The sequence below is a fragment of the Nonomuraea insulae genome (assembly GCF_042656245.1).
Genome location: NZ_JBHSPA010000015.1, coordinates 1 through 114,289, shown reverse-complemented (window position 1 = coordinate 114,289; position 114,289 = coordinate 1). Strand labels below are relative to the sequence as shown.

The following is a 114,289-nucleotide window of genomic DNA, read 5'->3' as shown; positions in this document are numbered from 1 at the left end:
GGGGTGCGGGTGCCCGAGGACGTGGCGCTGATGGGCTACGACGACATCGACTTCGCCGCCGCCTCGACCGTGTCGCTCAGCTCGATGCGGCAGCCCACATACCAGCTCGGCCGGATCGCCACCGAGTTGTTGCTGGACGAGTGCGACAATCCAGACACGCACGCGCACCAGCACATCATGTTCCAGCCGGAGCTCGTCGCCAGGGAGTCCACGCAATGAGCCGCCGTTTCGCCGCCGTCGACCTGGGCGCCTCCAGCGGCCGGGTGATGCTGGCCGACCTGTCCGGCGGGCTGAGCCTGACCGAGGCGCACCGCTTCCCCAACGGCCCGGTACGCGTGGCGGACCGCCTCTACTGGGACGTCCTCGGCCTCTACCGGGAGATCCTGACCGGGCTGCGCGCGGCGGGCCCCGTCTCCTCCATCGGCGTGGACTCCTGGGCCGTGGACTACGCGCTGCTCGACGGGTCGGGCGCGATGCTGGGCAACCCGGTGCACTACCGCGACGACCGCACGCGCGGCGTGGCCGAGCAGGTGGCCGGCGCGGTCGGGGCGGAGACGCTCTACGACGTGTCGGGGCTGCAGGTGCTGCCGTTCAACACGATCTACCAGCTGCTGGCCGACCGGCTCGACGGGGCGGCCACGATGTTGCTGATCCCCGACCTGATCGGCTACTGGCTGACCGGTGAGCTGGGCGCGGAGGTGACCAACGCCTCGACGACGGGCCTGCTCGACGTACGCACCAGGTCGTGGGCGTTACCGCTGATCAAGCAGCTCGGCCTGCCCTCCGGGATCTTCCCGCCGCTGCGGCAGCCCGGCGACGCGGTCGGCGGCCTGCGGCGCGACGTGGCCGCGGAGATCGGCTGGTCGGCGCCCGTCAGGGCGGTGGGCTCGCACGACACGGCCTCCGCCGTGGCCGCGGTGCCCGCCTCCGGCCCCTCCTTCGCCTACGTCTCGTGCGGCACCTGGTCGCTGGCCGGGATCGAGCTGCCCGAGCCGGTGCTGACCCCCGAGAGCCGCGCCGCGAACTTCACCAACGAGGCCGGCGTCGACGGCACCGTCCGCTACCTGCGCAACGTCATGGGCCTGTGGTTGTTGCAAGAATGTCTGCGTGCCTGGTCGGCTACGGGGCCGGGCTCCGACCTGCGTGAACTGCTGGCGGCCGCGGCCGGCGAGCGGCCGTTCGCCGCCGTGGTGAACCCGGACGAGCCCGCGTTCCTGCCGCCGGGCGACATGCCGGCCAGGATCGCCGCCGAGTGCCGCCGCACCGGCCAGCGTCCGCCCTCCTCCCCCGCCGCGTACGTGCGGTGCGTGCTGGAGAGCCTGGCGCTCGGGCACCGGCTGGCCGTGCGGCAGGCGATGGAGCTGTCCGGCCGCGACGTCGAGGTGGTCCACCTGGTCGGCGGCGGTTCGCGGAATGAGCTGCTGTGCCAGTTCACCGCCGACGCCTGCGGGCTGCCGGTGGTGGCGGGGCCGGCGGAGGCGACCACGTTCGGCAACGTGCTGGTGCAGGCGCGGGCGGCCGGGCTGGTCTCCGGGCTTGAGGAGATGCGCTCGCTGGTCGCCACCTCGCAGCCGCTGCGCCGCTACGAGCCCTCGGGAGACCCGCGCGCCTGGGACGAGGCCGCCGCGCGCGTGTTCTGACCTGCCGGTTTTCCCCCACCCTGTCCAGGGCAGGACTCGGGCCGTGGGGCATCGGGGGGTGTCATGGATTTCGCGTGGCCGCTGCTGCGGCAGCTGACTGGCGGCGACCGTACGGGGCGGGGATCGGCGGCGAAGTCGGCCGGGACGAAGGCGTTGCGGGCCCGCACGGCCACGGCGGACCGGGTGGTGAAGTCGGTCTGCCCGTACTGCGCGGTGGGCTGCGGCCAGAACGTCTACGTACGGCAGGAGAAGGTCGTCCAGATCGAGGGCGACCCCGACTCCCCCATCAGCCGCGGCCGGCTGTGCCCGAAGGGCGCGGCCAGCCTCCAGCTCACCACCGACTCCGGCCGCAAGCACACCGCGCTCTACCGGCCGCCGGGCGCGGCGGACTGGCAGAAGATCGACCTGGCCACGGCCATGGACATGATCGCCGACCGGATCATCGCGACCCGCCGCGAGACGTGGGAGTGGGAGCGTGACGGCCGGCGCACCGCCAGGACCATGGGCATCGCCAGCCTGGGCGGGGCGACGCTGGACAACGAGGAGAACTACCTCATCAAGAAGCTGCTGACGGCGCTGGGCGTGGTGCAGATCGAGAACCAGGCCCGTGTCTGCCACAGCTCGACCGTGGTGGGGCTGGGCACGTCGTTCGGGCGCGGCGGGGCCACCACGTTCATGCAGGACCTCCAGCACTCCGACTGCGTGGTCATCGAGGGCTCGAACTTCGCCGAGGCCCATCCGGTGGGCTTCCAGTGGGTGATGGAGGCCAAGGCGCGCGGCGCGGTGATCATTCACGTGGATCCGCGCTTCACGCGCACGAGTGCGCTGGCCGACCTGCACGTCCCGATCCGCGCCGGCTCCGACGTGGCCTTCGTCGGCGCGATCATCAACCACGTGCTGGCGAACGAGCTCTACTTCCATGAATACGTCCTCAACTACACCAACGCCGCCACCATCCTGCGCGAGGACTTCCGCGACGCCGAGGACCTGGACGGCGTCTTCTCCGGCTTCGACCCGGACAACCGCAGGTACGACCCGGAGTCCTGGCAGTACGAGGGCATGACGGTGGTGCCGGCCTCCGGCGAGCGGGACGAGGTCTACGAGCGCCAGGAGGGCAGGACGCCGCCGGGCCGCGGCGAGGTGCGGGGCAGCACCGGCATGCCGATGGACGGGTGCCCCGAGCGCGACGAGACGATGCGGCACCCGCGCTGCGTCCTGCAGGTGCTGCGCCGCCACTACGCCCGCTACACGCCGGAGATGGTCGAGCGGGTGTGCGGGGTGCCGCGGCACCTGTTCGAGGAGGTCTGCCGCCACCTGACGGAGAACTCCGGCCCCGACAGGACCAGCGAGTTCGTCTACGCGGTGGGCTGGACGCAGCACAGCGACGGTTCCCAGTTCATCCGGGCGGCGAGCATCCTGCAGTTGCTGCTGGGCAACATCGGCCGCCCCGGCGGCGGCATCCAGGCGCTGCGCGGGCACGCCAGCATTCAGGGCTCCAGCGACATTCCGACGCTGTTCAACCTGCTGCCCGGCTACATCCCGATGCCGCACGCGCACGAGAACGAGCGGCTGCGCGCCTTCCTGATGGACGACGCGCCGCACAAGGGCTGCTGGGCGAACATGCCCGCCTACCTGATCAGCCTGCTCAAGGCGTGGTGGGGGGACTCGGCGCAACAGGACAACGACTACCGGTTCGGCTGGCTGCCCCGGCTGACCGGCTCGCACAGCACGTACGACACCGTGCTGGCGCAGCTCGACGGCAGCTGCAAGGGCTACCTGCTGCTCGGCGAGAACCCGGCGGTGGGCTCGGCCAACGCCAAGATGCAGCGCCTGGGCATGTCGAAGCTGGACTGGCTGGTGGTGCGCGACCTCAACATGATCGAGAGCGCCACCTGGTGGAAGGACGGCCCGGAGATCGAGACGGGCGAACTGAGCACGGCCGACATCGGCACCGAGGTCTTCTTCCTGCCCGCCGCCTGCCACACCGAGAAGAACGGCAGCTTCACCAACACCAACCGGCTGCTCCAGTGGCACCACCAGGCCGTCGAGCCGGAGGGCGACGCCCGCAGCGACCTGTGGTTCATGTACCACCTCGGCCGCCTCATCCGCGAGAAGCTGGCCGGGTCGCAGGATCCGATGGACGCGCCCGTGCTCGGCCTCACCTGGGACTACCCGGTGACCGGCGAGACGGCCGAGCCGTCGGCGGAGGCGGTGCTGGCCGAGATCAACGGCCATGACGCGGAGGGCCGGCCGCTGCCCGGCTACCACGCGCTCAAGGCCGACGGCTCCACCACCTGCGGCTGCTGGATCTACAGCGGCGTGTACGCCGGCGGCGTCAACCAGGCCGCCCGCCGCAGACCGGGCTCCGAGCAGGACTGGATCGCCGCCGAATGGGCCTGGGCGTGGCCGGCGAACCGGCGCATCCTGTACAACCGGGCCTCGGCCAGGCCCGACGGCAGCCCGTGGAGCGAACGCAAGCGCCTGGTCTGGTGGGATCCCGGCTCGGCCCGGTGGACCGGCCACGACGTGCCCGACTTCGAGGCGGACAAGAGCCCCTCCTACCGGCCCTCGCCGGACGCGCAGGGCGTGGCGGCGTTGTCGGGGATCGACCCGTTCATCATGCAGGCCGACGGCAAGGGCTGGTTGTTCGCGCCCGCGGGGGTGGTGGACGGGCCGCTGCCCACGCACTACGAACCGCAGGACTCGCCGGTGGCCAACCCGCTCTACGGGCACCAGCGCAACCCGGTGCGCAAGGTCTATCCGCACGAGAACAACCGCTACCAGCCGAGCGGGGACGAGCCGGGGGCCTCGGTCTATCCGTACGTGGTGACGACGTACCGGCTGACCGAGCACTTCACCGCGGGCGGGATGAGCCGGTTCACCCCTTACCTGGCCGAGTTGCAGCCGGAGATGTTCTGCGAGGTGTCGCCCTCACTGGCGGCCGAGCGCGGCCTCATCCACGGCGACTGGGCCACGATCATCACCGCGCGCAACGCCATCGAGGCCCGGGTGCTGGTGACCGACCGGATCCCGCCGCTGCACCTGGACGGGCGGGTGCTGCACCAGATCGGGCTGCCGTTCCACTACGGCCCGAACGGGCTGGCCAAGGGCGACGCGGCCAACGAGCTGTCGGCGATCTCGCTCGACCCCAACTCGCACATCCAGGAGGTCAAGGCCCTGTCGGCCGACATCAGGCCGGGGCGGCGACCGCGCGGACCGGCGCTGCCCGAGCTGGTCAGGTCCTATCAGCGGCGCGCCGGGGTGGGCGCCGACACCGGAATGGAGGCGTGATGGCCTTCGACCTGGACGAGCGGCTCGACGAGGGCCGCCGGGTGGGCTTCTTCACCGACACCAGCATCTGCATCGGGTGCAAGGCGTGCGAGGTGGCCTGCAAGGAGTGGAACAACGTGCCCGAGGACGGGCTCGACTTCACCGGCATGTCCTACGACAACACCGTCGGGCTGAGCGCCAACACCTGGCGGCACGTGGCGTTCGTCGAGCAGCGGCGGCCCCACGGGCACCAGGAGCCCGGGGTCGGCGAGATGGACTTCCGCTGGCTGATGGCCTCGGATGTGTGCAAGCACTGCACGCACGCGGCCTGCCTGGACGTGTGCCCGACGGGGTCGTTGTTCCGCACCGAGTTCGGCACGGTGGTGGTGCAGCAGGACATCTGCAACGGCTGCGGCTACTGCGTGCCTGCCTGCCCGTTCGGCGTGATCGGCAAGCGCGAGAGCAGCGGCACCGCGGCCAAGTGCACGATGTGCTACGACCGCCTGGGCGCCGGTGAGGAGCCGGCCTGCGCCAAGACGTGCCCGACGGACTCCATCCAGTTCGGCGACCTGGATGAGTTGCGCGAGCGGGCCGAGCGGCGGTTGGAGCAGGCGAAGGAGGCCGGGATGGCCTCCGCCCGCCTCTACGGTCACGACCCCGGCGACGGGGTGGGCGGCACGGGGGCGTTCTTCCTGCTGCTGGACGAGCCCGAGGTCTATGGCCTGCCGCCCGATCCGGTGGTGACCACCAGGGATCTGCCGTCGATGTGGCGGCATGTGGGGGTGGCGGCCGTGGCCCTGCTGGCGGGGGTCGCGGCGACGGCATGGCGACGCACGCCGGTGAGATGGAGAAAGTCCTCGTGAGTCAGACCGATGTGCGGATGGACGGGGCGCCGGAGCTGCGCGGCGAGCGCGAGGCGACGCCGGGCTCGGCGGGGCGCAGGCGCGAGCGGCTGATGGTGCCGAAGGCGGACTTCGACTCCTACTACGGGCGGCCGGTGCTGAACGAGCCGACGTGGAGCGCCCGCGACATCGCCGGTTACCTGTTCCTGGGCGGCCTGGCGGGCGCGTCGTCCACGCTGGCCGCCGCCGCCGAGCTCACCGGCAGGCCCCGTCTGGCCAGGGCGAGCAAAGTCGGCGCGCTGGGCGCACTGGGCGGGTCGTTCTACTGCCTGATCCACGACCTGGGGCGCCCCGAGCGTTTCCTCAACATGTTGCGGGTGTTCAAGGTGACCTCGCCCATGAGCGTCGGCACGTGGATCCTGAGCGCTTACGCGCCGCAGGCCGGGTGCGCGGCGGGCGCCGACGTCGCCGGGCTGTTTCCCGGCCTGGGGAGGGCCGCCACCGTGGGAGCGGGGATCACGGGGCCCGCGGTGGCCACGTACACGGCGGCGTTGATCTGCGACACCGCCGTGCCGGCCTGGCACGAGGGGTTTCGTGAGATGCCGTTCCTGTTCGCCGGGTCGGCCGCGTCGGCGGCGGGCGGGCTGGGCATGCTGGCCGCGCCGGTGTCGGAGGCGGGCCCGGCCCGCCGGGCGGCGCTGCTCGGGGCGGCCGTGGAGTGTGTGGCCGCCACCCGGATGGAGCGGCGGCTCGGGCCGCTGGCCGAGCCGCTCAAGCGCAGCGGGTTGTTGCGGCTGGGCGAGGCGCTGGCCCTGGCCGGGGCGGTGACCGGGGTGACCCTGGGCCGGCGCAGCAGGATCGCGGCCATGGCGGCGGGCGCGGCACTGCTGGCGGGGTCGGCGTGCACCAGGTTCGGGATCTTCAAGGCCGGGATGGAGTCGGCGAACGATCCCAGGTACACCGTGCAGCCGCAGCGCAGGCGGCTGGCGAAGACGAGAGCGGAGCGTGACCTCACATGAATCGAAAAGTCGTTGAATATCTGCCGTTCCTGGGCATCGTGCTGTTCATCTGCACGGCATCCTGGCTGGCTGGGCGGACCTCACCTGGACGGAGTGGCGTACGCCGGTGAGCCTCCGGGCCGTACGATCAACAGATGACCGAAAAGACCGAAACGACGCCCTCTTGGCTCGCACCGGAAGAACTCGAGTCGGTGCGGGGCCGGATGCCGATCCTCTACATCGACGCCGTGCCGGTGCGTGTCGATGACACCGGCGTGGTCACCCATGTCGGCCTGCTGCTGCGCATCCAGTCGGACGGCACGGTCAGCCGGGCGCTGGTCTCGGGACGGGTCCTGCACCACGAGCGGATCCGCGACGCGCTCATGCGCCACCTGGAGAAGGACCTCGGCGCTGTGGCGCTGCCCCGCATCCCCATCTCGCCGCAGCCCTTCACCGTCGCCGAATACTTCCCCACGCCCGGTGTCACGCCCTACCACGACCCGCGCCAGCATGCCGTCTCCCTGGCCTACATCGTGCCGGTCGCCGGTGACTGCCGGCCCCGGCAGGACGCGCTCGACCTGGTGTGGTTCACGCCGGAGGAGGCGGCCTCGCCGATGGTGCAGGACGAGATGGCCGGCGGGCAGGGCGTTCTGCTCAAGCAGGCTCTCGCCCACGTCGGCCGCCTGACGTAGCGGGCCCGCGCCCGGAGAGCGGAGGGAGGGGTTCGGGACAGGGGGGCTACGGGCGATCGGCGCCGGCGCGGACCCATTCGTAGAGCGGGTCGCCCGGGCACGAGGTGTCGTAGCCGTCCCTGTGCCCCTTGATCTCGCGGCCCGCGTCCCCGTGCTCGCGGAGGTATTCGATGGCGTCGACCAGGGCGTTGAGCATGTCGTCGTTGGGCTCGGTCAGCCCCGAGCTGCCGATCAGGGCGAGGATCGCGTAGTGGCCGGAGTTGAGGCCCGCGCCGTTGGCGGCCGGGAGGGCGTGGGGGCCGCGGCCCATGAACGTGCTCCGATGGGGGCAGCACACCATGCTGTAGCCCAGGTCGATGTACCTCTCGCCGCGGCCCCCTGACATGTGCATGCGCTGGATGTCCTGGACCAGGTCGACGCAGCGGTCATGGTTGCCTGACTCGGCGAGGTCGGCGGGCACCTCTCCGCCCGTGTAGTGGATCTTGACTCCTCGCGTCGAGGACAGGCGGGTGTAGTCGGCGGTCGGCTTCTTCGCCCGCCACTCCGCCCGGGTGATCAGATTCATGTGTTCCTCTCCTCGTAGGGATCTCCTGACTACCAGAGTGTCAACTTTCTGTAGTGATGTCATCACGATTTGTTACTAGAGTGACATGCCGTTCGGGTTACGGTTCCCTGCGAGCTGCCGGCAGCGGTCAGACCGCGCTGTCCGCGCCGGTGTGCACCCGGCGGAAGGTCTGCTTCCTGCCGCTCGCGCCGAAGTCCGCCCGTGCCGTGATCTTGCCGGACGACGGCGCCGAGAAGCCGACCGAGATGGACATCCCCGGCTCCACACGCGGCACCGTCCGCGCCCGGACCCTGCGCCGCCCGTCGAGGCCGAGCCGGACGTCCTTCCAGGGCACGGCGGAGCCGTTGTACAGGGTCACCACGACCTGGTCCGCGGTCAGCTCGGTCCGCAGGCCGTACGGGGTGCGCGGGTCCTCCCCGATCAGCTCGTCGAGCTGTTCCAGCAGTTCCGTGGCCAGCTCGGGGCGGGCGGCGGCCAGGTCGTGGCGCTCGTAGGGATCCTCGCCCAGGTCGTACAGCTCGACGCGGCCCGTCGGCCCGGCCCCGGAGATGTGCGGGTCGAACCGGACGACCTTCCACCGGCCGCGCCGCATGGCCTGGGCCTTGCGCGGCCGGTTCCACACCAGGCGCTCGTGCTTCCTGGCCTCGCCGCCGGTGAGCAGGCCGCGGAAGGACAGGCCGTCCACCTGGGCGGGCAGCGGCACCTCCGCCAGGTCGCCCAGGGTCGGCAGCACGTCCCAGAAGGCCACCGGCTGCCGTTCGACGCGCGGACTCAGGGCGGGTGACCAGGCGATCAGGGGGACGCGGATGCCGCCCTCGTACACGTCGCGTTTGTCGCCGCGGTAGGGGCCGTTGGAGTTGAACAGCTCGGGCGTCACGCCCTTCTCGCTGTGCGGGCCGTTGTCGCTGGTGAACAGCACGAGCGTGCGCTCGGCCACCCCCGCGTCGCGCAGCGCCCTGATCAGCGAGGCGACGTCGGTGTCGAGGCGGGTCACCTGCGCGGCGTGGCGGCGGTTGGCCGCGCTCCAGGGCTTGTTCTCGTACGGGCCCGCGTCGCCGGGGATCACGCTCGGCGCGTGCGGGAGGTTGGTGGCGAAGTAGAGCAGGAACGGCTTGTCGCTGTCCTGGTTGATGAACTTCACGGCGCGTTCGCGGAACATGTGCGGCGCGTACGACGTGCCGTCGAAGTGCACCTTCTCCCCGTTGTGCCACAGGTATTTCGGGAAGTACTGGTGGGCGTGGGCGTGCCCGATGTAGCCGAAGAACTCCTCGAAGCCGCGTACGTTCGGGTGCGAGGCCTGGTTCGCCTTCTCGGGGCCGAAGCCCCACTTGCCGATGCACGCCGTCCGGTAGCCGGACAGCCGCAGCAGCTCGGCGAAGGTGAGGTCGGCGTCGTTGAGCGAGTGCTGCTCCCCGCCTTCCGGGTTCTCCCGCACGGTGCCGTGACCGGCGTGCATCCCGGTGAGCAGGGCGCAGCGCGATGGCGCGCAGAGCGGCGCCCCCGAGTACGCGGTCTTGAACTGCACGCCCTCGGCCGCCAGCCGGTCCAGGTTCGGGGTGCGTATCGTGCGTTGCCCGTTGCTGCCGATCTCACCCCACCCGAGGTCGTCGGCCAGGATGAGCAGGATGTTCGGCCGCGCGGGCAGCTTGCCGCGGGCAGTGGCCTCGGCGGCCGCGGACGTTGCCGCGGGCATGGCGAGGCCGGCGAGAGTACCGGCGAATAAGGCTCGGCGGGAGGGCCCGTTGATCACGAAGGGCAACATATCGGAGCACCGGGCGAACAGCGGGCAAATCGCATGCGAACTCTGTCACAGCCCGGCAACCACCGCGTCACGAGAGATAGTCCCACGTGCGGCAGATGTCGTGCAGCTCAGCCGGGATCTCCTCCGCCGGGGGCAGGGGCCGGCCGGCCACGACGGTGCCGCTGCGGATCTTGTCCCGCCAGTCGCCGATGCCCTTGACGAAGCCGCCGTGGTCCTGCCTGCCGTAGTCCAGCATGGCGGGCTCGAACTCGACGCCCAGGAACAGGCAGAGCTTGCGCAGCTCGGCCTCGGGGTCGGCGACCAGCTCCTCGTAGCGCAGGGTCAGGCCCTCCAGGTGGGTGCGCGCCTCCTCCAGGTAGGTCATGTAGCTGAGCGTGCGCGGCACAGCCTCCTCCATGGGCCGCTTGCCCGGGTCGGCCTCGTGCCAGGACTGCACGATCGACATGGGGTGGCGCAGCAGGAAGACGAAGCGCGCGTCGGGCCAGCAGGTCGCGACGCGCCGCCAGGCGAAGACGTTGCTGGGCGTCTTCTCGGCCAGGATCGGCTTGCCGCTGCGGGTCAGCTCGCGGTGCAGCAGCCGGTCCCAGACGAGGTGCTCGATGTCGCTGTGGGTGTGCCCGAGCAACTCCATGGCCTGGCGTACGGGGTCGGTGCCCAGGCCGACGGTCATCCGCCTGAAGTGGGTCTCGATGGGCGAGTGGATCTTGGAGTGGCTGTTGAGCATGACGCGCAGCAACGTGGAGCCCGACCGTACGGACGACAGCAGGAAGACAGGCTCGCGCAGCAGCCGGTCGTGCACCGGATCGACGGGCGGCCGCACCGTGTCACCGGGCAGCCGCTGCAGCTCCAGCGGAACCTTCGGCGGTGGCGGCGGTTTCGGCGGCTCCTTGCCCAGTCGCCGCGTCAGCGTGTATCCCGTCAGGCCCTCAAGAGTCGCGTTGGCCCTGTACCTCCAGCTCATGGCCCTACAAGGTAGGGGTGGCCAGTGAACCCGAGGTGAATCCAGGCTGTGAAGATGTCACCTAGATTCGCTTGACGACACGATCGTGCACGACCGCGTAGGTGTTGCGCAGCGCCTGCATCGACTCGTCGTAGGAGGCCTGCGCGACCCCCGTGAACAGGCAGTCCACCACCATGAGCTGGGCGATGCGGCTGCCCAGCGCGCCGGAGCGGAACTTGGTCTCCCGCGCGGCCGTGGTGAGCGTCACGTCGGCGGAGCGGGCCAGCGGCGAGTCGTGGAAGTTCGTGATCGCGACCGTCGCGGCCCCCGACTTACGGGCGATGGACAGGAACTCGACGGTGTCCACGGTGGCCCCGGTGTGCGAGACGGCCACCGCCACGCAGCCGGAGCTGAGCGTGGCGGCCGAGGTCCAGGCCGAGTGCGCGTCGTGCCAATTGATCGCGGTACGCCCGATGCGCGACAACTTCTGCTGCAGGTCGAGCCCCACGAGCGCGCTGGCCCCCACGCCGAAGCTGTCGATCCTGCGGGCGGCCAGCAGCAGCGCCACCGCCTCGGCCAGCGCCTCCATGTCCAGCGAGCGGGCCGTGTCGGCGATGGAGAGCGTCTCGTTCATCGCGACCTTGGAGACGATACCCTCCAGGCTGTCGTCCCTGTCGATGTCGCCGGACACCTCGGGCAGGTTTGACCTGGCCAGCTCCTCCCTGGCGACCGCCCTGGTCAGGTCGATTCTGAAGTCCTTGTAGTGGGCGTACCCCATGCGCTGGTAGAAGCGCACCACGGAGGTCGTCGAGGTCTCGCAGCGGGCGGCCAGCTCCGCGATCGACAGGTTCGCCGCCGCGGCCGGATCGCCGGTGAACATCTCGGCGATGCGCCGCTCCGACGGACGCAGAGCGGGCATGGCCGCGCGGATGCGGATCAGCAGCGTCTCGGCGTCCTCGCCCATCGTCCCCCCATGAAGGAAAATAAATACCCCAATGGTAGGGTCTGCGTAATTTTATGACCCACTGCCCTGAGGAGACCACATGCCGCGTGGCGCCTTCTGCGCGGTCGGCATCGCCGCCGCGATGTCCATCGCTCTGACCGGTTGCTCATCCTCCTCCGGGCCGGCCACGAGCACCAGTGCCGGCGGCGCTGCCGGCGGCACCCTCGTGGTCGGTGTGACCTCCGATCCGGACACGCTCTTCCCCTGGAAGGCCACCCAGTTCCAGGCCGTCAACGTGCTGCAGAACCTGTACGGCACGCTCACGGAGTTCGACAAGGACCTCACCGTGGTCCCCGGCCTGGCCGAGTCCTGGGAGAGCGCCAAGGACGGCAAGACGCTGACGCTCAAGCTCCGGCAGGGCGTGACGTTCGCCGACGGGAGCGCGTTCGACTCCAAGGACGTCAAGTACTCGCTGGACCAGATCATGGACGAGAAGACCGCGGCCGTGGCCAGGGCGTCGTTGTCGTCGGTGAAGTCCGTCGAGGCGCCGGACGCGAGCACGGTGACGCTGGAGCTGACCGGCCCCGACGCCGCGCTGCCCGCGAACCTCGCCACCGTCAACATGGCGATGCTCTCCTCCGGCGACACCGAGGAGAAGCTCAACGCCACCCCCAACGGCACGGGACCGTTCACGATGGGCAAGCGGGTGCCCAGCCAGTCGATCACGCTGACCAGGAACGAGAAGTACTGGGGCGCGGAGAAGGCGAAGGCGGCCTCGATCGAGTTCCGGGTGATCCCCGACGAGTCGTCCATCGTGTCGGCCATGCAGTCGGGCAACGTGCAACTCGCGGTGTTCAACGACCCGCTCGTGGCGCAGACCGCCGGGGCCGGCGGCACGATCACCGTGGCCAAGACGCCGCAGCTCAACTACCACGCGCTTCAGCTCAACGCGCAGCACGGCGACCTCAAGGACGTCAACGTGCGCCTGGCGGTCCAGTGCGCGATCGACCGCAAGCAGGTGCTCGACACCGCCGCGCTCGGCGAGGGCGAGGTGACGGGCCCGATGACCGCCCCGGCGTTCAAGTCGGACCCGAACAAGCGCCCCTGCCCGACCCGCGACCTCGCCAAGGCGGCCGACTACCTGAACAAGGCGGGCAAGTCCGGCGGCTTGACGATCAAGACGATCGTGTCCCAGGGCGAGTACGCCACCTCGGTCAACGAGGCCCAGAACCTCAAGGCCCAGCTCGCCGAGGCCAAGATCAACCTGGACCTGGAGGTGCTGGAGTCGGGCGCGTTCGTGGACCGCTGGGTGGCCGCCGACTTCGACGCGGCGGTCGCGCTCAACGGCGGGCGGCCCGACCCCGACGGCTCCTACGGCCGCTACTTCACCAGCAAGGGCAACCTGAACAAGGTCGCCGGCTACAGCTCCCCCGCGCTGGACGAGCTGTTCGCGCAGGGCAAGGCCACCACCGACCAGGCCGAGCGCAAGGCCGTCTACGACAAGGTCGGGGCGGAGCTGGAGGACAACGCCGCCTGGATCTGGCTGTTCGCCGGCTACACCTACACCGCCACGACGGCGAACGTGCAGGGCTTCGTACCGATGGCCAGCGGGTCGCTGCAGTACCTGCGGACCACGTCCGTCGGATGAGGATCCTGCGCAATGGGATCGTGCGGCGCGTCGCGGGGACGCTGGGCACCCTGTTCGGGGTGGCCGTGTTCGTCTTCGTCATGCTCCGGGCGATCCCCGGCAACCAGATCACGGCGGGCCTCGGCACCGAGGCCGCCGCGCTCACTCCCGCCCAGCAGCAGGCTCTGGAGCGGTACTACGGCCTGGACCAGCCGCTGGTCACGCAGTTCTTCTCGTGGCTGGGCAACCTGTTCACCGGGAACTTCGGCTATTCGGCCCGCTCCCAGCAGAGCGTGCTGGAGCTGACCCTGCACTCGTTGCCGGTGACGTTCGAGCTGGCGGTGTTCTCGATCGTGCTGGCGCTGCTGATCGGGGTGCCGCTCGGCATGCTGGCCGCCTCCCGCACGAACTCCGCCAGGGACGCCGCCGGTCAGGTCGTGAGCCTGGCCGGGCTGTCGATCCCGGCGTTCCTGCTGGCCACGACGCTGTTGTCGATCTTCGCGGCGTCGTTCGGGTTCAACCCCAACGGGCAGGGCTTCGCCACGCTCCTCGACGACCCGCTGCTCAACCTGCAGCAGATGTTCCTGCCCGCGCTGGTGCTGGGCTTCGGCATCGCCGCGCCGATCCTGCGCACCACGCGCACGGCGGTGCTGGAGGTACGCTCGAACGACTTCGTGCGCACTGCCCGCGCCAAGGGCGTGCCGGAGCGGCGCCTGCAGGTCAGGCACGTGCTGGGCAACGCGCTCGTGCCGATCGTGACCATGACGGGGCTGCAGTTCGGCTACCTGCTCGGCGGGGCGGTCGTGGTGGAGCAGATCTTCTCCGTGCCGGGCATCGGGCGGCAGGTGCTGCTGGGGATCCAGCAGAAGGAGTACGCGGTCGTGCAGAGCACGGTGCTGGTGATCGCGCTGGCGTTCGTGCTGGTCAACCTGCTGACCGACCTGCTCTACCGGGTGATCGACCCGCGGGTGAGGGCGTCGTGAGGCGCAGTCCCGCCGGGGTGGCGGGCATCGTGATCCTGGTGCTGCTGGCGGTCGTGGCGCTGCTGTCGTACCTGGGGCTGCTGCCCTACGACCCGATCGCGCAGCACCCGCCGTCGCGGTTCCTGGCGCCGTCAGGGGCTCATCTGTTCGGCACCGACCAGTTCGGGCGGGACGTGTTCTCCCGGGTGGCGGCAGGGGTGGGCAACTCGGCGCTGATCGCGGTGGTCGCGGTGGCGTTCGCGACCGTGGTGGGCACGCTGGGCGGGCTGGTGTCCGGCTTCTACCGCGGCTTCGCCGACGGCGCGATCGGCGGGGTGACGAACGTGCTGTTCGCCTTCCCGCCGCTGCTGCTGGCCCTGTCGCTGGCGTCGGTGCTGGACCGGAACTGGTTCACGATCGCCGTGGCCATCGCCATCGTGTACGTCCCCATCTTCATCCGCGTCACCCGCGGGCCCGTGCTCTCGCTCAGAGAGATCGAGTACGTGAAGGCGGCCGTCTCCACCGGCCAGAGCCGCTGGCAGATCATGCTGCGTCACGTGCTGCCGAACATCACCTCGATCGTCGTCATCCAGATCGCGCTGTCCCTGTCGTGGGCCGTGCTGACCGAGGCGTCGCTGAGCTTCCTGGGCCTGGGCACCCCGCCGCCCGCCCCGTCGCTCGGCTCGATGATCTTCGAGGCGCGCAGCCTGGTGTTCGTGGCCCCGTGGACGCTGATCGCGCCCGGCGCGGTCGTCGTCCTGCTCGTGGTGGGGTTGAACCTGCTCGGCGACGGCCTGCGCGACACTCTCGACCCCCGGAACCGAGGAAAGCGGTGAACCTCTCAGAGCTGACGACGGAAATGGCCGATCCGCGCTTCGCCGGCATCGACGCGATGAGCGTGGGCGAGCTGGCCGCGACCATGAACGCGGCCGACTCCTCGGTGCCCGGCGCGGTGGCCTCGGCCCTGCCCAGCATCACCGAGGCGATCGAGGCCGCCGCCGCGCGCATGGAGGCCGGAGGACGGCTCGTCTACGTCGGGGCGGGCACGCCGGGGCGGCTCGGCGTGCTGGACGCCTCCGAGTGCCCGCCGACGTTCTCCACGCCGCCCGAGCAGGTGGGCATCGCCTCCAGCGGGCGCACGCCGTACGTGCTGGCCGCCGTGCGGCGGGCGCGCTCGCTGGGCGCGCTGACCGTCGGGTTGTCGTGCAACGCCGGCACACCGCTGAGCGAGGTGGCGGACAAACCCATCGAGGTGCTCGTCGCGCCCGAGGTGATCAGCGGCGCGAACGGATTCAACGTCAAACAGGCGGTCGTGGCCTCGCGCTTCGACCTGTCACCGCAGGACGCGGCGGACCGGCTGGCCCGGGCCGGCGGGCAGCTGCGGGCGGCACTCGGGGAGAGCGCATGAGAGTACTCGGGATGATCTCCGGCACCTCGCACGACGGGATCGACGTCGCCGTGGTGGACTTCGAGCTCGCCGGGAGCGTGCTCCAAGGGCGGCTCGGGCACACGGCCAGCATTCCGTACCCGCCTGAGCTGCGGGCCCGGCTGATCGCGGCGCTGCCGCCCGCGCGCACCACGCTGGCCGAGGTGTGCGAGCTGGACACGCTCATCGGGCAGAGTTTCGCCGACGCCGCCGCCTCGGCGATCGCGGCGGGCGGGCCCGTCGATCTGATCGTCTCGCACGGGCAGACCGTCTACCACTGGGTACGGGACGCGCACGCGCTCGGCACCCTGCAGATCGGGCAGCCCGCGTGGATCGCCGAGCGCACGGGGGCGCCGGTGTTGTCGGACGTGCGGATCAGGGACATCACGGCGGGCGGGCACGGGGCGCCGCTGGTGTCGGTGCTGGACGGGCTGCTGCTCGGGGGGCACGAGGGCGGGGCAGGGGCGCTCAACCTGGGCGGGATCTCGAACATGACCGTGGTGGGTGAAGGGTCGTTGTACGCCTACGACATCGGGCCCGCGAACGCGCTGATCGACGCCGTGGTGACGAGCCGGGGGCTCGGCGCGCGCGGGTTCGACGAGGACGGGCGGATCGCGGCGTCGGGCCGGGTGGACGAGCGGCTGCTCCAGGTGCTGCTGGACGAGCCTTACTACCGGCTGGCGGCGCCGAAGAGCACCGGCAAGGAGCTGTTCCACCTGGGGTACGTGGAAGCGGCGCTGGTCAGGGCGGGCCTGCGCCTCGCCGGCGAGACCCCGGCGGCCGGCTCTGGGACGACCGGCTCTGGGACGACCGGCCCTGCGACGACCGGCCCTGCGACGACCGCCTCTGGGACGACTGGCTCGATCGGTGACGCCGACCTGGTCGCCACGTTGACGGAGCTGACCGTGCGCACGGTCGCGCACGACGTGCGGGCCGCCGGGGTGGGCGCTCTGGTCGTCTCCGGCGGCGGGTGCCGCAACCCCGTGGTCATGGACGGGCTGCGGGCGGCCCTGCCCGGCGTGGAGGTGGCGCCGTCCGACGACTACGGCGCCCCTTCCGACGACAAGGAGGCGATCGCGTTCGCGCTGATCGGCTGGCTGAGCGCGCACGGCCTCCCGGGCACGGTGCCCGGCGGGACGGGCGCCCGCGCGGCCCGCGTCCTCGGCACGCTCACCCCCGGCGCCGGGCCGCTGGTCCTGCCCGCGCCGCTTTCGGAGCCGCCCCGATCGCTGGTGCTGGTCCGATGACGGTGCGGGGAACGAGGAGAGACGCATGACCACGCCGGCGAACGACGGCGGCGAGGGTCGCCTGGACGCGCCCGGCGACGACGGCCGCGAGAACGCGCCTCCTGGGCTGATCATGGCCGCGCGCACCCCGTGGTTCGACCTCACCGAGACCACCGGGCACCGCACCGTGCGCTGGACGGACGGCGAGCGCGAGGGGGTGGCGCCCATGTCCCTGGACACCTACCATGACCTCGCCTCGGTCACGAAGGTCGTCGCCACGACCACGATGCTCATCCGGCTGGTGTCCGACCGGCTGGTGGATCTGGACGCGCCGCTGAGCGCGTACCTGCCGCGCTCGTACGAGGCGATCACCGTACGAGAGCTGCTGCTGCACCGGAGCGGCATGTGGGAGTGGTGGCCGCTGTACATCCAGCCGCAGCTCCCCCCGCCCCGCTACCGCCCCGGCCGCGCCCGCCACTACTCCGACCTCGGCTTCATCCTGCTCGGCCGGATCGTCTCGGCCGTCACCGGGCTGCGCCTGGACCGGGCGCTGGCCGAACTGGTCACCCGCCCGCTCGGCCTCACCTCGACCACCTACGCGCGCCCGGCCGGCAACGAGGTGGCCATGAGCGCCCTGGACGACCGGGTCGAGATGACCATGCTGGACAGCGGCCGGCCGTACCCGGTGCCCTACCGCAGCACCGACTTCGCCGGCTGGCGGGCCGGGCCGGTGCTCGGCGAGGTCGCCGACGGCAACGCACACCACGCCTTCGACGGCGTCTCGGGACACGCGGGCCTGTTCTCCACGGTGCCGGACCTGCTGAGGTACGGCCAGGCGATGGCCAGGTACGAGGAGTACGACCACCTGTGGCGGCCCGAGGTCGTCCAGGAGTTCTTCGCCCCCGGCCCCGACGCCGAGCAGGCGCTCGGCTTCCGCAGGTACGCGCTGGACCTGCCCGGCGGGACCGTCACCATGCTCGGTCACCCCGGCTACGTGGGCTGCGCGGTCGGCTTCGTGCCCGGCCGCGACGTCGTGCTGGCCCTGGCGAGCAACCGCCTGCTCGTCGAGGGCGCCCCGACGCCCACGGACGACCTCTGGGCCGGCCTGGTGCAGGCCACCGAGCAACGATCGAGGACGGTATGACGACCCCGCTCCTGGAGATCCGCGACCTCTCGGTCGCCTTCCGCACCCGCAAGCAGGACACCACCGTCGTCAGGAACGTCTCGATGGAGATCCTGCCCGGCCAGACCGTGGCCGTGGTGGGCGAGTCGGGGTCGGGCAAGTCGACCACGGCCGCCGCGGTCAACCGGCTGCTGCCGGACAACGGCCGCATCACCGGCGGGCAGGTGCTGTTCGACGGCCGTGACCTGGCCACGGCGAGCCGGCGCGAGATGACGGCGGTCCGCGGCGCGGGCATCGGCCTGGTCCCGCAGGACCCGATGTCGAACCTCAACCCGCTCATGCGCATCGGCGACCAGATCGCCGAGGCCCTGGAGGTGCACGGCGTCGCCGCGGGGAAGGCGGCGCGGTCGCGGGTGGTCGAGCTGCTGGACATGGTGGGCATTCCCGACCCGTCGCGGCGGGTCGGCCAGTACCCGCACGAGTTCTCCGGCGGCATGCGGCAGCGCGCGCTGATCGCCATGGGGCTGGCCTGCCGGCCGAAGCTGCTCATCGCCGACGAGCCGACCTCCGCCCTGGACGTGACCGTGCAGCGGCGCATCCTCGACCAGCTCGCGCAGCTCACCGCCGAGATGGGCACGGCCGTCTTCCTCATCACGCACGACCTGGCGCTGGCGGCGGAGCGGGCCGACGTGGTGGCCGTCATGTACCAGGGCGAGATCGTCGAAACCGGCCCGGCGGAGGCGATCCTGGCCGATCCCGGGCACGAGTACACGCGCAGGCTGCTCAAGGCCGTCCCGAGCCTGTCGTCGGTACGCCTCAGCGAGCCCCCCGGCGAGTCCGCGGACCTGGTCGTGGTGGAGGGCCTGCGGAAGGTGTTCCCGATCCGGGGCACCGGCGAAGAGCTCACCGCGGTGGACGGGGTGTCGTTCGCCGTGCCGCGCGGCCGTACCGTATCGATCGTGGGCGAGTCGGGCTCGGGCAAGTCGACGACCGCGAACCTGCTGCTCGGCCTGGACGATCTCACCTCGGGCAGCATCCGCTTCGACGGCACGGACATGACCGCGCTCGGCAGGCGGGAGCTGTTCGCCTTCCGCCGGCGGGTGCAGCCGGTCTTCCAGAACCCGTACGCCTCCCTCGACCCCCGCTACACCGTCGAGAAGTCGATCACCGAGCCGCTGCGCGTGCACCGCGTCGGCACCGCGGCCGAGCGCGCGAAGACGGCGGCCGAGCTGCTGGAGAAGGTGTCGCTGCCCGCGTCGATGGCCGAGCGGCTGCCGCACGAGCTGTCCGGCGGCCAGCGTCAGCGGGTGGCCATCGCCCGCGCCCTGGCCCTGTCGCCCGAGCTGGTCGTGCTCGACGAGGCCGTCTCCGCGCTGGACGTGCTGGTGCAGGCGCAGATCCTGGAGCTGCTGGCCGAGCTGCAGCGCGAGCTGGGGCTCAGTTACCTGTTCATCAGCCACGACCTGGCCGTGGTACGGATGATCTCCCACGCGGTGCACGTCATGCGCGGCGGGCGGATCGTGGAGAGCGGCACCGCGGAGGAGATCTTCGACCACCCCTCCGACGACTACACCCGTGAGCTGCTCGCCGCCATCCCCGGCGGGCACGGGCGACAGTAGAAACGTGAAGATCCTCCTGGTTCAGCCCCCGCACTGGTCTCCCGACGGTCACGCGAACTTCGACGCCATCGAAGAGCTCGTCCGGTCAGCCGAGGGGGACGTGCTGCTGCTGCCCGAACTGGCCGGTTCGTCCCTGCCCCGCGCCGACTACCTGGCCAGGGTGCGCGCCCTGGCCGAGGGCTCGGGGATGGCGGTCGTCGGGGGCTCCCACTACGACGGCGCGGTCAACAGGGGCGCGGTGTTCGACGCGGGGGGCGGGCTGCTGCTGGAGTACGACAAGGTGCACCCGTACGGGCTGGAGCTGCGTTCCGGCGTGCTGCCCGGCCGGCCCAGCGGCGGCTTCGAGCTGGCGGGCCGCCGCCTGCACGTCCTGCTCTGCGCCGACCTGTGGTACTCGGCGAGCCTGGCGGGGCACGAGTCCCTCGACGCGGTCCTGGTGCCCGCCTTCTCCGTCACCCGCTGGGACGGTCCCGCCCCTGCCAGGGAGTTGTGGCAGCACATGAGCGTGGCGCGGGCGTATGAGTTCATGACGTACGTGGCCGTCAGCGACTGGCACCACGAGACCACCTACCTCGGGCATCCCTGCGCCGGGGTCACGGGATTCGCCAATCCCTGCCCGGAGACGCACTCCGGCTTCTTCACCGGGCCGCCGGACGCGGCCGTGTCGGCGTACGAGCTGGACTTCGACCGGCTGGACGCCTTCCGCCACGACCGGGCGGAACGCGGCTTCAGGTAAGGCTGTCCCTACCATGCATACGGCCGTGAGCAGGGTCGATCGGCGCGGCCCCGGCTCGTAGCGTTCTCCCCATGAGAACCCTCCGGCGCCGTCTTGCCACCGACACCCGCTACACCCTGCTCGGCCTGCCGATGGCCGTGGCCCACTTCGCCATCGCCGTGGCCGGGGTGGCGGCCGGGCTCGGCAGCGCGATCGCGTTCGTCGGGCTGCTCATCCTGGCCGGCGCCGCCGCCATGGCGAGGAACCTGGCCGACTTCGAACGGGTCTCGCTGCGCGAGGTGCTCCGCCGCCCCGTCACCCGCCCGCCCTACCGCCCCGCCCCCGCGGGCGCCGGCTGGTTCCGCCGCGTGATGAACCCTCTGGTCAACGGGCAGGCCTGGCTCGACCTGCTGTACGGCATCGTCGCCTTCCCGATCTCGCTGGCCACCGCCGTCGTCACCGCCGTGTGGTGGACGGGCACGATCGCCGGCCTGACCTTTCCCCTCTACGGCTGGATCCTGGCCCGCATCCCGGAGGTCGATGGCGGCGTCCCTGCCCTGCTCGGCCTCGGTGACAGTGAACTGACCTACGTCGGCTTCAACACCCTGATCGGCGTCCTGTTCGCCCTGACCCTGGTGCCCATTGTCCGTGGCGCCGCCCTGATCAAGGCCAACCTCGCCCAGGCCATGCTCACCCGCGCCTCCTACGACCCCGAGCCGATCGCCGAGCCCCGTTGGGCTTGAGGCTGGGCCTGACGTTGGGCTGACAGCCGGATAGACGACAGATACCGTCACAGATGCCGATTTATCCGGTCCATCTAGGGCGGTGCCTGTGCGGTCGTGGTCAAAGCTGCCGATCGGCCGGGTGGTCCGGCTGGACGCGGACGCCGAGACCGTGGCACTGAGCATCGACCCGCTGCCCCCGGACGCGCCCGCCATCCTCACCTATCTCCCCGGCTTCCCCGGCTTCCCCGGCTTCCCCGGTCTCCCTGGTCTCCCCGGTCTCCCCGGTCTCCCCGGCGACGTACGATCCGTCACCGGCCTGGTCGCCTCCGTCCTGCGCGAGCTGGACGAGGCGGCCATCGCGCTGTTCCCGGCCTGGCTGCCCGGCGCCGACGGCATCACCGGCCCCGGCGGCGCACAGTTGCCCGCCGTCCGGTCGCTCGCCCTGCGCAGGGCCGCCGCCAGCGAGCACTACGGCCCGTTCCTGGCCGAACTGGCGCAGCGGGCGCTGACCGGCGGGCCCAGCCGATTCGGCCCTGAGGTACGGGCGGCAGGCCTGACCAGGGCACTGGCCGACAGCTTCGGCAGGGCGCACACGGCGATCCTGGTCCACGTCCCCGAAGGGCTCCAGGCCGCCGCGCAGGAGGTGCTCGTCGCGGGCTGCGAGTGGCTGGCCCACCGGGCGGGGGCCGGCGTGTGGCTCACGGGCGCGCCACTGAACGCCGTCGATCGAGTGGAGACGATACGACCGGACCTCGCGAACGCCCATCTCACGACGCCCGGCACTGGCACGTCCCGAGACACCACGCGCGGAGTCGATACGCGCGGAGACAATAGACCCGGAACTGGCACGCTTGGGGACAGCGGGCCCGAAACTGGCGCGCTTGCAAGCGGCAGGCCCGGAGCCAACTCGCTCGGAGACGGTGTGCCAGGCCGCATGTTCTATCCGGCGATCGCCGGTCGGCCACATCCCGGCAGCCCCGCAGAGCAGGCTCTCGAAGTGGCGCTGGCCGCGTGCGGGTGGGCGTCCGGCCGGGCCTGGAACCAGACGTACCGGCCGCGTCCGCTGGCCGCCCCGATCCGGCTGGACCTGCTCTGGGAGATGGAACGATGCGTGGTGGAGATCGACGGCGCCGACCACAGGGGCGCCGCCAAGTTCGCCGCCGACCGGGAGCGGGACGTGCGTCTCCAGCTTGATGGTTACGCCGTGCTGCGCTTTCTCGATGTCCAGGTGTTGACCGATACCGATACCGTGATCCGCCAGATCGCGCAGTTCCTGCGGGGTCGCCGCGGGACGGAAGGATAAGACATGTCGCACAATGGGCTCTCGCTTCCTGATTTCGCCGCTCTGGTGGTGCTGGCCGTCGAGGCCGGCGAGGTCTCCAACACCGAGCTGAAACAGCGGCACAAGCTGACGATCGACGGCCAGAGGCGGATCCGGCTCAACGACATGAAGCTCGTCGAGAGCAGGAAGTCCGGCCGCGTGTTCGTCCATGCGCTGACGGACTCGGGGTGGGCACGGCTGGCGGAGGACCTGCGTACGGGAACGCTCCCGCCGCAGACCGGCTCGTCCGGCGCGATGGCGCGGGCGCTGCTGACCTGGCTGCCCCGGTACATGGCGCGCACGGATCAGCGGCTCGCCGACGTCTTCCACCCCGGCGAAGAAACCACCGCCGAAACCACCGGCAGGACCGGGAACACGACCGGCAGCGAGACCGGCGGGCCCGACGAGCTGGAGACGCGCATCCGGGACGCCTACGCCGAACTGGCCACGCGTCCGGACGCGTGGGTCAGCCTGGCTGACCTCAGGATCCTGCTGGCGGACGTGCCGAGGGCTCGGGTGGACCGGACGCTCGTGCTCATGGAACGGCTTCCCGACGTCAACCTCGTCCCCGAGTCGAACCAGAAGACGCTCACACCCCAGGACCGCGAGTCGGCCGTGCTCATCGGCGACCAGCACAAGCACCTGCTGTGGATCGGCAGGCCATGACGGGCGGCGTACAGGACCTGGCCGCCCTCAGCTTCAACTACACCGAGAGCGCCGACGACGTATGGCAGCACTCCGATTACCACGTGGAGGGGCTGCACGGCGCCTCCACGAGGATTCTCCTCGATGGTCTGGCCGAGGCGGCGGGCCGCGGGGACGCCAGCCCCATCGGCGTGGTCATCCAGGGCCAGCGGGGCACGGGCAAGACCCACCTGCTCGGCTGGTTACGGGAGCAGGCGCAGCGCCAGGGCGGCTACTTCGTCCTGGTGGGCCTGCTGGACGCCAAGGGATTCTGGGAGAGCACCATGGTGTCGATCCTGGACAGCCTCTGGCGCCCGCGGGGCGACGGGCAGGTCCAGCTCGCGGTGTTCCTCGAACGCCTGGCGTCGGAGGTGGGCCTGTCGCGCATGGCCAGGCGGGCGATCACCGGTAAGAGGGCCGTCACCCGGGAGGAGCTGGACGCGTTCGTGACGGCGCTGCGCCGCCTGGACGCACAGGTCGGCAGGGAGTGCCAAGACACCGCGCGGGCGATGGTGCTGCTGGCCGGCACCGACCTCGGCCTGCAGGACCTGGGCGAGGCGTTCCTGTCGTCGGCCCCGGAAGGAGAGCCGGGTGAGCGCGCCCTGTGGGGCATCCGCCAGGTCGGCAGGACGCCGCAGGAGATCGTCAGGAACGTCTCACGCCTGATGGCGCTCACCGGCCCGACGATCATCGCCGTGGACCAGATCGACCCCCTGGTCGCCCAGTCCTCGACGGCGACCACCGGAGCCGCCAGGGACCCGGGCGAGACGGCCATGATCGAGCGCATCGCCGGCGGTCTCATGGCGCTGCGCGAGGTCACCCGCAGGACGCTGACCGTCGTGACCTGCATCCCCGCGACCTGGACGCTCGTCGAGGACGTGGCGGTGGACACGGTGCGCGACCGGTTCAGGCAGTCGGTCCAGCTCATGACCCTCCCGGACGCGGACACCGCGCGTACGCTCGTCGCCAAGCGCTTCGAGGTCCAGTACGGCGAGGCCGGGATCAAGCCTCCCTACCCCACGTGGCCGGTGCGGCCCGAGGCGTTCGAACAGGCGCCCGGTTTCACACCGCGCCAGCTCCTCATCCGGATCGACCGGCATGTCCGCGCCTGCCTGCTGGACGACGAGGTCAGGGAGCTGACCGGGTTCGCCGCCACGCCCCCGGCCGATGAGCCGGCCCTTACGCTCGCCCACGAGCACGCCCTGCCGCCGGCCGCCGACCTGGGGGCGCTCGACGCCCGGTTCGCGGAGCTCCGGGACGGCGGGCAGGCGCCGCGGGTCGACCAGGTGACCGAGGACAGGACGATGCCAGCGCTGCTGGCGGCCGGGCTGTCCGCCTGGATCGCCGAGCAGGCGGAGCCCGGCATCGCGTTCAGCGTGGATCCGCCGCCCAGCTCCAAGCCGCCCCTGCACGCGCGGTTACGCCGTACCCTCGACGAGGCCAGGGAGGACGAGGTCCACTGGGCCTTCCGCGCGGTCACCGCCGGGCACGGCAACGCCGCACTGAACCGGATCCGCAAGGCGTCCGTGGCGGCCGGACTGGATGCCGAGGTGCCGAAGCGGCGCCTGTTCCTGCTGCGGAACGCGCCCTGGTCCACGGGGACGGCGACGCAGGCGGCCATCGCGGCCTTCGAGCAGGCCGGTGGCCGGACGTTGCGCTGGAGTGATGACGATCTGAGGGTGCTCGCCGCGCTCAAGGCACTGCTCGCCGAGAACCCACCGCACCTGACCGCCTGGCTGGCGGAACGCCGCCCGACGGTCGCGGTGTCGTTCCTGCGCGAGGCCCTGGCCGACGCATGGAGCGTTCCCGCGAGCGCGCTGGGCCCGGCCAGAACGGCGGGCGCGACCACCCCAGGCGCAGTCACCCCAGGCGCGGTAACCCCAGGCGAGATCTCCCCAGGCGCGACCCCCTCAGGCGCAGTCTCCCCGGGCGCAGTCTCCTCAGGCGCGGTCTCCCCGGGCGCAGTCTCCCCGGGCGCGGTCTCCCCGGGCGAGACGACAGCCCGGCAGACTCCGCCCGTGAGCACCACCACTCCGCCGCCTCTGCCCGTGAGCGCGGTCGGGTCGGGTGAGACGACGGCTCCGCAGCCTGCGGTCGTGAGTGCGCATCACCGTGGCGGCCCCGGTCCCGCGACGCGCGTGCCGTACCTCGCGATAGGCAGGAGGATGGCCGACGGCGCGCCCGTGAGCGTGGCGCTGGAGGCGCTCAGGAAGCATGTGACGATCTTCGCGGGAACCGGCTCGGGCAAGACCGTGCTCATCCGGCGGCTGGTCGAGGAGTGCGCGCTGCTCGGCGTCTCCGCCATCGTGCTCGACCCGAACAACGACCTGGCCAGGCTGGGCGAGCGCTGGCCGGAGGCGCCGCCGGACTGGGAGGACGGGGACGAGCGCCGGGCCGGGGAGTATCTGGCGGGCACCGACGTCGTGGTCTGGACGCCGGGCAGGGCGGGCGGGCGCCCGCTGAGCTTCCAGCCGCTGCCGGACTTCACCGGCCTGGCCGGCGATCCCGACGAGTTCACCGAGGCCGTGGAGGCCGCGGTCGCGTTCATCGTGCCGCGCATCAGGCTCGACGCCAACACGAACAAGGCGCACCTCGGGCAGGCCGTGCTCAGGAAGGCGCTGGCGTACCACGGCGTGCGGGGGGCGACGAGCCTCAAAGGCTTCGCCGCGTTGTTGTCCGACCTGCCGGACGGCGTGAGCGAGCTGGCCGACGCCCACCGTATCGCCGCCGAGCTCGCCCAGTCGCTGACCGCCGCCATGGACAACGATCCGCTGTTCGGCGGGGCCGGCACGCCGGTGGACCCCGGCCTGCTGGTGACCCCGCCGGAGGGGAAGCGGGCCAGGGTGTCGGTGATCAGCCTGGTCGGGCTGCCCTCTCTCGAACAGCGGCAGAGCTTCGTGAGCCAGTTGCAGATGGAGCTGTTCGTCTGGTTCAAGCGGCACCCGGCCCAGGACCGGCCGCTGGGGGCGCTGCTGGTGATGGACGAGGCGCAGACGTTCGCGCCCGCCGCCGGCACCGCGGCCTCCACCCGCAGCACCGTGCTGCTCGCCTCCCAGGCCCGCAAGTACGGCCTCGGCCTCGTCTTCGCCACCCAGGCGCCCAAGGGCCTGCACAACCACATCCCCGGCAACTCCGCCACGCAGTTCTTCGGCCTGCTGAACGCGCCGATCCAGATCTCCGCCGCCAGGGAGATGGCGCGCTCGAAGGGCGGCGACGTTCCGGACGTCTCGCGGCTGAGCTCGGGTGAGTTCTACGTGGCGCTGGAGGGCGGCGCGTTCGTCAAGACGCGGGTGCCCATGTGCCTGACGCGGCACCCCAAGTCCCCGCTGACCACGGAAGAGGTCATCGAGAAGAGCAGAGGCTGACCAACACCAAAGGAGCGCTCCCCGGGCTGCGGTCGGGGGAGCGCTCCTTCGGGTCAGGCGCCGCTCAGCGCAAGGCCAGGCGCCGCATCAGCGCAGGGCCAGACGCCACTCAGCGCAGGTCCAGGCGCCGCATCAGCGCAGGTCCAGGCGCCGCGTCAGCGCAGGTCCGGGCGCCGCGTCAGCGCGGGCCGTAAGCGCCGGTCAGCGCAGGGCGTAGGCGCGGATCACCTCCTGCGACAACGTGTTGCCGTTGACGTCGGAGGCCTTCAGCCGCAGCGAGACGAACCCGGACGGCGACCGGTCGAGCGTCGTCTCGTAGGACCGGTCGCCCTTGGCGCGCAGGCGGGCCGGCTTCCAGGTGGCGCCGTCGTCGTAGGACACCTCAAGCGCGACGTCCTTGACCGCGCTCTGCGCCGCGCCCTCCTGGTGGCGGAGGGTGAGGCCGAGCTTGTGCGACCTGGCCTGGTTCTTCAGGTCCACCGGCGCGTCGAACGAGGCCAGCAGCAGCGGGATCACGGTCGTCCCCTCGGCCCGCTCCGAGCCGAACGTCCACACGCCACGCGTGCGGGTGGACATCTTGGCCCAGGCGGCCTCGTTCGTGAGGTCGTACTCGATCCGGTATGTGCCCTTCTCCGCGGGCAGCGTCCCCGACGCCTTCGGCAGGTAGTTCGTCTGCCACAGCAGCGTGTCGCCCTGGTAGAGCCGGAAGTCGGTCTTCATGCCGTGCTCGAAGTCGCTGCTGTAGGCATCCCCGTAGTTGCCCTGGGCGTCCACGAAGCCCTGCATCGACATGCGCAGCAGGTCGCCCTCCCGGCGCAGCGGATTGCGCGGGTTGATGCCGGGCAGCAGCGGCTGCTTGAGCACGGTGCGGCTGACCTTCTCGCCCGCCTCGTACGGCCGGAACTCCGGCGACGACATCGAGGCCAGCGGCGTGGCGGTGTGCGGCCACATGTTGTTGTAGGACCGCTCCGGCGCACCCGCCGACGTGCTCCACCGCAGGTCGGGATCGGGGGTGACATAGTCGGTACGGGTACGCGGCGTCTTGGCCATGGGGTGGTTCGTCGAGATCGACAAGGTGTCCCAGGGCTCGAAGACGAAGCGGGACTCGTTGCCCGTCACGTCGTCGGCGAGCTGGCTGTGGAAGCCGGTCTCGATCTTGGCCAGGGACTTGGCGCGGACCACGTACTTGAGGGAGTCGCGGACGCGGCCCTGCTCGCGCAGGAACAGGTCGTAGACGTACGGGCTGGCCACGATGCCCTTGGCCACGATCGGCACGGGCAGGCGGCGCAGCCGCTCGACCAGCTTCAGCCCCTCCTCCTGGGTCAGCCGCACGGTCGGGACCGCCAGCTTGACCTTGTTGCCGCCGGTGCTGACGTCGGCGCCAGGCGTGTCGCTGTAGATCGCCACCATCGCCGCCCCGGCCGCCGCGGCGGCGTTGGACTGGGTGGAGACGGGCACGCCGTCGGTGCGGCGGATGACGGCGAGCTTGCCACGCAGGTCGCGGGCCTTGATCTCCGCGGTGGTGCCGCGGCCGGCGTCCACGGCCAGGAGCAGGCGGGTGCCGTCGAGGCGCGGGTACTCGGTGGAGTAGTCGCTGAACTGGACAGGGTCGACGTACTGGGGGTCCAGCTTCAGGCCCAGGGTGGTGAGGGTGATCTCGGGGGCCTTCAGCCGCCAGCGGGTGGAGACGACGAACGTGCCCTTGGTGACCTTCTTGGTGGGCTGGACGAACAGGCGCTCCTCGACCTGCCCGCCGGGCGTGATCGTGGTGCCGCCGCGCAGCGCGGTGCCCTGTTCACCGGCCCGGTACCACATGAGGGCGGCGGCCGAGCCCGTGTTCCGCTTGGTCGTGTGGTCGGGGGTCTCGACGTTGACCTCGACGGCCTTGCGGGCGTCCAGGACGACCTCGGTGTTCTCGGTGATCTTCATTTCCGGGTCGCCGAGCAGGCTCTCGTTGAGCGGCTTGCCGGTGGTGGTGCTGTCCTGCGTGGCCGGCATGGTGAAGATGTGGCCGAGCACGGAGTAGGTGCCGGGCGTGACGAGCAGGCAGGTGCCGGAGCCGTACTTGGCGTCGGTGCACGGCTGGGCGGGGTCGCCGGGCAGCACGCGGCCGACCAGGGTGCCCTCGTCCAGGTTCAGGACGGTGAAGCCGCCGCGGCCGTTACGGCCGTCGCGGGCGATGCCGCGTACGCGCAGCTCGACCCGCTTGGTCTCGACGCGCGCCGTCAGCAGCGTGCGCACGCCCGCCGCCGTCAGTTCCTGGCGCACCAGTCCGGCCTTGTCCGCCTTGAGCGTGACCTTGGCCTCGGCGGTGCCGCCCGCGGGCACGGTGAGCTTGGCCGGTTCGACGGTGAACGCGTCCCCGCCGGTCAGGTCCAGCTCGGCGGGCGTCTGGCCGAGGTTGTGGTAGCCGACGGCGAGGGTCTTCTCCTCGCCGGGGGCGAGGGTGCCGAAGTTGAGCGAGCCCGCCGAGGCCACGACCGAGCCCTTGAGCGCGGCGGCCACGTCGATGCGGCCGCTGCCCTGCGCGTCCACGGCGATGTCCTGGCCGGGCTTGGCGGTCGCCATGAGCAGCGACTTCAGCTCGTTGCCCGTGATCCCGGGGCGGGCCTGGCGCAGCAGCGCCGCCGCGCCCGCCACGTGCGGGGTGGCCATGGAGGTGCCGGACATCGTGGTGCGGCCCCCGCCCGACTTGGCGGCGGTGATGTTCACACCGGGCGCGGTGACGTCGGGCTTGACCTCCTGGGTGGCGATGACCGGGCCCCTGCTGGAGAAGACGGCGAGCTTGTCCTGCTTGTCCACCGCGCCGACGGTCAGCGCCTCGGGGGCGTCGCCGGGAGAGTGCACGCAGGAGTCGCAGCCGTCGTTGCCCGCGGCGGCCACGAACAACGTCCCGTACTGCTGGGTGAGCTTGGACAGCGCCTCGGTGAGCGGGCCGCCCGGCGCGTCCGGGTCGCCCAGGCTCATGTTGACGATCTGAGCGTGCTTCTCGCCGGCCGCCCACTCCATGCCGTCGATGATCCAGGACGTCTGTCCGTAGCCGTCGGCGGCCAGTACCCGGCCGTTGATCAGCGTCGCGCCGGGCGCCACGCCCTTGGCGCCGCCGTCGGCGCCGGTGCCCGCGATCGTGCTGGCGACGTGGGTGCCGTGGCCGTGGGGGTCGCCGGCGGCGTTCTCGCCGGTGAAGTCGCGCTGGTCGGCGACCTTGCCCGCGAGGTCGGCGTGGGTGGCGTCGACGCCGGTGTCGAGCACGGCCACGGTGGTGCCGGTGCCGTCGTATCCGGCGGCCCATGCCTCGGGCGCGCCGATCTGCGGCACGCTGTCCTCCAGCACCGGCTCCACCTTGCGGTCGAGCCAGATCTTCGACACGCCGGCCAGCGGTCCCGCCGCGCGGGTCTGCGGGGACGGGGAGGCCAGCTTGGCCAGCTCCGCCCCGAACGCCGCCGCGTCCCCGTCGGCCACCGACACGGCCGCGCCGCCGATGCTCTCCAGCGTGCGGACCTGCTTGACGGCCGGAAGCGCCGCCTTGGCGGCGTTGGCCGCGTAGGTGACGATGAGCGGGATCGAGGAGCCGTACTCCTGCTCCGACAGCGCCGTCACGTTGAACAACTCGGTGTCGAGCCGCTCGGGGACCAGGGTGGCGACGTCGTCGGGGATGACCGTCACCCCGCGCTCGCCCTCCAGCACCTGGAACGTCGGCACGGAGCCGTCGGCCCGGGGCGCGGGGGTGACCGTGACCGCCTTGTGCTCGCCGTCCACGGCTCGCACCTGCACCTGGTCACCGGTGATCAGGGTGATCTCATCGCTCTGCGCCGACGCCGTGAACGTGGCGGGCGGAGCGGTGGTCGCGTGTGCGCCGGGGGCGGCGAGCAGCGAGGCCGCCACGATCGTGGAGACGGCTGTCGCCGTCCCCCGCCTCACCCGGCTTAAGCCACGCAGCATGAACGACCTCCAGAAATCGGTAAGCACAACTACCGAATTCCTAGTCATCCTGAGCTGCGGTGTCTACGAGATCGACGTGGCCAGATCCTGACTTGTCGCATATCCGCCAACGCTCGCCCTGCCGGATGGGCAACGTGGGCTCGCGTAACGGCGGCCCGCCGCTGATGGGTCAGCGGGCGTTTCCTGGAGGGCCGCCAGCCGGAGTGCGGCGGGTGGCAGACCACGGCAGCGCGTAGGAGATAAACCGTTTTAGTCTCCGGGCGGCGCCGTGCTCCGGCGGACGACGAGGCGGGGGGTGGCCGTTTTGACGTCCCGCCGGGCGCCCGGGTCGGCGATCACCTCCAGCATCACCTCAGCCACCTGCCCGCCCAGCGCCACCGTGTCCCGCGACAACGACGTGATGCTCGGATGCGTGACCCGCGTCAGCACCGAGTCGTCGAAGGCCACGATGGACAACTCTCCCGGCACCCGCACCCCCATCTCCATCGCCACGCCCAGCCCGGCCAGCGCCATCACGTCACTGTCGTAGACGATCGCGCTGGGCCGCCCCCGCGACAACAACGTCCTGGTCGCGGCCGCCCCTTCGGCGTCGCTGAAGTCGGTGGGCAGCGACACCGCCTCCACCAGCCCGAGCCGCCTGACCGAGTCGCGCAGCGCGCGCATGCGCCGCTGCGTGTGCCGCAGCCCCGGCAGCCCCGCCACGTGCGCGATCCGCCGGTGCCCGAGCGCGGCGAGGTAGTCGACCACCGACAACATGGCCTCCCGGTCGTCGGCCCACACGCTGGACAGCGACGCGTGCCCGCCGGACCCGCCGAGCACGACGGCCGGCACGCCCAGCTCCTTCAGCGCCGCGAAGCGCGGGTCGCGCACCTTGGGATCGATCAGGATGAACCCATCCACCCGGTGCGCCGACGTCCATTCCCGGTAGACCGCGATCTCGGCCTCTGCGTCCTCGACGACCAGCAGGTGCATCGCCACCTGCTGCTCCGACAACCTGGCCTGCAGCCCGGACAGGAGGTGGGCGAAGAACGGCTCGACGCCCAGCGTGCTGGCGGGCCGGGCGATCACCAGCCCGACCGCATCCGCCCTGGCGCCCCCGAGCGCCCTGGCCGCGCTGTGCGGGCGCCAGTTCATCTCCCTGGCCGCCTCGAGGATGCGGGCCCTGGTCGCCTCGCTGACGCCGGGCCGCCCGTTGAGCGCGAACGACACCGCGCCCTTGGACACCCCGACCCGCTGCGCGATGTCGGCGATCGTGGGTCGGCCCAACGCGTGCTCCTTGTCCAAGCGCCCCTATTGACAGCGGAGTCTAGCCCGGTAGATAGTCCCGCAACTAGAGCGGTTTAGTACCGAAGGAGAGCGTCATGCGAAGGTACTGGGCAGGACTGGCCCTGGTCGCCACGATCGCGGGCTGCGGGCTCGGCGGGACGGAACCCGAGGCGGCCGCCCCGGCGGCGAGCACGAGCGGCGAGGTGAAGGGCAAGGTCAGCCTGCAGACGTGGGCGCTGAAACCGAAGTTCACCGACTACGTGCAGGGCGTCATCGACGGCTTCGAGAAGAAGTATCCGGGCACCGAGGTCGAATGGCTCGACCAGCCCGCCGAAGGTTACTCGGACAAGGTCCTCGCCCAGGCCGCCGGCGGCACGCTGCCCGACGTCGTCAACCTGCCCCCGGACTTCGCCGTCCCGCTCATCAGGCAGGGCATCCTCCTGGACGTGGCCCAGGCCGACCGGAGACTGGCCGCCGAGTACGTCCCCGGCGCCCTCGACGCCTACAAGTACCCCGGCGTCCAGGGCACCTACGGCTACCCCTGGTACCTCAACACCGACGTCAACTACTGGAACACCGAACTGCTCACCAAGAACGGCCTCGACCCGGACAAGCTCCCCACCACCCTCGACGAGCTCATCGCCCAGGGCAGGATCATGAAGGAGAAGTCCGGCGGCAAGGTCTACCTGATGAGCCGCCGCCCCGAGCTCGGCGACCTGACCAACGCCGGTGTGCCGATCATGTCGCCCGACGGGACCCGTTTCACCTTCAACACCCCGCAGGCGGTGGCGCTGCTGGACACCTACAGGAACGCCTTCAAGGACGGCCTGCTCCCCCGCGACGTGCTCACCGACACCTACGCCGGCAACGCCAAGCTCTTCAACGAGGGCCCGGTCGCCTGGACGACCGGCGGCGGCAACTACATCACGAGCCTGGCCACCGACAACCCGACGCTCGCCCCCAAGGTCGTGCCGTCCTCCGCGATGGGCACCCCGCCCCTCTACGTGCAGGGCCTGTCGATCTCCCAGAGGACCGCGAACGCGCCCGCCGCGCTCGCCCTGGCCCGCTGGGTGACCAGCGCCGAGAACCAGGCCGCCTTCGCCCATCTGGTGAACGTCTTCCCCAGCACCACGTCCTCGGCGAACGACCCGTTCTTCAGCAAGAGCGACGGCGGCAACTCGGGCGAGGCCAAGGTGATCGCGTTCGAGTCGCTGGCCAAGGCGAAGGTGCTGGAGCCCGTGCAGGTCACCGAGGCGATGAAGAAGCTGGTCAGGCAGCAGTTCGCGCTGGCCATCAGCGGTGAGGTCACCTCGAAGGAGGCGCTGGACGCCGCCGTGGCCAAGTGCGACGAGCTGCTGAAGAGCTGATGGCGCACCACCGCTGGTTCACGCCGTGGGTGCTGGTGGCGCCCGCCGCGCTCTGGTTGTTCGCGTTCTCGGTGTGGCCGTCGATCAACACGGTGGTGCTGGCGTTCACCAACGCCAAGCCGCTCGGCGGCGGCCACTTCACCGGACTGGCCAACTTCGAGCGTGCGCTGAACGACGACCAGCTCGTGGACGCGCTGGTCAACAGCATCGTGTTCATGCTGGTCTGCCTGCCGTTGCTGACGGTGCTGCCGCTGCTGATCGCGATCCTGGTGGAGAAGCGGCTGCCCGGCATCACGTTCTTCCGCACCGCCTTCTACACGCCGGTGGTGGCCTCGGCCGTGGTGGTGGCGCTGATCTGGGGGTGGCTGCTGGACGACCGGGGCCTGGTGAACGGGTTCGCGCAGTGGCTGGGCGTCGTGGCGGCGCCGGTGCCGTTCCTGACCGACCGGTGGTTGCTGCTGTTCAGCGCGATCAGCCTGACCGTCTGGAAGGGCCTCGGCTACTACATGATCATCTACCTGTCGGCGCTCGGGAACGTCCGCCGTGAGCTGCACGAGGCCGCCGCCGTGGACGGCGCGGGCCCGGTGCGCCGCTTCCTGAGCGTCACCGTGCCCGGCGTGCGCAACACGATGTTGCTGGTCTCGGTGCTGGTGTCGGTCTCGGCGCTGCGCGTGTTCTCTGAGCTGTACGTGCTCTCGAACGGCACCGGCGGCCCCGGCGGCCGGGACATGTCGCTGGTGATGCTCATCCAGCTCTACAGCCGCGGTTTCACCGGCCACCTCGGCTACGCCTCCGCGCTGAGCCTGGTGCTGCTGGTCGTCACGATCGGCCCGATGCTGGCGCTGCTGCGGCTCAACAGGAAGGCGGCCTGACATCAACAGAGTCACCACGCGCGAGAAGGCCCTGCGGTACGCCCTGCTCCTGCTCGTGCTGGCCCTCACCCTCTCGCCGTTCCTGTGGCAGCTCTCGACCTCGCTCAAGAGCCTCCAGGAGGACATCTACACCGGCACGCCGGGTTTCCTGCCCGAGCAGCCGACCCTGTCGAACTACGCCGAGGTCGCCGAGACCATCCCCGTCTGGTCGTACGCGGTCAACTCGCTGATCGTGGCGGCCATCGTGGTCGCGGGCAACGCCGCCGGCGCGACGATGGCCGGGTTCGCCCTGGCCAAGCTGCGTTTCAGGGGCGCGAAGCTGCTGCTCGGGCTCTTCCTCGCAACGCTCGTGCTGCCCGGCGAGGTGACGATCGTCTCCCAGTACGTCACCGTCCGCTCCCTGGGCCTGGCCGACACGCTGCTGGGGGTGGCGTTGCCGGGCGCCATCGGGATGCTTAACGTTCTGTTGATGCGTACCGCGTTCCAGGCGATTCCTCCAGAAATGGACGAAGCCGCGATCATCGACGGAGCGACGACGTGGCAGCGCCTTCGCCACATCGGCCTGCCGAACGTGCGCGGCATGCTCAGCGTGATCACGATCTTCGCCTTCATCGGCGCCTGGGACGACTTCCTCTGGCCCTTGATCGTGCTGACCGATCCCGGCCACTACACGCTCACCGTCGGCCTGCAGTACCTGAACGGCACGTTCAGCGCCAACCCCAGGCTGATCGCGGCGGGGACGATGATCTCGTTCCTGCCTATCGTGATCGTGTTCGCCGCGCTCCAGCGCTTCTTCTTCAAGGGTGTAGAGGAAGGTGCCATCAAAGGCTGATAAATCACCATCTGTTGAGGAGCCCACCTGATGCATGACGACCGCGACCTGGTCGAAGCCCGCCTCACGCGTGTCCTGGGCGAGCGGATCCGTCCGGCGATCTACCCGGAGTCCGTGCCGCTGGAGGTGTCCGTCTGGCACGCGCCCGGAGAGCCAGTGCCGGTGGCGGAGGGCCTGGCCGCGACGCCGGAGCCGATCGCGGTGGGCGACCTCTGGGGTCCGCCGTGGGGCACGAGCTGGTTCACCGTGACCGGCACCGTCCCCGTGGAGTGGGCGGGGCGGACCGTCGAGGCGATCCTGGACCTGGGCTTCGACGAGAACAAGACGGGTTTCCAGTGCGAGGGCCTGGTCTACCGTCCCGACGGCACCCCGGTGAAGGGCCTCAACCCGCGCACCCAGTGGGTGCGCGTCGGCTCCCCCGCCGAGGGCGGTGAGCAGGTACGCCTGCACGTCGAGGCCGCCTCCAACCCGGTCATTCTGGACTACCACCCCTTCCTGCCGACGAACCTGGGCGACAAGGAGACGGCCGGCGCCGACCCGCTGTACCAGCTGGCCCGCATGGACCTGGCCGTCTTCGACCAGCCGGTGTGGGAGCTGGTCATGGACCTGGAGGTGCTCGGCGAGCTGATGCGGGAGCTGCCCGTGGACAGCGCCCGCCGCTGGGAGATCCTGCGCGCCGTGGACCGGGCGCTGGACGCGGTGGACCTGCAGGACGTGGGCGGCACGGCGGCCGTCGCCAGGGCCGAGCTGACCGGGGTGTTGTCCTCCAGGGCGGTGCCCTCGGCGCACCGGATCACCGCGGTCGGGCACGCGCACATCGACTCGGCCTGGTTGTGGCCGCTGCGCGAGACCGTGCGCAAGGTGGCCCGCACCGCCGCGAACATGACCGCGCTGCTGGAGGACGAGCCGGACTTCGTGTTCGCGATGTCGCAGGCGCAGCAGTGGGCGTGGATCAAGGAGCACCGGCCCGAGGTGTGGGCGAGGGTGACCAAGGCGGTGGCCGCGGGCCGGTTCGTCCCGACGGGCGGCATGTGGGTGGAGTCCGACACGAACATGCCCGGTTCCGAGGCCATGGCCAGGCAGTTCGTACACGGCAAACGTTTCTTCATCGACGAGTTCGGGGTGGACAACGAGGAGGTGTGGCTGCCGGACACGTTCGGGTTCGCGGCCGGGCTGCCGCAGATCATCAAGGCGGCCGGGTCGAAGCGGCTGCTCACGCAGAAGATCTCATGGAGCCAGACCAACACCTTCCCGCACCACACGTTCCTGTGGGAGGGCATCGACGGGACGCGCATCTTCACGCACTTCCCGCCGGTCGACACCTACAACTGCTCGATGCGGGGCGGCGAGCTGGCGCACGCGGCCCGCAACTTCAAGGACAAGGGCGTGGCGCGGCACTCCCTGGCCCCGACCGGCTACGGCGACGGGGGCGGCGGCACGACCCGGGAGATGGTGGCCAAGGCGGCCCGGGTACGCGACCTCGAGGGCTCGCCGACGGTCACGTGGGAGACGCCTGACGACTTCTTCGCCAAGGCCGAGGCCGAATACCCGAACCCGCCCGTCTGGGTCGGTGAGCTCTACCTGGAGCTGCACCGGGCCACGCTGACCAGCCAGGCCAAGACCAAGCAGGGCAACCGGCGCAGCGAGTCGTTGTTGCGGGAGGCCGAGTTGTGGGCGGCGACGGCGGCCGTCCGGGCGGGGGCGGCCTATCCGTACGAGGCGCTGGACCGGCTCTGGAAGACGGTGCTGCTGCACCAGTTCCACGACATCCTGCCGGGGTCGTCGATCGCGTGGGTGCACCGGGAGGCGCGCAGGACGTACGAGACGGTGGCGCGGGAACTGGACGCGGTCATCGACACCGCCCAGCACGCGCTGGCGGGCGGGCCGTCCGGCGGCGTCCTGGTCTTCAACGGCGCCCCGCACGCCCGCCACGGCGTGCCCGCCGGCGGCGCCGCACCGGCGGCCGGCCGGGCCCCGGCGCAGGCGAGCCCGAGGGAGGGCGGCGGCTACGTGCTGGCCGACGACCTGCTCAGGGTGGAGATCGACGCGCGCGGCCTGGTCGTGTCGGCCTACGACCTGCGGTCGGGCAGGGAGACGGTCGCGCCGGGCCGGGCGGCCAACCTGCTGCAGCTCCACCCCGACTTCCCGAACAAGTGGGACGCCTGGGACGTGGACGAGTTCTACCGCAACACGGTCACCGACCTCACCGACGCCGGAGAGGTACGCCTCGACGGCGACGTGGTCGTGGTCAGGCGCTCCTTCGGCGAGTCGTCGGTCACCCAGCGGCTCACGCTCACCGAGGGGCGGCTGGAGATCGACACGGAGGTGGACTGGCACGAGAGCGAGAAGTTCCTCAAGCTGGCCTTCCCGCTGGACGTGCGCGCCGACCGGTACGCCTCCGAGAGCCAGTTCGGCCACGCCTTCCGCGCCACCCACACCAACACGAGCTGGGAGGCGGCCAAGTTCGAGGCGTGCAACCACCGTTTCGTGCACGTGGAGGAGCCCGGCTGGGGCGTGGCGCTGGTCACCGACTCGACCTACGGCCACGACGTCACCCGCGACGTGGACGAGCACGGCACGACCACGACGCTGCGTGTCTCGCTGCTGCGCGCCCCGCGTTTCCCCGACCCGGAGACCGACCAGGGCGAGCACCGCTTCCGCCACGTGCTCGTGCCGGGCGCCGAGATCGGCGACGCGGTGCGCGAGGGCTACTTCGTCAACCTGCCCGAGCGCCGCGTGCCCGGCGGCGCCCCCGTCGAGCCGCTGGTCACGGTGGACGACGACGCCGTCGTGGTGACGGCGGTCAAGCTGGCCGATGACGAGAGCGGCGACGTGATCGTCCGCTTCCACGAGTCCAGGGGCGGCCGGGCCACGGCCACCCTGCGCGCGGGCTTCCCCGTCGCGGAAGCGGTCACCACGGACCTGCTGGAGCGGCCCACGGGCGAGCCGCGGCGCCAGGGGGAGGAGATCCCCGTGACGCTACGGCCGTTCGAGCTGGTCACGCTGCGGTTGAAGCGCGCGTAACCGCACGCTCCCTTCCGTGTTGTCCGGCGCGCCACAACCGCCGCGGCGCGCCGGACACCACCGGGCTCTAGCCATGCAGCAGCGCCCCCAGGCGGGGCGCGTACGTGGCGTGGAAGACCAGCGAGGCCGCGCCGATCGCCGCGGCGTCGTCCGGGTGGGGCGAGGTCTCCACCCTGACCGCGTGCAGCCGCCTGGCCAGCGGCCTGTCCGACACGGCCCGCGCGATCACCTCCCGGTAGATCTCCCCGACCTCCCTCAGCGCGGGCCCGCCGAGCACGAACAGGTCGATGTCCAGCATGTTCACCACGCTCACCGCCGCGTCGGCCAGCCGCTCCGCCACCCGCTCGATCACCCGCCGCGCCTCGGGCTCCCCCGCCGCGGCCGCCGCGCAGATGGCGGCGTGGTCCAGGCGGCCCCCCATGGCCGCCTCGATGGCGCTCGGGCAGCACACGGCCTCCACGCAGCCCCGGTTGCCGCAGTAGCACTCGGGCCCGTCGGGCTCGACCATGATGTGCCCGAACTCGGCCGCGTTCAGCGAGCTGCCCCGATAGACCTGGTTGTCCAGGAAGAGCCCGCCGCCGATCCCGGTGCCGAGGTAGATGTAGGCGAAGCCGGCCGCGGACCGGGCGATCCCGGCCCAGCGCTCGCCGATCGCCGCCGCCGTGGCGTCGTTGTCCACGGTCACAGGAAAGCGCGCGTACTCCCCCAGCAGCCCCTTGATCGGCACCCGGTCCCATCCGGGCAGCCGGGGCGGCGACACCATCACGCCCTCCGCGTCCAGCGGCCCCGGGCAGGCCAGGCCCATCCCGAGCACCTTGTCGTCCGGCACCCCCGCCTCCCGCAGGATCCGGCGGGCGGCCCTGGCCATCTGCCTGATCACCGCGTCGGGCCTGGCCCCCGGCCGCACGGGCAGATGCAGCCTGGCGACCGGCCGTCCCGCCAGGTCGGCCAGCACGCAGGAGACCTCCTGGGGGTCGAAGTGCACGCCCACCGCGTACCCGGCCGCTGGGTCGACCCGCAGGATGCGGCGCGGTTTGCCGCCGCTCGACGGCGCGGAGCCGTCCTCGACGACCAGGCCCTCCTCCAGCAGTCTGCGGACGATCACGGACACGGTCTGGGCCGTGAGCCCGGTCACGGCGGCGATCTGCACGCGGCTGATCCCGTCCGACGCCTGGATCGCCTCCAGGACCACGGCTCGGTTGTAGCTTCCGACCTTCGGCAGGTTCGTGCCCTGCTGCATGTGAGTAATGTCACCACAGAGTGTTGACTTAGTAAATCAAAAAGATTTACGTTCTCGGCAACCCAAGGAAACACAGGGAAGGCCCGTCACATGAAACGTAGCCTGGCCGGTTCCCTCCTGCTGTTGACAGCGCTGACAGCCACCGGCTGCGGCGGCGGTGCCTCGCAGGAATCCTCCGGAGCCAAAGAACTCGAGGTCCTCTACCGGGTCGACCAGACCTGGCCGCACATGGAGAAGATGCTCACCAGCACCAAGAAGCAGTACGAAGCCTCCCACCCCGGTGTCACGATCAAGCTGACCCCGGTCCAGGGCACCAACGAGTCGTACTACACCAAGCTGGCGCTGCTCAACCGCTCCCCCGACTCCGCGCCCGACGTCTACTTCCACGACACGTTCCAGGTCAACGCGGACGTCGCGGCGGGCAAGCTGGCCCCGCTCGACGACTACCTGGCCAAGTGGCCCGACTGGAGCACCCAGTTCCCCGACTCGGTCAAGCAGGCCGCCAAGGGCGGCGACGGCAAGATCTACGGCGTGCCGATCAGCACGGACACGCGCGGCCTCTGGTACCAGAAGGACGTCTTCGCCAAGGCCGGCCTCCCCGTCCCGTGGGAGCCGAAGACCTGGAACGACGTCCTCACCGCCGCCCGGACGATCAAGCAGAAGCTCCCAGGCGTGATCCCGTTCAGCATGTACTCCGCGAAGATCCACGGCGAGGCGTCGACCATGCAGGGCTTCGAGATGCTCCTGTACGGCACCCCCGGCGGCACCCTGTACGACGAGACGCAGCAGAAGTGGGTGGCCGGCGGCAAGAACTTCACCGACGCCCTGGCCTTCGTCAACACCGTCTACCGCGAGGAGCTGGGCCCCAAGCAGGCCGACGCGCACTACGCCAAGCTCGCCGACAAGGTCAACCTCGAGTGGTTCCCGGCCGGCAAGGTCGGCATCTCGCTCGACGGCGCGTGGACGTCGGGCGCCTGGAAGCCGACCAGCACCAAGCCGTGGCCGGAGTGGAAGGACAAAGCCGGCTGGACGGCCATGCCGACGCAGAACGGCGAGGAGCCCGGGGCGGTCAGCATGTCGGGCGGCTGGGTGATGGCGATGAGCTCCTACACCAAGCTCAAGCAGGAGGCGTTCGACTTCATCACGGTGGCCACGAACAAGGAGAACTCCCTGCTGTACGCGACGGGCTCGGGCGACCTGGCCCCCCGCAAGGACGTCGCGGCCGACCCGAAGTACACCGGCGACAACCCGAGCGTCAAGTTCTTCACCGATCTGGCCGCGGTGACCCACTACCGGCCGGCGTTCGAGGCGTACCCGAAGGTGTCGGCGCAGGTCCAGGAGGCCTTGGAGGCGGTCACGACGGGCTCCCAGACGCCTGAGGAGGCCACGGCGGCCTACGTCAAGGCGCTGCCGACGGCCGTCGGAGGCCCCGACAAGGTCCTGGCCCGGTGACGGTCGCCACCGCGCCGTCCCCGTCCGTGACGGGCTCGCCCTCCGGCGGCCCGTCACGGCGGCGGCGGAACCTGCGCCGGCTGCTGCCCCTGGCTCCGGCGCTGGTCCTGCTGGCGCTCTTCCTCGCGGGGCCCATCCTGTGGAGCGTCTACATCGCCTTCACCAACGAGACGCTGACCGGCTCGGCCTCGGTGAACTCGCAGTTCATCGGCTTCGCCAACTTCGTCAGGCTGTTCGGCGACCCGAACTTCATCAACTCCTTCCTGCTCACGTTCGTCTTCGTGATCGGCTCGGCCGTCATCGGCCAGAACACCCTGGGCCTGATCATCGCCCTGCTCCAGCGGGGGCGCGGCAGGGTGACGCGCAGCGTGGTCAACGGCGTGGTCATCGCCGCCTGGGTGATGCCCGAGGTCGTGGCGGCGGCCTGCTGGTTCTCGTTCCTGGCCGAGGACGGGACGCTCAACACGGTGTTCGGCATCTCGCAGGAGTGGCTCTACACGGCCCCGATGGTCGCGGTCATCCTGGCCAACATCTGGCGCGGCACGGCGTTCTCGATGCTGGTGTACTCGGCCGCCCTGTCGGAGGTCCCCAGCGACCTGGTGGAGGCGGCCGCGGTGGACGGGGCGGGCCCGGCCCGGCGGCTGCTGCACATCACGCTGCCGCTGATCCGCCGCTCGATCATGGCCAACCTCATGCTGATCACCCTGCAGACGCTGGCCAGCTTCGGCCTCATCTACGCCCTGACGGGCGGCGGCCCCGGCACGGCCAGCCAGACCACCCCGCTGTTCATGTACGAGCAGGCCTTCCGCTACTTCGAGATCGGCTACGGCTCGGCCATCGCCCTGGTCATGCTGGTGGTCGGCGCCGCGTTCTCGCTGGTCTACCTGCGTCTGAACAAGGTGGAGGACGCATGACCAAGCTTGCCGGGGCCATGGGGCCGACGAAGGAGGTCTCATGACCAGAGTCGCCGCCAGGGGCGCGGCCTCACTCGCCCTCGTCGTCATCGCGCTGGCCTTCGTGGGCCCGTTCCTCTGGGTCGTCATCGCCTCGATCCAGCCGGAGGCCACGCTGGCCGCCACGCCCACGCTCACCTTCTCCCTGGACAACTTCAAGGCGGTGCTGACCTGGGAGACGATCATCCTGCCGCTGCTCAACTCGATCGTCATCTCGGGGTCCACGGCGATCCTGACGGTCCTGGTGGCGGGCCTGGCGGCGTATCCGCTGTCGCGCTACCAGCTCCGCTACCGCCGCCACTTCATGCTGACCCTGCTGTTCACCACCGGCCTGCCGGTGACGGCGATCCTCGTCCCGGTCTACTCGATGTTCTTCCGGTTCAACCTGTACGGCTCGGTGGCGGCGATGGTGTTGTTCCTGACCGCCAGCTCGCTGCCGTTCTCTATCTGGATGATGAAGAACTTCATGGACGGCGTGCCGATAAGCCTGGAGGAGGCCGCCTGGGTGGACGGCGCGGGCTGGGTGCAGTCCCTGCGGGCCGTGGTGGCGCCGTTGATGGCGCCGGGGATCGCGGTGGTGGCGATCTTCGTGTTCGTCGGGCAGTGGGGCAACTTCTTCGCGCCGTTCGTGCTGCTGGACACGACGGAGAAGCAGCCGGCCGCCGTGACCGTCTACACCTTCTTCTCGCAGTACGGGCAGGTGGCCTACGGGCAGCTGGCCGCCTTCTCCATCCTCTACACGGCCCCGGCGGTGGTGCTCTACGTGGCGGTCAACAAGTATCTGGCCGGGTCGTTCAACTTCGCCGGCTCCGTCAAAGGCTGATCCGTCAGAGGCTCATCGGTCAGAGGCTCATCGGTCAGAGGCTGAGCCGGGCGTGCAGCGCCTCGGCGAAGGCGGCCGGGCTGCGCAGGTAGCCGACGTAGTCGCCGGGCAGCTCCACGGCCGGCCTGCCGAGCAACTCGGCGACGGCGAGCGTGGCGCGGTGCATGAGCTTGCCCGTGCTCTCCGTGCCGTAGGCCAGCACGAGGGGGGCCGCGCGCAGCGCCTCGGCGTCGGGCACGTACACGCTGAACGGGCCCATCTCGTAGCGCAGGCTCATCTCCATGTTGGCCGTCATCCTGATCAGCATGTCGCGTACCCACTGCGGCAGGCCCGGGTCGGGCTCGGGCGGCGCGGTCACGCCGGTCTCCTCGCCGACCATGCGGATCGCCGCTTCCGGGCCCTCGCGCTCGCACAGCTCCATCGACTCCCGCACCAGCCGCCGCCAGTATTCGGCGTCTGGCAGCAGGTCGAAGGCGGGAGGCTCGTGCGCCACCAGCCGCCGCACCCGCTCGGGGTGGCGGGCCAGCAGGTCGAGGGCGATCAGCGAGCCCGAGTGGGTGGCGAACACGTGGCCGGGCTCCGCGCCGGCCGCCTCCAGCAGGCGCAGCGCGTCGTCGGCGTGCTCCGCGATCCGCTGCTCCGCGGGCGGCCCTTCCAGGGGGCTGCGGCTGGCGCCGCGCCGGTCGTAGGTGATCACCGTGTAGCGGCCGGCCAGGGCTTCGGCCATGGGCGCGGCCATCGCCGCGTCCGTGCCGCCGCCGAGGATCACCAGCAGCACCGGGCCCGCGCCGCGCACCTCGTAGTGCAGCCGCGCGCCGGGAACGTCGAGCATTCCAGTGTCCATGGTCCGCTCACTGTAGAGCGCCGTGCCCGGCCCGCCAATGCCTTGCCCGCGCGGCGATCGGCGGGCCGGAGAGAATCCCCTGGGGCGGTCACCACATGCCGGGCGGGCAGGCGGGCAGGCCCCAGGGGATCCCCGCTCATGCGCAGGTGTAGCCCGAGGGCGTCTGCGTGCCACCGTTCGGGCGGCTGCCCTGGAAGCCGAAGCTGGTGCTGCCGCCCCCCGCCAGGGTGCCGTTGTAGCCGGCGTTCCTGGCCGTGACGCTCTGCCCGCTGACGGTCACGGCGGCGTTCCACGAGCCGGTCAGCGTGTGGCCGGCCGGCAGGGTGAAGGTGACGGTCCAGCCGGTGATGGCGGAGGTGCCGCTGTTGGTGACGGTCACGGGCTGGACGACGTACCCGCTGTTCCACTGGGTCTGCACGGTCGCCGCGGCGGTGCAGCCGCCACCGCCGCCGGGGCCCGCGACGGTCGTGAACGTGACCGGTGGCGAGTTGGCCGACAGGTTCCCCGCCCCGTCGCGCGCCCGCACGTACACCTGGTACTGCGTGCTCGGGGACAGCCCGGTCAGGTTGATCGAGTTGGTCGTGCTCTGCCCGAGCTGCGGGTCCGTCGTCCCCTGCTCACGGTAGACGTTGTACCCTGCCAGGCCGCTGCCGCCGCTGTCGGTCGAGGCGGTCCACGTCAGCGAGGCGGAGTCGGAGGTGAGGTTGCCGGCCGCCGGGGTGCCCGGCGTGGTCGGCGGGGTGGGGTCGGTGGTGGTGCCGCCCGCCAGCGCGTCGTGCACGGCGGTGTAGGAGGGCTTGCGCTGGTAGCTCTCGTCGTAGATCAACGCGGCGCCCTGGCCGGCGAAGGTGTCCGGCACCCAGGAGTACTTGTCGGTGAAGCCCCAGATCGTCACCCCGGCGCACGCGGCGACGGCGTTGCAGGCGTTGACGACGTTGCGGTAGTAGGTGGCCTGGGTGGCGTCCTTGCTGGAGTCTCTGGGCATCTGCATGCGCACGTCCAGCTCGGTGACCCGTACCTGGACGCCGAGGTCGGCGAAGCGCTGCATGTTCTGCTGGATGTCGTTCGGGAAGCCGTACTGGATGGCGAGGTGACCCTGGAAGCCCACGCAGTCCACCGGCACGCCCTGCTGGCGCAGCGAGGAGACCAGGTTGTACATCGCGGTGCTCTTGGCGTTGACGCCCTCGACGTTGTAGTCGTTGATGCACAGCCGGGCGTCGGAGTCGGCGGCGCGGGCGGCGCGGAAGGCGTCGGCGATGAAGCTCTGGCCGAGCGTGTTGTACCAGAACGACGTACGCATGCCGCCGTTGTCGTCGAACACCTCGTTCACCACGTCCCACGAGACCACGGTCGCGTTGCCGGCGTAGCGGCCGACGACCTGGCTGATGTGGTGGCTGCGGCGTGGGTGCCGCAACGGCGCCGATGCCTCCGCCGAGACGGCGGGCAGCAGGAAGGTGACGAGCATCCCCACCGACGCGAGGACTCTGAGGAGCGAGGACGAATGCACGGGGCATCTACCTCCGAAAGTTTCGACCTGAGCACAGCCGCATCGCCGACGTTATTGACATGCGAGACAGTGGTCAACCAAGACCTCAATACGCCGCGAAAGCAGCAGCTGGACGCCAGAAACTATCGACAAAGTAATGAAACTTTCATCGCGAATGAGCCGTCTAGCGCGACGTACCTACCGGTCGGTACTGTGAATTATCCGGAATAATCGTCCACTGCGGGAGTTCTGCGTATGTCTCTTTCGCACGCCCAGGTCCAGGCCCAGCTCACCGGCCCCGGCCAGTTGTTCGAGGTCGAGGAGATCGGCGACACCGGCGTACGCACATGGAAGCACGCCCCGGCCCACTTCCGCGCGCTCCTGGAGATGAGCAGATTCCACGGCGAGAAGGTCTTCCTGGTGTACGAGGACGAGCACCTGACCTTCGAGGAGCACTTCCGCCGCGCCGCCACCCTCGCCAACCGCCTGGTCGAGGAATATGGCGTGGCCAAGGGCGACCGGGTGGCCGTGGCCATGCGCAACTACCCGGACTGGGCGGTCGCCTTCTCGGCCACGCTGGCGGCGGGAGCCATCGCCGTACCGCTGAACGCCTGGTGGACCGAGCCGGAGCTGGCCTACGGCGTGCGTGACTCCGGTGCCAAGGTGCTGATCGCGGACGGTGAGCGCGCGGTCAGGCTGGCTCCGACGGGCGTGCCGCTGATCGTCACCAGGGGCGAGGTCCCGGCGGGGGCGCGGGCGTTCGAGGAGGTGCTGGGCGAGGTCGTCGCCGACGTGAAACTCCCCGACGTCGAGCTGTCCCCCGACGACCCGGCCACGATCTTCTACACCTCGGGCACCACCGGCAGCCCCAAGGGCGCCCTGGGCAGCCACCGCAACCTGGGCCAGTCCCCCATGACGGTCGCCTACGGTCTCATGCGCGCCACCGCCCTGGCCGGAAAGGACCTCGCGGCGGCGGCCGGGACCCGCAGGGTCACGCTCCTGACCGTCCCGCTCTTCCACGTCACCGGCTGCTTCTCGGCCCTGACCACCACGATGTTCAGCGGCGGCGGCCTGGTGCTGATGTACAAGTGGGACCCCGAGCAGGCCCTGCGCCTGATCGAGCGCGAGCGGGTCAGCGCGATGATCGGCGTGCCGACCAACGCCTGGCAGCTCATGTCCCACGCGGACTTCGGCAAGTACGACCTGTCCTCCCTGACCACGCTCGGCTACGGCGGCGCCCCCGCCCCGCCCAAGCTGCTGGAGCGCATCACCGAGAACCTGCCCAACCGCGCCCCCTCCAACGGCTACGGCATGACCGAGACCACGGCCCTGGCCATCGGCAACGGCGGCGCCGACTACCACGCCAGGCCCGACAGCATCGGCCTGCCCGCGGCCGTGGTGGACGTGCGCGTGGTGGACCCCGCGGGCACGGAACTGCCCCACGGCGAGGTCGGCGAGCTGTGCGTACGCGGCCCGAACGTCATCCTCGGCTACTGGAACAAGCCGGAGGCGACCGCGCAGACGTTCGTCGGTGGCTGGCTGCACACCGGGGACCTGGCCAAGATCGACGACGAGGGCTTCGTCTACATCGTGGACCGGGCCAAGGACATGGTCATCAGGGGCGGCGAGAACGTCTACTGCGCCGAGGTCGAGGCGGCCCTGTTCGAGCACCCGGCGGTGGACGACGCCGCGGTGATCGGCGTGCCGCACGACGAGCTGGGCGAGGAGGTCGGCGCGGTGATCCGGGTGGCCCCCGGCACGTCGGTCACCACCGAGGACCTGCGGGCCTTCCTGGCGGACCGGCTCGCCAAGTTCAAGATCCCGGCGCACGTCTGGTTCCGCGACGGCGAACTGCCCCGCAACCCCGGCGGCAAGATCCTCAAGACGCACCTGCGCCGGGAGATCCTGGGCAACTGACCTGCGGCCTCACCTTCGCGGCTCACCAGGGCCGGCGCTGTGACGGCTCGTCACCCAGGAGGAGATCGGCCACGCGCGGAATCCCGCCGTGGCCGGTGCTCCTCCCGGCCCTGACAGGCGCCGGCAAGGTGACGGCGCCTCGCCCCTATGTGACGGCCATCACAACCATGTGCGTTTCCCCTGGTGGACGGCCAGATCGCCGTTCCCTCTTACCTGGCGCGTAATCGCGGACCCTACCCCCGGCCTGACATCTTTCAGGTGTTCGCACCGAGGCCAACTCAAGGGGAGCCGACATGACCGCCCTGACCGTCACCACCGACCGGACGAAGTTCCTGCGCATCTCGCTGGCCGCCGACGCCGTCGTCACCGGCGGCAACGGGCTGGTCTACCTGGCCTTCGCCGGCCCCGTGGGCACCCTGCTGGGTCCCGGCACGGGCCTGCTGCGCGGCATCGGCGTCTTCCTGCTCGTGTACGGCGTCGCCGTCGGTTTCCTGGCGAGCCGCCGCCCGATCAGCCGGGCCGCCACCAAGGCCGTGATCGCCCTGAACATCATCTGGACCCTGGGCAGCGTCGCCGCCGTCGTCACCGGCGCGGCGGGCTTCACCACGATCGGCGCGATCTGGGCCATCGCCCAGGCCCTCGTGGTGGCCGTCTTCGCCGAACTCCAGATCACCGGCCTGCGCAAGACCCTCTGACACCCCTCGAACCCTGAGATCCCATAGGAGAGACCGAACCATGAGCAACCTCATCGACCGCTACGTCGCCTGCTGGAACCAGACCGACCCCGAGATCCGCGCCAAGGCCGTGGCCGAGCTGTGGACCGAGGACGCCACCTACACCGACCCGCTCGCGGAGGTGGCCGGCCACGCCGGGATCGCCGCGGTGATCGAGGGCGCGCAGGGCATGTTCCCCGGCCTGGTCTTCACCCCCGGCGAGGTGTACGACGCCCACCACGACATCGCCCGCTTCACCTGGCACCTGGGCCCGGAGGGCGGGGAGCCGGTCGCGATCGGGTTCGACGTGGCCGAACTGGCCCCGGACGGCAGGATCCGCAGGGTCCTCGGCTTCCTGGACAAGGTCCCGGCGGCCTGAGCCACCACGACGCGGCGGCGCCGGCGTGCGCGTGGCAGCCGAAAGCGGCCCCCGGAACACACTTCCGGGGGCCGCTTTCCCCTTGCGGAAATGATTTGCCCCCACCACGGCATTCAACGGACAATCTTCCTTTGTGCTCCCTCGCCTTCTTCGCCACCTCTCGCTGGACCTGAGCCCGCTGCGCGACTCGCGCGACTACCGGCTGCTGTTCGGGTCGGGGGTCATCACGATGTTCGGCACGTTGATCTCCATGGTCGCGGTGCCGTACCAGATGAAGGAGCTGACCGGCTCCTACGTGGCGGTCGGTCTGGTGAGCCTGGCGGAGTTCGTGCCGATGGTGGTGTGCGGCCTGTGGGGCGGGGCCATCGCCGACGCGCTCGACCGCCGCAAGATCATCGTACTGAGCGAGCTGGGCCTGCTGGTCACCTCCGCGGCCCTCATGATCAACGCGATGCTCCCCGACCCCCAGATCTGGGTCCTGTACGTGATGGGCGCCATCTCCACGGGCATCGGCTCCCTGCAACGCCCGAGCCTGGAAGCCGTGATCCAGCAGGTCGTCAGGCACGAGCAGCAGAGCGCGGCGGCGGTGCTGTCGAGCCTGCGCTGGAACTTCGGCGCCATCGTGGCCCCCGCCCTGGGCGGCCTGATGCTGACAGCGTGGGGCACGGCCTCCGCCTACGCCCTCGACACCCTGACCTTCGTCCTGTCCCTGGTCCTCCTCTGGCGCGTCAGGTCGATCCCGCCCGCCGAGGACGCCGCCCCCGCGTCGCTGAAGTCGCTGGTCGAGGGCGTGCGCTACGCGATCGGCCGCAAGGACCTGATGGGCACGTACCTGGTGGACATCGCCGCGATGCTCTTCGCGATGGCGACGGCGCTGTACCCGTTCCTGGCCGACGAGCTGCGGGCGCCGGAGGCGCTCGGACTGTTCTACTCGGCCGCCGCCGTGGGCGCCCTGATCGCCTCGGTCACCGGCCGCTGGACGGCGCGCGTCCACCGCCACGGCCTCGGCGTGATCGTCGCGGCCGTCTTCTGGGGCGTGGCGGTGGCGCTGACCGGCCTGGCCCCGAACGTCTTTCTGGTCTTCGTCTGCATCGCCCTCGCCGGCGCCGCCGACATGATCAGCGGCATCTTCCGCTTGACGATGTGGAACCAGACGATCCCGCCCGAGCTGCGGGGCCGCCTGGCCGGCATCGAACTGCTCTCCTACGCCAGCGGCCCCATGCTCGGCAACACCCGCGCCAGCCTGATGGCCAACTTCGGCGGCACCCGCTTCTCCCTCTCCGGAGGCGGCGTGTTGTGCGTGGCCGCCGTCATGGCGCTGGCCGCCCTCCTGCCCCGCTTCCGTCAGTACGACGCCAGAACGGACGAGCACGCCTTGGCGGAAAAGGCCCGCAGGCAGACAGAGGCGGAGGCCACGGCGTGATTCACCCCCGGTCCTCCGCCTCGGCGAACACCGTGAGCGACTACGCGTCGGAGTAGACCCTGCTCACGTAATCGCCCACCCACTCCCCGATCCCCTCGAACCCGCTCTCGGCGACAAGCCGCTCCCGCAGCGCCGATGTTCGCACCCGACGAACACCTCAGCCCGCCTCACGCCACCCGCCGTACCGCTCGACCAGCTCATCCACCTGCGGATACGCCCCCTCGTCCAGCCCTTCGACGACGACGAGCCACTGGGCGTCCTCGGCGTCGTCCTCCCCGGCCAGCGTCTCCCGCACGACCCGCGGCGCCCCCAGCGCGGGAAACCACTCCCCCAGCGTCTCGGCGACCTCCTCGGCGTCATCCCTCTCGCCGAACACGAGCAGTTGCCTCATGGACCGTCCTTCTCAACTCCGCGTCCGTGTCTTGACGTTTACCAGGCGTGAGCACAATAGATTGGTAGCGTTACACCATGACTGCCGAAGCGGTGATCGAAGAGATGACGCCTCCCTCGCTTCCCGACTGGGTCTTCCCGCCACCTCAGGGCTTCGTCGCCGAGGATCTCGATCACCTTCCGGATTTGCCTGCGCACACAGAGTTGATTGATGGAAGCTTGGTCTTCGTGAGCCCCCAGCGACGCTTCCATCAACAGGTCATTCACCGGTTGCACATGGCACTCGAGGAATTGGTGCCGGCAGATCATGAAGTGCTCTCGAACATGACCGTCAAACTAGGTCCGCGGCAGCGCCCAGAACCTGACCTCATCGTCGTGGGTCCCCATGCGCCCACAGGTCCCGATGTCACCTGTTTCGAAGCCGAAGACGTCGTCCTCGCCGTCGAAGTGGTCTCACGTGAGTCCGAACTGCGGGACAGAGAGCGCAAGCCCGTCCTCTATGCCCAGGCAGGGATCCCTCATTTCTGGCGTATCGAAGAGCTCAGCGGCGGCCAAGCCGTGATCTTCGTCTTCGAACTCGATCCGGCCACGAAGGCTTACGCGAGCGCCGGCGTCCATCAGGACCAGATGAAGCTCTCGGTCCCGTTCGACATTCACCTCGACCTCACCACGCTTTACACCACACGCAGGCGCTGAAGGGCCGGCACGGCGCCCGCCGCACCGGCCCCCGGCAACCGCTCACCCGCGGAGCTGAGCACCCACCCGGTCAGCGGCCATCGCCACAGCCGCGTCCCGCGCCGCCGTGGTCTCCTCGACCGTCAGGGTCCGATCCGCAGCCCGGAAGCGCATCGAGTAAGCGAGTGACTTGTTCCCCTCGCCCACCTGCTCCCCGGCGTACACATCGAACAACCGGATCGACTCCAGCAGCTCCCCGGCCCCATCGCGCAACGCGACCTCCACATCGGCCACCGGCGTGAAGTCGGGCACGATGAGCGCGACGTCCTGCGTGGCCACCGGATAGGCCGACACCATCGGCGTCTCGACCGGACCGGGCATGACCGCCTCCAGCCGCGACAACTCCAGCTCCATCGCCACCGTCCGCGCCGGCAGCCCGTAGGCCTCGATCACCCGCGGATGCAGCTCCCCGGCATGCCCGACCAGCGTGTCACCCACGTAGAGAGCGGCGCACCGGCCGGGGTGCCAGGGCTCGTGCTGGTCGGCGCTGATGGACAGCTCCACCCGCGCCTCGCCCGCCACCAGCCGGGCGGCCTGCACGGCGTCGGCCCACGAGGCGGCGCGCGCGCCACCCCACCAGCCGGACCGCTCGAACTCCCCGGCCAGCACCACCGCGACCCGCATCGGCTGGTCGGGCAGCGCCGCCTCGATGGAGGCCAGTTCCTCGGCCGTCGGCCGCCGCTCGACGCCGAGCACCGGCGCCGCCTTGGGGGCACCCTCGCGTGGCCGGTAGACCGGCCCCGTCTCGAACAGCGCCACGTCCGCGAAGCCGCGCCCGACGTTGCGCACGAGGGTCTTGAGCAGCCCCGGCAGCAGCGTCGTACGCATCAGCGGCTCGTCTTCCGACAGCGGGTTGGCCAGCCGAGCGGCACGGCGGCGCGCGTCCTCGGGCGGCAGCAGCAGCCGGTCGAAGTCGTCGGCGCTGATGAACGGGTAGCTGAGCACCTCGACGTGACCGCCCTCGGCCAGCGCCCGGCCGACCCGCCTGCGCAGCCGCTGCCCCTCGGTGAGCCCGGCGCCGGCCGGGGCGGAGGGCAGCACCGACGGCAGGCTCTCGTAGCCCTCCAGCCGGATGACCTCCTCGGCCAGGTCGTTGGGGTCGGTGAGGTCGGGCCGCCACGACGGCGGCGTCACCGTGATCATGTCGCCGGTCATCGCCAGCTTGGCCGCCAGCGCGCCGCCCGTCACGACCCCGGTCGGGGCCACGCCGCCCTTGCGCACGGCCGGGTCGGCGCCGTCGGTCACGACGCAGCCGACCTGCTCCAGCCGCGCGACCACGGTGTCCTTCGAGTAGGGCACGCCGGCCACCCGGCCCGGGTAACCCGACGGGATCGCGATGCGCGCGGGCGACACCTCGGCCTCGGCGTGCGTGACCCCGGGCTGAACGCTCGCGCCGCCCAGCTCGGCCAGCATCCGCACGGCCCGCCACGAGGCGACGAGCGGCAGCTCCCGGTCCACGCCGCGCTCGAACCGCTTGGACGCCTCCGACACCAGCCCGTGCCTGCGCGACTCGCGTGACATGCCGGTCGCGGAGAAGTGGGCGGCCTCGATGACGATGTCGGTGGAGGCGTCGGAGATCTCGGTCTCCAGGCCGCCCATCGTGCCGGCCATCGAGATCGGCCCCGACTGGTCGGTGATGAGGATGTCGTCGGGGTCGAGGTCGCGGACGACGTGGTCGAGGGTTTCGAGCCGCTCGCCGGGCTCGGCCCTGCGCACGACGATCTCGCCGGTCAGCTTGGCCCGGTCGAACGCGTGCAGCGGCTGCCCCAGCTCCAGCATCAGGTAGTTGGTGACGTCCACGGCCAGGGACACGGGCCGCATGCCGGCGCGCGCGAGGCGTACCCGCATCCAGAGCGGCGTCTCGGCGGACGGGTCGAAGCCGTGCGCCTCGCGCAGCACGAACCGGTCGCACGCCGTCGGGTCGGCGATGGAGGCCGGCCACGACGGACCGCTCACGGCGGGCAGCTCGACGTCGGCGGGGTCGCGGAAGGCCACCCCGAACGCCGTGGCCGCCTCGCGCGCCACACCCCTGATCGACAGCGCGTAGCCGATGTCCGGCGTGATCTCCAGCTCGATCACGTCGTCACGCAGCCCGAGCAGCTCGACCACGTCGGTGCCGATGGGCGTGCCCGGGGGCAGCACCATGATGCCGTTGTGGTCGTCGCCCAGCCCGAGCTCACGCTCGGAGCAGATCATGCCTTCCGACATGCGCCCGTACGTCTTGCGCGCCCCCACCTCGAACCCGCCGGGCAGCACGCCGCCGGGCAGGACGACGGGCACCCGGTCGCCGACGGCGAAGTTCGTGGCGCCGCAGACGATCTCGCGCGACGTCGCCTCCCCCACCTCGACCCTGCAGTGCCTGATCGGCTTCTTGAAGCCGGTCAGCTCCTCGATCTCGAGGACCTCGCCGACGACGACGTTCTTGACGTCGTGGCCGTGCGAGGCGATCGACTCGAGCTTGAGCCCGGCCGCGGTCAGCTTGTCGGCCACCTCGTGGGCGGTGACCGCCGGGAGATCGACATACTCCCGCAGCCAGGAGAGCGGGACCCTCATCAGATCTCCATTCCGAACGGGAGCGTGAAGCGCACGTCACCCTCGACCATGTCACGCATGTCCTCGGCGTTGTGGCGGAACATCAGCGTGCGCTCGATGCCCATGCCGAACGCGAACCCGGAGTAGCGCGAGGGGTCCACGCCGCACGCGATGAGCACGCGCGGGTTGACCATGCCGCAGCCGCCCCACTCGATCCAGCCCTCCGACTTGCAGGTGCGGCAGGGCGGGTTGCCGGGGACCGCGGAGGCGCCGCGGCAGACGAAGCACTTGAGGTCCATCTCGGCGGACGGCTCGGTGAACGGGAAGTAGTTGGGCCGGAACCGCGTCGTGATCCCCTTGCCGAACATCACCTCCGCGAACCGGTCGAGCGTGCCCTTGAGGTGGGCCATCGTCAGGCCCTCATCCACGGCCAGGCCCTCGGTCTGGTGGAAGACCGGGGTGTGGGTGGCGTCGAGCTCGTCGGTGCGGAACGTCTTGCCCGGCGAGATCACGTAGACCGGCAGCTCGCGCTGGAGCAGCGCGCGGATCTGCACCGGCGAGGTCTGCGTGCGCAGGACCATGCCGGACTCGGTGGAGTCGACGAAGAACGTGTCGTGCTCGGAGCGGGCCGGGTGGTCCTTGGCGATGTTGAGGGCGTCGAAGTTGAACCACTCGCCTTCGAGCTCGGGTCCCTCGGCCACTTCGTAGCCCATCGCGACGAACGCGTCGGCGATGCGCTCCTGCAGCGTGGTCAGCGGGTGGCGGGCGCCGCGCGGCCGCCGGTCCCAGGGCAGGGTGACGTCGACGGTCTCCTCGACGAGCACCCGGGCGTCGCGTTCGGCCTCCAGCTCGGACTGGCGGGCGGCCAGCGCCTCGTTGATCGTCTTGCGGGCGCCGCCGACGCGTTTGCCTGCCTCGGCGCGGGCGGCCGGCGGCAGGGCGCCGATCTCGCGGTTGGCCAGGGCGATGGGCGAGCGGTCACCCGCGTGCGCCAGCCTGGCCTGCTTGAGTGCGTCGAGATCGCCGGCCGTCTTGATCGCCGCGATGGCGTCGGCCTCCATGCGGGACACCTCGTCGGCATGCAACGGTGTCACCTCGACGGGGTCGTAGTCAGACAAGAGTGAGCTCCGTATCCAGGGCTTGAGCGGAATGAGTCTAGTGGGACCCGCCCACCGGGCCCGAATTCCGCGTCAGACGGCGGCGAAGTCGGGCGTGCCGGCGGGCATGGTAAATCGGAACTCAGCCCCGCCTTCGGGCGCCCGCTGCACGATGATCGTGCCACCGTGCGCCTCGACCAGGCCCTTCACGATGAACAGGCCGAGGCCGGTGCCGCCGCGGCGGCGGCTGTTCCCGCCCCGCCAGAACTGCCTGAAGACGCGCGGAGCCAGCTCGGGCTCGATGCCCTCGCCCTCGTCGCGCACCGACACGGCAACTCCCCATCCGACGGACTCGATCTCAATGGTCACGGTGCCGCGCCCGTGGCGCACCGCGTTTTCCACCAGATTACCCAGGATCTGGTCGATCTTGTCCTGGTCGAGCCACATCTCCGGCAGGTCGTCGCCCACGATCAGGCGGTAACGATCCTCTGCCTCGCCGGCCGCCACCCGGCCCGCGATGAGCCGGCGCGCCCTGACGGACAGGTCGACGACCTGGCGGCGCACCTCCAGCCGCCCGGACTCGATGCGCGAGACGTCGAGCAGCTCGGTGATGAGCCTGGTCACGCGGTCGGCGTCGTTGTTGACGGTCTCCAGCATGACGCGCTTCTGCTCGTCGGTGAAGCGCGTCCATTTGGCCAGCAGCGTCGCGGTGAACCCCTTGACGCTGGTCAGCGGCGAGCGCAGCTCGTGGGCCACGGTGGAGACCAGGTCGGCGCGGCTGCGCTCCAGCCGGGCGCGGGCGCCGCCGTCACGCAGGGTGATCGCGACGCGCTCGACCTCGCCGCCGCGCTCCGGCTCGCGTACGAGCCTGGCCGCGACGTAGAGCTCCTGCCCGCCCGGCAGGTGCAGCGGCCGCTCGGGAACCCTGCTCCGGTTGCGCAGCCCGCCCTCGGGATCGAGCGCCTTCCACCAGTCGCGCCCGTCATGATCGCGGAAGGGGTAGACGTCGGTCATGTGCCGGCCGACCGAGCGCTCCATCGGGATGCCGGTAAGCCGCGCGGCGGCCCGGTTGACGGCCACCACACACCCATATCGGTCGGTCACGATAAGACCGTCAGGGAGATCGTCGATGGCTATCGTGCACGCGGCGGCCACCACTCGCCCGTCGGTGTCTGCGCCGTGCACGACCTTGCCTCCTCCGCCTACAACGCCGACAATAGCGGGTTTCCAACCGCCTAGGACACTCGCTGCGCCCTAGCCGAGGAGTAAAGGCATACCGCCGCCGCGGAGGCCAGGTTCAGACTTTCAGCCTGTCCGTAGATGGGCACTCTGACCACATCGTCCGCCTCGGCGAGTATCTCCTCAGGCAGTCCCCAGGCCTCGTTGCCGAAGATCCACGCGGTCGGTCCCGAGAGATCCACGTCGTCGAGCGTGTGCTTGCCCGCGCCGTCAGCCGCCAGCACGCGCAGGCCCCGCTCCCTTAGTTGACGCACGGCGGCGCCCACCGGTGCACCGATGGTGACGGGCAGATGAAACAGGCTGCCCGCGCTCGCGCGTACACACTTGCCGTTGTACGGGTCCACGGACGCGTCGGTGAGCACCACCGCGTCGGCCCCTGCGGCGTCGGCCGCCCGCATGACGGTCCCGGCGTTGCCCGGGTCGCGCACCTGCGCCAGCAGCGCTACCAGCCGCGGCTGCCCGGTCAGGGCCTCCTCCAGCGGTACGTGCACCAGCCGGCAGACGGCCACCAGCCCCTGCGGCGTCACTGTCTGCGACAGCTCCGACATGACCTCGCCGCTGGCGCGGTGCAGGGGCACGCCCTTGAGCGTGGCCTCGGTGATGAGCTCGGGGTGGCGCAGCTCGGCCTCGGCGGTGCTGAACAGCTCCAGCGTCACGCCGTCGAGCTTGAGCGCCTCGCGTACGGCCTGTGGCCCTTCCGCCAGGAACTTCCTGTCCTGCTCACGGAAGGCCCGCTTGGTGAGCCGTCTGGCGGCCTTCACCCGCGGCGACCGTACGTTGGTCAGCTCGGACCCGCCCATCCCCTACCCCCGATCAGGCGAACAGCAAAGGGCCCACCGTCATCGGTGGGCCCTGCGAGGCAAATGCTTCAGCTCGCGGCCGGAGCGTTCACGTTCGCCGGAAGCGCCTTCTTGGCGGCCTCGACGAGCGTGGCGAAGGTCTGACTGTCGTTCACCGCGAGGTCGGCGAGGATCTTGCGGTCGACCTCGATGTTGGCCAGACGCAGACCCTGGATCAGGCGGTTGTAGGTCATGCCGTTCTGCCTGGCGGCGGCATTGATGCGCTGAATCCACAGACGACGGAAGTTGCCCTTGCGGTCCTTACGGTCCCGGTAGGCGTACGTCATCGAGTGGAGCATCTGCTCCTTGGCCTTGCGGTACAGACGCGACCGCTGGCCACGGTAACCGCTCGCCCTGTCGAGGACGACCTTGCGCTTCTTCTTGGCGTTGAGCGCCCGCTTCACGCGTGCCATGATTCTTCTCCCCGGGGGTTCGCGCTACTTCGCGAGCAGTTTCTTGATCTTCTTGGAGTCGGCGTCGGAAAGGACGACCTCGTTCTTGAGACGGCGCGTCAGCGTGGACGACTTCCACTCGTTGTAGTGCGCGCGGTTCGCACGGCGACGCTTGATCTTGCCGGTGCCGGTGATCCGGAACCGCTTTTTCGCACCGCTGTGCGTCTTCATCTTCGGCATGTCGCCGTCTCTCCTCGTTTCGGTCGTGCCGGTGGCCGGGCCGGTGCTGGCCGACCCGGTCGCGGCGTCTGCGTCTGGCGGTGGCTGCTGGGGTGTTTGTAAGGCTAACCCCAACTGCGGGTCACTCTTCCGGTAGGGAAGGCTCCTCGCCGCCACGCTGTGCCTTGGCTGCGGCCTTTTCGGCCTTTGCCTCGGCTTTCTTCTTGTGCGGACCGATCACCATGATCATGTTACGGCCGTCCTGCTTGGCGTGGGACTCCACGAAGCCGAGCTCCTGGACGTCGTCCGCCAGCCGCTGCAGCAGCCGGAAGCCGAGCTCCGGCCGGGACTGCTCACGTCCGCGGAACATGATCGTGACTTTGACCTTGTCCCCCGCCTTGAGGAACCGCACCACGTGACCCTTCTTGGTCTCGTAGTCGTGCGGGTCGATCTTCGGCCGGAGCTTGATCTCCTTGATGATCGTGTGCGCCTGATTCTTGCGCGCTTCGCGCGCCTTCATCGCGGACTCGTACTTGAACTTGCCGTAGTCCATGAGCTTGCACACGGGCGGTCGAGCCGTGGCCGCGACCTCGACCAGGTCGAGGTCGGCCTCCTGGGCGAGCTTCAGCGCGTCATGTATGGAGACGATGCCGACCTGCTCGCCGTTCGGGCCCACGAGGCGAACCTCGGGAACTCGGATACGCTCGTTGATGCGGGGCTCAGTGCTGATGGGGCCTCCTAGGTTTGCGATCCCTACGTGCTCGTCGTGCCAAGGGCCTCTCGCAGACGCGAAAAACCCCGCACGTCGCGCATGCGGGGCCACTGAGCTGCGTGGCTTCGTGGCCTCGAGCTCCCCGGAGTAGTCCGGCGTGATCCTGGACCCGGCCGCCTTTCGGCGACTCAGGTGGGAGGGAGACCTCCGCTTGCGCGTCCAGCAAGGCATGCCGGACCGATCAGAGAGCTACATTACCACAACCACGGATCCTGCTCGAATCTTCCCCACCGGCCACGCAGCTTGTACTAGAATTCTGTCCAGACTAGTCAGAAATGGGGTTCCATGACTGCAATTCAGGCAGAAGACAGCAAATGGCAGCTACAGGATGCCAAACAGCACTTCAGCGAGGTCGTCAGAAAGGCTCACGACGAGGGGCCACAGGTGATCACCCGCCATGGGAAGGACGTGGCGGTTCTCATCGACATGGAGGAATACCGCCAGTTCACGGGCAAGCAACCGGACTTCAAGGAGTTCCTGCTCAGCGCGCCTGACTGGTCCGACGACCTAGATCTCGAGCGCGACAAGAGCCTCCCTCGAGAAGTGGACCTCGGCTGGTGAGCGTCGGCTACATCCTCGACACCAACGTCATCTCCGAGGTGCGCAAGCCACGCGGCAACGCTCAGGTGAAGGAGTGGGTGAGCGCCGCCCCCGGGCCGACGCTCTACCTCAGCGTCATGTCCGTCGGCGAGATCCGCAGCGGGGTCGAGCAGCGCAGAAAGACCGATTCCCAGCAGGCCCTGGTGCTCGAAAGGTGGCTTGCCCGCCTCCTTCAGTCCTTCCAGGACCGGGTGATCCCGATCACTGAGGAAATCGCCCAAGAATGGGGACGCATGCGATGCCTGCGTCCACTCCCCACCTCGGACGCCTTGATCGCCGCCACGGCCAAGGTTCATGGTTGGAGCGTGGTCACCCGCAATGTAAAGGACTTCGCGGACACCGGCGTGACCGTGATCAACCCGTTCGATTGGCCGACCGGCTGAGGATCTCGGCCTCTCCGGCCGCGCGCATGGCCTCGACCGGCACCCCCTCAACGCCGGTCATCAGCCGCACCTGCCGCACCGCCTGGTGCAGCAGCATCTCGAACCCCCCGATCACGGTGCCGCCCGCGGCCAGGACCGCCGCCGCCGCGTGAGTCGGCCAGGGCGCGTAGACCACGTCGAAGAGCGCGGGCACCCGCGCCAGCCGGTCCGCGAAAACGTCGGCGGCCCCGCTCGGCAGCGTGGAGACCACCAGGTCCACCCGCGTGAGCGCGTCGAGTTTGTCGAACGTCTCCACCGCCAGCGCCACGCCCAGCCGCTCGGCCACCTCCGCCGTCTCCCCCGCCCGCGCCGGATCGCGCACGAGCAGCGTGGCGGAGAACAGGCCCAGGTTGCGCAGCGCCGCCAGCGTGGAGGCCGCCGTGGCCCCGCCGCCCAGCACGATCGCCGAGCGCGGCGCGGGCACCCCGGCCTCGGCCAGCGCCTGCTCGATGCCGTAGACGTCGGTGTTGTCGCCGTGGCGACGCCCGTCGCGGAACACCACGGTGTTGGCCCCGCCGACCTCGACGGCCAGCTCGGAGACCGTGTCGAGCAGCGGCAGCACGGCCCGTTTGAGCGGCATCGTGAGCGACAGCCCCGCCCAGGCGTCCTCACCGGCGCCGGCCTGCCCGCGTACGGGCGCCAGTCCGGCCAGGAGACCAGGCAGCCGCGCCTCGTCGCACTCGAACGCCTCGTAGCTCCACCTGTCGAGCCCCATCGCCTGATAGGCGGCCCTGTGCAGGTAGGGCGAGAGCGAATGGCCGATGGGCGACCCCATCACCGCAGCCCGCATCCCCCACTCCTTTCGAACGGGACGACCCTATCGCCCGTGGCCCGCCCGGACGTCCGGGACGGGCCGGGGCGGGCCGGGCGGGCCGTGGCGGGTCAGCCTCCGTTCGCCCGGAGCTTGGCCTCCAGCTGCTGGAACTCGGCGTCCGTGGTGGCGAACTCGGTGATGTTGCTCTTGGGGTTGGTGGCGACGAAGTAGAGCCAGCTGCCCTTGGCCGGGTTCAGCGCCGCCTCAATGGCGTGGTCACCGGGGTTGGTGATCGCGCCGGGCGGGAGCCCGTTGACGTAGTACGTGTTGTACGGGTGCTTGGTCTTCGTCTCGGCGAAGGTCGCCTTGGTGCGGAACTTGTTCAGCGCGTACATCGTCGTGCTGTCCATCTGCAGCTTCATCGGCGGCTTGCGGTCGAGCCGGTTGTAGATGACACGGGCGATCTTCGCCATGTCCTCCCGCCGGCCGGCCTCGGCCTGCACGATGCTGGCGATGACGACGATCTCGTGCGGCGTGTGGCCCAGGGACTTGGCGCCGCCTTCGAGGTCCATCTGGTCGGCCGTCTGGTTGAACCTCTTGACCATCGTCCCCAGCATCTCCTTGGGCGTGGTCTTGGGCTGGAACTCGTACGTGGCCGGGAAGGCGTACCCCTCGAGCTTGCCCTTCGCGTACGACGGCAGGTCGAGGTCCTCGGTGTCCTTGGCCGCGGCCGTGAACTCCTTGACCGGCTTGCCGGTCTCCTCGGCGAGCTTGGAGAGCGCGACGGACAGCCGCAGGCCCTCCTCAAGGGTCACCCTGGCGAGCAGCATGTTCTCCGGGACGAGCAGCGCGACCGCGCTGGCGGCCGACATCTTCTTGCGCATCTTGTACTCGCCGGGCTGCAGCGAGGCGCTCTTGTTCGCGTTCCCGACCGCGTTGGTGAACGCTCTGGCGCTGGCGACGACCCCCTGCCGCTCCAGCTCCTGGGCCACCTCCGACGCGCTCTGGCCCTGCTTGATCTCGATGACGACCTCGCCGGTGCCCTGACCGCTGTAGTCGTCGGGCACGAGCGCGTCGCTGAGCCAGAGGTAACCGTAATAACCGCCGCCGCCGATGATGCCCGCCAGGACGACGAACGCGAGCAGCGGCGCCACGAATCCACCCCGGTTGCGGCGGCGGCGCCGCCTGCGTCCACTGCGTTTGCCGGACGCCCGGGTGCGGCGCCGCGATGACCCTTCGTCATCCTCGGCGCCGAGCAGGGTGTTCAGATCGAGCTCGTTCATAGGTGCGCTGGCCAATCTCCCGGTACCGCCCGCCGGACGTCAAGCGGAACTGCCCAACCGGCTGGAGTAACCGAGCGAAACTGGGGGATCCGCCGGTCATGGTCGTACGACCGGCGGAGATCACTCTGGGTAGCCATGCTAGGGGACGGAAAGAGGACGCGTGCCCCGTTTTGGGGCTTTTGCGTGGGGACAGAGGGGGTCCCGTCGAACATCAGCTCGTCCCGAGGTTCTTGTTCAACTCTTCCCGGTATCTCACGAACTCGCTCTCTTTGTTAGTGAATTTGGTGATTCTATGCGCCGGATCCGTCGTTACAAACCAGTGCCAATCGCCTTCTGCTGGGTTGAGCGCCGCCATCAGCGCCTTCTCTCCAGGATTGGCGATGGGGCCTGGCGGCAGTCCTTTGTGGCGATAGGTGTTGTAAGGAGAGTTCACCTTCGTGTCACTCTCCGTGATCTTTAGTGTCCTACGGTTCTGCGCGTACAACACGGTGCTGTCGATCTCCAGCGGAGTGCCTTTCGCCAGACGGTTGTAGATCACTCTGGAGATCTTCGGGTAGTCCTCGTCGGTCCCGCCCTCGGCCTGGATCATGCTGGCCACCGTGACCACCTGCAGCGGGGACAGTTTCACCCGCGCCGCCTGCTCCTCCAGGCCCACCTGCCGGGCCGCGGCGCCGAACCGCTCGGCCATGGCCGCCAGCACGTCCACGGCCGTGTCGCCCGGCTCGATCTCGTACGTGGCGGGGAACAGGAAACCCTCCAGCTCCCGGGCGTACTCGGGCAGCCCGACGAGCGCCTTGTCCACCGTCCGCAGGGCGTCGAGCGGCAGCCCGGCCAGCTTGGACACCCGGGCGAGCACCTCGGGCACCCGCAGCCCCTCGGGCACGGTCACCCGCCGCACGACCCTGGAAGCCGGCCTGAGCAGCAGGTCGAGCGCCGCTCCCGCCGCCATGCCCTTGCGCAGCCGGTAGTGCCCAGGCCGCAGCCGGTCGCTCACCGCGCGGTCCTCCGTCACGTTCACGAACGACTGCGCGCTCGCCACCACCCCGGCCTCGGCCAGCGCCGAGCCGATCGCCTGCGCGCTGGAGCCGGGCACGATCCGCACGGTCACCGCGCCGCTGCCCGGCCCTTCGAAGTCGTCAGGGCTCAGGTACGGCTTGAGCACCGCGATCGCCCCGACCCCGACCGCCAGCACGCCGGCCAGCAGGCCCGCGGACAGCAGCCCCACCTTGCGCATGGCCCGCCGCTTCGGCGCGGGCAGCGGGATGACCTCCGCTTCTGGGGCCGCCTCCTTGGCCGCCGGCTCCGCCCGATCCGGGGGCTCCGGCTCCTCCTCCGCGTTCTCTCCCGAGCGGAACGGGATCACCTCGCCGCCGTCGCCCTCGTCCTCAGGCGTGCCGCTGTTCACAGGATCACCCCATCGGAGACGCACGCGCGCGGTTCCCGGCACCACGCCGGACGGCCACCCGCCGCGTACCGCGGCAGACCGAGACCGATCCTGCGCCACCCCCTCGCGGGACGAGCCCCCGTCGCTCGCCCGCTCATGAGGCAGGTCCGTCGGCCGCCGGTGGCGGTTCGACGGGCCTGCCTGGTGGTCTCTCGGTAGCGCGCTCGGAGTCGAGGGCGTCCTGCAGCAGCACCACGGCCGCCGCCTGGTCGACGACGCCGCGCTGCTTCTTGGCCTTCACGCCGCTGGCGCGCAGCCCCTGCTGCGCCGCGACCGTGGTGAGCCGTTCGTCGAACAACCGCACGGGCGTGGGCGCCAGCCGGGCGGCGAGCTTGACGGCGAACTCGCGCGCCAGCCCCGCCGCCTGTCCCTCGCGCCCCGACAGCGAGGTGGGCAACCCCACCACGACTTCGATCGCCTCGTGCTCCGCGACGATCTCGGCGATGCGGTTGAGGTCGCCCTTGCCCCGCCTGACAGTCTCGACCGGCGTGGCCAGCAGCCCTGAAGGGTCACTGCGAGCCACGCCGACACGTACGGACCCGACGTCCACGCCGATCCGCGAACCGAACCTCATGTCAGCCGAGCTGCCCAGAAATTGCCTCTTCGACCAGGCGCAGCGCGTCGCCGATCGCCTCCGGCCGTGTGCCGCCGCCCTGCGCGACATCGTCCTTGCCGCCACCGCCACCCCCAAGAGCCTTGGCGGCGACGCCGACCAGCTGCCCGGCCTTGAGCCCCCGCTCGCGCCCCGCCTCGTTGACCGCGGCAACCACCACCGGCCGGTCGGAGGGGGCTCCGGCGATCACCACGACCGCCGGCCGGTCGGCCGGGAACCTGCCACGCACATCAAGCGCGAGCTTACGCAGGTCATCGGCACCGGTTCCATCAGGCGCGCGGTGTGTCACGACGGAGACTCCTGCCAGGTCACGCGCCTGGGAGGCCAGATCGCCCGCCACCTGGAGCACCTGGGCCGAGCGGAGCTTGTCCAGCTCCTTCTCCGCCGTGCGCAACCGGGTGACGATGCCGTCGATGCGCTCGGGCAACTCCTCGCGGCGCGCCTTGAGCTGCTCGGTGAGCTGCGCGACCAGCACGCTCTCGCGCGCCAGGAAGCGGAAGGCGTCGATGCCGACGAGCGCCTCGACGCGGCGCACGCCCGCGCCGACCGACTGCTCGCCCAGCACCTTGACCAGGCCGAGCTGGCCGGAGCTGTGGACGTGGGTGCCGCCGCACAACTCGCGCGAGTAGTCGCCGATCTCGACCACGCGGACCTCGTCGCCGTATTTCTCGCCGAACATCGCCAGCGCGCCCATGGCCCTGGCCTCGGTCTGCGTGGTGTAGAAGGCGTTGACCTTGAGGTCGTTGATGAGCACCGCGTTGACCTCGTCCTCGACGTCGCGCAGCACGCTCGGCGGCACCGCGCCCGCCGCGGTGAAGTCGAAGCGGAAGCGGCCGGGCGAGTTCTCCGAGCCCGCCTGCGCCGCCGTCTCGCCGAGCGCGTTCTTGAAGCCGCGGTGGACGAGGTGGGTGGCGCTGTGGCTGCGCGAGATCGCGCGGCGGCGCTCGATGTCGACCTCCGCCTGCGCCTCGTCGCCGACCTTGAGCTCGCCGCTGCGGATCTTGCCGCGGTGCACGACGAGCCCCGCGAGCGGGGTCTGCACGTCGGTGATCTCGACCACGGCGCCGCTGGTGCGGATCACGCCCTGGTCGGCGAGCTGACCGCCGCCCTCGGCGTAGAACGGGGTGCGCTGGAGCACGACCTCGACCGACGTGCCCGTGCCCGCCGAGGGGACGGACAGGCCGTCGACCAGGATGCCGGCGACGCTCGTGTCGGCCTCGGTCTGGTCGTAGCCGAGGAACTCGACCTTGCCGCCCGCCTCCAGAAGCTGCCCGAAGACGGAGATGTCGGCGTTGCCGGTCTTCTTCGCCGCCGCGTCGGCCTTGGCCGCCGACCGCTGCTCCTTCATGAGGCGGCGGAAACCCTCCTCATCGACCTTGAGACCGTGCTCGGCCGCCATCTCCAGCGTCAGGTCGATCGGGAAGCCGTAGGTGTCGTGGAGCTTGAACGCCTGGTCGCCGGGGATCGTGCTGCCCGACTTGCGCTTGGTCTCCTCCACCGCCACGTCGAAGATCGCGGTGCCTGTGCGCAGCGTGCCGAGGAAGGACGCCTCCTCGGCGTCGATGATCCCGTGGATCTGCGGGGCGTCCGCGTTGAGCTCGGTGTACTGCTCGCCCATGACGTTGATCGCGACGTCGGTGAGCTCGTGCATGTAGCGCTCGTCGCCGGAGCCGAGCAGGCGCAGGTTGCGGATCGAGCGGCGCAGGATGCGGCGCAGCACGTAGCCGCGGCCCTCGTTGCCGGGCATGACGCCGTCGGCGACCAGCATGGTGCCGGTGCGCACGTGGTCGGCGATCACCCGCAGGCTGACGTCGGCCCGGTGGTCGCGCCCGTAGCGGGTCTTGGTGAGCTCCGCCGCCTTGTCGAGGATCTTGTACGTGGTGTCGATCTCGTAGAGGTTGTCGACGCCCTGCAGGATCGTCGCCATGCGCTCGAGGCCCATGCCGGTGTCGATGTTCTTCGCGGGCAACTCGCCGGCCACGTCGAAGTCGACCTTGGTGCGGACCTGACTGAGCTGGTACTGCATGAAGACCAGGTTCCACACCTCGAGGTAGCGGTCCTCGTCGGCGACGGGCCCGCCCTCCTTGCCGTATTCGGCGCCGCGGTCGTAGTAGATCTCCGAGCAGGGGCCGCCGGGACCGGCCACGCCCATGTGCCAGTAGTTGTCCTCCAGGCCGCGCCGCTGGATCCGCGAGTCGGGCACGCCGACCTTGTTGCGCCAGATGTCGTAGGCCTCGTCGTCGTCGAGGTAGACCGTGGCCCAGAGCCGGTCCTCGGGGAAGCCGAAGCCGCCGTCGGACTCGGGCCTGGTCAGCAGCTCCCACGCGAACGGGATCACCTCGGCCTTGAAGTAGTCGCCGAAGGAGAAGTTGCCGAGCATCTGGAAGAACGTGGCGTGCCGCGTGGTCTTGCCGACCTCTTCGATGTCGGGGGTGCGCACACATTTCTGCGCGGTGGCCAGCCGTGACGCCGGAGGCTTGCGCTGCCCCAGGAAGTACGGCTTGAACGGCACCATACCGGCAGGAACCAGGAGTAGCGTGGGGTCCTCAGCGATCAGGCTGGCCGAGGGCACTATCTTGTGCCCACGCTCCTCGAAGAAGCGCAGGAAGCGGCGGGCGATCTCTGCCGACTCCATGGTGGCCATCCTTTACTTGAGTCAGTTGTTGTCTTCAACGTTGTCGAGCCCGAAGCGCGCTCGCAACTCGGTTTCGCGCTCCGCGGCCTCGCCGAAGGCGTCGGAGGTAAAGTCTCTCACCCGTCGCAGCATGCCCGCGGCGCCGTCGGCGGTCCTGCGGGCGACATGGTCGGGGCGCAGCGCCTGCAGCCTGCGCATCACCCAGAAGGCGAGGAACGCGCCGAGCGACAGGTAGAACAGCCTTCTGATCATCGCGGACGCCCCTGCTTGGCGCTGGGGCGGCGCCGGCCGGGCCGGCGGGCCTCGATGGCGCGGCGCACGCCGTAGCCGAGCGAGGACACCTTGATCAGCGGCCCGGTGAAGATGGTCTGCGTGACGGCGCTGAGCTTGGCCGCGTGGCCGCTGACCTGCTTGACGTCCTTGGCGATGGCCTCGACGGCGAGGAGTTGCCTGTTGGTCTCGTTGACCGTGACGCTCACGTCGTCGAGGAGCGGCGCGAGGCGGTTGTTCAGGTCGGAGACCGCCTTGGTGGTCTCGTTGAGCAGCCGGGCGAGCTTGACGAGAACCATGGCCATGACACAGACCAGGACTATCCAGCCCGTGGCTGCGATCAGCCCGGCGACCTCTCCAGCGGTAAGCATCCGCTCATCTCCCTCGTACGCTGGCCCGGAACGGCAAGACCCTATCGCGTTCGAGTGACAACGTTAGTGCGGAAAGCTCCCTTGATCAGGCAGCCACGTCGGCCCCTGGCACTTCCGTGACCGCGCGCATGAGCCCGCGCGCCGCTCTGATCTCGGGCGCCACCAGCCGTTCCGGCATCGCCATGGCCGCCGCGCGCAGCGCCTTGAGCGCGATGCCCGCGGCGTATTCGGCGGCCTTGTTGCCGTGGCAGCCGTACAACTTTCTGGCCCAGCCGGGCAGGGTCGCGTACGCCAGCGCGCCCGCGGCGGGCAGCGAGCCGAGTGCCAGGGGTGGCGTGAGGAAGGCGAGCCGGAGCGACAGTTGCGGGCTGACGCTGCGGCGCAGCGCGTCGCGGGCCTCATCGGTGATGGCCAGGTACGGGCGCATGCCGGTGAGATAGTCCTCCAGCTCCCCCGTGTCGCGGGGGACGTCGCGGAGGCCGACGAGGAGGGCGCTGTGGCGCTGTTCGGCCACGTACGCGTCGCGCTCGGCCCGGGTCAGCGGCACGCCCGAGCGCCGGGCCACCTCCAGGTGCGAGGAGACCTCCGCGCAGTGGACCCAGCGCAGGTTCTCCTCCTCGTTCAGGCGGAACAGGGTGCCCGTGTCGGTGTCCAGGCCGATGAGGCGGGCGTGCACGCGGCGTACCCGCTCGCCCGCCTGCTCGGCCTGCTCGCGGGTGCCGAAGGTGCGCACGGCGACGTAGTCGAGCTGGCGCCGCAGCCTGGCGCGGGCCACCTCGGGGTCGTCGAGCAGGCAGTTCTGGGCTATGCCGCGGATCGTTCTCGGGTGCAGGGACTGGAGCTGGAAGGCGCGTATGACGGCCGGCCAGCCGGGCGTCTCGGTGTGCACTCGCCAGGTGATCGACTGGGGGCCGAAGAGCCCGCCGCCGGGGGTAACGGTCGCCTTCACACGGTTGTGATTCCCATCACCCAGCCACTTAGTACGATTTTGCACGATTTGACGGCGAACCTTTTCGACAGGCCACACCAGAACACAGCCACACGACAGGCGGGCGCGCTCGAAGCCGGTCAGGAGCCCCGGAGAAAGTCGCGGATCTTCGCCCAGCGCTCGGCCACCGGCGCCTCCGCCCCATGCCGGGTCGGCTCGTAGTAGCGCCGCTCCCGCACCTGCTCAGGCGCGTAGTCCTGGCGCACCAGCCCGTGGTCGAAGTCGTGCGGGTACTTGTACTCCTCGCCGTGCCCGAGCTTGGCCGCCCCCGGGTAGTGGGCGTCGCGCAGGTGGCCGGGCACCTGCCCGATCAGCCCCTTCCGCACGTCGCCGACCGCCGCCCCGATGGCCTTGACGACGGCGTTGGACTTGGGCGCCATCGCGCAGTGGATGACCGCGTGCGCCAGGTTGATCTGCCCTTCGGGAAGCCCGATGAGCTGCACCGCCTGCGCCGCGGCCACGGCCGTCTGCAGGCACGTGGGATCGGCCAGGCCGACGTCCTCCGAGGCGAAGATGACGATGCGGCGGGCGATGAAGCGGGGGTCCTCGCCGGCCTCGATCATGCGGGCCAGGTAGTGGAGCGCGGCGTCGGCGTCGGATCCGCGCATCGACTTGATGAACGCGCTGATCACGTCGTAGTGCTGGTCGCCCTGCCGGTCGTAGCGTACGGCGGCCTTGTCGACGGCCTTCTCCACCACCTCCACGGTGATGTCGTCGGCCAGCAGCGCCGCCGCCTCCAGGTAGGTCAGCGACCGGCGCGCGTCGCCGCCCGCGAGCCGTACGAGATGCTCCACGGCCTCGGGGGCCAGCGTGGCGCGCTCGCCGAGGCCGCGCGGGTCGGACACCGCCCGCTCCAGCACGGCGCGCACGTCGTCGTCGGACAGGGACTCCAGCGTGAGCAGCAGCGAGCGCGACAGCAGCGGCGAGATGACCGAGAAGAAGGGGTTTTCGGTGGTGGCGCCGATGAAGGTGACCCAGCGGTTCTCCACGGCGGGCAGCAGGGCGTCCTGCTGGGCCTTGTTGAAGCGGTGCACCTCATCGACGAACAGCACGGTCTGGCGGCCGCTCATGCCCAGCTCGCGGCGCGCGTTGTCGATGGCGGCCCGCACGTCCTTGACGCCCGCCGACACGGCGGAGACCTCGACGAAGCGGCGCTTGGTGACGTTGGAGACCACGTAGGCGAGCGTGGTCTTGCCGGTGCCGGGCGGCCCCCAGAGGAACAGCGACATGGGAGCCTCGCTCTCGACCAGGCGCCGCAGCGGGGTGCCGGGGCCGAGCAGGTGCCGCTGGCCGATCACCTCGTCGAGCGTGCGCGGCCGCATGCGCACCGCGAGAGGTTGCGGGGTGGCCTCCTCGGCCGCCGAGTCGAACAGGCTATCCACAACGCGAGATTACACGGTGCGGCGCGCCGGCTACGACCAGACGGCTCTGGCGCCCGAGTCACCTGCGCGGAAGACGAAATAGCCGGCCACCGCCGCCAGCACCACCGTCACCCCGGCCAGGAGCATCGTGACGGTACGGCCGAAGCGGTCGCGGCCGATGGAGTCGCGGGCCGGGCTGGTGGCGTACACGAGCAGCAGGGCGGCCACGCCCAGGCCGATCACCGACAGCAGGAGCGGGTTGGCGAAGCTCTGGTGGGTGGAGATGCGGGCGGCCATCTCGCCCTCCGCGGTGCCGAACCTGGCTGCCTTGAGGCTCTCACCGCTCTGCCTGGCCGCGAAGACCGCCATGGGCGCGGCCAGGGAGAGCAGCACGACCGCCCACGCCACGTACGTACGCAGGCGCGGCAGCAGCGCGTAGACGATCGCGACGGCGACGAGCAGTGGAGTCAGCACCACGGCGAAGTGAATGATCAGGGGATGGGCCGGCAGGCCCAGGATCTCGTCGAACATCGGGGCTCCTTAGTTCTCATTTCAACTACGAATGCGAGCACGATAAGGTTCGCGACCTCAGCAGTCCCACATGCGGCTTTCGCCACTTACATCCGGCACATATAGATGGCCGGTAGCATGCGCGGAGTTGTTTGGTCATGCGTTGGCAAAGACGAGAGGACATAGCGGTGAGCGGCGACGACCGCCAGAACGAGGACGACCGCCAGAACGAACTGGCGCGGGAGCACAAGGAGCGGCAGGCCAAGCGAGCTGCCGAGCACACCTCCAAGTCGAGGCGGAACACCTTCATCGGCGCGGCCGTAGCCGTCGTCGTGGTCGCCGGTGGCATCTTCGCGGCGACCACCCTGGTCAACAACGACGGCTCGGAGCCTGCCTCGGCCCAGGCCTCGCCGTCGGCCTCCGCCCCTGCCCTGCCCTCCGCGGGCCCGACGGCGCTCCCGACCACGAAGCCGAAGAAGGCGAGCGACATCTCATGTACGTACAAGCGTGACGACTCGGTCCCGCACAAGTACGTGGGCCTGCCGGGCAAGAAGCCCAACCTGAAGCTCTCGACGATGACCGTGAGCACCAACCACGGCGACATCGTCATCGACGTCGACCCGAACGCCACCCCGTGCTCGGTCAACTCGATGGCCTTCCTGGCCAAGAAGCACTTCTACGACAAGACCAAGTGCCACCGCCTGGCGAAGCCCGAGACCTCCGGGCTGTTCCTGCTGCAGTGCGGCGACCCGCAGGCCAAGGCCGACGGCAAGAACCCCACGGACGGCCAGGGCAACGCCGGGTACGTCTTCGGGGACGAGGCCGTGGGCACCATCCCCTACGGCAGGGGCGTGGTGTTCCTGACGCAGCCGCTGGACGCCGAGGGGCAGAACAGCAGCCAGTTCGCCATCTCGCTGTCGGACGAGAACACCCAGATCGAGCCGCTGTACTCGGTTCTGGGCATGGTGAAGTCCGGTCTGGAGATCCTCGACAAGGTCGCCGAGGACGGCGTGATCGTCAACGCCGACGACATCACCGGCGACGGCGGCTCCACGGCGCCGAAGAACCCGGTCATCATCAAGCGGGTCACCCTCAAGTAGGCGGCACGCTCGAAGCGGCAGGCACCCTCCCCGGGTGCCTGCCGCTTTCGCGCTCGTTACGCCTCGGCCTTGGGCTGGGCGTCCACGCCCGCCTCCTTGCGCTGGTCGGAGGTGATCGGCGTGGGCGCGCCCGTGAGCGGGTCGAAGCCGGAGGCCGTCTTCGGGAACGCGATCACGTCGCGGATCGAGTCGCCACCGGACAACAACATGCAGATCCGGTCCCAGCCGTAGGCGATGCCTCCGTGCGGGGGCGGGCCGTACTTGAACGCCTCAAGCAGGAAGCCGAACTTGCTCTCCGCCTCCTCCTTGGAGATGCCGAGCACGTCGAAGACGCGCTGCTGCATCTCGGCGCGGTGGATACGGATCGAGCCGCCGCCGATCTCCATGCCGTTGCAGACCATGTCGTACGCGTACGCCAGCGCCTCGCCAGGGTGGTCCTGGAAGTTGTCGGCCCACTCCGGCTTCGGCCCGGTGAACGGGTGGTGCACGGCCGTCCAGCCGCCCTCACCGTCCTCCTCGAACATGGGGGCGTCCACGACCCACAGGAACGACCACAACGACTCGTCGATCAGGCCGCAGCGCCGCCCGATCTCCAGGCGGGCCGCGCCGAGCAGGTCGCGGGCGGCGTTCCTGGCCCCGGCGGCGAAGAAGATCGCGTCGCCCGGCTCGGCCCCGACCTTGGCGGCCAGCCCGGACAACTCCTCGGCCGACAGGTTCTTGGCGACCGGGCCGCCGAGCGTGCCGTCCTCCTGCACGAGCACGTAGGCCAGGCCCTTGGCGCCGCGCGAGCGGGCCCACTCCTGCCAGGCGTCGAGCTCCTTGCGGGTCTGCGAGCCGCCGCCGGGCATGACCACGGCGCCCACGTAGTCGGCCTGGAAGACGCGGAAGGAGGTGCCCGCGAAGTAGCCGGTCATCTCGACCAGCTCCTGGCCGAAGCGCAGGTCCGGCTTGTCGGAGCCGTAGCGGGACATGGCGTCGGCGTAGGTCATGCGCGGCAGCGGCGTCGGCAGCTCATAGCCGGCGATCTCCTTCCACAGCCGGCCGATCAGCTTCTCGCCGACCTCGATGACGTCTTCCTGGTCCACGAAGGACATCTCGACGTCGATCTGCGTGAACTCCGGCTGCCGGTCGGCCCGCAGGTCCTCGTCGCGGTAGCACTTGGCGAGCTGGTAGTAGCGCTCCAGCCCGGCCACCTGCAGGAGCTGCTTGAACAGCTGCGGCGACTGCGGCAGCGCGTACCAGTTGCCGGGCTGCAGGCGCACCGGCACCAGGAAGTCGCGCGCGCCCTCGGGCGTGGACCGGGTGAGGGTGGGCGTCTCGACGTAGACGAAGCCGAGGTCGTGCATCACCTCGTTGGTCAGGTAGGTCGCCTTCGAGCGCGTGCGCATCGCGGTGGCCACCTGCTGACGGCGGATGTCGAGGTAGCGGTACTTCAGCCGCGCCTCCTCCGACACCCCCACGTTGCCCTCGATCGGGAACGGCAGCGGCGCGGACTCGCTCAGCACCTCGACCCGCTCGGCCACCACCTCGATCGCGCCGGTCGGCAGGTCGGGGTTGTCGTTGCCCTCGGGGCGCGACCTGACCTTGCCGACGACCTTCACGCAGTATTCGGCCCGCAGGTCGTGAGCGTGGTCCTCCTCGCGGAAGACCACCTGCGCCGAGCCGGAGGCGTCACGCAGGTCGATGAAGACGACGCCGCCGTGGTCACGGCGGCGGGCCACCCACCCTGCGAGCGTCACCTGCTGCCCGGCATGCTCCTCGCGGAGCGACCCGGCGGTATGCGTGCGGATCACTGCACTTTCCCTTCATACGGATAGGAGAGGGGCGGCAGCGGCCCTGGCTCGCCGGTCACTGCACCTTCCCCTTCAAGAATTTGACGACCTGGGCCAGCGGCACCTCGGCCTGCTCGGCGGTGGCCAGGTCCTTCACTTGCACGGCCTCGGCCGCGAGGTCACGCTCGCCCAGGATCAGCGCGTACGCGGCACCCGAGCGGTCGGCACCCTTCATCGCGCCCTTGAGCCCCTTGCCGCCGAAGGCCATGTCGGCGCTGAGGCCCGCCTCGCGAAGCTCGTCGACGAGCAGGAACATGCGGCGGCGGGCGTCGTCACCCAGCGGGACACCGTACACCTGCACGCGCCTGCGCGCCTCGTCATCCACCAAGCCCTCGGCCTGCATGGCCAGGAACGTGCGGTCGACGCCGATCGCCCACCCGACGCTGGGCAGCGGCGGGCCGTCCAGCATCTCGCTGAGCCCGTCGTAGCGGCCGCCGCCGCCCACGGCCGCCTGTGAGCCGAGCCCGTCGTGCACGAACTCGAACGTGGTGCGCGTGTAGTAGTCGAGGCCGCGCACCAGCCGCGGATCGTCCTCGAAGACCACGTCGGAGGCGGTCAGCAGGCCGCGGACCTCCTCGTGGTAGGCCCTGCAGGCCGCGCACAGGTGATCGATGACCAGCGGTGCCCCGGTGAGCTGTGCCTGCACCTCGGGCCGCTTGTCGTCGAGCACCCGCAGCGGGTTGATCTCGATGCGCGCGCGGGTGTCCTCGTCGAGGTCGAGGCCGCGCAGGAACTCCTGCAGCGCCGCGCGGTAGGCGGGCCGGCAGTTCTTGTCGCCGAGCGAGTTGACCAGCAGCCTGACGTTCTTCAGGCCGAGCGAGGCGAAGCCACGGACGCCCAGCACGATGATCTCGGCGTCGAGCGCCGGGTCCTCCGAGCCGAGTGCCTCGACCCCGACCTGCCAGAAGTGCCGGTAGCGGCCCTTCTGCGCACGCTCGTAGCGGAACTGACTGCCGGAATACCACAGCTTCACCGGGAGCTGGCCGGTGTGCAGGTTGTGCTGCAGCACCGCGCGCACGACCGAGGCCGTGCCCTCGGGGCGCAGCGTCAGGGAGCGGCCCCCCTTGTCGGGGAAGGTGTACATCTCCTTGGAGACGATGTCCGTCGACTCGCCGACGCCCCTGGCGAACAGCTGTGTGTCCTCGAAGACAGGTGTCTCGATGTAACCGTATCCCGCCCGGCGCAGCGGCGCGGCCAGCGCCTCGCGCACGGCGAGAACCCGCTCGGAGCGGGGCGGCAACCAGTCGAAGGTGCCTTTCGGTGCTTGGAAGCTCATTAGATCCCTCGTGTGGGACCGGCGTGCGGCGCCGCCTCTTTCAGGTATGGGTTGGTCGCGCGCTCGCGGCCGATCGTGGTCTGTGGTCCGTGGCCCGGCAGGACGACCGTATCGTCAGGCAGCGGCAGGCACTTGGTAGCCAGGCTGCGCAGAATCGTCGCGTAGTCGCCGCCGGGAAGGTCGGAGCGGCCGATGGAGCCGGCGAACAGCAGGTCGCCCGCGAACATGATCTCGTCGACGGGCAGCCGGAAGGTCACCGACCCCTTGGTATGGCCGGGCGTGTGATCGACCACGAGCTCGAGGCCGGCGAGCTGGAGCACGGCGCCGTCGGACAGCTCGCGCACGTCGTCGGGCTCGCTCAGCGTCAGCCCGCCGAACATCGAGGCGCTGGTGCCGGACCAGCCGGCCGCCGGGTCGCTCAGCAGGTGGCGGTCGTCCGGATGGATCCACGCGGGCACGTCACGCGCTCCGCAGACCGGGGCCACGGACCAGACGTGGTCGAGGTGGCCGTGGGTGAGCAGGACCGCGACCGGCTTGAGCCGGTGCTCGCGCAGCAGCTCGTCCACGCCTTCCGTGGCGTCCTGACCTGGATCGACGATCACGCACTCCTCGCCGGCGGCGGGCGCGACGACGTAACAATTGGTCTGGAAGGCCCCTGCGGGGAAGCCGGCGATGAGCATCTGCCTCAGGTGATCTCGTCGAAAAGCCAATGGGAATGTAACCGAAGGGTACCGGTGCGGGTCGCCGGGCTGCGAATCATTACCCGTTGGCCGATACGATTCGCCCACCTCAGTTGATTGACTATGGGAGGCAAAGCGGTGGCCACGGGGAAGGACCGGCAGAAGCAGCTGGCACGCGAGCACCACGAGCGGCAGATGCAGCGCCGCATCGAGCGCGAGCAGAAGGCCAAGCGAACGGCGATCATCGGCTCCACCGTCGGCGTGGTGATCGTGGTCGGCGGCATCGTGGCCGCGGTCGCGCTGCTCGGCGGCAATGACACGGGCACGGAGGCGGCCGCCTCGCCCTCGGCCTCACCCGCCGACACCGCCTCGGCGTCGGCGTCGGCGGCCACGGGGCCGAAGCCGTACGACGCGGCGACGGGCACGTGCGACTACGCCAAGGACGCCTCCGGCGGTCAGGTCAAGGACGTCGGCATGCCGCCGACGAAGGTCAAGACCGAGCCGGCGACGAAGGCGATGACGCTCAAGACGAACCAGGGCGACATCGTGGTGGAGCTGAACAACGCCAAGGCTCCGTGCACGACCAACTCCTTGGAGTTCCTGGCGAAGAAGAAGTACTACGACGGCAGCAAGTGCCACCGGCTCGGCAGCGCGAAGTTCCCGATGCTCCAGTGCGGCGACCCGACGGCCAAGGCCGACGGCAAGAGCCAGGACGGCTCGGGCGGCCCCGGCTACGTCATGGCCGAGGAGAACCTCACGGGCGCCCAGTACAAGCGGGGCGTGATGGCCATGGCCAAAACGCAGGCGCCGGGCAGCACGGGCAGCCAGTTCTTCCTCGTTTACGGGGACATCCAACTCACCCCCGATTACACGCCGGTGGGTACGATCACCAAGGGGCTCGACATCCTGGACAAGGTGAGCAAAGCAGGCGTCATCGCCGACATGGGAGATGGGACTGGGGCACCTAAGCAATCCGTCGAAATCAAAGACGTGACATTCGCCGGCAAGAGCTGACGTAATACAAACTAGGGACGAAGTAGTCCCGAAGGGTCTGATGGATAGTGCGGGAGGACACGGTGAGCACCGACCCGTGGGGCCGGGTAGACGACGACGGCACCGTCTACGTGCGTACGGCTGAGGGAGAGCGAGCCGTCGGCTCCTGGCAGGCCGGTGAACCCGAAGAGGCACTGGCCTACTTCCATCGCAAGTACGACGAACTGGCCGGTCAGGTGCAGCTCCTGGAGCAGCGCGTCAGGGGCACCGACCTGGCTCCGGCCCAGGCCGAGGCGAACATCGCCAAGCTGCGCGAGGCGGTCGCCGACGCCCACGCCATCGGCGACCTGGCCGCGCTGACGGCCCGGCTCGACGGCCTGACCGAGGTCGTCGCCCAGCGCCGCGAGGAGGTCAAGGCCGCTCGCGAGCAGGCGCGGGCCGAGGCCAAGCTGGTCAAGGAGCGCATCGTCGGCGAGGCCGAGCGCATCGCCGACGAGACCACCCACTGGAAGTCGGGTGGTGAGCGGCTGCGTGAGCTCGTCGAGGAGTGGAAGGCCGCCGACCGCATCGACCGGGTCACCGAGGCCGCGCTGTGGAAGCGGCTGTCGGCCGCGCGCACGGCGTTCGCCAAGCGGCGCAAGCAGTACTTCGCGGGGCTCGACGAGCAGCGCGAGGGCGTGCGCGCCGAGAAGGAGCGGATCGTCGCCGAGGCCGAGGCCATTGCGGACTCGACCGACTGGGGCACGACCGCGGCCGTCTACCGCGAGCTGATGCAGCAGTGGAAGAACGCCGGCCGGGCCTCGCGCGAGGCCGAGGACGAGCTGTGGGCCCGCTTCAAGGGCGCCCAGGACCTGTTCTTCCAGGCCCGTTCCGCGGTCTTCGCCGAGCGCGACGCCTCACTGGCCGCCAATGCGGAGATCAAGGAAGTGCTGCTGACCGAGGCAGAGAAGATCCTGCCGGTCACCGACGTGCGTACGGCCCGTGGGGCGCTGCGGCACATCCTGGAGCGGTGGGAGGCCGCCGGTCCCGTGCCGCGCGAGCAGCGCGACCGGCTCGAAGGCGGGCTGCGCAAGGTGGACGAAGCCGTGCGCAAGGCCGAGGACGCGGAGTGGAAGCGCTCCAACCCCGAGGCAAGGGCCCGCGCCCAGAGCACGGTCGACCAGCTCCGCACCTCGATCGAGCAGCTCGAGAAGCGGCTGTCCAAGGCGCAGACCGCCGGGCGCGCCAAGGACGTCAAGGAGGCCGAGGAGGCGCTGACCGCGCGCCGCTCGTGGCTGGAGGAGGCCGAGCGCACGCTGACCGAGTTCAGCTGAATCCGGCGCGGGGCCGCCCCACGGCCCCTCGCCGGAAGCACGGCCCCTCACCGGAGGCATGCCCTCTCACTCAGCGCATGCCCTCTCGTCGGAGGCACGGCCTCTCTTCTCAACGCGCGGCTCCTCATCGGGCGCAACGGCTCCTCATCGGAGCACCCGGGGCCTCTAGGCTGTCCGGCATGGATCCCGTCAGCGCCGCGCGTGCCCTCGTCGAAGAGATGTTCCCGGGCGCCCTGTACGCCTTCGTCGGCGGCAGCGTGCTCACCGAGCAACGCACCAGCACCTCCGATCTCGACATCGTCGTGGTGCTCGACGGCCTGGACCGCCCCTACCGCGAGACGCTGCGCTGGCGCGAGTGGCCGGTGGAGCTGTTCGCGCACAGCGAGACCAGCCTGGCCGCCTACGTCGAGAGAGGTTTCGAGGATCGCAGGCCCACCCTGGCGCGCATCTGCGCCGAGGGCGCGGTGCTGACCGACAGGACGGGCGGCCGGGCGAGCGACCTGCAGAGCGTGCTGGCCGAACGCGTGTCGGCCGGCCCCGCCGGGCAGACGCCCGGCCAGGCGGACCGGGCCAGATACGTGCTGTCCGACCTGCTGGACGACCTGTCGGGGGCGGCGGATCCCGGCGAGCAGGCATTCATCGGCTGGGAGGTCGTCCAGGCCACCGCCAGGGCCGCGCTGGGCATGGGACGCAGGTGGCAGGGCAGCGGCAAGTGGCTGCTGCGCGAGCTGCGCGCGCACGATGCGGCATTGGCGGATGAGCTGCTGGAGGCCCACGCCGACCCCGCACGGCTGGTCGCCGTGGCCACGGACGTGCTCGAGCGGGCCGGAGGGCGCCTCTGGGAGGGCTACCGGAGCCAGGGTGACCCCTTTCACCAGAGCCTGCGTCACATGGCCTCAGGGAAGCTCTCCGGCGATACGGCGCAGAGCTCCGGCATGAGACGGCTGGCCGCGATCAGCGGCGCCACGACCGGATCGTCCCGGCTGTGGATGGGTCAGACCCATGTCGCCCCCGCCACCCGCTCGTCCGACCACCATCACGGGGCCTCGGAGACGGCGATCTACGTGGTCAGCGGCACACCGTCGTTCGTGTTCCTGGATGACGGACGGGAGACGCGCATCGACGCGGGGCCCGGTGACTACGTGTTCGTGCCGCCGTACGTGCCTCACCGCGAGGAGAACCCCGACTCCTCGGAGGAGGCCGTCGTGGTGATCGCCCGCAGCACCCAGGAAGCGATCGTGGTCAACCTCCCCAGCCTCGCGGGCTGACGCGCGTACCGGCGCCCGCAGCTCAGGGCCCGCCCCAGAAGGGCGGGAGCTCAGCTGCCGGCGCCGCTCACCCGGTAGACGTCGAAGACGCCCTGGATGCTGCGTACGGCCTTGAGCACGTGGCCCAGGTGCTTCGGATCGCCCATCTCGAAGGTGAACTTGCTGACCGCCACCCGATCACGCGAGGTCGTCACCGAGGCGCTCAGGATGTTGACGTGCTGGTCGGACAGGGTGCGGGTGACGTCGGAGAGCAGGCGCGGCCGGTCGAGCGCCTCGACCTGGATGGCCACCAGGAACACGCTGTCGTCGCTGGGCGACCAGCTCACCTCGACCAGACGGTCGGGCTGCGTCTTGAGCTGCTGCACGTTGGTGCAGTCGCCCCGGTGGACGGACACGCCGTGGCCCCTGGTGACGAAGCCGACGATCTCGTCGCCGGGCACCGGGGTGCAGCACTTCGACAGGCGTACCCAGACGTCGGCGTCGCCCGCCGCCACCACGCCCGCGCCACCGGCGCCACGGGCGCGGCCGCGCAGGCGGGTCGGCAGCGAGGTCTCGGCGATGTCCTCCTCGGCGCTGTCCACCCCGCCGATCGAGGCGACCAGCTTCTGCACCACCGACTGGGCCGCGATGTGCCCCTCCCCCACGGCCGCGTAGAGCGCGGACACGTCGGGATAGCGCAGGTCGCGGGCCAGCGCCAGCAGCGCCTCGCCGGACATGAGCCGCTGCAGCGGCAGGCCCTGCTTGCGCATGGCCCGGCCGATGGCCTCCTTGCCGGCCTCGATCGCGGTCTCGCGGCGCTCCTTGGAGAACCACTGGCGGATCTTGTTGCGGGCGCGACCCGACTTGACGAACTTCAGCCAGTCGCGCGACGGCCCGGCGTCCGGCGACTTCGAGGTGAAGATCTCCACCGTGTCGCCGTTGCCGAGCCGCGACTCCAGGGGCACCAGCCGCCCGTTGACCCGGGCCCCGATACAGCGATGGCCCACCTCCGTGTGCACGGCGTAGGCGAAGTCGACCGGTGTGGCCCCCTCGGGCAGGGCGATGACCTGCCCTTTCGGGGTGAACACGTAGACCTCGGAGACCGACAGGTCGAAGCGCAGCGACTCCAGGAACTCGCCCGGGTCGGAGGTCTCCTTCTGCCAGTCGAGGAGCTGGCGCAGCCAGGCCATGTCGCTGCCCGGCTTGACCTTGCCGGTGGGGCCGGGGGCGCCGACCTCCTCTTTGTACTTCCAGTGCGCGGCCACGCCGTATTCGGCCCTGTGGTGCATCGCGTGGGTGCGGATCTGCAGCTCCACGGGCTTGCCCTCGGGACCGATCACCGTGGTGTGCAGCGACTGGTACATGTTGAACTTGGGCATCGCTATGTAGTCTTTGAACCGCCCGGGCACCGGGTTCCACCTGGCGTGGATGGTGCCGAGCGCGGCATAGCAGTCACGCACGCTGTCGACCAGCACGCGGATGCCCACGAGGTCGTAGATGTCGTCGAACGCCACGTCACGCGCGATCATCTTCTGGTAGACCGAGTAGTAGTGCTTCGGCCGTCCCTTGACCACCGCGCGGATCTTCGCCTCGCGCAGGTCGCCGGAGACCTTCTCGATGACCTCCTGCAGGAACAGGTCTCTGCGCGGCGCCCGCTCCGACACCATGCGCGCGATCTCGTCGTAGCGCTTGGGGTAGAGCATGGCGAAGGCGAGGTCCTCGAGCTCCCACTTGATCGTGTTCATGCCCAGGCGGTGGGCGAGCGGGGCGAAGATCTCCAGCGTCTCGCGCGACTTCTGGTGCCGCTTGTGCTCCGGCAGGTAACGCATGGTGCGCATGTTGTGCAGGCGGTCGGCCAGCTTGATGATCAGCACGCGGATGTCGCGCGACATGGCGACGACCATCTTGCGCACGGTCTCGGCCTGCGCCGCGTCGCCGAACTTGACCTTGTCGAGCTTGGTGACCCCGTCGACCAGGGACCCGATCGTGTCGCCGAAGTCACCGCGCAGCTCGTCGAGGCTGTAGGCGGTGTCCTCCACCGTGTCGTGGAGCAGCGCCGCGCACAACGTCTCGTCGTCGGTGCCGAGCTCGGCCAGGATGGTCGCCACTGCGAGTGGGTGCGTGATGTACGGGTCGCCGGACTTCCGCTTCTGGTCGCGGTGGTGGTAGGCGGCGACGTCGTAGGCACGCTCGATCAACCGCAGGTCGGCCTTGGGATGGGTGGCCCGGACCGTCCTGAACAACGGCTCAAGCACCGGATTCATGGCCCCACCCCCAAACCGCCTTCGACGCACCGCCGGAACGCCGGGCGCTTCGGCGTTACCAGAGTCGGTCACGTCGGGCGCGACCACATCACGGGGCACACAGACTCCTCACGCAGTGGCTCCTCACGTTCGAGTCCAGATCCACCCAGTGTATCCAGGTGGCCAACCTGGACCGTCGCGGGCCGGGCTCAGACGATCACGAGGGAGTGCAGTCCCACTCCCCCAAGTCGCTCACGTCCCTTGAGGAAGGCCAGTTCCATCAGCACGGCGATGCCGACGACCTCAGCCCCGGCCCTCCGTACGAGCTCCACGGTGGCCTTCGCGGTGCCTCCGGTGGCCAGCACGTCGTCGACGATGAGAACTCGCTCGCCGGGCGTGAAGGCGTCACGGTGGACCTCGATGGTCGCGGAGCCGTACTCCAGATCGTAGGACTCTTCCAGGGTCTCGGCGGGCAGTTTCCCCTTCTTGCGCACCGGCACGAACCCGGCCGCCGCCCGGTAGGCCACCGGCGCCGCCAGGATGAAGCCCCGCGCCTCGATCCCCACGATCTTGTCCACCTGCTCGAGCCCGGCCAGCGCGTCCACCACGGCCGCCATCGCGATGGGGTCGGCCAGGAGCGGGGTGATGTCCTTGAACATGACCCCCGGCTTGGGGTAGTCGGGCACATCCCTGATCCGGTCCAGGATGATCGTGCTCAGCTCGGTCATGGTGTTCCCTCGCATCTCTCACCGGGCGTCTGCCGCGCTCCATGATGGTGCATTCCGGACCTCACTCCGTACGAGAGCCTCTGAGAGGCCCCTGTGAGGCCCGCGCGTGATCCGGGCGTACACGAGACGACGCCCCCGCCCTTCATCGGGCGGGGGCGTCGTCTGAGCTCCGGCTAGCCCTTGGCTACGGCCGCGCTTTTGGAACCTTTCTTGCCGCCTCCGGTGGAGGCGAGCCTCCTGGCGATGGCCTGGTACTTCGGCTCGCGCTCCTTGAGCGTCACCAGCAGCGGCGTGGCGACGCACAACGACGAGTACGTGCCGACGATCATGCCGACGAACAGCGCCAGCGACAGGTCCTTCAGGGTGCCCGCGCCGAGCAGCGTGGTGCCGATGAACAGGATCGCCGCCACCGGCAGGATCGCGACCAGCGAGGTGTTCAGCGATCGGATCAGCGTGTGGTTGAGCGCGTTGTTGGCGGCCATCGAGTATGTCTGCTTGGACGTGTGCCCCAGCTTGGCCGTGACCTCCTTGATCATGTCGAACACCACGACCGCGTCGTAGAGCGAGTAACCGAGGATGGTCAGGAAGCCCAGCAGCGTCGCGGGCGTGACCTCGAAGCCCGACCAGGCATAGACACCTGCCGTGATGACGAGGTCGTGGACGAGCGCGACGATCGCGGCCAGCGCCATCTTCGGCTCGAACGCCATCGAGAGGTACAAGATGATCGCCAGCATGAACACGCCCAGGCCTATCCAGGCCTTCTGGGAGACCTCACCGCCCCAGGACGCGCCGATCGACTGGATGTCGACCTGGTCGGCGGGGACGCTGAAGTCCTTGGCGATGGCGGTCTGCACCTGGTTCATGGTGCTCTCCGAGAGCGTCTCGGTGGTGACCCGCCACCGGTCGCCGGCCGTCTGCACGATCGGCTGGTGCACGCCCTCGTCCTGGAAGGTCTCGCGCACCTGCTCGATGGTGCTGCTCGGCGCCTTGAACGAGAAGACCGATCCGCCCCTGAACTCCACACCCAGGTTGAGCCCGTTGATCAGCAGACCGGCCAGCGAGATGACCAGCAGGAAGCCGGACAGGCCGTACCACAGCTTCCACTTGCCGACGAAGTCGACGTCGATCTCGCCGCGGTAGAGGCGACGCGCCAATCCCATCTCAGGCCTCCTGCGGAGTGGTCGTGCGGCCGGACGGCGCCTCGCTCATGCGCTCGGCGTCGAGACCCGACAGCGGGTGCCCCTTGGCGAAGAACTTCACCCTCGCCAGCAGGGCGATGAACGGCTTGGTGAACAGGAACACCACCACGATGTCGATCAGCGTGGTCAGGCCCATCGCGAAGGCGAACCCGGCCACACCGCCCACCGCCAGGAAGTAGAGCACGATCGCGGCGATGAACATGACGGCGTCGGCGATCAGGATCGTGCGCCGGGCACGGACCCAGGCCACCTCGACGGCCGCGCGAAGCGTCCGCCGCCCTTCCTTCATCTCATCACGTATGCGTTCGAAATACACGATGAAGGAGTCGGCGGTGATGCCGATCGAGACCACCAGGCCGATGATGTGGGCCAGGGAGAGCCTGAAGTTGGCGTTGTGGCCGAGCACGACCACCGCCGTGTACGTGAGGATCGTGGCCACCACGAGGCTCAGGACCGCCACGATGCCCAGGCCCCGGTAGTAGAACAGGCAGTAGACGAGCACGAGCCCCAGGCCGATCAGACCGGCGATCAGACCGCCCTGGAGCTGGTCCTGGCCGAGCGTCGAGGAGACCGTGTCGATCGAGCTGCGGTTGAACTTCAGCGGCAGGGCGCCGTACTTGAGCTGGTCGGCCAGGTTGGTGGCGCTCTGCTGGTTGAAGCCGCCCGTGATCTCGGCCCGTCCGCCGGGGATCGGGCTGATGATGTTGGGCGCGGTGATGACGACGCCGTCGAGCACGACCGCGACCTTGTTGCGCGGCTCCTGCGCGTTGTAGGCGGTGGTGGTGAGCTTGCTCCACTCACCCGCGCCCTTGCTCTTGAAGTCGAGCTGCACGAGCCACTCGGTGGTGCCCTGCTGGACGCCCGCGGAGGCCGTGTTGATGTCGGTGCCGACGACCTTGGCGACGTCGAGGACGTACTTGTAGCTGCCGTCGGTCTCACAGGCCGCGTACTGCTTGTTCGGGTCGTCCTGGACGCCCTGGCCGCGGTTGGCCGGGTCGGCGCAGTCGAGCTTGTTGAACTTCTGCAGCACCGCCGGGTCGACACCCGTGGTGTCGATGCCGGCGTTGGGGTCCTGCGCGGGCGGCGTGCTGGCCTCGGCCGTCGGGCTGCCCGACGGCGTGGACTTGGCGTCCTGGCCCTTCTTGGTGTCCTGCTTCTGGCCGGTCTGCGCGCTGCTGGAGGGCTGGGCCTCCTGCTGCGAAGACGAAGGCGCGGGCGTCGGGGCCGTCAGTGCGGACGAGAGCGCCTTACCCGTCGGGGAGGCGCTCGGAGTCGTGACCGACTGGGAGGTGGACGGCTTCGCCGACGGGCTCGGGGAGCCCGAGGGGCTCACGGAGCCGCTCGGCGTCGGCGCGTTGGTGGCCAGCTCCTGCGGGATCTGCGTGGCCGCCATGGCGAGCACCTGGCGGAAACGCAGCTCCGCGGTGGTCGCGACCAGCTTGATGGCCTCGCTCTGACCGACGCCCGGGATGGAGATGATGATGTTGTCGCCGGACTTGGCGACCTCAGCGTCGGAGACTCCGGTGCCGTTGACACGGTCGCGGATGATGTTGACCGCGCGGTCGAGGATCTCCTCCGGCGGCGCCGCGTTGTTCTGGGTCACGGGCGACAGAGTCACCGTCGTGCCGCCGGCGAGGTCGAGCCCCAGCTTGGGCGTGAACGCCTGCTGCAGGAACATCGTCCCGCCCAGGGCGAGGATGAGCGCCAGCAGGACCAGGAGCGTACGCCCCGGTCGGCTGTGGCGGCTGGTCGGTCGGGCCACTGGTCGTCAGTTCTTTCAGATTAGGGGTTTCTGGCAGAGCTTAGTCAGGACTGCTTCGTACTGGAGCCCTGGTCGCCATTACGCTCCACGGTGGCCTCCGACTCCTCCTTGCCGTCATCGTCGCGGTCGGACTCCTGGGCCTCCGGCTCGTCCTCGCCGGCCGGAGCGTCGCCGGGCGTGATGACGCGGCCGATTGCGGCCTTCACCCAGCGGGTCTCGATCCCCGGCGCGACCTCGAGGACGACGTCCTCGTTGTCCACCGCGACCACGGTGGCGAACAGGCCCGTCGTGGTCATGACCCGGCTCCCTGGAGCCAGCGAGTTCTGCATCTTGGCCGCCTCTTGCTGGCGCTTTCGCTGGGGGCGGATCAGCAAGAAGTAGAACACCACCACCAGGAGAATCAGCGGCAGGATGCTTCCGAGTTGTCCCATGTCCATCAGGGGCGACCTTCCATAGTCGTACAAGAAGTTGACACCGGCCTCGCGCCGGAAATTCCGTGCGTTGGTTGCTTCGGGCCGCGCCGCTCAGCCCGTCAGCCTACACAGCCAGCCAAGCCACGGAGTGTAGGCGCTTGTTGCGAAACGCGGCAACGAGGCAGCGTTTCGGCGCGCGGGGAAGTTCCCAATTTGAAATGGTTGCAACCGTTCTGTAATCAGTCGAAAAGTGCGGCTCCGAACGCATCAGGGGGCGGAGTCATGCCGAGATGGGTCCAGGCCGCCGCGGTCGCGACCCGGCCGCGCGGGGTCCTGGCCAGCAGACCTTGGCGTACGAGGAACGGCTCGGCCACCACCTCGACCGTCTCCGGCTCCTCCCCCACGGCCACCGCCAGCGTGGACAGGCCGACCGGGCCGCCGCCGAACTTCTTCAGCAACACGCCGAGCACCGCGCGGTCGAGCCGGTCCAGCCCTTCGGCGTCCACCTCGTACAGGTTGAGCGCCGCCGAGGCGATCTCCCTGTTGATCAGGCCGTCGGCCCGCACGTCGGCGAAGTCGCGCACGCGGCGCAGCAGCCGGTTGGCGATGCGCGGCGTGCCCCGCGACCTGCGGGCGATCTCGTGCGCGCCCTCGTCGGGCAGGGTGAGGCTGAGCAGCTTGGCCGAGCGGTAGAGCACCTGTTCCAGCTCGCCGACCTCGTAGAAGTCCATGTGGGCCGTGAAGCCGAACCGGTCGCGCAGGGGCGCGGGCAGCAGCCCCGCACGGGTGGTGGCGCCGACCAGCGTGAAGGGCGCGATGTCCAGCGGAATCGCGGTGGCGCCCGGCCCCTTGCCGACGATGATGTCGACCCTGAAGTCCTCCATGGCCAGGTAAAGCATCTCCTCGGCGGGCCTGGCCATCCGGTGGATCTCGTCGATGAACAGCACCTCGCCGTCGGCCAGCGTCGACAGGATCGCCGCGAGGTCCCCCGCGCGCTCCAGGGCCGGGCCCGAGGTGATCCTCAGCGGCGCGTTCAGCTCGGCCGCGACGATCATCGCCAGCGTCGTCTTGCCCAGGCCGGGGGAGCCGCTCATGAGGACGTGGTCGGGCGGGCGTTGGCGGCGCAGGGCGCTTTCGAGGATGAGGGACAGCTGTTCGCGTACGCGGCCCTGGCCGATGAACTCGCCGAGGCTCTTGGGGCGTAGCGCGGCCTCGATCTGCAGTTCGTCGCCTCCGGCGTCAGGCGACAGGATCTCCCTCTCAAAGCCCATCCCGGCCTCTCCTCCCCTCGTCGGTGATCTGGGCGGTGGGTCGCGCGCCTACGCCTTCAGCGGACTGCGGCATACGCACGGAGGATGGCGAGGCATCCGTAGCAAACGGCGGCGCGCTTGAGACAGACGGCGACGCACGCACCGCGGACAGCAACGACGTACCTGCGGCGGACGGTCGCGTACGCACGGCGGGCGGCGGCGCACCTGTGGCGGACGGTGGCGACGTGGTGGTCTCCGGGGTGTGTGCGGCCCAGGCGCGAGACAGCGCGGTCATCGGATGCTCAGGGAGCGGAGTGCGGCCTTCAGGAGGGCGGCCACCTGAGGTTGACGGCCGGCGGCGATGTCGGCGTCGGCGTCGGGTTCCACGACGATGATGGCCTCGTCGGCGTCCTTGCTGGAATAGCCCAGTCCCACCAGTCCCGAGTGGACCTGTTCGCGCCACACCACCACTCGCCGCTGCCCGTTGATCGCGGCGTTGACGGCCTCCTCGGGGGTCCCGAGCCGGTCCTTCAGCTCCAGGACGATACGCTGTGCCCCCTTCTGCCCGATTCCTGGCACCTGCGTGAGCGCCTTGAGGTCGGCACTGGCCACGGCCACCCGGAGCGCGTTGGGCGTGTGCACGGCGAGCATCGCCAGCGCCAGCTTGGGGCCGACGCCGCTGGCCGTCTGCAGCAGTTCGAACACGGCCCGCTCGTCGTCGGTGGCGAAGCCGTAGAGGGTGAGTGACTCCTCGCGCACCACCAGCGTCGTGGCCAGGCGCGCCTCCTCGCCCATCCGCAGCGTCGCCAGCGTGCCGGGAGTGCAGTGAGTGAGGATGCCGACACCGCCGACCTCGATCACGGCACCGTCCGGCGCTATCGCCGTCACCTTGCCCGCCACCGACGCGATCACGCCCGGCCTCCTGTCACGTCCCTGCCTCCGTCACGACTCAGCTCTTTCACCGGCTGCACCAACAGCCCGGACTGGCAACGCCACGAGCGACGCGGAGCCAGAGCCACAGCTGAGCCAGGAGCGGCACCGAACCATGAGCCGCGGCCGAGCCAGGAAACCCACCCAGCCAGGAAACCCGCCCAGCCAGGAGCCACGGCCGAGCCGTGGGCGACGCAAGACCATGAGCGACGCCAGGCTGCCGTCTCTGCCCGCAAAGCCACCATCTCCGCCCGCGGACCTCTGCCACCGGCATCCACATCTCACCACGGATCACGGTCACCACACGCATCATCCGACCCACCATGGGACCACAGAGCCGCGATCCGCGCCCGGAGACACCTCGCCAGCGTCCCGGAGCCCAAGACTTGGAAACCCGCCCAGGGCGAGCGGCACACCAGGCCCATCGTGCACGGGCATCGCCACCAGTCCCGTGAGGAACGCGAGGGGCGTGCCAAGCCATCGTGCGCGCCCGTGGGCTGCCCGCGGCGGGCTTGGGGCGTGCGGTACGAAGGCGCGAGTCGTGCCTGCCGCAGCCCTCCCCCATCACCGCCGGACATCCTTCCGCGTGGCTTTGGCCAGGGCCGCCGCAAGGCGGTGCTGGGCGCCGCCGCGCCAGATGTGGCAGATGGCCAGGGCGAGCGCGTCGGCCGCGTCGGCGGGCTTGGGCATCTCGGTGAGCCGTAGCAGGCGGGTGACCATGGCGCCGATCTGCTTCTTGTCGGCCGTGCCGCTGCCCGTGATGGCGGCCTTGACCTCGGACGGCGTGTGCAGCGCCACCGGCAGCCCGCGCCTGGCCGCGCACAGGACCGCGATGCCCGCCGCCTGCGCGGTGCCCATCACGGTGCGTACGTTGTGCTGGCTGAAGACGCGCTCGACCGCCACCGCGTCGGGTCTTATGTCGTCGAGCCACTGCTCGATCCCCGCCTCGATGCCGACGAGCCGGGCCCCGAGCTCCTCGTCGGCCCCGGTGCGCACCACCCCGACGGACACCAGTGTCAGCGGCGCCCCAGGACGCCCCTCGACAGCGCCCAGACCGCACCGTGTCAGCCCCGGATCGACGCCCATCACCCGCACCGGCATGCCCTCCCGAGGCCGCTTCGCCGAACATCTGTTCGGCAGGAGACTTTACTCCGGCCGCGGGGGGCGCGCATCGGGAAACGCCTGTCAGAAGTAGTCGAGCATGTACGGCTTCGCGGCGAAGGCCGCTCCGAGGACCTCGTCGTACCGGTCATCTCCGGACATGAGGCCACAGAGCCGCAGGGTGTGCGGCGGGATCCCGGCGTACAGGGCGGAGAAGCCGTTCACTGAGAGCGTGACACCGCGCTCCCCGACGGACGTGGCCGCGCCCGATCCGCCGGAGATGTCCAGCCGGTACGTACCCCCGCCCCTGATCGGGTCGTCCACGGTGACGACGGCGTCGCAGGACACGTGCGCCGGGTAGCCCCTGCGCTCGACGGCCGCGGCCACGTCCACCACCCTGAACATCCACCGCACCTGCTTGACCTGCTCCTTCGTCCGCTCGTGGAGCAGCCACAACACGGGGTCGTCGGGCGCCACGGAGGCGACGACGTGGCGGGCGATCGTGGACGCGCTGCCGACCATGGCCCACAGGGCGCGCAGGGTCTCGGGGGAGGCGGCGACGAGGTTGTCGACCTCCATGTCGTCGCCCCGCCACCGGTAGATGACGTAGCCGTCGTCGGCGAGGTACAGGAAGTCGTCCTCGTCGGCCAGCCACAGGTCCCAGGTGCGCTCGTCGTACGAGATGGGCCCGCTCGCGCGCGCGGCCTCGTGGACGCGGCGCAGCACCGAGACCAGCCCGGCACCGTCGCCAGGACCCATCCTGCGCAGCTTGACCTGCCCCGACGGACGGATCCTGCGCAGCGACTCGGCGGGGATCCTGACGTTGTGCTGGGCTCCGGCGTGCTCGTAGCCGACCCCGCGGTAAATGGCCGTGGTGGCCGGATAGAGGGCGGAGACCGCGTCACCCAGCTCGGCGGCACGGTCGATGACGGCCCGCATGATGGCGGAGCCGACGCCGCGGCCGCGGTCCTCCGGGCTGACCGTGACCCCCGCGACACCGGCCATCGGCTGCGGCCTGCCGTGCCACCACTGCGTGAACGCGCGCAGCCGGGCCGCCGCGGCCAGCCGGGTGCCGTCGAACACCCCCAGGTAGCGGCCCTCGGCGAGCGTCGGGAGCACGGCTAGGCGCCACCTCCCCTGAGCGTCCGCCGACAGGGGGCCGAACGAACGTTTACGGAGGTCCAGGACGTCGTCGAGGTCGTCGACGGTCAGGTCGCGAATTTCCATAGAGAGACAACCTACGCAGCCCGCGTACGTGCCCGCGAACCATTTGCCACGACGGCGAGCCTGTCGAGGTAGAGGAGCTGGGCGGCCACCAGAGCGACCAGCGCGACGGCGACCACGACCAGCGGCGTGGCGGCGCCGACGTCGGGCGCGGACGCGGTGAATGAGGAGAGCTGGTTCATCTGGGCGACCGGGGTGGTGAACAGGTCGGCGTTCTGGGCCACCAGGAGCGGCCAGAGCAGGTCGTGGGCGTTCATGAGAGTGACGGCGCCGACCAGGATGCCCGCCATGGGGAGCGACGGCAGGAACACGCCGCCGAAGAAGTCCCTGTCGGTACGGCCGGCCAGCCCCTTGCAGAGCAACGTGAGGACGAACAGGGCGGGGACGCTCACCAGCAGGGGCGGGATGAGGGCGGGGAAGGAGTCGATGAGGCCCAGGTTGCGGATGTTCTGCCAGTTGACGACGCCGAGGGGGCCGGGGCCGACGAACAGCCAGGGGGCGAAGGCCAGCAACAGCCACTCGCTGCCGCGTCCGAGGGGTCGCAGGCCGCCGATGCCGAGGGCGGCCAGGTACGCCACGCCGACCGAGATGAGAGCGCCGAAGAGGGCGGGGATCCACGTGTTGACCTGCGTGCGGAGGTCTCCGGCCGGGCTGGGGGGCGAGCCCAGCACGCCGTCGATCCAGGGCCAGGCGCACAGGACGGCGACGGCCACGACCACCACCAGCGCCACGACCCCGACCGCCACCCACACAGGTCCGGGCCGCCGCCGTTCTCCGGCACCGACCTCAGGCATCCCGGGCGCAGGTATCCCGGGTGCACCCGCAACGGGCCAGATGCCCTGGGCCAGCGGACCCTGAACGCCTGGGGCTCCCTGAAGACCAGGGCCTCCGTGCGGGCCAGGGGCTCCCTGCGGGCTGGGCGTGTCATGAGGAGCTGGGCTGCCGAAGGGGCTGGGGGTGCCTTGCTGGCCGGCGGTGCCAGGCGGGGCATAAGGGGCTTGCCCGCCATAGGCTGCTTGCGGACCGTACGTGTCATGGGGTGCCGCGGGCGAGTCGTAGGCCTTCCCAGCGGGTACGAGGCGCGGGGTCACGGTGATGCGGAGCCGGGTCGCGACCGCGATGACCGTGGCGACGATGCCCAGCGCGCCGAGGATCACCCCTGTGAGGGCCGCGACGGACGCCCCAGGGCCGAATTCGGCCATTCTGAAGGCGTAGTCGTACTGAAGACCTGCGAGCGTCTCTGTGGAGCGCTGAGGGCCTCCCCTCGTGAGCACCAGGCCGATGGAGAACGCCTGGAGCCCCACGGCGATCGTGGCGAGCGCGACGAGAGCCCCTACGGCGAGCATCGCAGGACCGGCCGTGCCGCCGCGCAGAGCCGGCAGGAAAGCGATCACGGCCAGCGCGCACACGATCCCGAACGTGGCCGCCGCGACGATCAGCCGGAGCGCCCCAGGGGCCGTGGCCGGTTCGCGCAGGCCCTCGGCCAAGGCGGCCAGGCCGGAGGATTCCGGTGACAGGCCCACTGTCCAGGAGGCCGCGACCGCGACCGGGGAGAAGGCGACGACGGCCAGGGAGAGCGCGATCCGCCCTGCCCGCCTCGGCCACGTGCCCGCCCGGTCGAGCGCCAGCGCCAGCAGCGGCCCCACCACCACCGCCACCAGCAGCGGGATCAGGGTCAGTGAGAGCGTGAACCCCAGTGCCCGCCAGAACTCGTCGTCACCCAGCAGCTCGACGTAGTTGTCGGTCCCCACGTACGCGCTCTCCCGCAGGACGCCGCCGCTCTGGAAGCTCAGCCAAATCGTCTGGGCGGTCGGCAGTACAAGCGTGATGAGGGTGCCGAGCAGCGCCGGTACGGCCAGCAGCCAGCCGAGCGCGGGTGCGTACGCCTGAGGAGGGTTGGGGGAAGTCACGTCGCCCGACCCTACGCCGCCGCAGAAGCCCGCGCACGCCCAGCCATTCACCTCTCCCCGTGCGTTGAGAGATTTCCCTCGGGGAAAGACATGGCTGCTCCGGGTGGCCGCTCACCCACCGACCCCAGGCGCCGAGCTCCACCGCACCTCGTCCCACCGACCCGGCGCGGGCAAGCGCTCTGGCGTCGCAGGCATGCTGAGCACCAAAGGCGCCCTCAGCGTCGCGCCACCCTCGGCGTCGCAGGCATGGTGAGCGTCACAGGCGCCCTCGGCGTCGCAGGCGCCCTCGGCGTCGCAGGGATTCTGGCATCGCAGGGGTAGGCATCACAGGCGCTGGGCGTCGCAGGGATGCTGGATGTCGCAGGGATGCTGGGCGTCACCGGGATGCTGGGCGTCACCGGGAGGCTCGGCGTCGCGGCGGCCCCTGGTGCGCCCGCCGCAGCGCGACTCGCGGCGTCGGCGGCCCAGGCGGGATCGGTGGGGGCAGCCGTATGAGCGCCGATGGCCGCACCGAACGCCGAGGTCCGACGAGGCTGGGTAGCGTGCAGCCCCAAGCAGAACTGCTGCCCAAATCAGGACCGTCGGGCCCCAGCAGGCGGCCCGAGCGGGACAGGAATGCCGCGCCGGGACCGGCAGACCGCCAAGTGGTACAGGAAGCCGAACCCTTGCAGCGCTTAAGCCGCTCGCCTGTGCGCAGCGACCAGCTACATAAAGCTGAGCGGACCGGACGGCCGGGCCGAGCGGAAGCGGACGGCTGTGTGGGGTCGGGTTAGTCGAGGGCGGCCAGGACGTCGTCGGACACGTCGAAGTTGGCGAAGACGTTCTGTACGTCGTCGCTGTCCTCCAGCGCGTCAATGAGCCGGAACACCTTCTTTGCCCCGTCCTCGTCGAGCGGCACGCTCATCGTGGGCAGGAACCCGGACTCGGCCGAGTCGTAGTCGATCCCGGCCTCCTGCAACGCCTTGCGCACCGGCACCAGGTCCCCGGCCTCGGAGACGACCTCGAAGGACTCGCCCAGGTCGTTGACCTCCTCGGCGCCCGCGTCGAGCACGGCCATCAGCACAGTGTCCTCGTCGAGCCCGTCCTTGGGCACGATGACGACGCCCTTGCGGTTGAACATGTAGGAGACGGACCCGGGGTCGGCCAGTGAGCCGCCGTTGCGGGTGAGCGCGACGCGCACCTCGGAGGCGGCGCGGTTGCGGTTGTCGGTGAGGCACTCGATGAGCACCGCGACGCCGCCGGGCGCGTAGCCCTCGTACATGATCGTCTGCCAGTCGGCGCCGCCGGCCTCCAGGCCGCCGCCGCGCTTGCGCGCCCGCTCGATGTTGTCGTTGGGCACGGAGTTCTTCTTCGCCTTGAAGATGGCGTCGAAGAGGGTGGGGTTGGCGTCCGGGTCAGGGCCACCGGTCCGGGCCGCCACTTCGATGTTCTTGATGAGCTTGGCGAACAGCTTGCCGCGCTTGGCGTCGAGCGCGGCCTTCTTGTGCTTCGTCGTCGCCCATTTGGAGTGGCCGGACATTACCTAGAGCTCCCTCACCATGTCTACGAAGTAACGGTGCACGCGTACGTCCCCGGTGAGCTCGGGATGGAACGACGTAGCGAGCAACGGCCCTTGACGGACCGCGACGATCCTATCCCCAGGCTCGGACCTGCCCAGCACTTCGACATCCGGGCCGACGGATTCGACCCAGGGCGCGCGGATGAAGATCGCGTGCACCAGCTCCCCGCCGAAGCGCAGGTCGGACTCGAAGGAGTCGACCTGGCGGCCGAACGCGTTGCGCCTGACCACCATGTCGATGCCGCCGATGGTCTGCTGCCCGGCGGCGCCGTCCTCGATCCGGTCGGCCAGCATGATCATGCCGGCGCAGGAGCCGTAGGCGGGCATGCCTTCCTTGATCCGCAGCCGCAGGGGTTGCAACATGTCGAAGATCTCGGCGAGCTTCCACATCGTGGTCGACTCGCCACCGGGGATGACCAGGGCGTCGACCGCGTCCAGCTCGGCGGGGCGGCGTACGGCGACGGCCGTCGCGCCCGCCTCCTGAAGCATGCGCGCATGCTCACGCACGTCTCCTTGGAGGGCGAGTACACCGATCGTGGGCACAGTCGATCCTTTCGTCCGCTTACGGGTTCCGACAATTCAACACCAGGGCGGCCCGGCATCTTCCTAGGGGGCCACCTCGATGTGGACGGGCTTGTGGTCGGACCACGTCACCTCCCGCGCGACGTGACAGCGCCGCACGCTGCCCTTGGGGGCGAACAGGTAGTCGAGCTTCCTGCCCTCGCGAGTCCACCCTCCGGTACGCCGTGCGCCCCGCTGGTCGCATTCCTGGTACGCGCGGTAGAGCGGGGCGACGGCACGGCGGCCGGCGGCGGAGCCGTACCCGCTGTCGGGCGGCGAGACGTTGAGGTCGCCGCCCACGACCGTCCGGTACCCGGGCCTGGCGGCCACCTCCATCAGGCGTTCGAGCTGCTCGGTCCGGTAGGGCGCGCCGGGCTGACGGTCGTCGTAGGCGCCGCCGGAGGACAGGTGGGTGCCGCACGCGCGGACCTTCACGGCGGGAACGGTGGCGCAGATGGCCGCCCGTTTGACGTACCACGGCGGCGCGGGCAGCGGGTGGATCTCGAACGTGACCGCGTCATCCGCCACCGCGACCGCGATGCTCTGCGCGCCGCGCGGGCGGCCGAGGCGGTCAGGGTGGCAGGCGTACGGTTTGCCGTCCTGCGTGGTCAGGCCCCATGAGCCGACCGTCCACGGCCGGCCGGTGCGTTGTTCGAGCCAGAGCTCCAGCGTGCCCGCCGCGCCCGTGCAGAACTCCTGGAGGAAGATCACGTCTGTCCTGGCGGGGACCTGCCGGCCGATGTTCCCGGCCAGTTCGATCGCGCTGGCGCGGTAGAAGCGGCAGTCGGAGTTGGTGCCGGTGCAGACGTTCCACGTCATCACCGACAGATCCGTACGTAAAGGTGCTGTGAGCAGCGACGCCACGAGCACCAGTACGTGTCCCACCATGGTGAGACATCAAATCAGGTGGAGGGCACTGTCGCCACGTCGCGCATCGTGTGGCCGGCGTCCACCCGGACCAGCGAGCGCAGGTGGTGCCGCCGCAGGTAGAGGACGGCCATGCCGGCGAGGCAGCAGACGGCCCCCAGCACGTACGGCACGGAGACGCCGATCTCCTCGCCCAGCTTGGTGGCGATGAACGGCGCCAGCGCGCCCCCCATCCAGCGCACGAAGTTGTAGCCCGCCGACGCGACCGGCCTGGGCGCGTCGGAGACCTCCATGGCCGACTCGGTGAAAACGGTGTTGTTGAGGCCGATGGGGATGCCGGACAGGATGGTGAACACGATGACGCCCACGTGCCCGGACAGCGCGATGCCGATCTGGAAGACGGCGAGCAGGGCCAGCGCCAGGTGCAGCACGTTCACCGAGCCCATCTTGCGCTGCAGCGGCGGCGCCCCGAAGACCGAGGCCAGTGCCACGCAGACGCCCCAGCCGAAGAAGACGGAGCCGATGCCGTAGGGGGTCATGTGCAGAATGAACGGGGTGAAGGCCAGGATCGTGAAGAACGCGAAGTTGTAGAACAGCGCGGTGAAGGCGGTCGTGGACAGGCCGCCGTGGCCCAGAGCCCTGATGGGGGCGCTGAGCCTGGTCCTGACCGCGGGCTTGGGCGTGGCTTTGAGCAGCGTGACGATCAGCACCAGGCCGGCGGCCATGAGCGTGGCGGTGCCGAAGAACGGGGCCCGCCAGTTCCAGTCGCCGAGCAGGGCGCCGACGAGTGGGCCCGCGGAGATGCCGAGGCCGAGCGCGGCCTCGTACAGGATGATGGCCGATTCCGCGCCACCGCTGGCGGCGCCGACGATGACGGCCAGGGCGGTGGCCACGAACAGCGCGTTGCCCAGGCCCCAGCCGGCGCGGAAGCCGACGAGCTCGGCGACGCTGCCGGAGGTGCCGGCCAGCGCGGCGAACACGATCACCAGCGCCAGCCCGGCCAGCAGCGTGCGCTTGCCGCCGATGCGGCTGGAGACCCAGCCGGTGATCAGCATGGCCACGGCCGTCACCAGGAAATAGCTGGTGAACAGCAGGGACACCTGGCTCGGGGTGGCCTTCAGCCCTTGGGCGATGGAAGGGAGGATCGGGTCGACGAGCCCGATGCCCATGAAGGCCACGACCGCGGCGAACGCGGTGGCCCAGACGGACATGGGCTGACGGAGGATTCCGCCGCCGGTTTGCATACTGCTCCTTACTTCTACGAGCGGCCGAGCTTCGCCAGCACGGGCAGGGCGGCCGCGAGTGTGGCGCGCTCGTTCTCGCTGAGCGCGGCCAGTTCCCGGGTGAGGTAGGCGATCCTGGCCTGGCGGACGGCGCGCAGCCGTTCGCGTCCCTCGCCGGTGAGCTCGACCGTCCTGACCCGCGCGTCGGCGGGGTCGGAGCCGCGGGTCACGAGGCCCGCGTCCGCCAGCCGGTTGATCTGGACGGTCATGGTGGGGAGCTGCACGGCGTGCTCCTCGGCCAGCGCGGTCATGCGGCGGGCGCCCTGTTCGAGCGAGCCCATGACGCTGTACTGCTGGCTGGTGACGGGCTGGCCGGCGACTGTGCGCCTGAGCAGGAGGACCAGGTGCCGCAGCACCGTGGAGACCTGATCGGCCAGGTGAGTGGGATCGTCCCTCATGCTTAGCCCAACTAACTTAGCCAGGCTAATATTCCACCCAAAGAGAGAACCCGGCCGCGTGGACCGGGTTCTCCGAAGGGGTTACGGGCGCTCTGTCTCCAGGCGGACCGTCTCCTCCACTGTCATGCCCTGGGTGCGCAGGCCCGGGTCCAGCGGACGCAGGTACGTCTGCCGCACTCCCGGCACCCGGTCCTCGATGACGAACGTGGCCCTGGTGTAGACCTCGCCGCCGGGCGTCTGCACCTGCGGCACGACCTTGAAGTCGGCCGCCATCTGGTCGCGCTCGATCTTCGTCAGCACGTATCCGCGCTGGTTGTTGTAGAACTTCAGGTGCGGGTTGATGGTCAGGAACGGGTGCTGGGCGGGGTCGGAGTCGCCGCCGTTGCCGCCCGTGGAGATCGACGTGGCCACCAGCTCCGAGCCCACCGTCGGTCCGGTCGGGTCGTCGTAGTCGAGCTTGAGGTCGCTGGCCCAGTGCGCGTGCACGTCACCGGTCAGCACGACGGGGTTGCGCACCTCGGCGTCGACCCAGCCCTGGGTGATGCGCTGACGGGAGGCCACGTAACCGTCCCAGGCGTCCTGGGAGGTGATCTTGGCGGGTCCCGCGTTGTTGTCGCGCTGGGCGAAGAAGACCTGCTGGCCCAGGATGTCCCACTGCGCGCGGGAGTGGTGGAAGCCGTTCAGCAGCCACTCCTCCTGCGCGGCGCCCGTGATCGAGCGCGCCGGGTCCACCGCGGCGGGGCAGTCGTCGTATCCGTCGCCGCAGCCCTGGTCGTCGCGGTACTGGCGGGTGTCGAGCATGTGGAACGTGGCCATCCTGCCCCACCGGATGCGCCGGTAGAGCTGCATGTCGATGCCGCGCGGGATCGAGGTGCGGCGCAGCGGCATGTTCTCGTAGTAGGCGCGGAAGGCGGCCTCGCGCCGGGTCAGGAAGTTCGGCTGGGGCACCTCGGGCTTCTCCGGCACCTCGTCGGCCCAGTTGTTGTCCAGTTCGTGGTCGTCCCACACCACCAGCCAGGGCGCGGCGGCGTGCGCGGCCTGGAGGTCGGCGTCGGCCTTGTACTGGGCGTGGCGCTGACGGTAGCCGGCCAGGGTCTCGGTCTCGGGGCCCTCGTGGTCGCGGACGTTGCCGCCGGGGATGGTGTAGGAGTCCTTGGTGTACTCGTACTGGTAGTCGCCCAGGTGCAGGATCAGGTCCGGGCGTTCCTCGGCCAGGTGGCGGTAGCTGGTGAAGTAGCCGTGCTCGTACTGGGCGCAGGAGACGAAGGCCATGGACAGGGCGCCGCCGTACGAGAGGGGGTGCGGGGCGGTGCGGGCGCGGCCGATCGGGGAGACGTACGGGCCCACGCGGAAGCGGTACCAGTAGTCGCGGTCGGAGCCGAGCCCCTGGACCTCGACGTGCACGCTGTGGCCCCATTCGGGGGCGGCGACGCTGACGCCGGTGCGCACGACGCGGCGGGCGCGCTCGTCGGAGTACACCTGCCACTGCACGGGGAAGGGCCGCTGGGGCATGCCGCCGAACCCGTCGTCGGCCAGCGGCTCCTGGGCGAGCCTCGTCCAGAGGACGAAGCCTTCGTGGTCGGGGTCGCCGCTGGCGACGCCGAGGGTGAACGGGTCGGTACGCAGGCCACGAGAGGCGAGACTCTGGGCCGTCTCGGCGGCGGGATCAGGCTCGGCGTGCGCGGCGGTGGAGGGAATGGCCGCCGCGGCGCCAGCAGCTAACCCCGTGACGAGGAAATGCCGTCGGTTGAGGGACATGTGCGGCTCCTGGGACGATCAAGGATGGGGACGCCCCGTAGCCTGACTGAGAATCATGACTACACGGTGAACACCACACAACACGAAAAAGGCGACATCTTTCGCGGATGTCGCCTTCTCCGGCGATTTTCACCGTCACATCGTGGCGCCCCCGCCAGGCCGCCGTCGGCCTGCCAGAGGTGATCGTGCCACGCGTCCAGGCCGGTGACCTGCAACGACGCGCAAAGCTTTACCAGCCGCGGTCGGCCAGGCGGTGCGGCTGCGGGATCTCGTCGACGTTGATGCCGACCATGGCCTCGCCCAGGCCGCGCGAGACCTTGGCGAGGACGTCGGGGTCGTCGTAGAAGGTGGTGGCCTTGACGATGGCCGCGGCGCGCTTGGCCGGGTCGCCCGACTTGAAGATGCCCGAGCCCACGAACACGCCCTCGGCGCCGAGCTGCATCATCATCGCCGCGTCCGCGGGGGTGGCGATGCCGCCCGCGGTGAACAGCACGACCGGGAGCTTGCCGGTCTTGGCGACCTCGGCGACCAGCTCGTAGGGGGCCTGCAGCTCCTTGGCGGCGACGTACAGCTCGTCCTCGGGCAGCGAGGTGAGCCGCTTGATCTCGGCACGGATGGTGCGCATGTGGGTGACGGCGTTGGAGACGTCACCGGTGCCGGCCTCGCCCTTGGAGCGGATCATGGCCGCGCCCTCGGTGATGCGGCGCATGGCCTCGCCCAGGTTGGTGGCCCCGCACACGAAAGGCACGGTGAACTGCCACTTGTCGATGTGGTTGGCGTAGTCGGCCGGGGTCAGCACCTCCGACTCGTCCACGTAGTCCACACCGAGCGACTGCAGCACCTTGGCCTCGACGAAGTGACCGATGCGGGCCTTGGCCATGACGGGGATCGACACGGCGGCGATGATGCCGTCGATCATGTCGGGGTCGCTCATCCTGGACACGCCGCCCTGGGCGCGGATGTCGGCGGGCACCCGCTCGAGGGCCATGACGGCGACCGCGCCTGCATCCTCAGCGATCTTGGCCTGCTCGGCGGTGACGACGTCCATGATGACGCCGCCCTTGAGCATCTCGGCCATGCCGCGCTTGACACGGGCGGTTCCGGTGACGGGGGTGCTCTCTGGCGTGCTGCTGGACACGGTCATCCTCACGGCTCTCACGGGCTCTAACGGCGAATCGGTAAGTTATCAACCCCATCGTAGGTCCTGAAGGACCCCTCCCCCGACATGCCAAGATGTCAGGATTTATCGCCTGATCTGTACATCAAGGCGCTATGGGATGACGGGCTTGCGGCTGGCGAGGGCCACCCAGACCTGGCCGGGCGCGAAGTTCATCGGCTCCCCGCTCTCAGTGGTGAACGTCGTGCCGCCGTCCTCCGATTCCCGCTCCCACTTCGCCTTGAAGGCTTTACCGTCGCGCAGCACGATCGCCGAGCCCTTGCCCGTGCTGTGCACGAGCGGCGTGTAGCTCTGGTTCTTGTCGTGGAACTCCGAGCGCTCGGTCTTGGTGTACTGGACGACGACCGTCGGCGCGCCGAGCTGCCCGCCCTCGGCGGCGACGTCCTTCTTGCCGTCCTGCCAGATCAGCCACTGCTTCTTCGTCTCCGACCAGCCGAAGGTGAAGCGCGCGGCGGGCCACTTGACGGTGTACGACTTGCGCTCGACCCCGCCCTCGGCCGGGGCGTCGCCGAAGGTGTAGCCGATGTCCTTGGCCTTGGTCGCCTTGGGCGCCTTGGCCAGGAGCTGCTTGGTGTTGGCGAAGAGGTTGTAGGGGGCGAAGCGGCCAGGCTGGCGGAAGTAGGCGCCGGGGTTGCGCGTGTCGCCCACGTCGAACAGCGACGCCTCGGCGATGAACGGCAACATCTTGGTCTGCGCGCCCGAGTAGGAGAAGGCAGGCTTGCCGAACTGCGGCGCGATGTGCAGGTCGGAGATGCGCGCGCTGCGCACGGGGCCCACCTTGGCCGGCACCTTGGAGGAGAAGATCGCCATGAGCCGGGTCAGGCCCGCCTCGACCTGCTCGATGTAGACGATGTCCGCGCTCTTGAGCCCGAGCTGCGGCTTGCCCGCCGCGGTGTTCTCGATCTTCACCGCGAGCACGGGCCTGAGGTTCTCGTACGGCTTGCCGGTGAAGGGATGGGCGTTGACCTCCTCCTGCGGCTCCTCGCTCGGCGCGGCCGTGGTCGCCTGGGGAGCCTGGCCCGCGGCGGGCTCGTCCGACGAGCAGGCTGCGACGGGCAGCAGCACGGCCGCCCCCGCCAGCCAGAGCGTGAACATCCGGGGTAGCCGCACGTGTGTTTCTCCTCGCTTCAGCCCGAAAACGGGATGAAGCATACTGGCTTCCCCAAATTAGGTCATTCAGTTGCCATGGTCGCAGGCGGATTGTCATCAATCTCGAAGAATTGGGGGTATTCGGTATGCCCGGCCAGGCGCAGGGTCCTGGCCAGCCAGCGGCGCTGGGCCGTACGCGTGACGCCGACCGCGTTGTTGTGGAAGCTGCGAGAGTAGACCACCTTGGCCACCGCCGCGTCGAGCTCTTCCAGCAGGTCGGGACCCCCGGGCGCCTCCGACAACTTCTCCCTGAACCGCTCCTGGTCCACCGCCGCCCGCAGGGCCCGCGACAGGTCGCTCTCGGCGTGCTCGCGCTCGTCCGGCCCCGCCGTCCTGGCCTCGTGCGCCGCCGCGGCCAGCACCAGCGACGTGGCGGGGTCGAGCAGGCGCGAGCCGGCCAGCTCCAGCACCACCGCCCTGCGCCGCGTCAGCGCGGCGTCGAGGGACTCCTGGGCCAGCTCCAGCCGGATGTGCAGGCGGTCGAGGCGGCCGGCGCGCCAGGAGATGTAGACGGCCGTGAGCACGACGACGATGCCCACGATCAGCACGATCATGGTCGATGTCACAGGTCTTCCTCCACGCGTCCCGCGCCGCTGGTGGTGACGGTCTCGTAGACGCGCACGACGTCACGCGCGACCGTGGACCAGTCGTACTTCTTGACCGCCACCAGCGCCTCGGCCGCCAGCTTGGCCCGCCGCTCGGGGGCGTCGAGCAGCGCGCCCGCCTCGCGCGCCAGCGAGGCCGGGTCGCCGTTGGCGAACAACGCGCCCGCCTGCCCGCCGCCCAGCACCTTGCGGAAGGCGGGGATGTCGCTGGCCAGCACGGTCGCCCCCGACGCCATGGCCTCGGCCAGCACGATGCCGAAGCTCTCCCCGCGGGTGTTGGGCGCGCAGAACACGTCGACCGAGTGGTAGGCGCGGATCTTGTCGGCCTCGTTCACCATGCCGAGCAGCGTCACCCGGTCGCGGAACTCCTTCGGCACCCGCTCGTAGACATCCTTCTCGTCCCCGGGACCGGCGATGAGCAGCTTCAGCTCCGGCCGCTCGGCCGCCAGCTCCCCGAACGCGTCGAGCAGGATCGGCAGGCCCTTGCGCTCCTCGTCCATGCGGCCGAGGAAGCCGATCGTGGCCCCGTCGGGCCCCCAGCCGTCGAGCGGCTCGGCCTCGGTGTAGCGGGAGACGGTGACGCCGTTCGGGATCAGGACCGTGTCGCCGCCGAACTGCTCCACCAGGCTCTTGCGCGCCGCGTCGGAGACCGCGATGCGGCCGCTGAGCTTCTCCAGCGCGCTGCGCAGCAGCGGCTCGGCCACCGCGATCGCCCGCGAGCGCGAGAACGAGGCGTGGAACGTGGCCACGATCGGCCCCTTGGCCGCCCAGCAGGCCAGCACGCCCAGGCTCGGGATCAGCGGCTCATGGATGTGCAGCACGTCGAACCCGCCCGTGCGCACCCATCGCCGCACCCGCGCGGCCGACAGGAACCCGAACGACATCCTGGCCACCGACCCGTTGTACGGCACCGGCACCGCCCTGCCCGCGCCCGTCACGTACGGGGGCAGCTCGTCGTCGTCGGCCGCCGGCGCGATCACCGACACGTCGTGCCCCTGCGCGATGAGCGCCTGCGCCAGGTCGTCGATGTGCTGTCTGACTCCACCAGGCATGTCCCACGAGTAGGGACAGACGATGCCGACCCTCATCGGGGGTCCAGGTCGTCCAGCCAGAGCCGCTGCATCATGTGCCAGTCCTCCGGGTGCTCGGAGATGCCCTTCTCGAACACGTCGGCCAGGCCCTGCGCGACGGCCGCGACCTTCTCCTGCCGGGTGCCCTCCGCGGGGACCGGGATCTCCTCGTGGATGTGGATGCCCCAGTCGTCGCCCACGAAGTAGACGGAGGCGGGTAGCAGCGCCGCGCCCGTCTGCACGGCCAGCAGCGGCGGCCCCGCGGGCACCTTGGTGGTCGCGCCGAAGAAGCGCACCTCGATCCCGCTCTTGGTCAGGTCGCGCTCGGCGGGCAGGCAGACCACGCCGCCCTTGCGCACCCGCGTGGCCAGGGTGCCGAAGTTGTGCCCGTCGCCGCCGGTGAGCGGCAGCACCTCCATGCCCAGACCCTCGCGGAAGGCCACGTAGCGGCGGAACAACGACTCGGGTTTGAGCCGCTCGGCCACGGTGGCGAACGGGTGGCCGACGCCGACCAGCCACGCCCCTGCCTGGTCCCAGTTGCCCATGTGCGGCAGCGCTAAGACCACGCCCCGCCCGGCCGCCACGGTGTCGTGGATGTGCTCGGCCCCGATGACGTGGGTACGGCGCACGACCTCCTCGGTGCGCATCGACGGCAGCCGGAAGACCTCGTGGAAGTAGCGGAAGTAGGAGCGCATCCCGGCCCTGCCGAGCTCACGCAGCTCCTTGCTGCCGACGTCGAGCCCGGTCACCCGGGCCAGGTTGGACTCCAGCCTGCGCACGGACTTGCCCTGCCGGCGCCAGACCCGGTCGGCCAGGAGCCGGAAGACCGCCGCCGTCGGGCGCCAGGGCAGCAGCGGCACGACCTTCCACCCCGCCGCGAACCCGGCGGCCACGACCCGATCGCCGAACGACGCCTTCTCGCTCATTTCTCCCTCGTCTGCTGGTATACGGCCACCACGCGCTGCCCCACGGTGATCACGCTGGCCACCGCGAGCAGCCACATGCCCACAGGCAGGATGTACGGAACGCCGAGCCCCGAGAAGCAGGCCGCCACCAGCGCCACGACCAGCCGCTCCGGCCGCTCCGCCAGCCCCACGTCGGCGGTGAGCCCGAGCCCCTCGGCCCTGGCTTTGGCGTAGGAGACGATCGTGCCGGCCGCCAGGCACACCAGCGTCACCGCGGCCATCAGGGTGTCGTCCGTGTTGATGAAGTAGAGGATCAGCCCGGCGAAGATGGCCGCGTCGGCCACCCGGTCGAGCGTCGAGTCGAGGAAGGCCCCCCAGGTGCTGCCGCCCTTCCCGCCGAGCCGGGCCACGACTCCGTCGAGCAGGTCGAACAGCACGAAGAGGGTGATCACCAGAGCCCCCCAGGTGAGCTGTCCCAGGGGGAAGAAGAGCAGGGCGGACACGACGGTCCCGAGGGTGCCGACCGCCGTGACGGCGTTCGGGCCGATCCCGCGGCCGACGAGAGCCCTGCCCAGCGGGGTGAGTATCCGGGTCATGGCCGGGCGCAGGAGTTTGAGCATCGCGGTCCGATCGTAGGCCATGCCGAGCGTGACAACTTTCTTTGCCTCGCCCCCCTTGTGATATTCGCCACAGGGGTATTTGGTGAACACACCGCGTCCTTGCGGTTTCCATCACCCTCCGCGCGGGCGCGCCGTTGGCGAACAACGACGACACTGGAGGCGATGTGGCGGAAAGGAACTCGGGCGGCGCCGTGGGAGCCGCGGGCAGGGCACCCGCGGCCGACCGGACCGATGCGATACGCAATGTCGTGCTGGTCGGCCACTCAGGAGCGGGTAAGACGACCCTCGTCGAGCAGCTGCTGGCCGCGACGGGCACCATCCAGCGCCCGGGACGGGTCGAGGACGGCAACACGGTCAGCGACTTCGACGAGGTCGAGGTCCGGCAGCAACGGTCGGTCAACCTCGCCGTGGCGCCCCTGGTGCACAACGACATCAAGATCAACCTTCTCGACACCCCCGGTTACGCCGACTTCGTGGGCGACCTGCGCGCTGGGCTGCGCGCGGCCGACGCGGCGCTGTTCGTGGTGTCCGCCGCCGACGGTGTCGACGGGCTCACCCGGATGCTCTGGGATGAGTGCGCCCAGGTCGGCATGCCGCGGGCGGTCGTGATCACCAAGATCGACCATCAGCGGGCCGACTTCGACGAGGTGCTGGCCACCTGCCAGGACGTCTTCGGTGACGGCGTCGCGCCGCTCTATCTCCCGGTGATCACCAATGGTCACGTCAACGGGCTGATCGGGCTGCTGACGCAGAAGTTCTACAACTACGCGACGGGTTCCCGTACGGAGAAGGATCCGGGCGCGGAGTACGAGTCGCAGATCGAGGAGCACCGCGGGGTCCTGATCGAGGGGATCATCCAGGAGAGCGAGGACGAGTCGCTCATGGAGCGCTACCTCGAGGGCGAGCCCATCGACACCAAGGTCCTCATCGAGGACCTGGAGAAGGCCGTCGCGCGCGGCAGCTTCTTCCCGGTGTTGTGCAGCGGCCTCGGAGTGGGCGCGCAAGAGGTGCTGGAGCTGATGACGCAGGGCTTCCCCTCGCCCCTCGAACATCCCATGCCAGAGATCACCGACCTGTCCGGCAAGCCGGTCAAGACCGTCGCGTGCGACCCCAGCGGCCCGCTCGTGGCGGAGATCGTCAAGACCACCAGCGACCCGTACGTGGGCCGCATCAGCCTCGTACGTGTCTTCTCCGGCACCCTGCGCCCCGACATGACCGTGCACGTGTCAGGGCACGGCCTGGCCGAGCGCGGGCACGAGGACCACGACCTGGACGAGCGCATCGGCACGCTGACCTGTCCCCTGGGCAAGCAGCAGCGCGGCGCGGCCAAGGGCTCCGCGGGCGACATCGTGGCCGTGGCCAAGCTGTCGCGGGCCGAGACCGGCGACACGCTGTCGGACGTGGAGCATCCGCTGCTGATGACGGCCTGGAGCATGCCCGACCCGCTGCTGCCCGTGGCGATCAGGGCCAAGTCGAAGGCCGACGATGACAAGTTGTCGCAGGCGCTCGGCCGGCTGGTGGCCGAGGACCCGACGCTGCGCCTGGAGAACAACGCCGAGACCCGTCAGCTCGTGTTGTGGTGCATGGGCGAGGCACACACCGACGTGCTGCTAGACCGCCTGTCCAAGCGCCACGGCGTCGAGGTCGAACGGATCGACCTGCGGGTGCCGCTGCGTGAGACGTTCGGCGGCAAGTGCCAGGCGATGGGCCGCAACGTCAAGCAGACCGGCGGCCACGGCCAGTACGCCATCTGCCACCTCGAGGTCGAGCCGCTGCCGTCCGGCGGGGGCTTCGAGTTCGTGGACAAGATCGTGGGCGGCGTGGTGCCCCGGCAGTTCATCCCGTCAGTGGAGAAGGGCGTGCGGGCCCAGATGGAGCGGGGCGTCGTGGCCGGCTACCCGATGGTGGACGTCCGGGTCACCCTGTACGACGGCAAGGCCCACTCCGTCGACTCCTCCGACATGGCCTTCCAGATCGCGGGGCAGCTCGCGCTCAAGGAGGCCGCGGCGAAGGTCTCGACCCTGCTGCTCGAACCCGTGGACGAGCTGTCGGTGCTGGTGGCCGACGACCATGTCGGGGCGGTGATGTCCGACCTGTCCTCGCGGCGCGGACGGGTGCTCGGCACGGAGCCCGTCGGCACGGGCCGCACACTGGTCAAGGCGGAGGTCCCCGAACTGGAGATAACGCGGTACGCCATCGACCTGAGATCCATGTCACACGGAACCGGCACGTTCCAGCGAACCTTCCTGCGCTACGAACCACTGCCGCCGAACCTCGCGAGCAAGCTGGCCACCGTGGATTGAGGCTGTGGAAGAGCCGGGAGGGGATATGTCCCTCCCGGCCCAGCCGTAGGCTTATGTCACAAAAGTGTCACGAGTTGATTCCGGTTTTTCGTCACGAGCATGCCTGAGCAGCTGTCACACTGGGTGGCACTATGCGAACTGGACGCCCCCTACTCGCCGCTGCCGCTCTGGCCGTCGTGACCACCACGGCCGCCTACACCTTCGGCCCCGGCGCCGATCAGAGCCCCGCAACGAACGAGAAGAAGACGACCATGGCCGCACCCGCGGCGGCCTGCAAGGCCGATGCCCGCTATCCCAAGCGGGAGCTGCGCGGTGTGTGGATCGCCACGACCCAGAACATCGACTGGCCCTCCAAGCCCGGCCTCAGCGCCGCTAAGCAGCAGGCCGAATACCGCAAGATCCTCGACAGCGCCGCCAAGCGCAACCTCAACGCGGTCTTCGTCCAGGTGCGGCCCGCCTCCGACGCGCTCTACAAGTCCTCGCTCGAGCCCTGGTCGCAATACCTGACCGGCACGGCGGGCAAGGACCCCGGCTGGGACCCGCTGCCGTTCCTCGTCGAGGAGTCGCACAAGCGCGGCATGGAGTTCCACGCCTGGTTCAACCCCTACCGCGCCTCCTACGGCGACAGCACCGCCAAGCTGCCCGCCGGCCATCCCGCGCGTCAGCACCCGGACTGGACCGTCAAATACGGCGGCCGCCTGTACTACAATCCCGGGCTGCCGGCCGTGCGCGACCACGTGACCAAGGTCATCACCGACGTGGTGGACCGTTACGACGTCGACGGCGTGCACTTCGACGACTACTTCTACCCCTACCCCGTGGCGGGGGTGAAGTTCGACGACACCGCGGCCTTCAAGAAATACGGCAAGGGCGAGAAGCTGGCCGAGTGGCGGCGGGGCAACGTCAACACGCTCGTGGCGGAGGTGGACAAGGCCGTCCACCAGGCGAAGGGCCACGTCAAGTTCGGCATCAGCCCGTTCGGCATCTGGCGCAACAAGTCCAACGACCCGACCGGCTCGAAGACCTCGGGCATGTCCGCGTACGACTCGATCTACGCCGACGCCCGCGAGTGGATCAAGTCCGGCACCGTCGACTACGTGCTGCCGCAGCTCTACTGGCCGCGCGGCCACAGCGCCGCCGACTACGGCACGCTGGTGCGCTGGTGGGCCGACGAGGTCAAGGACAGCGACGTGCAGCTCTACATCGGCCATGGCCTCTACCGGGTCGGCGCCAAGGACGACAAGTCCTGGACCAAGCCCGGCGAGCTCTCCGCGCAGGTGGGGCTCAACCGCGACAACAAGCAGGTCGACGGCGCCGTCTACTTCAGCGCCAAGCAGCTCCTGACGAACCCGCTCGGGGCCATGGACCGGGTCGCCAAGACCCATTACAGCCGTCCCGCGCTGCTCCCCCTGTCCAAGGACCTCGGCGGCCAGGCTCCGGCCCCGCCCGCCAAGGCCTCGGCCTCCGGGGCTCAGCTCTCCTGGAAGCCTTCCTCCGGGGCTCGGGCGTACGCGGTCTATCAGCTGCCGAAGTCCGGCAAGGACTGTCACACCACGGATGCCCGGAACCTGGTGGCGGTGGTGAGCGATCCGTCGTACGCGGCCAGGTCGGCGGGGACCTACCTGGTCACGTCGCTCGACCGGCTGCACCATGAGAGCAAGGCGGTCAAGGTGAAGGTGGACGCGGTCTAACGGTTCGCCACGTTCGCAGGGGCCCGGTCATCAACAACCGGGCCCCTGCGGCGTCTCCGGGGCACGGAGGTGCACGTGGCTGTGCGGCGGATGCACGTGGAAGGGCCCGGCGCAACACGGACGGCGCCCGGCGCACTGATCGCGTCCTGGGCAACCAGGCGCAGCTTGCCGTACCCCCGAGGGGAAGGCCTCAGTGGCGGTAGGAGGTCCAGGCGCGGGCCAGGGCGGCTACTGCCTGGTCTGTCAGGGCTGGGGGGAGGGCGAAGCTGAGGCGGAGGCGGTCGCGGTGGCGGCCGTCCGGGGAGAACAGGGAGCCGGGCGCGACGGCCACCCCGTGTTCCCGTGCCACCGCCGCGAAGCGGTCCGTGTCCGTGCCCGGCAGGCGCGCCCACACCGACAGTCCGCCCGCCGGACGGGTCCACGTCCATTCGGGGAGGAACGCGGTCAGGGCGGACGTGCAGTGGTCCCTGCGGCGGGCCAGTTCGGCGCGCCAGGGTTCGACCGGGTTGCGTTCCAGCAGGTGAGTCGCCAGCCGCTGGGCCACCGCGCTGGTCGCCAGGTCGGCGTCCACCTTGGCCTCCACCAGGCGGGCGAGCAACGGCTCCGCGGCGCTCAGCCAGCCCACCCGCAGGCCGCCCCAGAGCACCTTCGACAACGACCCCACCGTCACCGTCCCGTACGGGTGCAACCGGGCCAGCGGTTCGGGCGGCGGGGTGCCGTCGTACACGAGGGCGGCCAGCGTACGGTCCTCGATCACCGGAACGTCCGCGTCCCTGGCCAGCTCGGCGACGTGCCGCAGCGGCGGGACCGAGCCGGTGGGGTTGTCCACGCTGACCACGTAGACGGCGGCGGGGCGGTGGCGGGCGAGCGCCTCCTCCACGGCGGCCGGCGAGGTGAGATCGACGGCCACCACGTACGCGCCCGCCCGTCTGAACACGCTCAACGCGCCCCCGTAGGCCGGATCGCCCACCAGAACGTGATCCCCGGGCCGTACCAGCACGCGCGCGGCCAGATCGATGCCCTGCTGCGCACCGGCCGTCACCAGGATGTCCCGGGCCGGCGCCATGGTCGCCGCAGCCCCCGCGCCGACCTCCCTTGCCTCCCTCGAAAGCCCTGCGCCGCCGTCCCCCACCTCTCCCGTAAGCTCGGGCTCGCTGACCCCCACCTGTCCCGTAAGCCCTGCGCTGACATTCCCCACCTGTCTCGAAAGCCCTGCGCCGCCGTCCTCTCGTGAAAGCCTCACACCGAAGTCCCCGGCGCCCGTGGAAGACCCCGCGCCCGCCTCCCCGACGTTCGCGAAAGGTTTCACGTCGGCGCGGGCCGCCTCGGAGAGCTCCCCGGCGCTCCCGCCGTCGCGGGCCGCCTTGGTAAGCCCCGCCTCAACGCCCCCGGTGCTCGCGGAGAGCCCATTCCCGGCGCCCCAGGAAGGACCTTCCGAGGCGGCGAGCAGGGCTCGGAGGCGGGGGTCGCCCATGGCGTCGTAGCCGTGGCCGCTGGGGGCGCGCAGGAGGTCGGTGGGGTCCAGGGGTGGCAGGAGGAGGTGGGAGGGGTCGGGGACGACGGAGGTGGACAGGTCGGCCGCGACGGCCCCGCCCTGGAGGAGGGAGCCGAACGAGGGGGTGCCGAGGACGTACGTGCCGCTGCCGTGCCGCCGCTCGCACCACCCCTCCTCGCACAACGCGTTGAACGCCGACGCCACCGTCCCCCTGCTGACCCCCACCGCCTGCGCGAGGTCGCGTTCGGACGGCAGGCGGGTGCCGGGGCCGATGAGGCCCGTCTGGGCGAGGTCCGCCAGGGCGCCCGCGAGGCGGCGGCTGGGTGTGCCCTGGTGCAGTCGCAGGCGGTCGCGGACGAGTGTGACGAGGTTGTCTTCCCTTCCCATGCCACCATTATCCCGATAATGTGCCACTCATTGTGAAATTGGCCTAATGATGAAGATCTAAACAGGCCACTGACGAAGAGGAGCGCGGGTGGAGGAGGCCACATCCATCTGGATGAACGGTGAGCTGGTGCCGTGGGCCGAGGCCCGGGTGCACGTGTTGTCGCACGCGTTGCACTACGGGACCGCCGTCTTCGAGGGCACGAGGGTGTTCGAGACAGCGGAGGGGCCGGCCGTGTTCCGGCTGGACGAGCATCTCCAGCGGCTCGTACGCAGTTGCCGGATGATCGGGCTGACGCTGCCGTACACGGTGGGCGAGTTGCGGGCCGCCACCCTCCGCACGGCGGCCGCCAACGGGCTTGGCTCCTGCTATCTGCGTCACCTCGTCTACCGCGGCTACGGCGAGATGGGCGTCGCGGCGCGCGGCTGCCCGACCGACGTGTCCATCGCCGGCTGGAGCTGGGGCCCACTGCTGGGCTCGTCCGGCGTACGGCTGATGACCAGCTCCTGGCGGCGCAACGACCACACGGTGGTGCCCACGGCGGCCAAGGCCACCGGCCCCTACCTGAACTCCGTCCTGGCCAAGCACGAGGCTCTCGACGCCGGCTACGACGAGGCCGTGCTGCTGAACGCCGCCGGCTACGTCAGCGAGTGCACGGGCGCCAACATCTTCCTCGTCCGCGACGGGCTGCTGGCCACGCCGCCGTCGAGCGCGGGCGCGCTGGCGGGGATCACGCAGGACACCGTCGAGCGGCTGGCCGCCGACCTGGGGCTGCGGGCGGTCAGGCAGGAGCTGATGCGCTCCGACCTGTACGCGGCCGACGAGCTCTTCGTGTGCGGCACGGGAGCCGGCATCGCCCACGTCTCCTCGATCGATGGGCGGGAGTTCGACGGCCCGGGACCGGTGACCGCGAAGCTGGCCGACGCCTACGAGGCCGCCGTCCACGGCCGTGACGAGCGGCATCGTCACTGGCTCACCCCGGTCTCCGCCTAACACCGCGCAAAGGCGGCTCCGGCGCTCCTGGTGCGTGAGAGGGTAGGTGCGTCTGGTGGCGCGCCGGGACACGACCTGGCTCTACCGTGCCACGGAACCCATGCGATCACAGGAGGTCATCGGGGTGACGCGCGCGCTGGTCGTGCTGGCCGTGCTGGTCGGTCAGGTGATTATCGGTCAGGGTCTGTTCGCCGGAGCGGCCAGGGCTGAGGAGGACGGTGCGGCACGGGTGGCGCTCATCGGCGTGCCCGGCCTGCACTGGGACGACCTCACCCCGTCCGGCACGCCCAACCTGTGGAAGCTGGCGGAATCCAGCGCGGTCGGCTCGTTGTCGGTGCGTACGGTCGGCAACGTGACCTGCCCGTACGACGGCTGGCTGAGCGTCTCGGCGGGCACCCGTTCCGCCGTCGGATACTACTGCGGCGCGCCTCCCCAGCCCGAGGCCCAGGGCGAGGGCGCCGTCATCCCCGACTACCGCTATCTGATCGACGTGGCCGGGCAGCGCAACGCGGGCACGCTCGGCGAGGCGCTCGGCGCGGCCGGGCAGTGCTCGGTCGCGATCGGGCCGGGCGCCGCGCTGGCCCTGGCCGACCGGAAAGGCGCGGTGGGCCACTACCACGCCTCACCGAGCGAGGTCAGGACCTCCGACCTGAACAAGTGCCGGATGGTCGCCATGGACGTCGAGGACCTCGTGCAGCCCTACCTGACCGGCGGCACACTGCCCAGGGTGCCCGAGTCACTCGGCCCCGACGAGCGCCGCGCCGCGCTGCGGCTGGCCGACGCCAAGGCGGGCGCGCTGCTGTCGGTCCTGCCGGCCGGCACGACGGTGCTGCTGGCGGGGCTGTCGGACCACGGTTCCGTACCGCACCTGCGGGTGGCCGCGCTGCGTGAGCCCGGCGCGCAGGGGCGGCTGCTCGGCGCGGCCTCCACGCACCGCGAGGACATCTCGATCCTGACCGACCTGACCTCCACCGTGCTGACCAAGCTGGGCCTGCCGGTGCCGGGCACCGTCGTGGGCGGGCCGCTGCGGGTGGGCTCGGCCGGCGCCTCGTTCGAGCGGCTGAGCAGGGCCGACGCGACCGCGCAGGAGATCCGGTCGGTGAAGGGCGTGTACTTCACGGTCATCGCGGTGTTGCAGGTGCTGTTCTACCTGGTGGCGTTCCTGTTGCTGCGGCGGCGCAAGGGCCTGGCTCCGGTACGCCTGGCGGCCGTCGCGCTGGCCTCACTGCCGGTCTCCAGCTACCTGGTCAACCTGCTGCCGTGGTCAAGCCTGCCGCAGCTCGTCGCCGGGGTGCTCGGGTGGACCGTCGTGCTCACGGCGGTGTCGTTCGCGGGGCCGTGGCGGCGCAGGCCGCTCGGGCCGCTCGCCGTGGTGGCGGGAGTCACCGCGCTCACGCTGGCCGGTGACCTGCTGACCGGCACGACGTTGCAGCTCAACAGCGTCATGGGCTACAGCGCGGACGTCGGCGCCCGCTACTACGGCCTGGGCAACATCCCGTTCGCGCTGCTGGCGACCGGCACCCTGCTGGCCACCACGGTGATCGCGCACCGCTGGCCGGGCAGGGTGGGCGTGGCCGCGATCGTGGTGCTGGGGGCATTCGCGATGGTGCTGGGCGGGTCCGGGATGGGCAGCGACTTCGGCGGTGTGATCGCGTTCGTGCCGGGCATCGCGGTGACCGCGCTGATCCTGACGGGCAAGCGGGTCTCGCTGGTGAAACTGGGCGCGTTCTGCCTGGCCGGCGGGGTGATCGTGATGGGGTTCGCGTGGCTCAACTACCTGCGGCCCGCCGATGAGCAGACCCATCTGGGCAGGTTCGTCGGGCAGGTGCTGACCGGGGAGGCGCTGGAGGTCATCTGGCGCAAGCTGCACGCCATGCTGGCCACGCTGCTCAGCCCCAACCTGATGCCGATCGTGATCGCGGCCGTGGCCTTCCTCGTGTACGCCATCCTGCGGCCCGAGCAGGCCTCGGCCGGGGTGGTGCCGGCGGCGTTCGAGCACTCGCCCGCGCTGCGTGCCGGGCTGATCGGCACGCTCGTCAGCGGCGTGGTCGGGATGCTGGTCAACGACTCCGGCGCCGCGGTGTTGTCCATGGCGCTGGCGCTGGCCGTGCCGTTGCTGCTGGCGACCGGCATCGGCGCCCTGCCCGACGCCCGCAAGCCGGCGCCCGGCGTGGGCGACCGCCTGGCCGGCGTCGCGAACTGAGCTCAGTCCCAGGCGTCGGCGAGGAGCTGGCGGGTGTCGTGCAGGAGTTGCGGCAGGACCTTGGTCTGGGCGACGACCGGCATGAAGTTCGTGTCGCCGCCCCACCTGGGCACCACGTGCTGGTGCAGGTGGGCGGCGATGCCGGCGCCCGCGACGTGGCCCAGGTTCATCCCGACGTTGAAGCCCTGCGCGCCGCTGGCCTTGCGCAGCGCCCGCAGCGACCGCTGGGTGAAGACTCCCAGCTCGGCCACCTCGGCCGTGTCCAGCTCGTCGTAGTCGGAGACGTGCCGGTAGGGCACCACCATCAGGTGGCCCGAGTTGTACGGGTAGAGGTTGAGCACGGCGTAGACCGTCTCCCCCCTCTTCACGATCAGGCCGTCCTCGTCGCTCATCTTGGGGATCGCGTCGAACGGGCAGTCATCGCCGGGACCGGTGCCGGTCGGCTTGTTCTCGCCCTTGATGTAGGCCATGCGATGCGGGGTCCACAGACGCTGGAAGTTGTCGGGGGCCCCTGCCCCTGCCTGATCGTGCATAACTAGCAGCATAGGACCCCGGACAAACGAGGTGTTCTTCCGGCACAATCCTGAGCACCCGTCTACAGGAGGCCGCGATGAGTGAAGCCTTAGCCGAGCAGCCGACCCCGCCCGCCCCGCCGTCCAACCCGACCCCGGACGCCCAGCCGTCGTCGTACATCGAGGGCCACACCGCCGGAGCGGTCGTGAAAGGCCGGATCAAGGTCGCCGACGAGGTGGTCGAGAAGGTCGCGGCGCTGGCCGCGCTGGAGGTGGCCGGGGTCGCCGACATGGGCGGCGACCTGGCGCGGGCCTTCGAGTCCGTACGCGACCGCATCGGCATCGGCTCGCGCCGCGGCACCCAGGGTGTCAGCGCCCAGATCCAGGACCGTCAGGTGGCGGTGAGCCTGACGATCGTGGTCGAGTACGGCCATGTCGTCATGGACGTCGCCGCCGAGGTCAAGACGAACGTGGCCAGGAGCGTCAGCCGGATGCTCGGCATGCGCGTCATGGAGGTCAACGTGACCGTCGACGACGTACGGCTGCCGGGCGAGGTCCGGCCCCCCGCCGAGGATGAAGAGCCGGCCTGAGCTCAGCCTGTCCGGACCATGTCCGAGGGGTAGCCGCCCCCGGGGTACACCCAGGCGCCGGTGACGCTCGTCCCGTCGGCGCTGAAGGTGCCCCGGTAGTAGGCCTCCGAGTTCTTCTCGTGGCCCCAGATCGTCAGGGTGTCGCCCTCGATCTCGTACACGTAGGCCAGGGTGCTGCCGTCGTTGTCGAAGTACCAGGAGTGCACGTCCTGGCTGGGCTCCTCCGCCCCGTACGGCCGCTTCCTGCCGATGATCTCGATACCCTTGGCCCCCGCGCCGTCGTGCGTGAGGTCCACGTCCTGGATGAGGAACTGCCCGCCCTCCATCCACCGGTAGGTCACGGTGCCCTCCGCGCCGCCGCTGACCTTCCAGGTGCCGACGAGCCGGTCCAGTGCTTTGAGCATGATCGTGCCTCTTTCTCCGAAGTGGTGTACGCCTGTATGACGGCGCGGGGCCGGGAAAGGAATCGGTCCTCGCGCCTCAAAGTTCGGCGGGCAGGCCGAAGGCGGTGTTCAGTTCGGGGCCGAACGTGGTGATCTCGGCGATCAGGCCGTTCTCGACGCGCAGCACGTCGATGTTGACGGCTGTGTACGTGCTCTCGCCGTGGCGGCGTACGTAGTTGGCCACGGCCGGGTGCCGGTTGGCGTGCGTTGCCAGCGCCTTCCATTCTCCCCATTGCCCCGGCCCCGACATGACCGGCCCCCACATGTCCAGAATGGCCACCCGCCCCTCGTACACCAGCGACGCCGGAGGCATCGTCTGCCGCGCGTCCTGCCGCAACAGCGTGGCCAGGGCCGACAGGTCGCCCGCCACCGAGGCGTCCATGTACCGGCGCAGCACCGCGCGCTCCTCCTCGCTCGGCTCCGTGACGGGACCCCACTGCGCGCGGCTCGCGGGCAGGTGCAGGCGCATCGTGGCGCGCGCCCGTTGCAGCGCGCTCTTGACCGCCGCCACGCTCAGCTCCAGCGCCCCCGAGGCCTCCTCGGCGGACAGGCCCGCCACGTCCCGCAGGATCAGCACCGCGCGCTGGCGCGGCGGCAGGTGCTGGATCGCGGCCAGATAGGCCAGCTCGATCGTCTCCCGCTCCACGGTCACCGCCTCGGGCCGCGCCGCGTCGGACGCGGCCAGGTCGAGCAGACGGTCGGGGTACGGCTGCAGCCACGGCACCTCGGCCAGCGGGGAGCGCGGCTCGGCGTCCATGACCACCGCGATCTCCCGCGAGCGGGCCGGGCCCGAGAGCAGGTCGAGGCAGGCGTTGGTGGCGATGCGGTAGAGCCAGGCCCGCAGCGTCGAACGCCCCTCGAACGTCTCCCGCCGCCGCCAGGCCCGCAACAACGTCTCCTGCACCATGTCCTCGGCATCGGTGAACGAGCCCAGCATCCGGTAGCAGTGCACCTGCAACTCATGCCGATGCCTCTCGACCTGCTCCGCGAACCGCCCCCACCCGCCCTCCTCCGGCGGGCCACCCCCACCCGGCTCGCCACCTCCGTTCAGGCCACCCGCGTCCGGCTCACCGCTCGCCTCCGAGCCACCCGCATCTGGCTCGCCGCTCTCCCTCAGGCCACCCTCGTCCGGCTCGGCGGATGCGGGCCGCTCGCCATCGTCGGTGCCGTCGTGTTCAGGGCGCATATGCCGTTCCTCGCTCCCAGGCCGCCTCACTGCCACGCCTGCCAGGATGATAGCCATGACAGATCAGCTTGAGCCCATGCCGGACGACTGGCAGCGAGCGCTGGCCATCGTCGCCCATCCCGACGACCTCGAGTACGGTTGCGCCGCCGCCGTGGCCACCTGGACCGACGGGGGTCGCGAGGTCTCCTACCTGATCGCCACCAGGGGCGAGGCTGGCATCGACTCGCTCGAACCCGGCAAGGCGGGCCCGTTACGCGAGCGCGAGGAGCGGGCCAGCGCGGCCGTGGTCGGGGTCACGAACGTGGAGTTCCTCGACCACGCCGACGGAGTGATCGAGTACGGCGTCGCGCTCAGGAGAGACCTCGCCGCCGCCATCCGCAGGCACCGCCCCGAACTCGTGCTCACCCTGAACTACGACGACACCTGGTCGGGCACGTACTGGAACACCCCTGACCACCGCGCCGTCGGCCGCGCCGTCATGGACGCCGTCGGTGACGCCGGAAATCGCTGGATATTTCCCGACACCGACGCCGCCCCCTGGGACGGCGTCCGCTGGATCGCCGTCACCGGCACCGACTCCCCCACCCACGCCACGGACGCCACGGACGGCCTGGAACGCGGCGTGCGCTCACTCCTGGAACACCGCGCCTACATCGAGGCCCTGACCACGGAGGACCCGGAGACCTACGCCCGCAACCTGCTCGAAGGCTTCGCCCGGGAGCAAGGCAAACACTTCGGCAACCGCCCTGCGGTAACCTTCCGCCTCTTCCCCCGCTAGCCCCACAACCACGGGCATCCCTCGGGGCACCGCAAGCGAGGACACCACAGGACGTCCCGGGCATCGCTGGCCACCGCCGGACGTGTCGGGCGCGGCACGGGCGGCGCGGGCGGG

Annotated in this window: 99 protein-coding genes (1 of these 99 cut by a window edge); 43 read left to right on the top strand and 56 right to left on the bottom strand. The window is 70.3% G+C overall.

Annotation, left to right across the window (positions count from 1 at the left end; genetic code table 11):
• From ACFPZ3_RS11820 to ACFPZ3_RS11795, 6 genes are all read left to right on the top strand, one after another.
• On the top strand, positions 1 to 219 hold the end of the coding sequence (locus ACFPZ3_RS11820) for a LacI family DNA-binding transcriptional regulator (RefSeq protein ID WP_379514063.1). Its footprint begins 783 nt before the window's first position; only the last 219 of its 1,002 coding nucleotides appear in the window; its start codon lies off the left edge, out of view; its stop codon occupies positions 217 to 219.
• On the top strand, positions 216 to 1,640 hold the full coding sequence (locus tag ACFPZ3_RS11815) for a rhamnulokinase (protein WP_379514062.1): 1,425 nt from the start codon (positions 216 to 218) through the stop codon (positions 1,638 to 1,640). Before ACFPZ3_RS11820 ends, ACFPZ3_RS11815 begins: the two co-directional genes overlap by 4 nt.
• A 63-nt stretch (positions 1,641 to 1,703) precedes the next feature.
• Positions 1,704 to 4,931, top strand: a complete 3,228-nt coding sequence (gene fdh / locus ACFPZ3_RS11810) for a formate dehydrogenase (protein WP_379514061.1) — start codon at positions 1,704 to 1,706, stop codon at positions 4,929 to 4,931.
• On the top strand, positions 4,931 to 5,773 hold the full coding sequence (locus ACFPZ3_RS11805) for a 4Fe-4S dicluster domain-containing protein (protein WP_379514060.1): 843 nt from the start codon (positions 4,931 to 4,933) through the stop codon (positions 5,771 to 5,773). Before fdh ends, ACFPZ3_RS11805 begins: the two co-directional genes overlap by 1 nt.
• The gene (nrfD, locus tag ACFPZ3_RS11800; protein WP_379514059.1) at positions 5,770 to 6,771 is read left to right on the top strand and encodes an NrfD/PsrC family molybdoenzyme membrane anchor subunit; all 1,002 of its coding nucleotides are present in this window, start codon (positions 5,770 to 5,772) and stop codon (positions 6,769 to 6,771) included. Before ACFPZ3_RS11805 ends, nrfD begins: the two co-directional genes overlap by 4 nt.
• A gap of 134 nt (positions 6,772 to 6,905) precedes the next feature.
• Complete coding sequence (locus tag ACFPZ3_RS11795) at positions 6,906 to 7,442, top strand: NUDIX hydrolase family protein (protein ID WP_379514058.1); 537 nt, start codon at positions 6,906 to 6,908, stop codon at positions 7,440 to 7,442.
• 46 nt (positions 7,443 to 7,488) lie between these two features.
• Here the strand turns inward: ACFPZ3_RS11795 and ACFPZ3_RS11790 are convergent, their stop codons facing one another.
• From ACFPZ3_RS11790 to ACFPZ3_RS11775, 4 genes are all read right to left on the bottom strand, one after another.
• Positions 7,489 to 8,007, bottom strand: a complete 519-nt coding sequence (locus ACFPZ3_RS11790) for a peptidoglycan recognition protein family protein (protein WP_379514057.1) — start codon at positions 8,005 to 8,007, stop codon at positions 7,489 to 7,491.
• Positions 8,008 to 8,134: 127 nt separating this feature from the next.
• Positions 8,135 to 9,700, bottom strand: coding sequence for an arylsulfatase (locus ACFPZ3_RS11785; RefSeq protein ID WP_379514056.1), 1,566 nt, complete (start codon positions 9,698 to 9,700; stop codon positions 8,135 to 8,137).
• Positions 9,701 to 9,836: 136 nt separating this feature from the next.
• Positions 9,837 to 10,730 carry a sulfotransferase family protein gene (locus tag ACFPZ3_RS11780; RefSeq protein WP_379514055.1) on the bottom strand — a complete coding sequence of 298 codons (894 nt, stop codon included), beginning with the start codon at positions 10,728 to 10,730 and terminating at the stop codon, positions 9,837 to 9,839.
• 61 nt (positions 10,731 to 10,791) lie between these two features.
• Positions 10,792 to 11,673, bottom strand: a complete 882-nt coding sequence (locus ACFPZ3_RS11775) for a MurR/RpiR family transcriptional regulator (protein ID WP_379514054.1) — start codon at positions 11,671 to 11,673, stop codon at positions 10,792 to 10,794.
• Between the two features lie 79 nt (positions 11,674 to 11,752).
• On the opposite strand from ACFPZ3_RS11775, the gene ACFPZ3_RS11770 reads away from it, so the two are divergent.
• From ACFPZ3_RS11770 to ACFPZ3_RS11715, 12 genes are all read left to right on the top strand, one after another.
• On the top strand, positions 11,753 to 13,300 hold the full coding sequence (locus ACFPZ3_RS11770; protein WP_379514053.1) for an ABC transporter substrate-binding protein: 1,548 nt from the start codon (positions 11,753 to 11,755) through the stop codon (positions 13,298 to 13,300).
• Positions 13,297 to 14,262 carry an ABC transporter permease gene (locus ACFPZ3_RS11765; RefSeq protein WP_379514052.1) on the top strand — a complete coding sequence of 322 codons (966 nt, stop codon included), beginning with the start codon at positions 13,297 to 13,299 and terminating at the stop codon, positions 14,260 to 14,262. The genes ACFPZ3_RS11770 and ACFPZ3_RS11765 overlap by 4 nt, the downstream gene beginning before the upstream one ends.
• Entirely contained in the window at positions 14,259 to 15,077 is an 819-nt protein-coding gene (locus ACFPZ3_RS11760; RefSeq protein ID WP_379514051.1) for an ABC transporter permease, read from the top strand. Before ACFPZ3_RS11765 ends, ACFPZ3_RS11760 begins: the two co-directional genes overlap by 4 nt.
• Entirely contained in the window at positions 15,074 to 15,649 is a 576-nt protein-coding gene (locus ACFPZ3_RS11755; protein WP_379514050.1) for a hypothetical protein, read from the top strand. The genes ACFPZ3_RS11760 and ACFPZ3_RS11755 overlap by 4 nt, the downstream gene beginning before the upstream one ends.
• On the top strand, positions 15,646 to 16,914 hold the full coding sequence (locus ACFPZ3_RS11750; RefSeq protein ID WP_379514049.1) for an anhydro-N-acetylmuramic acid kinase: 1,269 nt from the start codon (positions 15,646 to 15,648) through the stop codon (positions 16,912 to 16,914). Before ACFPZ3_RS11755 ends, ACFPZ3_RS11750 begins: the two co-directional genes overlap by 4 nt.
• A 25-nt stretch (positions 16,915 to 16,939) precedes the next feature.
• Positions 16,940 to 18,037: a serine hydrolase domain-containing protein gene (locus tag ACFPZ3_RS11745; RefSeq protein WP_379514048.1), complete on the top strand. Its 1,098-nt coding sequence runs from the start codon at positions 16,940 to 16,942 to the stop codon at positions 18,035 to 18,037.
• On the top strand, positions 18,034 to 19,635 hold the full coding sequence (locus tag ACFPZ3_RS11740) for an ABC transporter ATP-binding protein (RefSeq protein ID WP_379514047.1): 1,602 nt from the start codon (positions 18,034 to 18,036) through the stop codon (positions 19,633 to 19,635). Before ACFPZ3_RS11745 ends, ACFPZ3_RS11740 begins: the two co-directional genes overlap by 4 nt.
• Positions 19,636 to 19,639: 4 nt before the next feature.
• Positions 19,640 to 20,371 (top strand): carbon-nitrogen hydrolase family protein, encoded by a 732-nt coding sequence (locus ACFPZ3_RS11735; RefSeq protein ID WP_379514046.1) that lies wholly within the window; start codon positions 19,640 to 19,642, stop codon positions 20,369 to 20,371.
• Positions 20,372 to 20,442: 71 nt separating this feature from the next.
• Positions 20,443 to 21,093 (top strand): sensor domain-containing protein, encoded by a 651-nt coding sequence (locus ACFPZ3_RS11730; RefSeq protein WP_379514045.1) that lies wholly within the window; start codon positions 20,443 to 20,445, stop codon positions 21,091 to 21,093.
• A gap of 88 nt (positions 21,094 to 21,181) precedes the next feature.
• Positions 21,182 to 22,378 carry an endonuclease domain-containing protein gene (locus ACFPZ3_RS11725; protein ID WP_379514044.1) on the top strand — a complete coding sequence of 399 codons (1,197 nt, stop codon included), beginning with the start codon at positions 21,182 to 21,184 and terminating at the stop codon, positions 22,376 to 22,378.
• 3 nt (positions 22,379 to 22,381) lie between these two features.
• On the top strand, positions 22,382 to 23,062 hold the full coding sequence (locus tag ACFPZ3_RS11720) for a hypothetical protein (protein ID WP_379514043.1): 681 nt from the start codon (positions 22,382 to 22,384) through the stop codon (positions 23,060 to 23,062).
• Entirely contained in the window at positions 23,059 to 26,445 is a 3,387-nt protein-coding gene (locus ACFPZ3_RS11715) for an ATP-binding protein (protein ID WP_379514042.1), read from the top strand. Before ACFPZ3_RS11720 ends, ACFPZ3_RS11715 begins: the two co-directional genes overlap by 4 nt.
• Positions 26,446 to 26,646: 201 nt before the next feature.
• Here the strand turns inward: ACFPZ3_RS11715 and ACFPZ3_RS11710 are convergent, their stop codons facing one another.
• Together ACFPZ3_RS11710 and ACFPZ3_RS11705 are read right to left on the bottom strand one after the other, a co-directional pair.
• Positions 26,647 to 30,387, bottom strand: a complete 3,741-nt coding sequence (locus ACFPZ3_RS11710; RefSeq protein ID WP_379514041.1) for a S8 family peptidase — start codon at positions 30,385 to 30,387, stop codon at positions 26,647 to 26,649.
• Between the two features lie 249 nt (positions 30,388 to 30,636).
• Positions 30,637 to 31,653, bottom strand: a complete 1,017-nt coding sequence (locus tag ACFPZ3_RS11705; RefSeq protein ID WP_379514040.1) for a LacI family DNA-binding transcriptional regulator — start codon at positions 31,651 to 31,653, stop codon at positions 30,637 to 30,639.
• Between the two features lie 95 nt (positions 31,654 to 31,748).
• Between ACFPZ3_RS11705 and ACFPZ3_RS11700 the strand changes: the two genes are divergently transcribed.
• Genes ACFPZ3_RS11700 through ACFPZ3_RS11685 form a run of 4 tightly spaced genes read left to right on the top strand, consistent with a single transcriptional unit; the run spans position 31,749 to position 37,748 of the window.
• Positions 31,749 to 33,020: an ABC transporter substrate-binding protein gene (locus ACFPZ3_RS11700; RefSeq protein ID WP_379514039.1), complete on the top strand. Its 1,272-nt coding sequence runs from the start codon at positions 31,749 to 31,751 to the stop codon at positions 33,018 to 33,020.
• On the top strand, positions 32,996 to 33,892 hold the full coding sequence (locus ACFPZ3_RS11695) for a carbohydrate ABC transporter permease (protein WP_379514038.1): 897 nt from the start codon (positions 32,996 to 32,998) through the stop codon (positions 33,890 to 33,892). The genes ACFPZ3_RS11700 and ACFPZ3_RS11695 overlap by 25 nt, the downstream gene beginning before the upstream one ends.
• Positions 33,893 to 33,947: 55 nt before the next feature.
• Complete coding sequence (locus ACFPZ3_RS11690) at positions 33,948 to 34,724, top strand: carbohydrate ABC transporter permease (protein ID WP_379514037.1); 777 nt, start codon at positions 33,948 to 33,950, stop codon at positions 34,722 to 34,724.
• A 30-nt stretch (positions 34,725 to 34,754) separates the two neighbouring features.
• A complete protein-coding gene (locus ACFPZ3_RS11685; protein WP_379514036.1) occupies positions 34,755 to 37,748 on the top strand; it encodes an alpha-mannosidase in 2,994 nt (997 codons plus the stop codon).
• Positions 37,749 to 37,815: 67 nt separating this feature from the next.
• Here ACFPZ3_RS11685 and ACFPZ3_RS11680 read toward each other — a convergent pair whose 3' ends face one another.
• Positions 37,816 to 38,988: an ROK family transcriptional regulator gene (locus ACFPZ3_RS11680; RefSeq protein ID WP_379514035.1), complete on the bottom strand. Its 1,173-nt coding sequence runs from the start codon at positions 38,986 to 38,988 to the stop codon at positions 37,816 to 37,818.
• Positions 38,989 to 39,078: 90 nt separating this feature from the next.
• On the opposite strand from ACFPZ3_RS11680, the gene ACFPZ3_RS11675 reads away from it, so the two are divergent.
• The 3 genes from ACFPZ3_RS11675 to ACFPZ3_RS11665 are packed head-to-tail and all read left to right on the top strand — an operon-like array spanning position 39,079 to position 42,216.
• Positions 39,079 to 40,440 (top strand): extracellular solute-binding protein, encoded by a 1,362-nt coding sequence (locus tag ACFPZ3_RS11675; RefSeq protein WP_379514034.1) that lies wholly within the window; start codon positions 39,079 to 39,081, stop codon positions 40,438 to 40,440.
• Positions 40,437 to 41,354 carry a carbohydrate ABC transporter permease gene (locus ACFPZ3_RS11670; RefSeq protein WP_379514033.1) on the top strand — a complete coding sequence of 306 codons (918 nt, stop codon included), beginning with the start codon at positions 40,437 to 40,439 and terminating at the stop codon, positions 41,352 to 41,354. Before ACFPZ3_RS11675 ends, ACFPZ3_RS11670 begins: the two co-directional genes overlap by 4 nt.
• Positions 41,355 to 41,394: 40 nt before the next feature.
• Entirely contained in the window at positions 41,395 to 42,216 is an 822-nt protein-coding gene (locus tag ACFPZ3_RS11665) for a carbohydrate ABC transporter permease (protein WP_379514032.1), read from the top strand.
• A gap of 34 nt (positions 42,217 to 42,250) precedes the next feature.
• Here ACFPZ3_RS11665 and ACFPZ3_RS11660 read toward each other — a convergent pair whose 3' ends face one another.
• Positions 42,251 to 43,060 (bottom strand): alpha/beta fold hydrolase, encoded by an 810-nt coding sequence (locus tag ACFPZ3_RS11660; protein ID WP_379514031.1) that lies wholly within the window; start codon positions 43,058 to 43,060, stop codon positions 42,251 to 42,253.
• A 136-nt stretch (positions 43,061 to 43,196) separates the two neighbouring features.
• Entirely contained in the window at positions 43,197 to 44,567 is a 1,371-nt protein-coding gene (locus tag ACFPZ3_RS11655) for an endo-1,4-beta-xylanase (protein WP_379514030.1), read from the bottom strand.
• A 234-nt stretch (positions 44,568 to 44,801) separates the two neighbouring features.
• Between ACFPZ3_RS11655 and ACFPZ3_RS11650 the strand changes: the two genes are divergently transcribed.
• The 4 genes from ACFPZ3_RS11650 to ACFPZ3_RS11635 all read left to right on the top strand — a co-directional run bounded on the left by ACFPZ3_RS11650 (position 44,802) and on the right by ACFPZ3_RS11635 (position 48,978).
• Positions 44,802 to 46,463: a class I adenylate-forming enzyme family protein gene (locus ACFPZ3_RS11650; RefSeq protein ID WP_379514029.1), complete on the top strand. Its 1,662-nt coding sequence runs from the start codon at positions 44,802 to 44,804 to the stop codon at positions 46,461 to 46,463.
• 293 nt (positions 46,464 to 46,756) lie between these two features.
• Complete coding sequence (locus ACFPZ3_RS11645) at positions 46,757 to 47,158, top strand: hypothetical protein (protein WP_379514028.1); 402 nt, start codon at positions 46,757 to 46,759, stop codon at positions 47,156 to 47,158.
• A gap of 40 nt (positions 47,159 to 47,198) precedes the next feature.
• Positions 47,199 to 47,555, top strand: coding sequence for a nuclear transport factor 2 family protein (locus ACFPZ3_RS11640; protein WP_379514027.1), 357 nt, complete (start codon positions 47,199 to 47,201; stop codon positions 47,553 to 47,555).
• Between the two features lie 133 nt (positions 47,556 to 47,688).
• The gene (locus ACFPZ3_RS11635) at positions 47,689 to 48,978 is read left to right on the top strand and encodes an MFS transporter (protein ID WP_379514026.1); all 1,290 of its coding nucleotides are present in this window, start codon (positions 47,689 to 47,691) and stop codon (positions 48,976 to 48,978) included.
• Positions 48,979 to 49,135: 157 nt separating this feature from the next.
• On the opposite strand, the gene ACFPZ3_RS11630 is transcribed toward ACFPZ3_RS11635, so the two are convergent.
• The gene (locus tag ACFPZ3_RS11630; RefSeq protein WP_379514025.1) at positions 49,136 to 49,369 is read right to left on the bottom strand and encodes a hypothetical protein; all 234 of its coding nucleotides are present in this window, start codon (positions 49,367 to 49,369) and stop codon (positions 49,136 to 49,138) included.
• Between the two features lie 77 nt (positions 49,370 to 49,446).
• On the opposite strand from ACFPZ3_RS11630, the gene ACFPZ3_RS11625 reads away from it, so the two are divergent.
• Entirely contained in the window at positions 49,447 to 50,064 is a 618-nt protein-coding gene (locus ACFPZ3_RS11625) for a Uma2 family endonuclease (protein WP_379514024.1), read from the top strand.
• Between the two features lie 42 nt (positions 50,065 to 50,106).
• Here ACFPZ3_RS11625 and ACFPZ3_RS11620 read toward each other — a convergent pair whose 3' ends face one another.
• The 7 genes from ACFPZ3_RS11620 to infC all read right to left on the bottom strand — a co-directional run bounded on the left by ACFPZ3_RS11620 (position 50,107) and on the right by infC (position 57,133).
• Positions 50,107 to 52,656, bottom strand: coding sequence for a phenylalanine--tRNA ligase subunit beta (locus tag ACFPZ3_RS11620; RefSeq protein WP_379514023.1), 2,550 nt, complete (start codon positions 52,654 to 52,656; stop codon positions 50,107 to 50,109).
• Positions 52,656 to 53,696, bottom strand: a complete 1,041-nt coding sequence (gene pheS, locus ACFPZ3_RS11615) for a phenylalanine--tRNA ligase subunit alpha (RefSeq protein ID WP_379514086.1) — start codon at positions 53,694 to 53,696, stop codon at positions 52,656 to 52,658. Before pheS ends, ACFPZ3_RS11620 begins: the two co-directional genes overlap by 1 nt.
• 129 nt (positions 53,697 to 53,825) lie before the next feature.
• Complete coding sequence (locus ACFPZ3_RS11610; RefSeq protein ID WP_379514022.1) at positions 53,826 to 54,917, bottom strand: sensor histidine kinase; 1,092 nt, start codon at positions 54,915 to 54,917, stop codon at positions 53,826 to 53,828.
• A 50-nt stretch (positions 54,918 to 54,967) separates the two neighbouring features.
• Positions 54,968 to 55,771 carry a TrmH family RNA methyltransferase gene (locus ACFPZ3_RS11605; protein WP_379514021.1) on the bottom strand — a complete coding sequence of 268 codons (804 nt, stop codon included), beginning with the start codon at positions 55,769 to 55,771 and terminating at the stop codon, positions 54,968 to 54,970.
• A gap of 68 nt (positions 55,772 to 55,839) precedes the next feature.
• Positions 55,840 to 56,223, bottom strand: a complete 384-nt coding sequence (gene rplT, locus ACFPZ3_RS11600) for a 50S ribosomal protein L20 (RefSeq protein ID WP_103958466.1) — start codon at positions 56,221 to 56,223, stop codon at positions 55,840 to 55,842.
• A gap of 24 nt (positions 56,224 to 56,247) precedes the next feature.
• Positions 56,248 to 56,442, bottom strand: coding sequence for a 50S ribosomal protein L35 (gene rpmI / locus ACFPZ3_RS11595; protein ID WP_103958467.1), 195 nt, complete (start codon positions 56,440 to 56,442; stop codon positions 56,248 to 56,250).
• Positions 56,443 to 56,563: 121 nt separating this feature from the next.
• Positions 56,564 to 57,133, bottom strand: coding sequence for a translation initiation factor IF-3 (infC, locus tag ACFPZ3_RS11590; RefSeq protein ID WP_465263554.1), 570 nt, complete (start codon positions 57,131 to 57,133; stop codon positions 56,564 to 56,566).
• Positions 57,134 to 57,478: 345 nt separating this feature from the next.
• Here infC and ACFPZ3_RS11585 point away from each other — a divergent pair, with 345 nt between their 5' ends.
• Positions 57,479 to 57,754: a type II toxin-antitoxin system Phd/YefM family antitoxin gene (locus ACFPZ3_RS11585; protein ID WP_379514020.1), complete on the top strand. Its 276-nt coding sequence runs from the start codon at positions 57,479 to 57,481 to the stop codon at positions 57,752 to 57,754.
• Positions 57,751 to 58,176: a type II toxin-antitoxin system VapC family toxin gene (locus tag ACFPZ3_RS11580; protein WP_379514019.1), complete on the top strand. Its 426-nt coding sequence runs from the start codon at positions 57,751 to 57,753 to the stop codon at positions 58,174 to 58,176. Before ACFPZ3_RS11585 ends, ACFPZ3_RS11580 begins: the two co-directional genes overlap by 4 nt.
• Here ACFPZ3_RS11580 and ACFPZ3_RS11575 read toward each other — a convergent pair.
• From ACFPZ3_RS11575 to ACFPZ3_RS11530, 10 genes are all read right to left on the bottom strand, one after another.
• On the bottom strand, positions 58,148 to 59,005 hold the full coding sequence (locus ACFPZ3_RS11575; protein ID WP_379514018.1) for a shikimate dehydrogenase: 858 nt from the start codon (positions 59,003 to 59,005) through the stop codon (positions 58,148 to 58,150). The two genes, ACFPZ3_RS11580 and ACFPZ3_RS11575, sit on opposite strands and share 29 nt — an antisense overlap.
• A 92-nt stretch (positions 59,006 to 59,097) precedes the next feature.
• The gene (gene mltG / locus ACFPZ3_RS11570; RefSeq protein ID WP_379514017.1) at positions 59,098 to 60,252 is read right to left on the bottom strand and encodes an endolytic transglycosylase MltG; all 1,155 of its coding nucleotides are present in this window, start codon (positions 60,250 to 60,252) and stop codon (positions 59,098 to 59,100) included.
• Between the two features lie 211 nt (positions 60,253 to 60,463).
• Entirely contained in the window at positions 60,464 to 61,657 is a 1,194-nt protein-coding gene (mltG, locus tag ACFPZ3_RS11565; RefSeq protein ID WP_379514016.1) for an endolytic transglycosylase MltG, read from the bottom strand.
• A gap of 133 nt (positions 61,658 to 61,790) precedes the next feature.
• On the bottom strand, positions 61,791 to 62,270 hold the full coding sequence (gene ruvX / locus ACFPZ3_RS11560) for a Holliday junction resolvase RuvX (protein WP_379514015.1): 480 nt from the start codon (positions 62,268 to 62,270) through the stop codon (positions 61,791 to 61,793).
• A gap of 1 nt (position 62,271) precedes the next feature.
• Positions 62,272 to 64,944, bottom strand: coding sequence for an alanine--tRNA ligase (gene alaS / locus ACFPZ3_RS11555; RefSeq protein ID WP_379514014.1), 2,673 nt, complete (start codon positions 64,942 to 64,944; stop codon positions 62,272 to 62,274).
• 21 nt (positions 64,945 to 64,965) lie between these two features.
• Entirely contained in the window at positions 64,966 to 65,196 is a 231-nt protein-coding gene (locus ACFPZ3_RS11550) for a hypothetical protein (RefSeq protein ID WP_379514013.1), read from the bottom strand.
• Positions 65,193 to 65,585 (bottom strand): DUF948 domain-containing protein, encoded by a 393-nt coding sequence (locus tag ACFPZ3_RS11545; protein WP_379514012.1) that lies wholly within the window; start codon positions 65,583 to 65,585, stop codon positions 65,193 to 65,195. The genes ACFPZ3_RS11550 and ACFPZ3_RS11545 overlap by 4 nt, the downstream gene beginning before the upstream one ends.
• A gap of 85 nt (positions 65,586 to 65,670) precedes the next feature.
• A complete protein-coding gene (locus tag ACFPZ3_RS11540) occupies positions 65,671 to 66,534 on the bottom strand; it encodes an oxygenase MpaB family protein (RefSeq protein ID WP_379514011.1) in 864 nt (287 codons plus the stop codon).
• A 119-nt stretch (positions 66,535 to 66,653) separates the two neighbouring features.
• The gene (locus ACFPZ3_RS11535) at positions 66,654 to 67,895 is read right to left on the bottom strand and encodes a replication-associated recombination protein A (RefSeq protein ID WP_465263553.1); all 1,242 of its coding nucleotides are present in this window, start codon (positions 67,893 to 67,895) and stop codon (positions 66,654 to 66,656) included.
• A 90-nt stretch (positions 67,896 to 67,985) separates the two neighbouring features.
• On the bottom strand, positions 67,986 to 68,465 hold the full coding sequence (locus tag ACFPZ3_RS11530) for a DUF2231 domain-containing protein (RefSeq protein ID WP_379514009.1): 480 nt from the start codon (positions 68,463 to 68,465) through the stop codon (positions 67,986 to 67,988).
• 167 nt (positions 68,466 to 68,632) lie between these two features.
• Here ACFPZ3_RS11530 and ACFPZ3_RS11525 point away from each other — a divergent pair, with 167 nt between their 5' ends.
• The gene (locus tag ACFPZ3_RS11525) at positions 68,633 to 69,544 is read left to right on the top strand and encodes a peptidylprolyl isomerase (RefSeq protein ID WP_379514008.1); all 912 of its coding nucleotides are present in this window, start codon (positions 68,633 to 68,635) and stop codon (positions 69,542 to 69,544) included.
• Between the two features lie 56 nt (positions 69,545 to 69,600).
• Here ACFPZ3_RS11525 and aspS read toward each other — a convergent pair whose 3' ends face one another.
• From aspS to ACFPZ3_RS11510, 3 genes are read right to left on the bottom strand one after another with little or no spacing between them, the layout of a single operon-like run.
• Positions 69,601 to 71,337, bottom strand: a complete 1,737-nt coding sequence (gene aspS, locus ACFPZ3_RS11520) for an aspartate--tRNA ligase (protein ID WP_379514007.1) — start codon at positions 71,335 to 71,337, stop codon at positions 69,601 to 69,603.
• Between the two features lie 55 nt (positions 71,338 to 71,392).
• Positions 71,393 to 72,652 carry a histidine--tRNA ligase gene (hisS, locus tag ACFPZ3_RS11515; protein ID WP_379514006.1) on the bottom strand — a complete coding sequence of 420 codons (1,260 nt, stop codon included), beginning with the start codon at positions 72,650 to 72,652 and terminating at the stop codon, positions 71,393 to 71,395.
• Positions 72,652 to 73,332, bottom strand: coding sequence for an MBL fold metallo-hydrolase (locus tag ACFPZ3_RS11510; RefSeq protein WP_379514005.1), 681 nt, complete (start codon positions 73,330 to 73,332; stop codon positions 72,652 to 72,654). The genes hisS and ACFPZ3_RS11510 overlap by 1 nt, the downstream gene beginning before the upstream one ends.
• Positions 73,333 to 73,470: 138 nt before the next feature.
• On the opposite strand from ACFPZ3_RS11510, the gene ACFPZ3_RS11505 reads away from it, so the two are divergent.
• From ACFPZ3_RS11505 to ACFPZ3_RS11495, 3 genes are all read left to right on the top strand, one after another.
• Complete coding sequence (locus ACFPZ3_RS11505; RefSeq protein WP_379514004.1) at positions 73,471 to 74,346, top strand: peptidylprolyl isomerase; 876 nt, start codon at positions 73,471 to 73,473, stop codon at positions 74,344 to 74,346.
• 62 nt (positions 74,347 to 74,408) lie between these two features.
• A complete protein-coding gene (locus ACFPZ3_RS11500; RefSeq protein WP_379514003.1) occupies positions 74,409 to 75,638 on the top strand; it encodes a DUF349 domain-containing protein in 1,230 nt (409 codons plus the stop codon).
• A gap of 179 nt (positions 75,639 to 75,817) precedes the next feature.
• On the top strand, positions 75,818 to 76,906 hold the full coding sequence (locus tag ACFPZ3_RS11495) for a cupin domain-containing protein (RefSeq protein WP_379514002.1): 1,089 nt from the start codon (positions 75,818 to 75,820) through the stop codon (positions 76,904 to 76,906).
• A gap of 50 nt (positions 76,907 to 76,956) precedes the next feature.
• Here the strand turns inward: ACFPZ3_RS11495 and ACFPZ3_RS11490 are convergent, their stop codons facing one another.
• The 10 genes from ACFPZ3_RS11490 to ACFPZ3_RS11445 all read right to left on the bottom strand — a co-directional run bounded on the left by ACFPZ3_RS11490 (position 76,957) and on the right by ACFPZ3_RS11445 (position 89,645).
• The gene (locus ACFPZ3_RS11490) at positions 76,957 to 79,149 is read right to left on the bottom strand and encodes a RelA/SpoT family protein (RefSeq protein ID WP_379514001.1); all 2,193 of its coding nucleotides are present in this window, start codon (positions 79,147 to 79,149) and stop codon (positions 76,957 to 76,959) included.
• A 188-nt stretch (positions 79,150 to 79,337) separates the two neighbouring features.
• A complete protein-coding gene (locus ACFPZ3_RS11485) occupies positions 79,338 to 79,871 on the bottom strand; it encodes an adenine phosphoribosyltransferase (RefSeq protein ID WP_379514000.1) in 534 nt (177 codons plus the stop codon).
• A gap of 158 nt (positions 79,872 to 80,029) precedes the next feature.
• On the bottom strand, positions 80,030 to 81,016 hold the full coding sequence (secF, locus tag ACFPZ3_RS11480; protein ID WP_379513999.1) for a protein translocase subunit SecF: 987 nt from the start codon (positions 81,014 to 81,016) through the stop codon (positions 80,030 to 80,032).
• A gap of 1 nt (position 81,017) precedes the next feature.
• A complete protein-coding gene (secD, locus tag ACFPZ3_RS11475; RefSeq protein WP_379513998.1) occupies positions 81,018 to 82,817 on the bottom strand; it encodes a protein translocase subunit SecD in 1,800 nt (599 codons plus the stop codon).
• Between the two features lie 44 nt (positions 82,818 to 82,861).
• On the bottom strand, positions 82,862 to 83,254 hold the full coding sequence (gene yajC, locus ACFPZ3_RS11470; protein WP_379513997.1) for a preprotein translocase subunit YajC: 393 nt from the start codon (positions 83,252 to 83,254) through the stop codon (positions 82,862 to 82,864).
• A gap of 215 nt (positions 83,255 to 83,469) precedes the next feature.
• A complete protein-coding gene (gene ruvB / locus ACFPZ3_RS11465; protein WP_379513996.1) occupies positions 83,470 to 84,501 on the bottom strand; it encodes a Holliday junction branch migration DNA helicase RuvB in 1,032 nt (343 codons plus the stop codon).
• Between the two features lie 270 nt (positions 84,502 to 84,771).
• Positions 84,772 to 85,392: a Holliday junction branch migration protein RuvA gene (gene ruvA, locus ACFPZ3_RS11460; RefSeq protein ID WP_379513995.1), complete on the bottom strand. Its 621-nt coding sequence runs from the start codon at positions 85,390 to 85,392 to the stop codon at positions 84,772 to 84,774.
• Between the two features lie 582 nt (positions 85,393 to 85,974).
• Positions 85,975 to 86,505, bottom strand: a complete 531-nt coding sequence (ruvC, locus tag ACFPZ3_RS11455; RefSeq protein ID WP_379514084.1) for a crossover junction endodeoxyribonuclease RuvC — start codon at positions 86,503 to 86,505, stop codon at positions 85,975 to 85,977.
• A 90-nt stretch (positions 86,506 to 86,595) separates the two neighbouring features.
• Complete coding sequence (locus ACFPZ3_RS11450) at positions 86,596 to 87,738, bottom strand: GNAT family N-acetyltransferase (protein ID WP_379513994.1); 1,143 nt, start codon at positions 87,736 to 87,738, stop codon at positions 86,596 to 86,598.
• An 11-nt stretch (positions 87,739 to 87,749) separates the two neighbouring features.
• A complete protein-coding gene (locus tag ACFPZ3_RS11445) occupies positions 87,750 to 89,645 on the bottom strand; it encodes a hypothetical protein (RefSeq protein ID WP_379513993.1) in 1,896 nt (631 codons plus the stop codon).
• Between the two features lie 348 nt (positions 89,646 to 89,993).
• On the opposite strand from ACFPZ3_RS11445, the gene ACFPZ3_RS11440 reads away from it, so the two are divergent.
• On the top strand, positions 89,994 to 90,140 hold the full coding sequence (locus tag ACFPZ3_RS11440) for a hypothetical protein (RefSeq protein ID WP_379513992.1): 147 nt from the start codon (positions 89,994 to 89,996) through the stop codon (positions 90,138 to 90,140).
• 274 nt (positions 90,141 to 90,414) lie between these two features.
• Here ACFPZ3_RS11440 and ACFPZ3_RS11435 read toward each other — a convergent pair whose 3' ends face one another.
• From ACFPZ3_RS11435 to pgsA, 12 genes are all read right to left on the bottom strand, one after another.
• Complete coding sequence (locus ACFPZ3_RS11435; protein WP_379513991.1) at positions 90,415 to 91,164, bottom strand: YebC/PmpR family DNA-binding transcriptional regulator; 750 nt, start codon at positions 91,162 to 91,164, stop codon at positions 90,415 to 90,417.
• A 3-nt stretch (positions 91,165 to 91,167) separates the two neighbouring features.
• Complete coding sequence (gene pdxT / locus ACFPZ3_RS11430; RefSeq protein ID WP_379513990.1) at positions 91,168 to 91,746, bottom strand: pyridoxal 5'-phosphate synthase glutaminase subunit PdxT; 579 nt, start codon at positions 91,744 to 91,746, stop codon at positions 91,168 to 91,170.
• A gap of 63 nt (positions 91,747 to 91,809) precedes the next feature.
• Positions 91,810 to 92,652: an endonuclease/exonuclease/phosphatase family protein gene (locus tag ACFPZ3_RS11425; RefSeq protein WP_379513989.1), complete on the bottom strand. Its 843-nt coding sequence runs from the start codon at positions 92,650 to 92,652 to the stop codon at positions 91,810 to 91,812.
• 14 nt (positions 92,653 to 92,666) lie between these two features.
• A complete protein-coding gene (locus tag ACFPZ3_RS11420) occupies positions 92,667 to 93,842 on the bottom strand; it encodes an MFS transporter (RefSeq protein ID WP_379513988.1) in 1,176 nt (391 codons plus the stop codon).
• A gap of 47 nt (positions 93,843 to 93,889) precedes the next feature.
• Positions 93,890 to 94,312 carry a MarR family winged helix-turn-helix transcriptional regulator gene (locus ACFPZ3_RS11415; protein ID WP_379513987.1) on the bottom strand — a complete coding sequence of 141 codons (423 nt, stop codon included), beginning with the start codon at positions 94,310 to 94,312 and terminating at the stop codon, positions 93,890 to 93,892.
• A gap of 81 nt (positions 94,313 to 94,393) precedes the next feature.
• A complete protein-coding gene (locus tag ACFPZ3_RS11410) occupies positions 94,394 to 96,070 on the bottom strand; it encodes an alkaline phosphatase D family protein (RefSeq protein WP_379513986.1) in 1,677 nt (558 codons plus the stop codon).
• A gap of 229 nt (positions 96,071 to 96,299) precedes the next feature.
• A complete protein-coding gene (gene pdxS, locus ACFPZ3_RS11405) occupies positions 96,300 to 97,214 on the bottom strand; it encodes a pyridoxal 5'-phosphate synthase lyase subunit PdxS (protein ID WP_379513985.1) in 915 nt (304 codons plus the stop codon).
• Positions 97,215 to 97,340: 126 nt separating this feature from the next.
• Positions 97,341 to 98,357 carry a DUF3048 domain-containing protein gene (locus ACFPZ3_RS11400; protein ID WP_379513984.1) on the bottom strand — a complete coding sequence of 339 codons (1,017 nt, stop codon included), beginning with the start codon at positions 98,355 to 98,357 and terminating at the stop codon, positions 97,341 to 97,343.
• A gap of 62 nt (positions 98,358 to 98,419) precedes the next feature.
• Positions 98,420 to 98,962, bottom strand: a complete 543-nt coding sequence (locus ACFPZ3_RS11395; protein WP_379513983.1) for a hypothetical protein — start codon at positions 98,960 to 98,962, stop codon at positions 98,420 to 98,422.
• Complete coding sequence (locus tag ACFPZ3_RS11390) at positions 98,959 to 100,089, bottom strand: glycosyltransferase family 4 protein (protein WP_379513982.1); 1,131 nt, start codon at positions 100,087 to 100,089, stop codon at positions 98,959 to 98,961. The genes ACFPZ3_RS11395 and ACFPZ3_RS11390 overlap by 4 nt, the downstream gene beginning before the upstream one ends.
• A complete protein-coding gene (locus ACFPZ3_RS11385; protein WP_379513981.1) occupies positions 100,086 to 100,997 on the bottom strand; it encodes a phosphatidylinositol mannoside acyltransferase in 912 nt (303 codons plus the stop codon). Before ACFPZ3_RS11385 ends, ACFPZ3_RS11390 begins: the two co-directional genes overlap by 4 nt.
• Positions 100,994 to 101,617, bottom strand: a complete 624-nt coding sequence (pgsA, locus tag ACFPZ3_RS11380; protein WP_379513980.1) for a phosphatidylinositol phosphate synthase — start codon at positions 101,615 to 101,617, stop codon at positions 100,994 to 100,996. Before pgsA ends, ACFPZ3_RS11385 begins: the two co-directional genes overlap by 4 nt.
• A 143-nt stretch (positions 101,618 to 101,760) precedes the next feature.
• On the opposite strand from pgsA, the gene ACFPZ3_RS11375 reads away from it, so the two are divergent.
• Together ACFPZ3_RS11375 and ACFPZ3_RS11370 are read left to right on the top strand one after the other, a co-directional pair.
• Positions 101,761 to 103,899 carry an elongation factor G-like protein EF-G2 gene (locus ACFPZ3_RS11375; RefSeq protein ID WP_379513979.1) on the top strand — a complete coding sequence of 713 codons (2,139 nt, stop codon included), beginning with the start codon at positions 101,761 to 101,763 and terminating at the stop codon, positions 103,897 to 103,899.
• Between the two features lie 131 nt (positions 103,900 to 104,030).
• Entirely contained in the window at positions 104,031 to 105,590 is a 1,560-nt protein-coding gene (locus tag ACFPZ3_RS11370) for a glycoside hydrolase family 10-like protein (RefSeq protein WP_379513978.1), read from the top strand.
• A 190-nt stretch (positions 105,591 to 105,780) separates the two neighbouring features.
• Here the strand turns inward: ACFPZ3_RS11370 and ACFPZ3_RS11365 are convergent, their stop codons facing one another.
• Positions 105,781 to 107,472 (bottom strand): aminotransferase-like domain-containing protein, encoded by a 1,692-nt coding sequence (locus ACFPZ3_RS11365; protein ID WP_379513977.1) that lies wholly within the window; start codon positions 107,470 to 107,472, stop codon positions 105,781 to 105,783.
• A gap of 88 nt (positions 107,473 to 107,560) precedes the next feature.
• Between ACFPZ3_RS11365 and ACFPZ3_RS11360 the strand changes: the two genes are divergently transcribed.
• Positions 107,561 to 108,463, top strand: a complete 903-nt coding sequence (locus tag ACFPZ3_RS11360) for a branched-chain amino acid transaminase (RefSeq protein WP_379513976.1) — start codon at positions 107,561 to 107,563, stop codon at positions 108,461 to 108,463.
• 100 nt (positions 108,464 to 108,563) lie between these two features.
• On the top strand, positions 108,564 to 110,666 hold the full coding sequence (locus ACFPZ3_RS11355; RefSeq protein ID WP_379513975.1) for a hypothetical protein: 2,103 nt from the start codon (positions 108,564 to 108,566) through the stop codon (positions 110,664 to 110,666).
• A gap of 2 nt (positions 110,667 to 110,668) precedes the next feature.
• Here the strand turns inward: ACFPZ3_RS11355 and ACFPZ3_RS11350 are convergent, their stop codons facing one another.
• Positions 110,669 to 111,199 (bottom strand): HIT family protein, encoded by a 531-nt coding sequence (locus ACFPZ3_RS11350; protein WP_379513974.1) that lies wholly within the window; start codon positions 111,197 to 111,199, stop codon positions 110,669 to 110,671.
• A 77-nt stretch (positions 111,200 to 111,276) separates the two neighbouring features.
• On the opposite strand from ACFPZ3_RS11350, the gene ACFPZ3_RS11345 reads away from it, so the two are divergent.
• Positions 111,277 to 111,768, top strand: a complete 492-nt coding sequence (locus tag ACFPZ3_RS11345; protein ID WP_379513973.1) for an Asp23/Gls24 family envelope stress response protein — start codon at positions 111,277 to 111,279, stop codon at positions 111,766 to 111,768.
• Between the two features lie 2 nt (positions 111,769 to 111,770).
• Here ACFPZ3_RS11345 and ACFPZ3_RS11340 read toward each other — a convergent pair whose 3' ends face one another.
• Together ACFPZ3_RS11340 and ACFPZ3_RS11335 are read right to left on the bottom strand one after the other, a co-directional pair.
• Positions 111,771 to 112,172, bottom strand: coding sequence for a hypothetical protein (locus tag ACFPZ3_RS11340; protein WP_379513972.1), 402 nt, complete (start codon positions 112,170 to 112,172; stop codon positions 111,771 to 111,773).
• 76 nt (positions 112,173 to 112,248) lie between these two features.
• Positions 112,249 to 113,397, bottom strand: a complete 1,149-nt coding sequence (locus tag ACFPZ3_RS11335) for an RNA polymerase subunit sigma-70 (RefSeq protein ID WP_379513971.1) — start codon at positions 113,395 to 113,397, stop codon at positions 112,249 to 112,251.
• A 55-nt stretch (positions 113,398 to 113,452) separates the two neighbouring features.
• Between ACFPZ3_RS11335 and ACFPZ3_RS11330 the strand changes: the two genes are divergently transcribed.
• Positions 113,453 to 114,175, top strand: coding sequence for a PIG-L deacetylase family protein (locus ACFPZ3_RS11330; protein ID WP_379513970.1), 723 nt, complete (start codon positions 113,453 to 113,455; stop codon positions 114,173 to 114,175).
• The last annotated feature ends 114 nt before the right edge of the window (positions 114,176 to 114,289 follow it).

Coding starts and splice junctions, on each gene's coding strand:
- ACFPZ3_RS11390 (WP_379513982.1), bottom strand. CDS start 100,089: ATGAGGGTCGGCATCGTCTGTCCCTACTCGTGGGACATGCCTGGTGGA.
- ACFPZ3_RS11330 (WP_379513970.1), top strand. CDS start 113,453: ATGACAGATCAGCTTGAGCCCATGCCGGACGACTGGCAGCGAGCGCTG.
- ACFPZ3_RS11365 (WP_379513977.1), bottom strand. CDS start 107,472: ATGGGAAGGGAAGACAACCTCGTCACACTCGTCCGCGACCGCCTGCGA.
- ACFPZ3_RS11510 (WP_379514005.1), bottom strand. CDS start 73,332: ATGCTCATCGCCGGCTTCCCCGCAGGGGCCTTCCAGACCAATTGTTAC.
- ACFPZ3_RS11620 (WP_379514023.1), bottom strand. CDS start 52,656: ATGAGGGTCCCGCTCTCCTGGCTGCGGGAGTATGTCGATCTCCCGGCG.
- ACFPZ3_RS11425 (WP_379513989.1), bottom strand. CDS start 92,652: ATGGTGGGACACGTACTGGTGCTCGTGGCGTCGCTGCTCACAGCACCT.
- ACFPZ3_RS11805 (WP_379514060.1), top strand. CDS start 4,931: ATGGCCTTCGACCTGGACGAGCGGCTCGACGAGGGCCGCCGGGTGGGC.
- ACFPZ3_RS11585 (WP_379514020.1), top strand. CDS start 57,479: ATGACTGCAATTCAGGCAGAAGACAGCAAATGGCAGCTACAGGATGCC.
- hisS (WP_379514006.1), bottom strand. CDS start 72,652: ATGAGCTTCCAAGCACCGAAAGGCACCTTCGACTGGTTGCCGCCCCGC.
- pheS (WP_379514086.1), bottom strand. CDS start 53,696: ATGGAGGCCGACGCCATCGCGGCGATCAAGACGGCCGGCGATCTCGAC.
- ACFPZ3_RS11625 (WP_379514024.1), top strand. CDS start 49,447: ATGACTGCCGAAGCGGTGATCGAAGAGATGACGCCTCCCTCGCTTCCC.
- ACFPZ3_RS11545 (WP_379514012.1), bottom strand. CDS start 65,585: ATGCTTACCGCTGGAGAGGTCGCCGGGCTGATCGCAGCCACGGGCTGG.
- ACFPZ3_RS11350 (WP_379513974.1), bottom strand. CDS start 111,199: ATGCACGATCAGGCAGGGGCAGGGGCCCCCGACAACTTCCAGCGTCTG.
- ACFPZ3_RS11440 (WP_379513992.1), top strand. CDS start 89,994: ATGCTGGATGTCGCAGGGATGCTGGGCGTCACCGGGATGCTGGGCGTC.
- pdxS (WP_379513985.1), bottom strand. CDS start 97,214: ATGACCGTGTCCAGCAGCACGCCAGAGAGCACCCCCGTCACCGGAACC.
- ACFPZ3_RS11715 (WP_379514042.1), top strand. CDS start 23,059: ATGACGGGCGGCGTACAGGACCTGGCCGCCCTCAGCTTCAACTACACC.
- ACFPZ3_RS11795 (WP_379514058.1), top strand. CDS start 6,906: ATGACCGAAAAGACCGAAACGACGCCCTCTTGGCTCGCACCGGAAGAA.
- ACFPZ3_RS11775 (WP_379514054.1), bottom strand. CDS start 11,673: ATGGGCGAGGACGCCGAGACGCTGCTGATCCGCATCCGCGCGGCCATG.
- ACFPZ3_RS11650 (WP_379514029.1), top strand. CDS start 44,802: ATGTCTCTTTCGCACGCCCAGGTCCAGGCCCAGCTCACCGGCCCCGGC.
- alaS (WP_379514014.1), bottom strand. CDS start 64,944: ATGGAGTCGGCAGAGATCGCCCGCCGCTTCCTGCGCTTCTTCGAGGAG.
- ACFPZ3_RS11665 (WP_379514032.1), top strand. CDS start 41,395: ATGACCAGAGTCGCCGCCAGGGGCGCGGCCTCACTCGCCCTCGTCGTC.
- ACFPZ3_RS11685 (WP_379514036.1), top strand. CDS start 34,755: ATGCATGACGACCGCGACCTGGTCGAAGCCCGCCTCACGCGTGTCCTG.
- ACFPZ3_RS11730 (WP_379514045.1), top strand. CDS start 20,443: ATGAGAACCCTCCGGCGCCGTCTTGCCACCGACACCCGCTACACCCTG.
- ACFPZ3_RS11495 (WP_379514002.1), top strand. CDS start 75,818: ATGGATCCCGTCAGCGCCGCGCGTGCCCTCGTCGAAGAGATGTTCCCG.
- ACFPZ3_RS11410 (WP_379513986.1), bottom strand. CDS start 96,070: ATGTCCCTCAACCGACGGCATTTCCTCGTCACGGGGTTAGCTGCTGGC.
- ACFPZ3_RS11660 (WP_379514031.1), bottom strand. CDS start 43,060: ATGGACACTGGAATGCTCGACGTTCCCGGCGCGCGGCTGCACTACGAG.
- ACFPZ3_RS11700 (WP_379514039.1), top strand. CDS start 31,749: ATGCGAAGGTACTGGGCAGGACTGGCCCTGGTCGCCACGATCGCGGGC.
- pgsA (WP_379513980.1), bottom strand. CDS start 101,617: ATGGCCTACGATCGGACCGCGATGCTCAAACTCCTGCGCCCGGCCATG.
- ACFPZ3_RS11640 (WP_379514027.1), top strand. CDS start 47,199: ATGAGCAACCTCATCGACCGCTACGTCGCCTGCTGGAACCAGACCGAC.
- rplT (WP_103958466.1), bottom strand. CDS start 56,223: ATGGCACGCGTGAAGCGGGCGCTCAACGCCAAGAAGAAGCGCAAGGTC.
- mltG (WP_379514017.1), bottom strand. CDS start 60,252: ATGAACGAGCTCGATCTGAACACCCTGCTCGGCGCCGAGGATGACGAA.
- ACFPZ3_RS11605 (WP_379514021.1), bottom strand. CDS start 55,771: ATGGGCGGGTCCGAGCTGACCAACGTACGGTCGCCGCGGGTGAAGGCC.
- ACFPZ3_RS11490 (WP_379514001.1), bottom strand. CDS start 79,149: ATGAATCCGGTGCTTGAGCCGTTGTTCAGGACGGTCCGGGCCACCCAT.
- fdh (WP_379514061.1), top strand. CDS start 1,704: ATGGATTTCGCGTGGCCGCTGCTGCGGCAGCTGACTGGCGGCGACCGT.
- ACFPZ3_RS11645 (WP_379514028.1), top strand. CDS start 46,757: ATGACCGCCCTGACCGTCACCACCGACCGGACGAAGTTCCTGCGCATC.
- rpmI (WP_103958467.1), bottom strand. CDS start 56,442: ATGCCGAAGATGAAGACGCACAGCGGTGCGAAAAAGCGGTTCCGGATC.
- ACFPZ3_RS11785 (WP_379514056.1), bottom strand. CDS start 9,700: ATGCCCGCGGCAACGTCCGCGGCCGCCGAGGCCACTGCCCGCGGCAAG.
- ACFPZ3_RS11530 (WP_379514009.1), bottom strand. CDS start 68,465: ATGTTCGACGAGATCCTGGGCCTGCCGGCCCATCCCCTGATCATTCAC.
- ACFPZ3_RS11485 (WP_379514000.1), bottom strand. CDS start 79,871: ATGCGAGGGAACACCATGACCGAGCTGAGCACGATCATCCTGGACCGG.
- ACFPZ3_RS11575 (WP_379514018.1), bottom strand. CDS start 59,005: ATGCGGGCTGCGGTGATGGGGTCGCCCATCGGCCATTCGCTCTCGCCC.
- ACFPZ3_RS11780 (WP_379514055.1), bottom strand. CDS start 10,730: ATGAGCTGGAGGTACAGGGCCAACGCGACTCTTGAGGGCCTGACGGGA.
- ACFPZ3_RS11550 (WP_379514013.1), bottom strand. CDS start 65,196: ATGATCAGAAGGCTGTTCTACCTGTCGCTCGGCGCGTTCCTCGCCTTC.
- ACFPZ3_RS11420 (WP_379513988.1), bottom strand. CDS start 93,842: ATGTCCGTCTGGGCCACCGCGTTCGCCGCGGTCGTGGCCTTCATGGGC.
- ACFPZ3_RS11355 (WP_379513975.1), top strand. CDS start 108,564: ATGCGATCACAGGAGGTCATCGGGGTGACGCGCGCGCTGGTCGTGCTG.
- ACFPZ3_RS11680 (WP_379514035.1), bottom strand. CDS start 38,988: ATGCAGCAGGGCACGAACCTGCCGAAGGTCGGAAGCTACAACCGAGCC.
- ACFPZ3_RS11790 (WP_379514057.1), bottom strand. CDS start 8,007: ATGAATCTGATCACCCGGGCGGAGTGGCGGGCGAAGAAGCCGACCGCC.
- ACFPZ3_RS11450 (WP_379513994.1), bottom strand. CDS start 87,738: ATGGAAATTCGCGACCTGACCGTCGACGACCTCGACGACGTCCTGGAC.
- ACFPZ3_RS11435 (WP_379513991.1), bottom strand. CDS start 91,164: ATGTCCGGCCACTCCAAATGGGCGACGACGAAGCACAAGAAGGCCGCG.
- ACFPZ3_RS11750 (WP_379514049.1), top strand. CDS start 15,646: ATGAGAGTACTCGGGATGATCTCCGGCACCTCGCACGACGGGATCGAC.
- ACFPZ3_RS11345 (WP_379513973.1), top strand. CDS start 111,277: ATGAGTGAAGCCTTAGCCGAGCAGCCGACCCCGCCCGCCCCGCCGTCC.
- ACFPZ3_RS11385 (WP_379513981.1), bottom strand. CDS start 100,997: ATGAGCGAGAAGGCGTCGTTCGGCGATCGGGTCGTGGCCGCCGGGTTC.
- ACFPZ3_RS11340 (WP_379513972.1), bottom strand. CDS start 112,172: ATGCTCAAAGCACTGGACCGGCTCGTCGGCACCTGGAAGGTCAGCGGC.
- ACFPZ3_RS11720 (WP_379514043.1), top strand. CDS start 22,382: ATGTCGCACAATGGGCTCTCGCTTCCTGATTTCGCCGCTCTGGTGGTG.
- ACFPZ3_RS11675 (WP_379514034.1), top strand. CDS start 39,079: ATGAAACGTAGCCTGGCCGGTTCCCTCCTGCTGTTGACAGCGCTGACA.
- ruvX (WP_379514015.1), bottom strand. CDS start 62,270: ATGAGGTTCGGTTCGCGGATCGGCGTGGACGTCGGGTCCGTACGTGTC.
- ACFPZ3_RS11770 (WP_379514053.1), top strand. CDS start 11,753: ATGCCGCGTGGCGCCTTCTGCGCGGTCGGCATCGCCGCCGCGATGTCC.
- ruvB (WP_379513996.1), bottom strand. CDS start 84,501: ATGGGCTTTGAGAGGGAGATCCTGTCGCCTGACGCCGGAGGCGACGAA.
- ACFPZ3_RS11765 (WP_379514052.1), top strand. CDS start 13,297: ATGAGGATCCTGCGCAATGGGATCGTGCGGCGCGTCGCGGGGACGCTG.
- ACFPZ3_RS11415 (WP_379513987.1), bottom strand. CDS start 94,312: ATGAGGGACGATCCCACTCACCTGGCCGATCAGGTCTCCACGGTGCTG.
- secF (WP_379513999.1), bottom strand. CDS start 81,016: ATGGGATTGGCGCGTCGCCTCTACCGCGGCGAGATCGACGTCGACTTC.
- ACFPZ3_RS11815 (WP_379514062.1), top strand. CDS start 216: ATGAGCCGCCGTTTCGCCGCCGTCGACCTGGGCGCCTCCAGCGGCCGG.
- ACFPZ3_RS11745 (WP_379514048.1), top strand. CDS start 16,940: ATGACCACGCCGGCGAACGACGGCGGCGAGGGTCGCCTGGACGCGCCC.
- ACFPZ3_RS11740 (WP_379514047.1), top strand. CDS start 18,034: ATGACGACCCCGCTCCTGGAGATCCGCGACCTCTCGGTCGCCTTCCGC.
- ACFPZ3_RS11335 (WP_379513971.1), bottom strand. CDS start 113,397: ATGCGCCCTGAACACGACGGCACCGACGATGGCGAGCGGCCCGCATCC.
- ACFPZ3_RS11370 (WP_379513978.1), top strand. CDS start 104,031: ATGCGAACTGGACGCCCCCTACTCGCCGCTGCCGCTCTGGCCGTCGTG.
- yajC (WP_379513997.1), bottom strand. CDS start 83,254: ATGGACATGGGACAACTCGGAAGCATCCTGCCGCTGATTCTCCTGGTG.
- ACFPZ3_RS11710 (WP_379514041.1), bottom strand. CDS start 30,387: ATGCTGCGTGGCTTAAGCCGGGTGAGGCGGGGGACGGCGACAGCCGTC.
- ACFPZ3_RS11535 (WP_465263553.1), bottom strand. CDS start 67,895: ATGCGGCCGCGCACGCTCGACGAGGTGATCGGCCAGCGGCACCTGCTC.
- ACFPZ3_RS11630 (WP_379514025.1), bottom strand. CDS start 49,369: ATGAGGCAACTGCTCGTGTTCGGCGAGAGGGATGACGCCGAGGAGGTC.